Here is a 115,343-nt window from a genome sequence, read left to right on the forward strand (position 1 = left end):
TTATCGATGAGCGGCGGGGTTAGCGACAAGTTCTCCTATTTCGTGTCCGGAGGGGTTTCCGACCAACAGGGCATCTTCTATAACAGCGACCTAAAAAGGTACTCGGGTCGCGTAAAATTGAACCAAAAGGCATTTGACGGTAAACTAAACCTGGATTTTAACCTAACGGCCTCCAAAACCATAAACGAAAGGCCCAATATTGGCTCTACCATAGTGGATATGCTCCAATTGAACCCCACTTCGCCGGCCTATGACGCCAATGGCAACATCGCCGTTTTGGAAGGTGCCAGCGGACTGATCCTAAACCCTTTGTTACGCAATGAAATCTATTTGGACGAAGCCAGGAGCAACCGTATTTTGGCAAACATTACCCCTTCGTTGGAAATCGTAAAGGGACTGACCTATAAGGTGAACCTTGGGGTCGATTATTCCATCACCAACAGGGATATACAAAGCATGCCCTATACCTTGGGCGAAGGACTTTTTATGGGCACCCTGAACACCATAGCTACCGAGAACAGCAATTACTTGGTAGAAAACACCCTTACCTATAAACTCGATTACGAAAAGCACAATATAACCTTGTTGGCAGGCCATTCATACCAAGAAACCAAGTTCGAAAGAAAGAATATCAACTTTCAAGGAGGCTTTGCCAACAACGGTATAGAGCCCCGCTACCAAGATCAATCCAGTACCGAGGTTACGGCCACCACCTTGGCGTCTACCGCCACCATCGACGAGCTGCAATCGTATTTTGGAAGGCTAAACTATTCCTACGCCGACAAATATTTATTGACAGGAACCTTGCGTGCCGATGGCTCCTCTAGGTTTGGCGCAAATAACAAATACGGCTATTTTCCATCGGTAGCCCTGGGTTGGAATATTTACAAGGAAGATTTTTTGGCCAACAACAACATCTTCGACAACTTGAAATTACGTGCCTCGTGGGGCCAGACCGGAAACCAGAACGGTATAGCTAGTAAAGCCAGCTATGCCAGTTACAACGATTCCAAAAGCGATAACGACACCTATCCCTTGGATGGTACCGAATCCACGCTGGACGATTACCCTTATGGCACCATTGCCGTGCGTACGGCCAACCCCGACCTAAAGTGGGAAGTGGTCACACAGGCGAATTTGGGGCTCGATTTTGCACTGTTGAACGGTAGCCTAACTGGAACCTTCGATTATTTCAACAAGGTAACCAGCGATGTCATTCTGTACGCTACCACTCCCGACCCGATCAATCCTACCGAGAAATATTGGACCAACTTTCCCGATATGAAAGTAAAGAACAAGGGGTATGAGGTTGCCTTGGACTATAGGGGCAACGTTAGTGACGACTTTACCTATAACATTGGGGGCAATGTTTCCTTTATAGACAACGTGGTCGAAGGATCCATTTATTCCGTCATTACCTCAGGGGCAGCACAGGGCTCGGGGCAAACAGGCGCGACCATCAATGGATATATCAACGGGGAGGCCATTGGTGCCTTTTACATGAAAGATTTTGTAGGGATCGGCGATGACGGCCTCAACCAATTCCGCGATGTCGTGGAAGACGGCGTGTCTTTAGACAACGACCGTATCGTACCCGGCAGTGCCCTGCCCGACATGTTGTACGCCTTCTACCTGAACCTTAACTACAAAAATTTTGACCTGGGCTTCAACTTCAATGGGGTTTCGGGCAACAAAATATACAACCACACGGCCATGTCGCTTTTCAACAAGGGGCAGCTGGTCAACAACCTGAATACGACGGAATTCGCCGTTGCCTACCCTAATGAGAGTGCCACAAACTCGAACGATGTGTCTACCCGTTATTTGGAAGACGGCAGTTTTCTCAGGTTGAACAATGCAAGCTTGGGGTATACCCTCGACCCTTCCGTTATTGGCCTTGGAGACTTGGTGAGCAACATCCGGTTTAACCTTACCGGACAAAATTTATTTACCATCACCGATTACTCCGGCTATGATCCCGAAGTAAACACCGGAAGCGAAATAGACCAAATTCAAACCTTCGGTATCGATAGGTATCGCTATCCTTCGGCCAGAACATTCATGTTTGGCTTAAACGTATCATTCTAATTAAAAAATGTTTCAAAAGATGAAAAATATTATAAAAACAAAGGCATTTATGGTACTGTTTGGGCTTTTGGTCCTTGGTTGTACCGATTTGGTAGAGGAACGAATAGATGAAACCGAGTTTGGTGCCGAAGCTGATGCCATCGATGGTGCCATAGCCCCGGCTTACGGCTATATTTCATGGACCTGGAGGCATACCAATTATTTTGGGCTACAGGAGGTTTCGTCGGACGAGGCCATCCTACCCTATCGCGGTGGTACCGACTGGTACGATGGGGGCAAGTTCATAGCGGCCCATCAGCATAACTTTACACCGAGCAACGACCTTGTGACTTCCGGTTGGAACCAGGTAGCCATTAATATATCCCGAACCCTTTCGGCCATTGAAGTGCTGACACCTCTTTCCGAGGAGGGCAACGACGAAGCTACCGGCGCCCTCTATGAAATGAAGGCGCTAAGGGCCTATTTGAATATGTTGATGCTCGACAGTTGGGGGGTTGCCTTTAAAAAGGAATCGTCCGACGCCCTATCCGAAGTACTCCGAACCGACGAGGCCATCGCCTATATCGAAAGCGAATTGCTCTCCGTGGTAGACCTTATCAACAACGACAAAGGTCCAGGGAGAATTACCCAAGACGCGGTCAAGGGCTTTTTGGCCCGGTTATACTTGAATGCCGCAGTGTATAGGGACCCTTACGGCACCCCTAATTTTACGGATGACGACATGGACAAGGTCATTGCCTATACCAACGACATTATCAATTCGGGCAGCTATAGCCTATCACCGGAGTATTTCGAGCTTTTCAATGACGACAACCATGAAAATGCCGAACTCATCTTTGCCTTGGACCAAAGGGGGGTACTCAATAGGGAGCACAGCCGTTGGGCCTACTGGTCAATTGCCGGGGCCATGATAGCGAGACCGGAATTTTATCCGGACAATACCGCGGATGGCACCGATGGGCCCGGGGTAACCCCCGACTTTTACCAAACCTGGGTAGAAGCCTATGGCGACGTGGACCCTGCCGATGCCGATGCCCGATTCTATCAAAGGAACACCATGGTACCCGAGGAGCAACTACAAGACCTGGCCAATCGCGAACCTTTGCTGGAGACGGAAACCGAAAACAGTTACTATTGCGTAGAGGCCGAAGAATTTGAAATGGACAGGGGTATCTTGCGAGGCATACAGTGGGGCCCGCGTCGAGGGGATGGCAATCTGGAAAAATGCGAAGATGGCTCCCTAAGGATCTATCCCCTACAGCAAACAAAAGGAAACGGACCCGACCGCGATACGGGATATGTAGACCATACGTTGAAGATAGATTTCACCAACGAGGGGTCATTGCACCATGCGGGCTACCGCTTTTCAAAATACCAATTTAGCCGTACCTCGCCCAATGGAAACGGCTATAGCAGTGTAGACCTGGTATTGATGCGCTTGGCCGAAATATATCTGATGCGTGCCGAGGCCAAACTAAGAAAGGGCGACAATGCCGGCGCCTTGGCGGATGTCAACGTCGTTAGAACCTCAAGGACCGCCAGACCGGACCAAACCCCAGAGGCCTTGGCCGAAATCGATTTGGATATCCTGTTCCGCGAAAGAGGTTTCGAACTGTACTGGGAAGGTTTTAGAAGAACCGACCAGATCCGTTTTGGAAAATATGAGGACAGCTGGACCGAAAAGACCGATTCAGACCCGAACAAGAGACTCTTCCCCATTCCACAAAGCGCAGTGGACGGGGCTTCGGGAATCGATGGCTTCTTGGAACAGAATCCAGGCTATTAATCGTATACTTATAAATTGTCGTAAAAAGGGTGGGCGGTTGCCCATCCTTTTTATTTTTTGGCTATTTTAAACGCATATTGGATTGCCTTAAACCCGACCAAATGTCATTCGATGTAAAAGCCCTATTACTAGGTTTTCTTTTTTTACTTTCCTGTCAAAGGAAACCCGTACCGGCCAAAGTCCCTAAAGATACGATACGCATTGCTTTCTTGTCGGATGTACATCTGACCGACGTCAGGGGTGCCTTGCAAGACATCGGCTACAAGGGTGTTGAAAACCCCACAAAGGGAAACAAGGCCTTTATACGCACCATGGAAGCCCAGCTGCACTCCACCCGCCTGTTCAACGAAAACTATTTTGCTTTTTTGACCGCCCTTGACGATGTGGTAAAAAAGGGCATCAAGCTCGTAGCCCTGCCCGGTGATTTTAGTGACGACGGCCAACCGATAAACGTAAGGGGGCTGAACAAGATATTAAACGCATATTCCGAAAAACACGGAATTTCCTTTTTTATAACCACCGGCAACCACGACCCTACGGGGCCCTTTGGCGAACCCGGGGGCAAAAAGGATTTTATGGGTGCAAGAGGGCAACGCCAGGCCATTATGAGCCAAGAGGGAATGTATACATCAAAACCCGGTGAACTACCGGTCATTGTAAGCAACGATATACGGGAGATGGGTTATAAGGAGATTGTCGACGAGCTTTCCCTTCACGGCTTTTACCCACGCAAAAATTACATCTATTGGGAAACCCCCTATACCGAATACACTTACGACGATTATACCTTCGAACAGGCCCGAGCGGCCGCTTCCCTCGACAAGCGCACCTATAGGATTGCGGGGCATTCCAAACCCCTGCCCGATGTAAGCTATATGGTCGAGCCCATTACCGGCCTTTGGTTGGTGGCATTGGATGCCAATGTTTATCTGCCAAAAGAAAACGGAGAAGGCTACCACGGGGCAAGTATAGGCTATAATCAGACAATCGAACACAAAAAACACCTTATCGATTGGGTGGCCAACATCTGTTCAAAGGCAGATGAACTGGGCAAAACGGTCATTGCCTTTAGCCATTACCCCATGATAGGGTTCAATGATGGGACTTCGGAGAAAATGAAGCAACTGTTCGGGGAGCGTGCTTTTCAGGCCCATCGGATACCCAAGGATACCGTTGCCCAAATTTTTGCCGATGCCGGTCTTAAAATACACGTTGGCGGCCACATGCACCTAAACGATACGGGCATCAAAAAAACGCCCAAGGGCAATACCTTGGTAAACATCCAAGTTCCGTCGCCCGCCGCATATAAACCCGCTTATAAGATTTTGGAGATTGCGGACGAAAGCACTGTTACGGTAAAGACCGTAACCTTGGACTCGGTGCCCGGTTTCGACGAATTTTTTCCCTTGTATAAATGGGAGCACGACTTTCTTTTAAAGCAGAATAGGGCGGATATCTGGAATGAAGAAGTGCTCACCTCCAAAGACTACCGGGCCTTCACCAATTTTCACTTGGAGGAACTGGTAAGGCTAAGGTTCCTTCCCTCGGATTGGCCCCCATCGTTAAAAGAGCTATTACTTCGACTCGACGGCAGGCAGCTTTACATCCTATCGCACCTAAATACCAAAGACACAGGAATCGATATAACGAAAATAGGCACCGATGACGAACTGCCAGAATGGAAACAGGCATTGAACATGGCCAGAAACACCTTGAAAGACGACTCCCTTGACGCCTTTTCGAAATGGACGGGCCAAGATATGATCGCCGACTTCTACCGTTTCCGCAGTGCGGACGAACTCGCCTTGGCCGATATTCCTTCGGAGCGGATCGCCCAGTATCGGACCTTGATAGCCTCATTGAAAAAAAACACCCATCCCTTGCTGTCGGAATTGCGGCTTTTTGCCGACATCCTTGGCCTACAGATGCAGGGCGAACCGTCGAACAACTTTACCATAGACCTCAAGAAGGGCGCCTTGGTACCGAATTGACTGCGGGCATATCCCAATCCTTTAATCGATCAAACCAAAGGTTCGTGGCAACCACAGTGAAAGCTCGGGAAAGTAGGTGATCGCCATAAGAACGGCCACCATAACCGCAAGTAGAGGCAACAGAGGTTGAATTACCTTGGTAACCGGCACTTTGGCCACACCACTGCCCACGAACAACAATGTTCCCACCGGGGGCGTACATATTCCAATACAGAGGTTCAATACGATGATCATCCCGAACTGTACCGGGTGCATGCCCAAGGCCATGGCCACGGGAAGAAAAATAGGGGTAAAAATCAATACGGCCGGAGTCATGTCCATAAACGTTCCTATAATAAGCAGAATAATATTTATCATCAGAAAGATCAGGATCGGGTTGCTTACGTTGTCCAACAAGGCCGATGTCAACAATTGCGGAATTCCCTCAAAGGAAAACAACCACGACATGGCCATAGAGGTGGCAATAAGGAACATTACAATGGCCGTTGTCCGCGCACTGCGCAAGAGCAAGGGCTTAAAATCGCTGAATTTGAGCTCCTTGTTTATAAAGCCCAGCAAGATGGCATAGACCACAGCAATGGCCGCCGCTTCGGTAGCGGTAAACACGCCTACGACAATACCGCCCACTACGATAACCAATAGGGTCAAACTCAAAAAGGCCCTTCTGAAATCGAGAAAGAGTTTTTTAAAACTGACACGGGGCGCCCTGGGCAGGCCTTTTCTACGGGCATAGACATAAACCATGACCATCAAGGCAAGTCCCACCAAAATACCAGGTACATAGCCCGCTATAAAGAGGGCGGCGACGGAGGCCGTTCCACCACTGGCCAAGGCAAAGATGATCAGTACATTGCTCGGTGGAATCAATAGTCCCGTCGTCGAGGAACTAATATTTACCGAGGCACTGAATTCCCTGGGATAGCCTTCCTTTTCCATTTTATCGGTCAGCGTACTGCCAATGGCGGAGGCTGCGGCCACTGCCGATCCGGAAATGGCCCCGAAAAGCATCGCGGCAATAATATTGACAAAGGCCAACCCCCCGGGCAGGCTTCCTATCAAAGATTTGGCAAACTCTATCAGGCGGTTGGCAATACCACCGGTATTCATAATCTCGCCCGCCAAAATAAAGAAGGGAATGGCCAAGAGGGCAAAATTGTCGATTCCCGTGGTCATTCGCTGTGCCGCGGTGGTAGTGGCCGGTAAATATGCGATGTTCAGCACCAGGGTCAGCGTGGTAGATATCCCAATGGCATAGGCCACCGGAACCCCATAGGCCAACAATCCTATAAAACTCAAAAAAAGAACTATAATGCTAATGGTCTCGATGCTCATTTTAAAAATTTAGTTTCTTGATATTGTAAATCGAAAAAAAGATGATGATCAGCCCCGAAACGGGCACGATGGCGTAAACAAAGCCCAAGGGTATCTGCAATGCCGATGATATCTGGCCCAGTGACAGAGTGATATATACTAGATTGCCCCCTCCTATGACCATAATGATCAGGGCAAACAGGGCCATCAGAATTTGGATTACCTTTTTGCGCTTAACCTGTTTTTCTTCCGGAAGCTTCGATAGCAGAAAGTCCATTGACAAATGCCCCTCCCTACTGCCGTTGATATGGGCGGCACCCAAAACCGTTAGCCATATCAATGAAAACCGGGCGAACTCTTCGGTAAACGAACTGGATTGCCCTACAACATAACGCGACAGCACCTGCCACACCACGTCGATAACCAATAGCCCGAAAATAATTACCAAAAGGGCTTCAATAATCTTGTTGAGAGTGAGATATATCCTTTCCATTAATTTGAGTTTATCTTTTCTATCATCGGTTTCAATTTCGGGTTTTGCATTAGCCGTTCCATAATCGGCCTCGACTTTTCGATAAAGGGTTCTTGGTCGGGATAGATGAACTCGACCCCTTCTTCCTTGAGCATCTTCATGTTCTCTTCGACGGTCTCATGCCAATACTGTTTTTGTTTTACAACGCTCTCCTCCGCGGCTTCTTCCAACCAACCCTTTTCTTCATCGGATAAGGAATCCCAAAATTTGGTACCAATGACAACCACGTCGGGTACCCGGGTATGTTCGTCGAAAATATAATACTTGCACACCTCAAAATGGTTGGAACTCACAAAGGATGGTATATTGTTTTCGGCCCCGTCTACCACGTTTTGCTGCAATGCGGTATAGAGCTCGCCAAAGGCCATCGGGGTCGCCGAGGCTCCCAAGGTATTGGCCATATCGACGGACATTTGGTCGTTCTGCACCCTTAACTTCAGACCGTCGAGGTCATCGGGCGAATTGACCGGTTTGTCTTTGGTATAAAAACTACGTGCCCCGGCATCGTAGAAGCAAATGCCCCGTAAAAGGTATTCCGTTCCGCTTTCGAGCAACTGCTTGCCGACTTCCCCTTCGAGGTTTCTGAACAAATGGTCGCTATCGCGAAAAAGATAGGGAATGACCATAATTTGATATTCGGGGGCGAAATTCGAAAGGGCAGAGGCACTGACCTTGGTCATCGCTATACTGCCAATCTGTAAAAGTTCAATGGCTTCGCGCTCCGAACCCAACTGCCCATCGGGAAAAATCTTGATCTGCAATTTGCCGCCCGAATTTTCCTTTAGGGCCTCTTGCATGGCCAATATCCCCTTGTGTACGGGGTGCGACGTAGGAAGCGAATGTGCAAAGTAGAGCACCTTTTCGTCGCTTGTCGAGGAACACGATTGAAGGGTTATGGCCGCAAGGGCCACTACCCCCATCAAATAGTATTTACACAGCACCACGGATTTAAAAAAATGTTTCATCTACCAATTCATTTTATGTACTATACTTGATCGCCCTATCGTATTATTCCGTCAGAGGTTAAAATATCGCTTTGCATTGTGATAACAAATGTCTTGGACGATCTTGCCGATCCAAGCCATATCGTTGGGCAACTCCCCATTTTTGATATCCTCACCGAACAAGTTGCACAGGATGCGTCGGAAATATTCGTGCCTCGGAAATGACAAAAAGCTTCTCGAATCGGTCAACATCCCGATAAAACAACTGATAAGGCCCATATTGGACAGCGTGTTCATCTGCTCGATCATGCCGTCTTTTTGGTCTAGAAACCACCATCCGGAACCCCATTGAACCTTTCCCCTGACACTTCCGTCGTTAAAATTGCCGATCATGGTGGCCATCATGGCGTTATCGCTTGGGTTGAGGTTGTAGAGAATGGTTTTTGTGAGTTTGTCCTTACCGTCGAGGGTATCGAGAAACTTTGAAAGGTTTTGGGCCTGGGGATAGTCCCCTATGGAATCCCATCCCGTATCGGGGCCCAATACGCTCAACATTCGTTTGTTGTTATTTCGCAATGCCCCCAAATGAAATTGTTGCACCCAACCGTACTCGTGGTAGGTTTCGGAAAGAAAGAGCATCAGCGCGCTTTGAAATTTGGCATTTTCCTCGGCCGTAACGGTATGGCCTTCCCTTCGTTTTGTAAAAATGGCGTTGATTTCACCGGCGGTAAAATCCTCCGCATATAAATGCGCCAGGCCATGGTCGCAAAGACGGCATCCATTTTCATGGAAATAGCCGATTCGCTTCTTAAGCGCGTCGCAAAGTTGGTCATACGTGGCAATGGTACTGTCCGTCACGTTCTCAAGACGGTCTAAATACGCATTATACCCTTCGCTATCGATTAAAATGGCCTTGTCGGGCCGAAATGCGGTACTTACCTTGGTAACAAAGTTGCTTTTTCCCAACTGCTGGTGGTATTCCAAGGTATCGATGGGGTCTTCGGTCGTACACAATACCTCCACGTTCATTTTGGAAATCAGCTCCCTGGCACTGTATTCAGGGGTCCGCAGCTTTTCGGAGGTCTCCTCGAAGACCGCATCGGCGTTTTTGTCGGACAGGAGCCCATCTATCCCAAAATATCGGCTGAGCTCCATATGCGTCCAATGGTACAACGGATTTCTCATTGTATAGGGAACGGTATATGCCCACTTGCGAAACTTCTCTTTGGGTGTAGCTTCGCCGGTAATATAGGCTTCATCTATACCTAGGGTACGCATGGCCCGCCATTTGTAATGGTCGCCGTCGATCCAGGCGGCCGTTATCGATTCGAAAACCTTGTTTTCGGCCAAGGCTTTTGGTGACAAATGGTTATGGTAATCGATTACAGGCATTTGCGCAGCAAAATTGTGATAGAGTTCTTGTGCATACTTGCTTTCGAGCAAAAAATTATCGTTAAGAAATTCGGTATTTGTTGACATTATAAATATATAAGCTGTTCCAATTTTGGAATATATGATTTTTTAAGCCTGCATTTCAATAAATCTGCAAGGTTTTAAAAATAGGTTTCTATTTGCGTTTAAACAAGAAAAAAGATAAAGAATACAATCGTTGCCCCTATCGTGCATCCGCTAACAAAAAAGATAAGATCGGCATCTTTTAAGAAAACTATAACGAAAGGATTTTTTCTATTTCCGGGCTCCGAAGTACATTGAAAAAAAAATTAACCATGAAAGAACTAGAAGGAAAAGTAGCATATATAACAGGGGGGTCAAAGGGCATCGGCTACGGGGTGGCCGAAAAGTTGCTGGCCGCGGGCATGAAAGTGGCCATAAGCGGTCGTACCCTAACAACCGTTGAGAAAGCGGCGAAATCGCTCGGCGCGGAAGATCGGATTATGGCCTTGGCCTCGGACGTTTCAAAGCTTGGCGACGAGGTGAAGGCCGTTCAAAAAATCATGGACAGATGGGGCCAGCTCGATGTAGTGTTGGCCAATGCCGGCGTGGGTCATTTTTCACCCATAGACGAGATGTCGGAGGCCGAATGGCATCAAATGATCGACACGAACCTGAACGGTGTCTTCCATACCCTTAAGGCCTCGGTCGAGGCCCTGAAAAAATCGAAGGGATACTATATGACGTTGGCAAGCCTTGCCGGCACCAATTTCTTTGCTTCGGGTGCCGGTTACAATGCCACCAAGTTCGGGGTGGTCGGCTTTACCCAAGCCGCCATGCTAGATCTTAGAAAGTACGACATTAAGGTTTCTACCATTATGCCCGGATCGGTGGCCACCCATTTCGCCGGCAACGAACCTGACGAAAAGGATGCTTGGAAAATTCAACCGGAAGATATCGGGGAGTTGGTAATCGACCTATTGAAGATGCATCCGAGGACCTTGCCGAGCAAAATCGAGGTTCGGCCTACCCGACCCGATAAAAAATAGGCCAACACCTATCAAAAAGCCGGGAAGAGCTATTTTTCCCGGCTTTTTTTATATAGACGGGATACTTATACTTCCTTTTCCGTAAACGGAACCTTTACATTGCATATTTCCAATATGAGGCGCTTCAATTCTTCGGAAAACAGGGCCAAGGTATCTTGGGTTATCAGATAGTCCTTTTTTTTGCGGCTCGTCCTACTCTCTTTGGTAGCGAACCTCAGGAGGCCCGAACCCAGGTTCTTAAAGGTAAAAATACCCGATTCAATGGCAGAAATGGGCTCATGTGCATTGTACATCAAGGCATAACATAGCAATTGAAACGCCTTGCTATATTCGTAATCGCTTATCAATTCACCCCACTCGACGACCTCTACCTGCCCTTGGCTTACCATGCCCGTTTTATAATCGATGATGCGAAGAACCCCATCGCGTTCGTCAATTCGGTCGAGTTTTCCCTTAAGCCTGACGGGAAAATCGACTCCGTCGATATCCAGCTCGGCATTGAGCTTTTTTTCCAACGCCAGTATCTTGACCTGGTGCGCTTTGGTCTCCCTGATTTCCAAATCGATAAAGTTCTCGATATAACGCAAGACCACATTGTAGGCAATAAGATTTTTGCCCTTGCCAATATCACCTTCCAAATAGGTTTTTGTAAAGTGTTTTTTGACCAGGCCGGTAATTCTACCCTTTGCCTCCAACAAGCCCTCTTCGGTCAGGAAACGATTTACAAAAGGGGTATAGAGCTCTTCGAGCGTATCGTGAACGATGGTTCCGAACGTATTGGCGGCAATGGTTTCCTCTACCTCAAGAACATCGTCAATACCCAACAAATTACGCTTGTAAAAATCTATGGGGTTTCTAATATAATTGCTCAGGGAGGTGGGCGAAAAACCTTTTGCCGCGTGCTCCTTGATCAAGGACAACAAATGCCCGTTCTTTTGGACGGTTTCGAGCGGCCGTACCACCGTGCCTATAGTCGGGGCCGCTATGGTCTCTTTGATCTCGGGGTATTTGTTCGCGTCGGTCAACAACTGGCTGATCAACCTGCTGCGTTCGCCGCCCTCGAGCACATCGGGTTCGGTATTATAGAGAATGTAGACGTTTTTTGCACGTTGCAGCAAACGATAAAAGTGATAGGTGTAGACGGCGTCCTTCTCCTTGTAGGTAGGTAGGCCCAAGCGCACCTTAAGATCAAAGGGAATAAAAGAGTTGTTCGATTTTCCGGAGGGAAGGATTCCTTCGTTGACCGAAGTGAGGATTACGGTCTCGAAATCGAGGTTTCTGCTCTCCAACATCCCCATAATTTGGAGTCCCTCCAAGGGCTCGCCCTGAAAATCGAGGGACTCGGCACTTAAAAGATCGCGATACAGGGCCTGTAACGATTTTAAATCGGTAATAAAGGGGTGTTCTTGAACCAGTTCGTCCAACTGGTTGAACAAGGTATAGAACTTGTACAGGTACTCCAGTGCCAATGCATCCCTTTTTTCATCGAACTTCTCCCTTAGGGCCAAAACAAGTTCGGTGCACCGTTTGAGAAAATCCGTTGGCGTAGGATCATGTTCCGAAAAGATAAGGGACGTATACTTGTTATCGATAAGCTTATCGAGCCTGTCAGCATCCAAATAGGCCATGTTCATGGTCCTAATGGTTTCCAGGGCATTGGCAACCCCATCCTGGCCCGGGCGGTTAAAGAGCACCTGTACATACGGATGGCCCAGTACCGACTCAACATTTCTGTGAAACCAACTTCGGCCGCTTCGGGAAATATAGAGGTCGAGAAACTGATCGAACAAAGAGGCCAAGGGCGTTTTGTCCAAGGGGTAGCCCATGGTAATATTGATCCCCTTTACCTCGGCCGGAACCGAGTTCAACAGGGCATTCATCAACGACTCATCACCCAGGACGACCGCGGTATTTTTCAATGCATCGGGAGACTCCCTATGGATTCGGCCGAGCAGTTCACCGGTGTACTTCGCCTGAGAAACGTTCTTTGGAATCCCAATTATTTCAATGTTCTTTGGAGAACGATAATTATTGCTGATCCCTTTGGGGCCGGTGTTCTTAAAATAGGGCCAATTCTTCAAATGCTGTCGAATGAACAAACTGGCGTCGTGCACCGGATCTTCAAGGAAATAGGAATCCAAATCCCAATATATATCAGCGTCGACGCTAGCAAGGGTCTGTTGTATAATTTGGCTTTCGGCGGTATTCAGGGCATTGAAGCCCACAAACAAAAAGCGTTTGCCTTTATGTTTCGCGAGATAATCGGCCAAGGCATCGCAAGCCCTGCGATAGACCAATCCTTGGTGGCCTAGGCCTTTGTCCAGTAGTTTGTCGTTGAATGAATGGTAAAAGGCCTCAAGATGGTTCCAAAACTTTAGATAGTCGGCCATCATTTTGGTCTTGTTTTCCTGCAAGGACCAATGATTGATTTCCTGAATGGCGGCCAAGTTCGAAAACAGCTGTGAGGTATCTACGAGATACCTGTCGATCTCATTAAAATCCTGTAAGAGGGTCTGGGCCCATTTCGAAAAGCCATAGAAGTCGTCCTTTCGCTCCAAGGGCTGCTCGAGGTAGGCCTCGTACAAAGTAAACAGCTGTTGGGTACTGCTGGCATAGGTTAGTCCGGAAACCTCTTCGACAAAGCCTTCGATACTATAGATCTCCGGCGCAAAAATGGCCGAAGCGGTATTTTGGGCAATGGCCTTCTTTAAAAACGTACCGGCCCGTTTACTGGGCAGAATGAACACCAAATGCTCGAAAGGGTACTCCTTCGAGGAAATTTCACTGACTATACCTTCTAAAAAACTCTGCATAGTCAAAAATAAAAAAGCCCCGACAAATGTCGGGGCTTTAATTTATTTAGTTGGGTGATATCCTTACTTTACCAAGTTGATCTCAACCCTTCTGTTTGCTTTTCTACCACTAGCCGTGTTGTTTGAAGCGATTGGCTTGTCTTCACCGTAACCTACAGCTGACAACCTGAACTCCTCGATTCCTTTGTCTACCAAGAACTGCTTAACAGCAAGGGCTCGCGACTCGGAAAGGCTTTGGTTCAATTTCTTGCTACCAACACTATCAGTGTGACCCTCTACGGTAAACTTGGCAGTTGGGTACTCTTTCAAGATAGTGATGATGTCTACCATCACAGCGGTAGATTCAGCTTTGATTGAAGACTTACCGGTATCGAACAAGATAGTCCTAGCGTATTCGTTCAATTGTTTTTGAACTTCCTCGGTAACTTCTGGGCAACCTTGGTTAGCTACTGTACCGGCAACTTCAGGACACTTATCATCTTTGTCCAATACACCGTCATTGTCGGTATCGGGCCATGGGCATCCTTTGTTTTCGGCAGGACCTGCTTCGTTAGGACACTCATCGTCGCCATCGGCAACACCGTCACCGTCGGCATCAGGACAACCGGCCAAGTTAGCTAGACCAGCAACGTTTGGACATTTGTCATCTTTATCGGCAACACCGTCACCATCGGCATCAGGACAACCGTTCATTTCAGCAGAACCAGCTTCGTTAGGACAAGCATCCTTGCTGTCCTCGATTCCGTCGCCGTCAGCATCAGGACAACCGTTGAAGGCCTCTAGACCGGCAACTTCCGGACAAGCATCGTCTTTGTCATAAACACCGTCACCATCGGTATCGGTTCCGCCGAACTTAACGGCGATACCGGCCATGTGCTGCCAGTGCTTGGCAAGATAATCTTCAAAAGCATGCTTGTAAGAAGTCTGTACGGTAAGACCGATATTGTCGGTAAACCAGAAGTTGATACCAACTCCTCCGTTGGCCGTACCGGCTCCGATTTCGTCGATCCAAGTGTAACCACCACCGATTTCGATGAAAGGATCGATTACAGTACCTTCTATGAAGTTATATTTAATTGTACCATCTATAGCGTAGTGAGAAAGGTCATCAACACCTACGTCCCCCAACTTGTCAATTTTGTTCAAAGAACCTCTCGCTCCAACGGAGAAACCGCTGCCCACGTACTTTGACACACCAACATAAGAGATGGAGGGAAGAATGTTCCAGTGGTCGGTCGCATTGAAAAGCTGACTACCGAAACCGCCATCGTCACCTGTCGGGTACGTGTCTATGGCATTAACCCCAAAACTAACCTGCCAAGGGTTATTCTCGTCTTGCGCTTGTATGTTGTTAGCCCCCACAATTAGCAGGACAACAACCAATAATTTGCTAAGATGTTTCATGTTCAAATTTTTAAGTTTAAGTGTTTATTAGCTGCAAATGTAAGTTGTTAAATATTATTAACAAAATCAATTTCCTATTTTTTTTAACGCTTTTTATAGGATAAATAGTACACTTAAACGATTTTTAAAGACTTACCTACTTCGGTAAAAGCATCTATTGCCCGGTCTAAATGCTCCTTTTCGTGGGCCGCCGACAATTGTACGCGAATTCGGGCCTTACCCTTGGGAACAACCGGGTAAAAGAACCCGATAACGTAAATCCCCTTGTCTAACAGCTGCCTGGCCATTTCCTGGGCCAACTTGGCATCGTATAGCATTATGGGTACTATGGCCGACTCCCCGTCTACAATATCGAACCCCGCCTTTTTGATTCCCGCCTTAAAATATTCGGTATTTTGCTGCAGCTTGTCGCGCAGCGAGGTATCGTTCTCCAATAGCTCGAACACCTTTATGGAAGCCCCAACGATGGCGGGGGCCAGGGAGTTGGAAAACAAGTAAGGCCTAGACCGTTGCCGCAAAAGCTCAATGATTTCCTTCTTTCCGGTGGTATAGCCCCCCATGGCACCGCCCAAGGCCTTGCCCAAGGTACCGGTAATAATGTCGATTCTACCCATGACCCCCTTTTCCTCGAGGGTACCCCGACCGGTTTCACCGATAAAGCCGGCGGCATGGCATTCGTCTATCATGACCAGGGCATCGTATTGGTCGGCCAGGTCGCATATGGCATCAAGGGGCGCCACCAGCCCGTCCATGGAAAAAACCCCGTCGGTTACAATGATCTTAAAACGGGCACCATCGGCAACGGCTTGCTGCAATTGTCTTTCAAGATCCGCCATATCGCTATTGGCATACCGGTATCGCTTGGCCTTACACAACCTAACGCCATCGATGATGGAGGCGTGGTTGAGCGAATCGGATATAATCGCGTCCTCAGCGGTAAGCAAGGGCTCGAACACCCCTCCATTGGCATCGAAGGCCGCGGCATACAATATAGTATCCTCGGTTTGATAAAAATCGGCGATTTTGGCCTCCAGTTCCTTATGAATGTCCTGGGTGCCGCAAATAAAACGCACCGACGACATGCCAAAGCCATGGGTGTCCATGGTATCCTTGGCCGCCTGTATGACCTCGGGATGCGATGACAGCCCCAAATAGTTGTTGGCGCAAAAGTTTATGACCTCCGTTCCGTCGGCCAATTTGATCTCCGCGCCTTGGGGCGAGACAATGATCCGTTCCTCTTTGTAAAGACCGTCGTTCTTGATCTGGTCCAGTTCACCTCTTAGATGTTCTCTTATTTTTCCGTACATATATTATATGGTATCTGTTAAAGTACTGCTCTTGGATTAAGGTATTATTTATATGGATAGGACACGTGTCAAAAATAGAAAATAAGTAGGTTGTACTATAACCTATAAATTGAATATTATGAAATCTAAATTATTGGGAATTGCCGCTTCACTAACGCGGAACAGAAAATATACCTTGGCCCTGGTCGGCGCACAATTTGCCTATTTGGGGTACAAGTATATAAAGCAGGGAAAAAGGAAAAAGGAAAAAAACTAGACCAACTCTGTTTCCACACCATCATTTATATAAACAAGAATTCTTTTTACCACCCTATACCCCATGCCCTCGAGAATGTCGGAATAGCGGTACAACTGTTCCCTATACCTCGGATCGGGCCTACCCGTCTTGTAGTCGATAAGCACAGCTCCGCCTTCGGCAAGAACAATCCTATCGGGCCTGAGTATTTCACCTGTGGGCGTTATGATATCCCTTTCGTTCCTTACCACTAGTCCCTTTTGGTAATAGCGGCCTATTTCGGGGTGGTCCAAAATGGCCCTTAAACTCTTCTCGAATCCATTGCGTTCCCCGCGTGCAACGATACCCTTGGCAACCCCTTGGTCCAAGGCATCCTCCAAATCGTCCTTGGTCTCTATCAGCCCAAGGATGTAATGCATACGGTTACCTTGCACCAAGGCCTCTTGGCGCTCGCTGTCCCACAACATACCCGCTTGGGTCAGGATCCTGAAGGCCGGCCTGTCTTTGTGCGTCGGTCCGTAACTTACCTTGTTCTCATGGACAGGAGCGGCCTGGGAGGTGTTTTCGGCGAGTTCGCCAAAAGCATATGTAAGTTGGTCATCGTTCCACAGGCCCTTGCGTTTAAGAAACTCGATAAAAAGCCCGGAATAATGATCTACCTTGTGCTCCCCTGTGGAGGTCAGGTCTTTTTCACTGATGACGAACAGGCCTTTTTCGGCCCGGGTCAAGGCGACATACAAAACATTAAAGGAATCGAGCTCCATCAAATGTTCCTCTTCCAAAAAACGGCGCTCGGCCTCGGGCCCATACAATGCGATTTCCTTTTTTTCATTGACAAGAACCTCATCAAAGCCGTTAAACACTTTGGGGTCGAGAGGCAACCACATTTTCTTCTTTCCTGCCAAGCGCTTATACACGTTGTCGTTCGCAAATGGGAAAATAACAAAGGGAAACTCCAGTCCCTTCGATTTATGTATGCTCATAATACGTACGGCGTCCATGGTATCAGGGGCTGTCACGCTCAAGGTATTTTTCTTCTTTTCCCAATACTCCAAAAAGGTATGGATGCCCCCGCCTTCCTTCTTCTCTACCTCCAAAATTTCATCCAAAAAATAAACGACATAGGCATCGGAATCGGGAACCAGGGCAAATTGGCGAACGGCCAGCTCGACCCCGTCGTAGACCGAGATTTGTTTTAAGGTCTCTAAATTAAAATCGAACTTTGATAAGAAGAGATGCGATATCCTGTCCAAATTATCATAAATAAACCGGTGTTTATCCGTCTCGTCGTCGGCTAGGAAGTTGAGCAATTCGTAGGCCGCCTCCTTGTTGTTGCCGTCAACGGCATACTTGAGCAGGTTGACCAGAAAACGGACTTTGTCGCTACTGTTCAACAAGAGGCTTTCCGACGATAGGGTAGGAATGTGGTTCCGGGTGAGGAAATTGGCCAGAAAAACACCGTCCTTATTGCTTCGCACCAAGACGCAGATTTCGCCGTATGCGTACTTCCTTTGCCTAATATCAGCGATCAACCCCAAGACCTCGTTGCCATAATCATCATTCTTGTCGGTCGTGCCGTCCGTATCGAGAAACGTAAGCTGGACGATACCCCCTTTTTTGGCATTAATTCCCTGCCGGTTGCCCTCGACGAACATGTTGCTATACAGTTCGTTGTTCAAGAACGGACTTGTAGCCGTAAAAAATTCGTTGTTAAAAGTTACTATTTGGTCGTAACTTCTGTAGTTGACCGGAAGCGAATACGTATCGGGCGAAACGACAAAGGGATTATCGGCACGTGTCACCAAGTTTAAGAATTGTTCGGCCCTGCCTCCCCGCCATCGGTATATGGCCTGTTTGGCATCGCCAACCAGGAACAAAGACCCCCTGTTGCCCTTAAGGTCTTCACTTTCCAGGGCATTGCCGATGAGGGGTACTAGGTTGTTCCATTGCAATACCGAGGTGTCTTGAAACTCATCGATAAAATAGTGCCGGTACTTTTCACCCAAACGCTCGTAGATAAACGGGGCAGGCTGATCTTTGATTTCCTTCGATATGAGGGTATTGAACTCCGAGATTATCAGCTGGTCCCGCTCTTGCTGCAAGGTTTTCACCTCGTGGCGGATGGCATTCAAAACCGTTAACGGAACGATATTACCGTAGGCATTCTTTAGAAACAACAGGCGATAAAAATCCCTTTTTATACGCGAAAACAGGGCTACGAACTGCGGATGCAATCGGTCCAACACGGCCTTTATGTGGTCGGGAGCCGATTTGTTGTAGAGGGCCTGGGTTTCAAAGTTCTGTTTCCAACCGGCATTAAAATCGATTGCAAAATCCCCCTTGGCGATTTTGAGCATAAAGTTCGGAAACGAACTTCTCGTAAAGTCGGTATACTCCAAGCCATGGTCGTCGATCAGGTCGAGGGCACCTTCGGCGGCCGCCACCAATTCGCCCTCGATCGCCTTTTGTTCTTTGCGCAAAACCGATTTTAGCTGTAAGAAATCGTCTATGTCCTTGTCCTTTAGCTTTTCGAGGTGTTCGATATGGTTTTCGTTAAAAATAAGTCCGCCGATGTTCAACAGGTCGTAGGTAATGTCCCAACTTTTGTCCCCGTCAATTTTTTCAAGGGCAAAATCGAGCAGTACCCGGGTCAGCTTGGTATCGGACCCGGCCTTTTGGAGCAGGCGGGCCACCGCCTCGTCCAACAACAGGTCAACATCGAGGACAACCTCGAAGTTCAAAGGTATTTGAAGGTCTCTTGCAAAGGTCCGTATTACCCGATGCGTAAACTTGTCTATGGTAGAAATATCGAAAAAGGCGTAGTTGTGAAGAATATCCTTGAGGGTTTCTTTCGAACGTTCGCGCAAATCGTCGACGCCAAGCGAAAGTTCTTCGCAAATGGCACGAAAAAGGGCGGGGGCCTGTTCGAAGTCGACCACTTTACCGAATTCGAAAAGACTGCTCAATATGCGTGTCTTCATTTCGTTCACCGCCTTGTTGGTGAACGTAATTGCGAGTATTCTTTTATACCCTCCCCTTTGTTTCAGTATTATTTTCAGGTACTCTTTGGTAAGGGTATGGGTCTTTCCCGATCCCGCTGAAGCATTGTATATTTTAAAGGGAACCTCTTGCAAGTGCTTTTTTGTGCAAAATAAGGATTCTATTAGAGTTCTTAACAAATTATTAAGGGATTTTGTTTGTTAAAAAACGTACTTTTCACCTTACTAATTATTAATCTAAAAACTAAGTAATATGGCTTTTGAACTACCAAAATTACCCTATGCATACGACGCGTTGGAACCCAATATCGATGCGCGTACCATGGAGATTCACCATACGAAGCACCACAACGGTTATACCACGAAATTGAACGCCGCCATCAAAGGCACCGATTTGGACGGAAAATCCATTGAAGACATTCTTACGAACCTCGATATGTCGAACAGTGCCGTTAGAAACAATGGAGGCGGTTTTTACAACCACTCGCTTTTTTGGGAGATCATGTCGCCCAACGGCGGGGGGCAACCCTCAGGTGAGCTAGCCGATGCCATTAACGATGCCTTTGGCTCCTTTGAGGCCTTTAAGGAAAAGTTCAGTAGTGCAGCCGCAGGCCAGTTCGGTTCGGGCTGGGCTTGGTTATGTGTACACAAGGGCGGCAAAGTAGAGGTTTGCAGTACGCCCAACCAAGACAACCCCTTGATGCCGGGCGTAGATTGCGGCGGGCAACCTATTCTTGGTTTGGATGTTTGGGAACATGCCTACTACCTCAACTATCAGAACAAGCGTCCGGAATATATCGATGCTTTTTTCAACGTTATCAATTGGGATAAGGTCTCCGAACTTTATGCGAACAACAAGTAAGCGATAACAACAAGTCAAAAAGCCCGATAGCCATTGTGTTATCGGGCTTTTTTATTTTCAATTTCGGCCATTGGGCCCGTCATTTATAAACAGGCCGAACCCTTGTTTTTACAAATAGAAAAGGGCGGAGAAATCTCCGCCCTTTTCGTCCCAAATCTTACCATAAACTTAACCTACTTATGCTATGGCAGCACTAAAATACTGGTATTGTGGGAAATAAAAAAAGAAATTTTGGAAATTTTAGGTCTTTTTTCAACAAATGGAGTAAAAAAAAGTCTTAACACCGTGAAATCGTGGGATTTCGAAAAATAAAAAGGCGGAGCAATGCTCCGCCTTTTTCCCCAAATCTTACCATGAACTTAACCTACTTATGCTATGGTCCTCCAAATATAGAGCGATCACTTTCGTTTCAAAAAGGTTTTAGATTAACGAACGTTTCCGTGGTCGAAATGCCAAATCTGCCAATTCTTCCTACAACCTTTGAGCGTTTAAAAAAATTTCGAGTAACAGTACCTCTGTGTTTTTACGGAAAAAGGGACGAAAATAAAAAGGCGGAGCAATGCTCCGCCTTTTCCCCAAATCTTACCATGAACTTAACCTACTTATGCTATGGTCCTCCAAATATAGAGTGCTTATTCAGCGCATTAAAAGTTCCTTGTTGAACGGTACATAAACTAGGTTAAAGTGTCGTTCGCTGGCATATACCTGTTGTGCGCAATAAAAAAGGTGGGGAAAACCCCACCTTTTTTGCCCCAAATCTTACCATGAACTTAACCTACTTATGCTATGGCAAGCCTAAATGTATATATGCCTGATTACGATGCGTGCAAAAAAACGGTATACAACTTAGATGATCGACAAACTACCTTAATCTGAGCATTTTATCGAAAAAAAGCGTCAATACGCCCGCTCGTTCTTACCTTCATAAAAGTTGATAAAGGCCCTGTTGACCACCTTATTGCCACCCGGGGTCGGGTAATCTCCCGTAAAATACCAGTCCCCCAAATTTTTAGGGCAGGCCAGATGAAGGTTGTCTATGGTCTGGTAAATGATCTGTACCTCTGCCTTAATATCATCCGGACTCAACAATTCACCTATTTTCCTCGAAATTTCCTCGGGTGTAAAGGGCGCATAAAACTCCTTGACATAGTTGATCACCTCACTATCCTTACTGCTTACCTGCTGCAGGCATTTTTCATAAATATCATCCACGACGTTCATGGTCAATCGCTCTTGGTGAAGGGCCAAGGCCGCCTTAAAGGCAACAAAATCCTCTAATTTTGCCATATCAATACCATAGCAATCGGGGTATCGGATCTGCGGGGCCGAAGAGACCACGATTATCTTTTTCGGCGACAGCCTGTCCAATATACGGAGTATACTCCTTTTAAGGGTGGTTCCCCTAACTATACTGTCATCGATAATGACCAGGTTATCGCCTTTCTTTACCGAACCGTACGATATATCGTAAACATGGGTAACCAAATCGTCCCTACTACTGTCTTGGGTAATAAAGGTCCGTAATTTGGCATCCTTAATGGCTACTTTCTCGATGCGGGGCCTGATTTCCAAAATAGAATGCAGTTCCTCGCTCGTAATTTTAGACCCGATCGACAATATCTGTTCTTCCTTACGCTTGTTCAGGTAATTCTGGGCTTCCTTGACCATACCGAAAAACGAGGTTTCTGCCGTATTGGGTATATAGGAGAATACGGTGTTCTTGATGTCGTGGTCGATGGCCTTAAGAATTTGCGGGAACAGAAGTTTCCCCAGTTCTTTTCGCTCTTGGTAAATTTCCTTGTCGCTTCCCCTGGAAAAATAGATGCGTTCAAACGAACAGGCCTTTCTTTCGACGGGCGGTAAGATTTCCTTGATCGAAAAGCTTCCGTTCTTCTTGATTATGATGGCATGTCCGGGATCGAGTTCGATAACGTCCTCGTATTTTACATTGAAAACGGTTTGTATGGCCGGTCTTTCCGAGGCCACTACGACCACTTCGTCATCTTGATAGTAATAGGCCGGCCTGATTCCTGCGGGATCCCTCAACACGAACGCGTCGCCGTGGCCCAAAAGCCCTGCCATGGCATAGCCCCCGTCCCAGTTTTTTGCCGCGCGCTTTAGGATCTTGTTGAGTTTCAGGCGCTCCGCAATCAAGGGCGAAGCCTCTTGTTTGGTATACCCCTCTTTTTTTATCTGTTTGTAAAGCTTGGCGACGGCATCATCGAGAAAATGGCCTATCTTTTCCATTACGGTTACCGTATCGGCCATTTCCTTGGGGTGCTGCCCCAATTGCACCAAGTTGTCGAAAAGCTCGTCGACATTGGTCATGTTAAAGTTTCCGGCAACGATAAGGTTACGGTGCATCCAATTGTTTTGGCGCAAAAACGGGTGTACGCTTTCTATACTGTTCTTGCCAAAAGTGCCGTACCTAACGTGCCCCAACAATACCTCTCCAATGTATGGGATATTCTTCTTCTGCCAGGCGACATCGTCGCCATGATCGGGGTGTTTTGCCAACGTAGAGTTGATCCTATCGTTGATCTGGGCAAAAATATCCTGAATAGGCTGTTGTTCACACGACCTTACCCTGCTCATGTAACGCTCGCCCGGGGCCACGTCGAGTTTAATACTAGCGAAACCGGCACCATCTTGGCCTCGGTTGTGCTGCTTCTCCATCATCAGGTACATCTTATTTACACCGTAAAAGGCCGTACCGTATTTCTTTTTGTAGTACTCCAATGGCTTTAAAAGGCGTATAACCGAAATACCACATTCGTGCTTGATAGCGTCACTCATTTTATATCCCTTCTGTATTAAAAAAGCCCCAAATATACTGGGGCGTGTTTTACTTTAATTCTATATCAAACTGGGTGAGGGCCTTGAACTCGTGCAATCTCTTGTTGACCTCTTCCCTCTTTAAATCTTTCATTCGCCCGGTCCCGAATTTTTCTACACAAAACGAAGCCAAGTTCGAACCGTGGATGACGGCATTTTTGAGGTTGTTGAACGACAGGTCTTGTGTGGCCGCCAAATACCCCGTGAATCCCCCGGCAAAAGTATCGCCGGCACCCGTAGGGTCGAATACCTCTTCCAAAGGGAGAGCGGGTGCAAAGAACACTTGCTCTTTATGGAATAAAAGCGCACCGTGTTCCCCTTTTTTGATGACAACGTATTCAGGGCCCATCTTTTGGATGGCCTCGGCCGCCTTGACCAGGGAATACTCTTCGGTCAATTGACGTGCCTCTTCATCGTTGATGGTAATCACATCGATATGCTTGATAACCTCTTGCAGTTCGGACAGGGCGTGGTCCATCCAAAAATTCATGGTATCCAAGACGATCAACCTGGGCCGCGTTTCCATCTGCTCGATCACGCCCATTTGAACGGCCGGGTGCAGATTGCCCAACATGACTACTTCGGCATCCTTATAGCCATCGGGCACTATCGGATTGAAATCTGCCAAGGTATTCAGGTCGGTGATAAGGGTATCCCTGGAGTTCAGGTCGTTGTGATATTTACCCTTCCAATAGAAGGTCTTGCCCCCCGTAACGATTTCGATTCCCGAAAGGTCGACTCCCTTTTCCCTTAAAATATCCAGATATTCGCTTGGAATATCGTCGCCTACGATGGAAACAATGGCCGAATCTACCTCAAATTGGGAGGCGGCCAAACCGATATAGGTAGCGGCACCGCCCAAAATTTTCCCCGTTTTCCCGAAGGGAGTCTCGATTTCATCAATGGCAACTGTACCTACTATCAGAAGTTTGCCCATAAAGTCTTAGAATTTTGCTGCAAATATACAGTTTTGGGACTCGAATTTATCCTCGGAAGGGCATCAAATTTCAAAAATCGGCCAACGGTCTATTTTCTTCCAAAATCTGCAGGTATTTCGCCCCAAGCCTTGGTTTCCCATTTTACGATCGGTGTATCGTAGGAATTGTTCTCCAACCAATGCAGCGCCCTGCGTATCATATCAAAAAGCGCCTTGTTCTCCTTGGTCTCCTTCAATTTGGTATTGCAGGTCTTTTTGCGCACCCAGCTCATGGCGGTTCTCGAATCGGTATAGATAATGCGCTTGCTGTTGTTCTGCTTTAAATAGGCCAAGCCGTGCACAATGGCCAAAAACTCGCCAATATTGTTCGTGCCCTGGGCAAAGGGCCCTTGCCGAAAGAGCCTTTTACCGGTCTTGGTATCGACTCCCTGGTATTCCATTGTCCCGGGGTTGCCGCTCGATGCCGCATCTACCGATATCGAATTGTAATTGGGACTGCCGTACTTTAGGCGCTCTTGCGGAGAGAGCACGGGCGCGGTTTTTTTCGTCCCCTTGTAATCGTCGTAGTTTCCGTTGTATGCCTTTTTCGCCTCCGCGAAAGTGGCGAACGACTTGTATTGGGCTCCCTTGACTCCCGAAATGGCCGCCTTGCAGTCTTTCCATGTGGTATAGATCCCGGGTCGCTTTCCTTTCCAAACGGTATAGAACTTTTCTTTTTTAGCCATTCGTTTCAGCCAACAGTTTTTCTATTACTTTCGGAAAATGTTCATACTCCAGGTCATGTACCTTGGCGGCGATGGCTTCCGGACTGTCATCGGCCCCGACCGGGGTTTTGGCCTGAAAAATCACGGCCCCTTCGTCGTAATTCCCGTTTACATAATGGATGGTAATGCCCGTTTCCCTTTCATTGTTCGCTTTGACCGCCTTGTGCACCCGATCTCCGTACATGCCCTTTCCTCCGTATTTGGGCAGTAAGGCAGGGTGGATGTTGATGATCTTATCGGGAAAGTCCGCAATGATATTGTCCGGTATTTTCCACAGGAAACCCGCCAGAACGATCAGGTCGGGACGGAGCGTTTTCAAAATGTGAAGCACCAAATCGGATTCGGCAAATGAATTCCTGTTAAAATACAGGGCGTTTATATTGAGCCGGTCGCAACGGTCCAACACCTTGGCGTTTCTCTTATTGGTCAGTACGGCCGCCACCTCGACCACCGGGCTGTCTTCGAAAAACCTTACTATATTTTCTACATTAGACCCCGAGCCCGAGGCAAAAAGCACAATGCGTTTCGTTTTCAAAAGATTAAGGGTTTAAACTACTCGATTAATGAATTGCCTTTTTCCAAATTTGCCCCAAGTGGGACAAGGACCAGGTATATTCTACCCATATGCTCCCCTCCGTTAGCCATCCTTTTAGGGCAAGGCACTGCAAAAATATTTGGGGCGAAAATAGTACTCTTGCATTTAAATTTAGTAAATTACCATACATTTTATCGGTTAATGGTGTTATTCAACCAAAGTTTTTTATTTTTGCCAACAATTTAAATTTAAAACCAATTTTATTATGTCAGACATTGCATCAAGAGTAAAAGCTATCATCGTTGATAAATTAGGTGTTGATGAAAACGAAGTGGTAACGGAAGCTAGCTTTACAAACGACCTAGGGGCAGATTCTTTGGATACAGTGGAGTTGATTATGGAGTTCGAGAAAGAATTTGATATCCAAATCCCAGACGATCAAGCTGAGAACATCGCAACGGTTGGCCAGGCCATTAGTTATATAGAAGAAGCGAAGTAATCTTTATGATTCTTTAAAATAGAGATTTAAAATTATCCATGTGGTAACCTTATCGCATGGATAATTTTTTTTAATTTACGGTTGGCTTAAAAACATAACGAAAAATTAAGTTCAATGCAATTAAAGCGAGTAGTAGTTACCGGACTTGGGGCATTAACGCCCATAGGCAATAATATCGAAGAATATTGGGAGGGGCTTAAAAGTGGAAAAAGCGGTTCGGCTCCCGTTACTTATTACGACACCGAAAAATTCAAGGTCAAATTTGCATGCGAACTTAAAAACTACAATGCGGAAGACCATTTTGACCGAAAGGAGGCGCGTAAACTGGATCGTTTCGCCCAGTACGCCTTGGTGTCGTCCGACGAGGCCATCAAAGATTCGGGCCTAAAAATAGAAAACTTGGACAAATTTCGCGTAGGCGTTATTTGGGGCGCCGGTATCGGCGGGTTGGAAACCTTTCAAAACGAGGTCATCAATTTTGCCAATGGTAACGGCACACCCCGGTTCAACCCCTTCTTCATACCCAAAATGATTGCAGATATCGCCCCTGGGCATATCTCTATCAAGCACGGTTTTATGGGGCCCAACTATACCACCGTTTCGGCCTGTGCCTCATCGGCCAACGCCTTGATAGACGCCCTGAACTATATCCGTTTAGGCCATTGCGACGTCATCGTTTCCGGAGGAAGCGAGGCCGCGGTCACCATCGCCGGTATGGGAGGTTTTGGCGCCATGCATGCCCTATCGACCCGAAACGACAGTCCGGAAACCGCATCAAGGCCCTTTGATGCCACACGTGACGGATTTGTACTGGGCGAAGGTGCAGGAGCCCTTATTCTCGAAGAATACGAGCACGCCAAGGCCCGGGGGGCAAAAATATATGCCGAGGTTGCCGGAGGCGGACTTTCGAGCGATGCCTACCACATGACGGCACCACACCCCGATGGCATTGGGGTTGTCCAGGTGATGAAAAACTGCCTGCGCGATGCCGGCCTAAAACCCGAAGATGTCGATGCCATCAATACCCACGGCACCTCGACCCCCTTGGGCGACGTGGCCGAACTAAAAGCCATAAGCGAGGTATTCGGCGATCACGCCCCGAGCATCAATATCAATTCGACCAAATCGATGACCGGGCACTTATTGGGGGCTGCCGGCGCCATTGAGGCCATAGCCTCGATCCTGGCCATGGAAAACGGTATCGTACCGCCCACGATCAACCATTCGGTGGTCGATGAAAATATCGACCCCAATCTGAACCTGACGCTGAACAAGGCCCAGAAACGCGAAGTCAATGTGGCATTGAGCAACACTTTTGGCTTCGGCGGCCACAATGCCTGTGTGATTTTCAAAAAAATAAGCGAGTAACACCAATGGGGTTTCCTTCAAACATATTTAATTCCCATTCTAAACAGGATGGGGATTTTTTTTTGGGGATGACCAAGATTCTAGGATTCAAACCCAAGAACATCGAAATATACAAAAGAGCCTTCTTGCACCGATCGGCCAATCAAAAGGACAAGAAAGGCGTTCCCATGAACTACGAGCGCCTGGAGTTTTTGGGCGATTCGATGTTGGGCACCATTATTTCCAAATACCTTTTTGACGAAGTTCCCGAAGGAGACGAGGGCTATTTGACCAAAATGCGGTCGAAAATTGTAAGCCGCAAACACCTGAACGAACTGGGCAAGGACCTGGGACTCATCAGTTTTGTAAAAAGCAGGATACCGAAATCCCATTTCGGTGAAAACATTCACGGCAACGTCTTCGAGGCCTTGGTAGGGGCCATCTACCTCGACCGAGGCTATAAATACTGCGAAAAATTTATCAGCGAAAGGGTCGTAGAGCCGTACGTCGATATAGAACAGCTCGAAGGAAAGGTCATCAGTTACAAGAGCTTGGTGATCGAATGGTGCCAAAAACAGAAAAAAACCTTTAATTTCAACGTTTACGAGGATACCGGCAATGATGAGCTCAAACACTTTGCCGTTAAACTGAGTATTGGAGGCAAGATCATGGCCAAGGCAAGGGCGACCTCCAAGAAGAAGGCCGAGGAAAGGGCCTCAAAAAGGGCATACTACGCCCTTCAGGACAAAATGGACAAATCATAGATTTTTTCATTTATGTAACTAAAACGTTATAGAATGCCAAAATTTGGCTTTCACCCTAACTAACCTAGGCGTTGTTCTGTATTAATATTATATTTGCTGCTTTCTGTGCCTATGGTAGCCACACATAAAATGTCGATTGATTTTTACGAAGATTCTTTCGATTTGATTGCCCTACACAGCAGTCTTGAAGATTATGCCATGGCCTACGCGCTCAACCTATATCTAAAATCGAACTTTAGAAGAAGGCGTAAAGATCTTGAAATATCGAACGATATAGCGGTTTCCATTTTTGAATGGAGGGATGATATCAACGATAGGTATTGGACCTTTTTCCCGAACCACAGCGTACGGGAAGATACCTCCGACCGAATGGACCTTTTCAGTAATGAGCCCGCTTATTCAATGTTTACCATGGTTCCGGAACACCGCGATGTAGATTATTTTATCAAGATCGAGCACGACGATGGCGCCAGTAGTACAGAAAAGCTTTTGAAAACATTGTTGACCGTACCGAACATCGTTACGGCCTACCGTATAGATACTGACAAACTAAAATCAAAGAACAATTTAATTTATTAAGCCAATGCCTAGCAACAAGAAGACAAAGATAGTAGCCACCCTCGGACCGGCCACTAGCACCAAAGAGGTATTAAGAGAGATGATCGAAGCTGGCGTAGATGTCTTTCGCATAAATTTTTCACATGCCAACTACGACGACGTTACCGAACGCATCAATATAATCCGTGAACTCAATGAAGAATTGGGAACCTATACCTCTATCCTTGCCGACCTGCAAGGGCCGAAACTTCGCGTGGGCGTAATGTCGGGTGAGGTGGTAGTTGCCCCGGGCGACGAGATAACCTTTGTAACGGGAGAGCCGTTCGAGGGCACCAAGGAGAAGGTATATATGAACTATTCCGCCTTTCCAAAAGACGTAAAGGCCGGCGAACGGATCTTGTTGGACGACGGTAAGCTGATGTTCGAAGTAGTAAATACCAACGGGGAAGACGAGGTCAAGGCCAAAGTGATCCAAGGAGGGCCTCTGAAATCCAAAAAAGGGGTGAACCTTCCCAATACGAACATTTCATTGCCCGCATTGACCGAAAAGGACATTAAGGATGCCATTTTTGCCGTTTCCAAAAATGTAGATTGGATCGCCCTTTCCTTTGTTCGCTTCAGTCAAGACCTTATCGATTTACAGAATTTGATCAAGGAGCATTCGGATGTCAAAATTCCGATCATCGCCAAAATTGAAAAACCCGAAGCGGTAGAGAACATCGATAAGATAGTGGCCTATTGCGACGGTTTGATGGTTGCCCGAGGCGATTTGGGCGTCGAGGTGCCCGCCCAAGAGGTACCCTTGATCCAAAAGCAGCTTGTACTGCGCGCCAAAAGGGCCCGTATTCCCGTAATCATCGCCACCCAAATGATGGAAACCATGATTACAAGCCTTACCCCTACCCGTGCCGAGGTAAACGATGTGGCCAACTCGGTAATGGACGGGGCCGATGCCGTCATGCTTTCCGGCGAAACGTCGGTCGGAAACTATCCCGTACAGGTCATCAATAAAATGGCGAGTATTCTCGAAAGCGTAGAAGGTTCAGAGCTGATCCAAGTGCCCCACGATCCGCCCCATATCCGCACCAAACGCTACATTACAAAATCAATTTGCTACCATGCCGCCATAATGGCCAACGAAATTAAGGCCAAGGCCATCTCTACCTTGACCAATAGCGGGTACACCGCATTTCAAATCTCTGCTTGGCGCCCCAGTGCCCATATTTTGGTCTTCACCGATAACAAGCGCATATTGACACAATTGAATCTTTTGTGGGGCGTAAAGGCCTTCTATTACGACAAATACGTGACCACCGATGAAACCATCGACGATGTCAACCAAATAGCTTGTGAAAAAGGCCTTTTGGAGGCGGGCGATATGCTTATCAGCTTGGCCGCCATGCCCATTAGGGACAAAGGGATGGTGAATACCCTACGGGTAACCGAGATTGAAAGTAGCGATTTTTAACCCGTTGCAGCCTTAAAACGGCAATTCGAATTAAAAAATTTGCCCCTTACCAATTGGTAGGGGGCTTTTTTTTTGGAAATACCCGGCCTAGATCAAGCAAAAGGTGGCCGTATCGAAAAACCAGGGCGATGTTATTCCTTAATTAGTACGGTCTGTACCTCGCCGCTGTTTTCCTTTTCCCTTTCGTTGGCAAGATCTTCGAGTTCGGACTCAACGGTGCACGAAAAAGCCGTCGTTGAGACCAAGGTCAGCAAACATAGCCTTAATAGTGATAATTTCATGGTTTTTGATTTGGGTCAAATTGGATAATATTAATGTAAAACTGATCTATACCCCATTTATTGTGTTCGAACACACCTTAAGGCCATCGAAGAAACACCCTTTTTGGGAGCGACATATCGACCTTACCTCTACTTTAATCTTTTTTTATGATTTGATATTGGTCTAAAATCAAGAGAGTAGTAGCTTTGTACACTAAAAAATATTGCTATCATAGTCGATTTTATAATTGCAGTTCTCTGGAGTCTGTCCCCCTTCGGGGAAGCCAAGGCCGGTATTCCCTACGGAATGCTAAAAGGCCTGAACGTGTATTTGGTATTTGTTACCTGTTTTTTGGCCAACGTGCTCGTGTTTCCCCTGATGCTTTTCTTTCTCGATAAGATCAACAAATACTTTTTGCGTTGGTTTTTCTATAAAAAATCGGCCATTTATGTAGCCCGAAGGGCGAAAACCGGTTCGGGTGAAAAAATCAAAAAATTCGGGTTTTGGGGCCTGATTCTTTTTGTAATGATTCCTTTGCCGGGAACGGGGGTCTATGCAGGAAGCATTGCCACCTACCTCTTTAAAATTGAGCGGAAAAAAGCTTTTTGGGCCAATACCATAGGTATTTTTCTTTCTTCGGCCATTGTATGGTCGGCCACGCTAATCTCTATGAAAAGTATGGGCAGCGCTTAATTGCCCAAGCACGGCAACCTTTTGCGACTATCTTATTCTATGGCCAGGATTTCAATTTCCTTTCCGCCAAAAACGATATGTTCGCCCACTGACTTTCCCAGGAGGGACCGGCCTATGGGGGTGGCGATGGAAATACAGAAGACCGGCCGTCGTCCCACGCTTGCCTCTCCTGCCGAAACGGCCAAAAAATAGTCGGCCATCGTCGTTTTTACCAAGCTGCCCAAGGCAGCCGTATCGCTTGCTCCGGTGATTTTTACCCGGCCCAGTACCTCTTTCATTTTTTCGGCCTCGCCCAGTTGACGTCCTAGTTTTTCCCGCTCCAACTGCAGCATGGCCCGGCCCGTTTCGTGCTTGTCCCCGGCCGAGCTCTTGGTCTCGCTTTGAAGCGATTCTTGAACGCTGGCTATGTTCTTGCGTATTCGGGCAAGCCTACCCTCTACGAAGGCCGTACAGTGGTCGAGAAGTTGTTGCTTTGCCGTCAACCCTATCAATGTGAATCGCGTTCGACCTTTGAACCTGATCCCCCGACCAGAAAATCGAGATCGGCGCCCTTATCGGCCTGTTCGACATGGTCGATATACAGCTTAACGTAGCCACGATCCGCCAAGGGTTCCGGAGCCACCCACGCCTTTCTTCTCTTTTCGAGCTCTTCGTCCGGTACATCCAAATGCAACTTTCTTTTTTCAACATCGAGTTCGATCAGATCCCCATCGCGTACCAAGGCCAGATTACCCCCTACCGTTGATTCAGGTGAGACATGCAGTACCACGGTACCGCCGGCGGTACCGCTCATGCGACCGTCCGAAATACGCACCATGTCCTTTACACCCTGCAAAATAAGTTTCTCGGGCAGGTCGACGTTGCCTACCTCGGGCATTCCGGGGTAGCCCTTCGGCCCCACCCCCTTAAGTACGATAACACTGTCTTTATCAATATCGAGATCGGGATCGTCTATTCGGTTGTGGTAGTCTTCCATCGTCTCGAAGACAACCGCCCTTCCCCTATGCCGCATTAAGTGCTTTGAGGCGGCAGATGGCTTTATTACCGATCCATTTTCAGAAAGATTGCCCTTCAGGACAGCTATCCCCGCTTCTTCTTGCAGCGGGTTTTCCAAGGTGCTTATTACTTGGTCGTTATAACAGACCGCATCGGCATAATTAGCACCCAACGTCTTGCCATTGACCGTAATTACCTCATTGTGCAACAAGGGTTTAAGGCGGTTCAGCACGACGGGAAGTCCGCCCGCGTAAAAGAAATCCTCCATCAGATAGTTTCCGGAGGGTTTAAGGTTGACCAACAAGGGTACCTTGCTCCCATGGGTATCGAAATCCTCCAACTTCAAATCCACCCCGATCCTACCGGCGATAGCGGTCAAGTGTACGATCAGATTGGTCGAACCCCCAACGGCCGAGTTGGTAACGATGGCGTTTTCAAAGGCCTCACGGGTCAATATCTTTGAGAGCTTTAGGTCTTCCCTTACCATCTCGACAATTCGTCTACCTGACAATTGGGCGAACATCTTTTTTCTCGAGTCTGCGGCGGGTATCGATGAAAATCCGGGCAGGGTAAGCCCTAGGGCCTCTACCATGGTCGCCATGGTAGAGGCGGTACCCATGGTGTTGCAATGGCCGATACTCCGCGAAAGGCAGACCTCCGCTTCCCGAAAATCGGCATCGGTAAAACCTTCTTTTTTCTGTTTCTCCTTCACCATCCAGTTCATAGAGCCCGACCCGATCTTTTCTCCCCTAAAACGGCCGCTTAACATCGGTCCTCCGGGAACTACAATGGTCGGAAGGTCTACACTACAGGCTCCCATTACGGTAGAGGGCGTCGTTTTGTCGCAACCGGTCAAAAGTACTATCCCATCCAAGGGATTCGCCCGTATGGATTCTTCCGTATCCATACTTGCCAGGTTTCTGAACAACATGGTGGTGGGCCTCATTATGGTCTCCCCCAGGCTCATTACCGGAAATTCCATGGGAAACCCGCCCGCTTCAAGTATACCGCGCCTGACAATTTCGGCAACATCGCGCAAATGCCCGTTGCAGGGGGTCAGTTCAGACCAAGTATTGCATATGCCTATTACCGGCTTTCCCTCGAAGTAATCGTCGGGATAACCTTGGTTTCGCAGCCAGGAACGGTGCGTAAAATTCATTTTCTTGTTGTCGCTGTTGAACCATTCGGAACTGCGAAGTTTCTTTTTTTCGGCCATTGAATTCAAGTTGGAGTTTTGATAGGATTAAAGTAATGATATTCAAGCAGACAAACAACGGCCCCCTCAAATAAGCAAACCCGTACGTTGAACTAAATAAGATCGGCCGTTTCCTTGCCCACCTGGCTTCCGATGGCTATGCCCATACCGCCCAACCTAACCCCGCAAAACACCCCATCGGAAAGTTGTTTGACAAGGGGGCGCTTCTGATCGCCCATGCCCATGATGCCGCTCCACCTCCGTTCGATCTCGAAAGGCAGCCCGGGCAAGATCATTTCCTTGAGCAGTTGTTCGAGCCGCGCTTGAACCCTCTCGGTTTGGCCGAACGCCGTAGTTTCCTCGGCCTTGAAATCAAGGTTTCTGCCCCCGCCGAAGAGCAGGCGGTCGTGTACGTTCCTAAAATAGTAAAAGCCCTTGTCGAAATGGAAGGTACCCTTAACATGGAGGCCCTTAATGGGTTTTGTCAACAACACCTGGGCCCTTGCCGGCCTAACCTCTTCGTTCAGAAGACGCCCGGCAAAGCCGTTCGTGGCCAAGATGAGTTTTTTGGTCTTGAATTCGAATCGATCGGTCTTTACCGCAACAAAATGCACATGGTCGTCGAAGGCCTCGACATCGACGGAATTCAAGATGGTCACCCCTGCCTTTTGTACCCGGCCCAGAAGGGCCATCATCATCTTGCCCGTATCGATCTGGCCTTCGTAGGCGTGGCTGATATAGTTTTCCCCAACTTGTTTGAAACGGTAGCTATTGGGGCGTACACTAAAGGCATTCGCCTTAAAGACGGGGTGCAAAAGCCCGTTGACATAGTCCAATTTATTCAGGCAAAGTTCATAGGTCACGGAATTCCCACGGGGAAACAGCTCATGGCCGCCGTGCCGTTGATAGTCTATGGATGCATCGCCCAGGCTTCGACGGAGCAGTCGGATGCCCTCCCAGCGCTTTTTGACCAGTTCGCGCACTTCTTCCTCGGTGTGATGGCGCAAGTCGTCAAGAATCTCCGAAATGCTTCCAAAACAGGCAAAACCCGCATTCTTGGTGCTGGCCCCTTGCGGGAAGGTCCCTTTTTCGAGCACTATGATTTTGGCCTTTGGAAAGCGTTTCTTTAAATGCAAGGCGCAACTCAGACCGGTAATGCCACTGCCGACAATGGTAAAGTCGACGTTGGAGAGCCAGGTGTTGTATTCCCAATAACTTAAGTTCATGCTTCGCATCGCCTTGCATCAAAAATACCGTGATCAAAGGTAAGCACCTTGTACAAAAAACCCCGAACAATATCGGGGCTTTCCTTTAATCTTCCTTTTCGGGCTTCATTTCAAAATCTTCCATAAACTTGGTGGTGTAGTTACCGGCCAAGTAATCGGGATGATCCATTAACTGCCTGTGAAAGGGGATGGTCGTTTTTACCCCTTCGATAACGAACTCGTCGAGGGCTCGCTTCATCTTATTGATGGCCTCTTCCCTGGTCTGGGCGGTAGTGATCAATTTGGCGATCATCGAATCGTAGTTCGGCGGGATGTTGTACCCGCTATAGACGTGGGTGTCCATTCGCACCCCGTGTCCGCCCGGAATGTGCAAGGTAGTTATTCTACCGGGTGAGGGCCTAAAGTTGTTGTAGGGATCCTCGGCGTTGATCCGGCACTCTATGGAATGAAGTTTGGGCAAATAGTTCTTGCCCGAAATCGGAACCCCACCGGCCACCAAGATCTGCTCCCGGATCAAATCATAGTCGATTACCTGTTCGGTGATAGGGTGCTCTACCTGAATTCGGGTATTCATCTCCATAAAGTAGAAGTTGCGGTGCTTGTCGACCAAAAACTCGATGGTTCCGGCTCCTTCGTACTTGATATATTCGGCGGCCTTTACGGCGGCCTTGCCCATTTCGTCGCGAAGCTTGTCGGTCATAAACGGAGAAGGTGTTTCTTCGGTCAGCTTTTGATGCCTGCGCTGAATGGAACAATCCCTTTCCGACAAGTGACAGGCCTTTCCGTACTGGTCGCCCACAATCTGTATCTCGATGTGCCTGGGCTCCTCGATCAACTTTTCCATGTACATACCGCCATTGCCGAAGGCGGCAGTCGCCTCTTGTACGGCACTTTCAAAATTACTTTCCATTTGGTCTTCCGACCAAATCGCGCGCATTCCCTTGCCCCCGCCACCTGCGGTGGCCTTTATCATAACCGGATAGCCCATTTTCTTGGCCTCCTTCTTGGCGTGCTCCACATCTTTCAGCAAGCCCTCCGAACCCGGTACGGTAGGTACTCCCGCCTTTCTCATGGTTTCCTTGGCCGTGGCCTTGTCGCCCATGCGGTCTATCTGCTCGCCCGAGGCGCCGATAAACTTAATATCGTGCTCCGCACAGATTTTGGAAAACTTTGAATTTTCAGAGAGAAAACCATACCCGGGGTGTATGGCGTCTGCATTGGTAATTTCAGCAGCGGCAATGATATTGGGTATCTTGAGGTACGATTCGCTACTGGGCGCCGGACCGATACATACCGCTTCGTCGGCAAACCGCACGTGTAGACTTTCTTCATCTGCCTTGGAGTATACTGCAACGGTCTTAATACCCATTTCCTTACAGGTCCTAATTACCCGTAATGCTATCTCTCCCCTGTTGGCAATCAGTATTTTTTTGAACATAACTTTTAAAATTAAAAGCCAAATTGCAAGTACCGAACCCCAAGGATAAAACCAGGGTTCAGGATTTGTTATTTGGGGTTAGTAAACTAGGAAGGGTCTACCAAGAACAATGGCTGGTCAAATTCTACCGGGGAGGAATCCTCCACCAAAATCTTCACGATCTTACCCGAAACTTCCGATTCGATATCATTGAAAAGCTTCATTGCCTCTATCACACAGAGCACATCGCCTTGCGAAATCGTACTTCCCACTTCGACAAACGGATCTTTGTCGGGTGCGGGTTTGCGGTAAAAGGTACCGATAATGGGCGATTTGATGGTAATGTACTTCGAATCGTCGTCTTTCTTTTCCTCGGAACCCGAAGACGCCGCCTCTTGGGCCGGGGCCGAGGCTTGGACAGGTGCCGCATGCGCCAAGGGCGCCTGGGCCACAGGTATCTGTTGAACATAAGTAGTTTCCGAACTTGAATCGGAAGAACCGGTTTTGATGGTAATCTTAATATCTTCCATCTCCAACTTCACCTCACTGGCACCAGATTTCGCTACAAATCTAATAAGGCTTTGAATCTCTTTTATATCCATGAATTTGAGTTTGTTTAGTGATCTGAAAATTAATTATAGGCCCACTTAAGATAAATGGAGCCCCATGTAAAGCCTCCGCCGAACGCAGCGAAAACCAAGTTATCCCCTTTTTTCAACCGGTCTTCGAAATCGGCCAGTAATAGGGGCAGTGTTGCAGAAGTGGTATTTCCGTAACGGTGTATGTTCATTAAGACCTTTGAATTATCGAGTCCCATTCTATTGGCGGTCGCATCTATAATCCGCTTGTTTGCCTGATGGGGCACAAGCCAAGAAACGTCGGTATGTTCCAAATTGTTGCGTTTCATGATTTTTTCGGCGACATCGGCCATGTTCGACACGGCAAATTTAAAAACGGTTCTCCCGTCTTGATAAATATAGTGTTTGCCGTTTCTTACCGTTTCCTCGGTCGCCGGCATCAAGGATCCCCCGGCATCCATGCCCAGGTATTGTCTTCCGTTTCCGTCGGCCCTTAGGTATTCATCCTGCAACCCGAGTCCTTCTTCATTGGGCTCGAAGAGCACCGCTCCAGCCCCATCGCCGAATATGATACAGGTGGTTCGGTCGGTATAGTCTATGATCGACGACATTTTATCGGCCCCGATCAGCAATATTTTTTTATACCTGCCCGATTCTATGTAACCGGCTGCCGTAGACATCCCGAAAAGAAAACTGGAGCATGCGGCCAGAAGGTCGTAGGCAAAGGCGTTTGTAGCTCCGATCCGGGCCGCTACAAAGGCCGCCGTCGAGGCCACCATACTATCCGGTGTGGCCGTGGCCACAATAACCAAATCGATATCCTTTGGGTCTAAATTTCTCTTTTGAATAAGGTCGTTGGCCGCCTTGATCGCCAGGTAAGAACTTCCTTCCCCTTCCTCGGGTTTTAAAATCCGCCTTTCCTTGATACCTGTCCTGGAAACGATCCATTCGTCATTGGTCTCGACCATACCTTCCAGCATTTTGTTGGTCAGTACAAAATTGGGAACGTAAGCCCCTACAGCTGTAATTGCTGCTGTTGTTTTACTCATTCTAAAGTTGATTTGATATCAAAAACCTTCAAAAATGCCTGAAAATTGGTGAAAATTAATCATTTTCCAGCAATTTTTGCCCGAAATTCGGCCGTTTTTGAAATTATAGTTCCACATCGAATTTGCCGTACCTGGTCTCAATTGCCTTATAGCAACCTGTTTAGCCCGAACAAAAGTAAACCACATAAAAAAACTCCCGCTGGTATACATACGGGAGTTGGGTATTTTTTAACAGAAAGGCACGATTAAGCTTCTACTTCTTCGGTTTTATCGATCAATACTTGGCCTTTGTAATATAATTTTCCTTCGTGCCAGTGCGCCCTGTGGAACAAGTGCATCTCACCGGTAGTAGGATCGGTGGCCAAGGTAGGGGCGACCGCTTTATAATGGGTTCTTCTCTTGTCCCTTCTGGTTTTCGAAATTTTTCTCTTAGGATGTGCCATTTCTACTTATTTATCCGTTAACAGTTTCTTTAGTTCGTCCCAACGGGGATCGTTTTCTTTTATCGTTTCCTTGTCTTCCTTAGGTTGCAACTCTTCCAATCTTTTCAGCGCCTCTGATTGCAAAGAACCATCGACCACACCGGGATGTATACGTTTCTGCGGTACCGCGAGTACCAACATCTCATAAACATATTGGGCGATGTTGACCTGATGCTCTCCGTGGGGAATGACCAAGATTTCGTCATCCTCGTCGTTGAACTCTTCCCCGAACTTGACCACCAACTTCAATTCGGCGGCAATCGGTTGTTCATAAGGTTCCGCGGTCAGGTCGCAATTGATATTGACCGTGCCCTCGGCGTCCATCTCAAATTCGAGCATCGTGCCCATTTTGTTCAAGACGACATTTAAGGCAATGCCCGCACCATTGAACTCATCGTACCCAAAAGATTCAAAGAACTGGTTGTTAACCGTATAATCAAAATTGTGTTTTCCCTGCTTTAACCCCGAGAAAGGAATGCTAAACTCCTTTTGCTTCATCATCTCAACACGATTTTAAATATACAGGCCTAGTCAAAGGCGGGTGCAAAGATACTATTATTTAATAATATTGCAACCCTTTTTTATATGAAATCACCAGACTGTTAAAGTTTTAGGGGGCTTGATGCCAAGCTAACGTCTAACGCGTTGTTTTTGCAAGGGATTTTCGGTCAATTCTTGATACTCTTGACGGTTTTTGAAAATTTGCAGGGCCATAAAAACCGCTTCCTTAAAGGAGCTGTGGTCTGCCACGCCCTTTCCGGCTATTTCATAGGCCGTACCGTGGTCGGGAGAGGTGCGCACCTTGGATAGTCCCGCTGTAAAATTTACCCCTTTTCCAAAGGACAGGGTCTTAAAGGGAATCAGGCCTTGGTCGTGGTAAGCGGCCAACACCGCATCAAATTTCTTATAGGCATCGGAACCAAAAAAACTATCGGCCGAATAGGGGCCGAAAACCAGATGTCCGGCATCGGACATTTCCCTAATGACAGGTTTTAGCACTTCGTCGTCCTCCTTGCCGATAACCCCGTTGTCGCCGCTATGGGGGTTGATGCCCAACAAGGCGATTTTCGGGGCGCGGATGCGGAAATCCATCCGCAACGACTTTTCAATGGTTCTGACCTTGTTTCTGATCAGAATAGGGTTGATGGCCGAAGGGGCGTCCTTTACGGCAACGTGATCGGTAAGCAGGCCAACTTTGAGGCCTTCGGTTACCATAAACATCAGACTTTCGCCTTCGAGCTCTTGGGCCAAAAAGTCGGTATGGCCCGGAAACTTGAAATCATCGGCCTGAATGTTGTTCTTGTTAATCGGGGCCGTTACCAGCACGTCTATCTCATCGTTCTTAAGGGCCTCGACGGCCGCCCGTAGCGATTTGATTGCGTATTTGCCCACTTCCTGGCTGTCTTCGCCAAAATTGATGACCGGCACTTCCTTCCAAATATTGACCACGTTGATCTTTCCGTCCAAGGCCTTGGAGGCCTCCTGTATGCCGTGATAGTTGACATCTATGCCCAACTCCTTCTTTTGAAAGGCGATCGTTTTGTTCGAAGCGAAGAATACGGGCGTACAGAAATCGAGCATGCGGGCATCCTCAAAGGTCTTAAGCGCCACTTCGCACCCTATGCCGTTCAAGTCACCAATAGAAATACCCAGTTTTATTTTAGCCGTTTCCTGCATGTTATTCTTTACCTTTGCTTCAAATTTGTAATCTACAAAACTACTTAATTTCCACGGAACATGTTCACGGGCATTATCGAAACTTTGGGTACGGTGAAACAACTACGAAAAGAGGGCGAAAATTTGCACCTGACGGTGGCCTCCCCCCTTTCCTCCGAATTGAAGGTCGACCAAAGTGTGGCCCATAACGGGGTGTGCCTGACCGTTGTCGCGATCGAAGAGGACGCCTATACCGTTACCGCCATAGCCGAAACCCTTGAAAAAACGAACTTGGGGCAACTTCGCGTTGGCGACCGGATCAACCTCGAACGTGCCATGGTCATGGGTTCGCGCTTGGACGGCCATATCGTACAGGGCCATGTGGACCAGGTCGGTAGCTGTACCGCAGTCGAAGAAAAGGACGGCAGTTGGATTTTTTCCTTCGCCTACGATGCCTCAAAAGGAAACACCACCATCGAAAAAGGTTCCATAACCATAGACGGCACCAGTCTTACGGTGGTCGGTTCGGGCGCCGATTCGTTCAGCGTGGCCATTATACCCTACACTTACGAACACACCATTTTCAACACCTACAAGGTGGGCTCCCTGGTCAACCTCGAATTCGATGTTATCGGTAAATACGTGGCCAAACTACTTTCGCTGAAAAACACCTGAGCGGCAAACAAGGGACCGTTATACCTTAATAAAGATCTTTCGCTGGTACAGCACATAGGCCAGGCCACAGTAAAAGGCCACGACCGTTAGGCCGTAGAGCAATGAAGACATTTGCAGCGACATAAAATCATGTACATAGATGGTGTCGAACAACCAGCCGTGCAATGAGGTATCGCCTACCTTGATCATGCCGAGTACCTTGCTGATAAAACTCGACATAAAGTAAAGCACAATGGCATTGGCCCCCGCATACCTGAAAATGGTACCGAAACTTATTTTCCTGACATCGGTCAAATAGTAGATCAGGGCCAGAATAAGGTTTGCCCATCCTGCTGTTACCAATACAAAGCTACTGGACCATAAGGCTTTGTTAATGGGAAAGACCAAGTCCCAGAGATACCCGAGAATCAAGAAAGAGCCTCCTATGCCCATCAGCAGGGTAGCTTTTTTGGCCTGTTTCGAGACCAAAATGAGTCCCGTAAAAATGCCCAACAAGGCGCTTACGATCGAGGGAAGGGTGCTTAAAAGTCCTTCGGGATCATAGTCTTCCTTGTAACTGTGGCTTCCGAAAACCTGGACATCTATATAATTGGCCAGATTGTTCGGGGCCCTTTCAAAGGTAGGTTCCATCCCGTTTACGGGCACAAGGCCCATGATCAACCAATATCCGACCAGCAAAGCGATGGCAATACCGATCAAGGTCTTATAGTTAAAATTGAGAAAGAGCAGGGATGCAAAGAAAAAAACCACCCCTATGCGTTGCAAGACCCCGGGAAACCTGATGTCGGCAAAGTCCTTTACAAACGGAAAACTAAGGGTAAAGGCCCCCAAAAAGAGGCCCAGGCCGATCAGTTTAAGGGTTCTTACCACAATTTTCTTATACGTGCCCGCATTTACCGGCTTGTTTCTATAGGCAAAGACAATGGAGGTTCCTACGATGAACAAAAAAAACGGAAAAACAAGGTCGGTCGGGGTATAACCATGCCATTGGGCATGTCTTAGGGGGGCATAAACGGCTTTCCATGTTCCGGGGGTGTTGACCAGTATCATCAAAACAATGGTCATTCCCCGAAAGATGTCTACGGAGAGAATTCGATCCTTCATACTTAAACTTATCGGTGGTTTGGTTGAAATTTGAACTAAAGATAAGTTATTAAGTTCTTATAGAACAGCGTTTATCCTTTTCCTGAGGCGACAACCTTGCCCTTCTTAAAACCGATCAATTGTTTTTTGGCGTCGAGAACCGACTTTACATAGGTTTTGAAGGCCTTGTAGTCGGAAGGGGCAATACGCTCCTTTGACGTTTTGGCCACTATTTTAACATGAAGTTCGTTTTGTGCGACCTGGTCGAAATTCATTTCAAACCGGTGTTTTTTAAAGCTATACGATGCATCTTTGGGCACTTCGGCAAAGGTATCGCCCTCTTCGAGTTTGATAACATAGCTCGAACGGTATTCGTCGGCGTTTTCATAGAACAGATAGTCTATGGGGTATTCCCGCTTGTCGCCCTCTATGATCGCCGTATTGTAGGCATTGTTCACTGCAGGAAGGCTAAATACCTTTAGGCTTCCTATTTCGTTGAACTTTTCATTGACAGTCATCTCGGAAACGTAGCTCAAGACCGGGGAGCGAAGGTCGTAGGCAATGCTATGGAGGCTGTCGAGGGCAAAATCTTCGATAATCCTTCCTTGAAAATCCTCGTAAATGCTCTTTTTGACCACTTCGTAGTTTTTTTCCTTAAAAATGCCGGCATAATGCGAGTTGATGCTTCCCCTTAAAACCGACTCGATCTGCAGTTTATGTTGCTCCCTGCCGATTTCAAAAACCATATGGCTCTCCAAGACGGTAGGGGTGTGGTCAAAATTCTCGAGCCTGTAGATGCCCGAAGCCACTTCCTTAACCGAATTATTAGGTATATCCAATGCCGTAGCGTTCTCCAAGCTGGTCGGGGCCGACTTATAGGGCAGGTTATTGTCGGTCAACTCGAGGTACTGGGGCTTGCCGTCGATAAAGACCTTGGCGATACAATGGTTGAAATCCTGACTCGGCAGTAGTATTGATTTTTCGCCGTAATCGGAAGTCAAGACCAGTACCAAATGCGATTTTAGGCCCGCCATTTGGGCCAAGGTGACATAGAGGGTGGAAAAGTCCTTGCAATCGCCCAGTTTGGATTTGATGGTCTTCGAGGGTTTTTGGGGCACATAGCCGCTCTGCCTAAAGCTTACGTGGCTGTAGCTAAAATTCTCCATGATGTAGTAGTAGATACGCGAAGCCTTTTCGTCTTCGGTCAATGAGGCCGTACCCTCGGGAAATATTTTTTTGAAGGCCGTTTCGACGTCGGAGTTGACAACCATCTGCGGGCGGACCAGGTCGGCGTACCAGTTGGCAATGTCGTCCCAGGAACCAATGGTACTCAAATGCACATAACTTACGATGTCGCTGAGGCTGGGCATATAGTTTTCCGGTTGTGGTAGCGGCCCTTGGTTCACCGTCTCCCATTTGTGGTAGACGTAGTTGCCCATGCTCCTTTTTTCGTAAGGGATGTCGCCGTTGACCACCTTATAATTGAACTCCTTTCCCTTGGGAACCAGTACCTTTAAGCTGTTTTTTACGATGGGATGGTACGACCCGAACTGAAAATAGTCGACGTGGTCTTTGTAAAACCTGCCGCTGTTCGCATAGCTGCTTTCGTAATCGACGTACAGGATGTCGCCAATTTCCAGATTGTTGAAGACCAGGTTCGAACCACTTTTCGAAGCCGGGACAATCTTGTTGTCGGGCTTGACGATCTCGGATTTGGTAATGCTGTAATTGCCGCTCAGCCCAAGATTGACCTCCTTGAGCGATTCGATACCGCTATCCGAAGTAATCTCTACCACATACCGTACCTGCGATTTTCCGCCTCCTTCGGGGTAAAGTTGCAATAGGGTCTCGTCCAACAGGTAATTGTAACCGTAGTTGTTCGAAATCCCTTGGTTCCGGTTCTCGGCGATAAACTCGTAAATATCGGGGGTGGCCAGCTCCTCAAAATAATTTTTTGCCTTCGAGAGGTCGTCTATCTTTTTGCGCATGGCCGTATTCGCGCCGTTGTGCTTTAACGACTTGGCGTACCATTCCAGCGCTTCCTTCTTTTGGCCCATTTGCTCCAAAGCCGTGGCCTTGAGCTCCATGCCTACAAAGGAATAGGGAAAATTGGCCAGCATCTGCTCGATATAGGGAAGCGATTCGGCGTACTTGCCGTATTGGTGCAAATAACCGATAAAGTCCGAAAGGAAAATATTATCGGTACGCACCCTATCGTATCTTTCTTCGAACAACTGCAAGGCCTCGTCCTTTCGGTTCTGCTTGTTGTAGAAGGCCGCGAGCGACTTTAAGGCCGCGTAGTCGAAGTAATTGGCGTTTATCTCCTCCAACAGCTCGATCGCCCGGTCGTCTTCGTTCAGGTAGTCCGAATACAGATTGAGGTAGATCTTAAGAACGTTCAGTTGGTCTTTGTTCTCTTCCACGATGGTATTTAGCCCTGTCCTTACCGCAACCTGGTCTTCGTGGCGGAGGGCGAGCATCAGCTCTGCCGAACGTTGCAGTATGGGCATATCGGTCGCTTTTGAGAAATCGGCCATAAATTCTTCAAAATCGGCCACCGGAAGTTTGAACAACTCGCCCGCACCCTGAAAACGATAGACGTATGAGAGGTAATAATCCTTATCGTCGTTCTCGATATTCTCGCTCAACTCGGTGACGGCCGCGTAATCTTTTTCCTTGCTGTAGCACTCGATCAAATACTTTCTCAAAAAGGAGCTCTTCGGATGCTTTTCGAGAAGGGGCAGCAAGAGGGCCTTGGCCTCGTTGTACTTCGAATTTCTCAAATAGGTATTGGCCAGGCAGAGCACATTAAAAAAATTGCCGGGCTCCTGTTCCCGTTTTTTTAGGAAAAAGGCCTCGACCGGATGTGTAATTACCTCGGGCAACAGACCTTCGGCCGTACTTTTGACATAGGGCGTATAATCTGCGCTGTATTCCAGGTCGGAAAGGGCGTGCCCTTCGAGGTCGGTGACCCGGGCAATAAAATAGGCAATGCCGCTTTGGTCGGCACTTTTTATCAATAGGCGGTTCTTCCCCTTTGGAAGGTCTACCGCAATGTTATAGGCATCCAGTCCGGTAATACCGTCGTTGGTGTTTTCGAAGAGCAGTACGTCGTTAAGCCAGACCTTGACCAGGGCCGAGCTGCCCAGACGGATGACGGCCCTACGTGCCACGGGGTTGTCGATAAAGGTCTGTGCATAGTTTACCGCCCCGCCGTATTCGGAGTGGTTGCTGTAGTATTGATACGCTTCCTTTTCCCTTCCCTTCGGCGTGTACCAATTGACGAATCCGTTGCTGTTGGCATTAAAATCGGTTTTGGAAAAGGCCTTCTCTTCCGGGCCGTATTCGGTCGCCAGCCCACTGCCGTTCAAATTTTCAAAACTACCGCAGAATTGCCACGCCTTTATGGCAGGCAGCTCGTCGTTCAACCGATAATAGGTTTCCCAGTCGTTCCGGTGTTGGGCGGCGGCGGATTTCAGGTAGCGCATGGCCTCCTTAACCGTTGGCTGCCCGATCTGGTCAAGCTCGATCGCATCGATATTGGAAAGGATCTTTTGGTTGAAGCCCGTACTGTAATAGGTGTCGAAAAAGAAGTTGTGGTTCCACAAAGCATACAGGTAGTAATCGAAATCGGGGCTAAGGCTTACTTTTTCGATGAAATCATCGGGATTGTCAAACTTCCCTTGTTCCCCCTTTAACAATTGATGGATTAAGATGCCTTCTATTCCGGTTTGACGCTTTGCATTGAATTTTTTAACCGCCTCGTCCCTTTGGTTTTCAAAAAGCAGTTCCCAGTAGGGCCCGTATTCGCCCCTTTCTTGGGCATGGCTTAAGAACAGGACGAAAAACGCGAGTAAAAAGAATCGGAATTGCTTCATAATGCAAGCGGCTTGGTTACGGTTTGGTTACTTCATAACGCTCCTTTCCCATAAATGGTATACAAGGCGGCAATTGAAACCCTTAATCCTGCCTTACATCCGGTAGTCCCAAGGAAAACAAGGGAAAAGGGCACCTTGGCGAAATTTATATCTGGCTTGGGGCGGGCATCGAAACCGAAGGATGTCCCTGCCCTTGGCATACAATACCCCAACCTTTTGAACGTTACTGGTAAAGGCCCTTTTTCAGTTACGGGCCCCAAACCCCAAATCGGGGGGGTGAAAACCCTCTTTAAACCAAAGATCATGAAAAAGTGCATATACCTACTGTGCGCGGCTGTAGTTACATTGATGGTCAGCTGCTCAACCGACGACGACGAAATCGCCCAAGTAGCCAGTGAGGCGCAAATCAGCAACAAAACAGGCCTGTCATTCGCCAATGCCTCGGGTTTTGAGGCCGATCAGGTCATGTTCAAGCTGCGTTACGGCACCGGCCTCGAAAAGGAATACGGACAAAGCCTGGTGGGCTATAATTATGTCGAACTTCAAGAAGGCCCTAAAACCATCTACCAAATACGGGTGTTCAAAGATGGCGAGATAATTCCCCATACGGCCTATGTCAACGATAGCTTGGGCAAGCCCGTGGAAATCAAATCGACCTCGACCATCCAAATCAGGAAAGACCAGCTCTTACAGATACTATTGGACCATCAGTAGGCACAAGGGCTTTAAAGAATATGCTCCTTCATCCTTCCCCAGGCCTTGATCAACAAAAAGGCCGAAACCAAGGCTATGGCCGAAAGTATCAGTGCCGGAGTCGTACGGCCGTAGATCCAATAGCCCGTAGCGAACATAATGGTATAGATAAGCACACAGCCCAACAGCATGGCGGTAATGCCCTGGGGCACACTCCACTTTTCGTCGTCCTTTTTGATTTTTTCACCATCGGCCTCGGCCTCCCTAACAATTTTGGCCCACCCCGGTCCACCGGGTTGGATCCTCTTGTAAAAGGAGCGCAGGGTTTCCTGCGACTCCGCTTGGGTCAAAAAGGTAGCAGACAACCAAATGACCGTGGTCACTATCACGACGAAGGGATACTCGAACCAGTTCGGGAATACACCGTCCTCGGCATTGAACAATAGGGGCCCCAAGGCCGTCGTCTTCAATAATATCGATATGATCCCCGAGGCGAACATGGCCGTAATCTCGCTCCATGCATTGATCCGCCACCAAAACCACCTTAAGATGAATATCAGGCCGGTACCCGCACCGAAGGTCAGGAGAATATCGAAAATCTGCAGTGCATTTTCGAGGGCCAGGGCCAAAACGGCACTGAAGACCATTAAAACGACGGTCGATATCCTACCCACGGCCACCATTTGCTTTTCGGTTGCCTTGGGGTTGATCTGCTGCTTGTAAAAATCGAACACGATATAAGACGAGCCCCAGTTCAATTGGGTCGATATCGTACTCATATAGGCCGCTATCAACGAGGCCAACACTACGCCCAACAAGCCGCTGGGCAACTTGGTCAGCATGGCCGAATACGCCAGATCGTGCCCCAATTTGGTCTCGTCCATATTCGGAAAGGCCTCTTGGATACTGGCGATATCGGGATAAACGACCAAGGAGGCCAAGGCCACCAAGATCCAGGGCCACGGACGCAAGGCATAATGCATGATATTGAAAAAGAAAGTAGCCCCTATGGCATGGTTCTCATCCTTGGCGGCCAACATTCTTTGCGCGATATAGCCCCCACCCCCTGGCTCGGCCCCGGGATACCACGAGCTCCACCATTGCACGGCCAAGGGGATAATAAAAAGCATGATCAGGGCATTTCTATTGCTGAAATCGGGTATGATATCGAGTTTGGTCTTGACCACCTCATTGGCCATCAGGGCGTCGATACCGCCCACTTCGGGAATATTTACCAAGTAATATGCGGCCCCAATGGCGCCCGACATGGCCACAAAGAACAGCAGAAAATCGGTATAGACAACGCCCTTAAACCCGCCTAGGGCACTAAAGGTAACCGTTATAAGCCCGGCGCCCACCACGGTCTCCCAAGGTTCGAGGCCCAGCATAATACCGCCGATCTTAATGGCGGCCAAGGTCACCGAGGCCATGGTAATTATGTTGAACAAGGCCCCCAGGTAAACGGCCCTGAACTTTCTAAGAAAACTTGCGGCCTTTCCCCCATACCGCATCTCATAAAACTCAAGATCCGTATTTACGTTCGACCTCCGCCAAAGCTTGGCATAGATGAAAACGGTCAAAAGTCCGGTTATCAAAAAGGCCCACCAGACCCAGTTTCCCGAAACCCCGTTGGTCCGTACAATGTCGGTAACCAGGTTGGGGGTATCTGTCGAAAAGGTCGTCGCTACCATCGATAGGCCGAGAAGCCACCAGGGCATGGTCCTTCCCGAAAGAAAAAACTCGGACGAATCCTTGCCCGATTTCTTTGAGACATAAATTCCGATGCCCAGCACAATGGCGAAAAAAACGATGATAAAACTGTAGTCTAGGGTAGATAACTGCATAGGGGGTGAGATGGTTTTTTGGTTAGCTGATAAAGATATTATTTTTTTAAGATACTTTTGCCTTTTCTCAACTAAACCCTGCCCATGCCCTTAGCAGCTTCCTTCGATATTTCAATTACCGCCTGGGCCCTTGCCTTTGCGGCCGCCATCGTGATCGGTCTTTCAAAGGCGGGCATAAAGGGTATCGCCATAGTCAACGTTACCCTAATGGCCCTGGCCTTCGATGCGAAGGCCTCTACCGGAATTGTGGTGCCCTTGTTGATCGTAGGCGATATCTTTGCCGTGATTTATTACAACCGACACGCCAACTGGTGGTACATAGCGCGTTTTTTACCCTGGATACTGGTCGGTATATTATTGGGGGTGTTGATAGGTAACGATCTTGACGAGGACGTTTTTAAGATCGCCATGGCCATCATCATTCTCGTCAGTGTAGTGATGATGTACTGGTGGGACCGAAGAAAATCGAAAAGAGTGCCCACCCATTGGGCCTTTGCCGGCTTTGTGGGCACCATTGCGGGCATAACCACCATGATCGGCAATTTGGGCGGTGCCTTTAGCAATATCTACTTTCTGGCCATGCGGGTACAGAAAAATGAGTTTATCGGCACGGCGGCCTGGCTTTTTCTGATCATCAATGTCATCAAACTCCCCCTCCATATATTCGTGTGGAAGACCGTTACCACCGAAACCCTGCTTTTCGACCTGAAGCTGGTTCCGGGCATCTTTCTTGGCGTATTTCTGGGCATACGCCTGGTAAAGCTCATCAAGGAAGACTTTTACCGAAAAATGATATTGGTGCTCACGGCCTTGGGCGCCCTAATGATCTTGATCAAATAGCCTTCTTTCTTTATTGCCCATAATGGCGTAGCTTTAAGGAACCCGTAAAACCACCTAAATGAACCCTTTACGTCAACCAAGGCCCTTTTTCGGGGTGTTGGGGCTAGTCGGCCTGTTTCTCGTCCTTTCCTGCCAAGAGGATCGAACCGCCTCCGATTCCCATAAGAACGCCCTGCAAGGGGAAATCGAAACCGAGTTGAACCACCTCGTAAAGGTATGGTATCCCAAAACCATCGATACGGTCAACGGGGGCTTCTGGTCCGATTTTAACCACAGATGGGAAAAAGACGGGGAACAGAAGAAGTTTTTGGTCAGTCAGGCACGCCACGTATGGACGACGGCGACCTTGGCCCAGTTTTTCCACGACGATTCCTATACCGAAATGGCGGCCCACGGCTATCGTTTTCTCAGGGACAGGATGTGGGACAAGGAACAAGGCGGCTTTCACTCCCTACTCGCCCTCGAAGGCGATTCGCTGACCGTAGTATCGAAGGGGAAAAGCGCCTATGGCAACTCCTTTGCCCTGTACGGCCTAGCCGCCTATTACAAGGTATCGAAAGATTCCTCGGCCCTCGATTTGGCCAAAAAAACCTTTGCTTGGCTAGAAGAACACGCCCATGATTCCGTTTACGGCGGGTATTTTGATGTGCTGCAACGGGATGGCTCGTGGATGTTAGATCTCGACGAAAACGACAAAGGCTACGATAATTTTATCCGCAAGGATTGGAAGGACCAGAACTCCTCCATCCATTTGTTGGAAAGCTTTACCGCATTATACGAGGTATGGCCCGACGCCTTACTCCATAAAAGACTCGAAGAACTATTGGTGTTGATACGCGACACCATTGCCACCGACAAGGGCTATTTGACCCTACATTTGGAACGCGATTGGACGCCGGTTTCCTTCCGCGATTCGTCCGACACCTATCGAAAAAAACACTTCTACCTCGACCATGTGTCCTTTGGCCATGACGTCGAAACGGCCTTTCTTATGCTGGAGGCTTCCCACAGATTGGGCATAACAAACGATAGCCTAACCGCCCGGAAGGCCCAACAAATGGTTGACCATGCCCTCGAATGGGGCTGGGACGAAAAAAACGGCGGCTTTTACGACGGTGGTTACTACCGGGCCGGCGGCAAGCGCAGCATCGAAAACAGGGCCAAGGTATGGTGGACCCAGGCCGAGGGCCTCAATTCATTGTTGTTGATGGCCGAAAGACATCCCCGGGAAAAACCTTATTACGCCCTTTTTGAAAAACAATGGACCTATATACGCACCAAGCTTATCGATCACGACTACGGGGGCTGGTATCCCGAAGGCCTCGATACCGACCCCTCGGCCAAGACCAAGGCCAAGGCCCAGATCTGGAAGGCCAACTACCACAACATCAGGTCGCTGATCAATGTAATCAAGATGTTAAACGGGACATTTGACCTGAATGAAGACGAGGGTTGAGATAGCCCACTTTCGCCCAAACCTATAATTTTACGGCGTAAAATTGATTTCCAAGCCCCAGAATTGTATCTTGTGGATTACGTCTTTCTGTTGAAAAATTTCGTATATACAGGAAGAATGTGGGCCGAACGGGTCTTACGGCGTTCAAATTTTCTGTTAAAAGAACCCTTGGGCCGGCCTATACCATACTAAACTTAAGTTTAAAACGTTGGCTACTAAGGGAGCCTCTGAAAATGAGGTCTTTTCCTAGTATCAACTTCCAAATAAGGGGCGGCAAATACCATATTCGGTAAATCTTAATAACTAATGAAACATTACTTCGCATACTTTATGGTACTACTTTTAGTTACCGCATGCGGTAGTGTGGGCCCCTTGGGCAAATCGGGCAAAAAAGGCAAAGGCAAGGAGGTGGCCCTGACCAGTGCCAAGGCCTATGACCGTTTTATTACCGATGCCGCCACCTCCCAAAAAGGTTTGTTCGACGTTCACAAGGTAGGTGACAAGTTCTATTTTGAGATTCCCGACACGCTGTTGAACCGCGAGATGCTGGTGGTTACCCGCTTTATCAAAACCCCGTCGGGGGCAAGCAATTACGGAGGGGAAAAAATTTCGGAAAACACCATTCTATTCGAAAAAGGTCCCTCGAACAACATTTTTCTTCGAATCTCGACCTTGGTCAGCGCGGCCAGTGAAGACAATGCCATATCAAAGGCGGTCAACAACTCCAATATTACCCCGATACTCGAGGCTTTTCCTATCAAGGCCCATGACGAAGACAAAGGTTCTTACCTCATAGAGGTTACCGATTTCATCAACAGCGAAAACCCCTTGCTCGCCCTAAGCCAAGATGCAAAAGAAGACTACAAGCTGCTTTCCCTGGAGAAAGACAAATCCTTTATAAAGGAGATCAACACCTTTCCGCTCAACACGGAAATAAAGACGGTCAAGACCTACAAGGCCAAATCGGGCTCCGACAAAAGAAAGGAACTGCCGGCGGCCATATTGGCCGGGGTGGTCACCTTGGAAATCAACAATTCCTTTATCCTTTTGCCCAAGGTACCCATGCGCAAGAGGTTGTACGACGAACGCGTAGGATACTTTGCAAGCTCCTATTTGGAATACGGAGACGACCAACAGCAAGTAGACCGCAATACCTACATTCATCGGTGGCGCCTGGAGCCCAAGCCCGAAGACTCCTTAAAATGGAAACGGGGCGAACTGGTCGAGCCCAAGAAACCCATTGTCTACTATATCGACCCCGCCACGCCCAAAAAATGGCGGCCCTACCTGATACAAGGTATCAACGATTGGCAGGTAGCCTTCGAGCAGGCCGGTTTCAAGAACGCCATAATAGGAATGGAATGGCCCGAAAACGATGACAGCATGAGTCTTGAAGATTCCCGCTTCTCGGTGCTGCGCTATTTCGCCTCCCCATTTAAGAACGCCTATGGGCCCAATGTCGTCGATCCCCGTAGCGGTGAGATCCTGGAAAGCCATATCGGTTGGTACCACAACCTGATGAGCCTCTTGCACAATTGGTACATGATCCAGGCCGGGGCTGTGGACGAGCGCGCCCGAAAAATGGAATTCGAAACGGAACTTATGGGCCAGTTGATACGGTTCGTTGCCTCGCACGAGGTGGGGCACACCTTGGGCCTACGCCATAACATGGGGGCCAGCCACGCCACTCCCGTTGAAAGGCTCCGCGATGCCAAATGGCTCGAAAAAAATGGTCATACCAGTTCCATAATGGACTATGCCCGCTTCAATTATGTGGCCCAACCCGAAGACAGCATTCCGACCAAGGACCTAATGCCCCGTATCGGGGATTATGACAAGTGGGCCATACAGTGGGGCTACTCGCGATTTCCGGAGGATATGTCGCCCAAGGAGGAAAAGGAAGTGTTGAGCCAAATGGTGGTCGATAGCGTTTCGGCCAATCCGCGGCTCTGGTTCGGTGGCGAAGGCCGCGATTTCGACCCGCGGTCGCAGACCGAAGACCTGGGAGACGATGCCATGCAAGCCAGTACCTACGGCATCCTCAACCTGCAGCGCATAGCGCCCTACCTTAAAAAATGGACCCAAAAAAGCAGTAGCGACGATTATACCAACCTCGACCAAGTGTATAAGGACCTGGTCGGCCAATACAGCGATTATATTTTTCACGTGGCCAAAAACATCGGGGGCATCTACGTAACCCCGAAGACCATGGGCGAAGATGGGGAAGTGTACCGCCCCGTGGAAAAACAAAAACAAAAGCAGGCCCTGTTGTTCTTGAACAATTACATCTTCAAAGAGCCCAAGTGGTTGCTGCGAAACGATATCTTGAACGCCATACAATCACCGCAGTCCAAAGAGGCCGTTACCAAGACCATGGAGAGCGTGATGATGAACCTCTTGGGCGGTAGCCGTCTGAGCAGGATGACGTTTATAAGCGAACGCTACGAAGACGAAGACCCTTATACCCCACAGGAGTATATGGACGACCTGAGCCAATTGGTGTGGGGCGATATGAACGTGTTCTACCAAACGAACGCCTACCGCAGAAAACTGCAAAAATCCTACGTGTCCAATTTGATAACCCTGTACAAGCCCAACGAGGCCGAAGGCTTGGTCGAAGGTATCTTGGCGAAGCTCTCGGAAGGCTACACCGTCAACACCGATGTACGCTCATTGGCCTTGGACAACCTGTTGACCCTACAGGGGAAAATAAAACGCACCATTCCGGTAATGACCGATCGCCTTACCATCGCCCATTTGAACTACCTCAAAAGGGAAATCGAAGCCGTCATCGGCGAAACCAAGGACGTAGACCCTTTGTTCATTCCTTTTCGAAGGGATGTTTCGATAAAGGGGCAGCAAGGCGAAGAGTAGCCCTCGCCCCATCACCGGTAATTTATCACTCCCAAACCCGGGGCCTCCGTCGGGTACAGCACCCCTTCCCTTAAATGAAACAGGCCCTTAAAGGGGTCGTCGACCACATCCAAATGCCCATCAAGGTCGGCATAGCGAACGTTGGGCCTCGAAAGGGCAAAGTGCAATCCGGCCGAAATACCCAAGGCCGACTCATCGTTGCAGCCGATCATACTTTCGATACCTGCTGCCTTGGCCACCGAATTGATATGCATGGCCTCTAGAATACCTCCGACCTTCATCAATTTGATGTTCACCATATCGACCCGCTCGTTCTGGGCCAAGCGAAAGGCATCGGTCAAGGTTTTTAGGCTTTCATCGGCCATGACGGGAATATCGACTTGGTTCATTACCTCGCCCAGGCGTTCTTCCTTTTCACGCTGGGTCGGCTGTTCAAAAATTTCTATGCCGATTTGGCCGGTGGCCTTTACAAAGGTGACGGAGTCGAGTACCGAATAGCCCTGATTGCCGTCGAAGCGAAGGGTAACCCCGGGAAATTCCTGATGCAAGCGGGTCATTTTCTCTATATCCTCCTCCAGGCTGTGCCCGCCCTTTACTTTTAAGATAAAGAAGCCCCGTCCCACAAATTCGCGGGCCTGCTCCAATGTTTCCTCCAAGGGAAGTATCCCGATGGTTATGCTTGTGGGGATACTATTTTGAAATCCCCCCAAAAACCGATAGAGGGGGACCCCCGCCTTTTTCGAAATCAAATCGTGCAGGGCCATGTCGACCATGGTCAGCGAAGAAGATTTTCTTCCCAATTGTGCCTTGAGCTCGACCAGGATATGGGCGTAGGTAAACGGGTCTTTCCCTTTTAACAGGGGTATAATGGTGTTCTCAATGGACGCTTCGACCTCATCGGCGGTCTCTCCCGTAACGATCTTATCGGGTGCGCCGCATCCGTAGCCCACTATTTCGGTATCGGTTTCGACCTTTAAAATAAAGTTTACCGTATGGTCAATGGTCTCATAGGCAATGGTATAAGGTTGCGAAAGCCTTAGGTTCAAACGCTCGTAACCGACACGGGTAATTTTCATACGATTTTTTCCTTTAAAAGATGGACAAGCCCTTCGGCACCAAATTTAAGCACGTCGAAGGCGGGCAGGCCGGTTTCATGCCTTATCTGTTCGCAAGCCTCCAAGATCTCGTCTTCCGCCATGTCTTCATGGTTAACCGTAACGGCAATGACCTTTTTGCCCGAGATGACCTCAATGGCGTTAATCTGTTCGGGAAGCGGATGCAATCGATACCCAGGAAAACCATCGTACTCCAGCCTTTTCGGGGCATGTTGCAGAATGACGTAATCGGGCCGGCCGGCCGCCAATATCTCGAATCCGCCCGGATAGGCCGGATTCATCAGGCTTCCTTGCCCCTCGATTACGATGACATCGGGGTTTTCGTTTTTATAGGCGCTCACCACGGCATGTTCGATCTCGCCCGAAACGAAATCGTTGATGCAGCTATCCATCACCATGCTGTACTTGGCGCCCTGCATCCAGGCGGTTTGCCCGGTACCGATTATCTCGGCCTTTAGACCGGCATCCCTGAAACCGTGGACCAATAGCCAAGCGGTGGTACGTTTGCCCAGAGCCGAATCGGTGCCGAGCACGGCCAACTTCAAGCAGTCTACCTTTTCGATCTCGCCCGTAAAGAAGTGCAGTTTGTCGCGGTCGGGTGTTTTACGCACATCGCGTATTCGGCAATTGTTTTCGGCCGCCAACCGGACCAATAGGGCATCGTTGGTCAAAAAGTCGTGGAGGCCGCTATCAACGTTCAACCCCTTTTGAAGGGCCTTTTTGATCGTGGTCCGGGCCTCATCGGGCAAACGCCCCCCATCGGGCGCCAGTCCGATTACCAGCGATTTGGGCATGTTTCCCGAGGCTTCCAGGGTTTCGAGGGCGGTTTCGAAGGTCTTAAAAACAGGAATGCCGTTGGGTTTGCCGTCCAATACTTCGCCGGCATCCCTACCTTGGTATTTTTTATCCAAAACCCCGACCACTTCATAGCGCTCGGTAAAACGCACCAGGCCGTGCGCGGTTTTTCCATTGGGTGTGTTGAAGGCCCCTTCGCAATACACCAAGGCCCTTCCATCTATTGATTGCTTCATCCTTTATCTATTTAGTTTTTGGCGGTCAGTACCGCAACGAACCTGTCGGGTTCAAAATTCCGTTCCTCGTCGAGTTCCAATAGGGCAATGAGGCCGGCCGTAGAGGCCGGCAAGATGCGAAAGCCCTCTTTTTTCGCCAATAGGGCGGTCATATCCCTTAACTTTTTATCGCTTATGTTATAGGCCTCGCCCTGCGATTCGCGTAGGGCGTACAAGGCTTCTTCGCCGTCGAAGCTGTGCCAATTGACCAGGGGCTCGTTGTATTTGGTCTCCTTGATGCTTTTGGGGTCGAGGTCCTTGCAATATTCCAGACCCTGTAAGAAGGATTGGATGATCGGGTTTTTTCGCGATGAGGATGCGGCGATCATTTTTGGCACACGCGAGGTTTTTCCCCTTTTGTACAGGTTGACGAAGCCGCGATAAATGCCGGCAAAAAGGGTACCGTTGGAAACCGGTACCGCACAATACTTTGGGGCATCTCCCAAATCTTCAAAAATTTCAGTGGCAATCTGTGAATAGGCACTTATCTGCAAAGGAGTGTTCGCGCCCCCTGGATTGGCATCGTACCAACCTTTGGTTTCCGCCAATTCACTGCTCGACCTGACCGCATCTTCGTAGTTTCCCGGCAAACGGACGATTTTCGAACCTAATAGTTCCATTTCCGCGACCCGTTCGGTATGGTACGATTCCGGGATAAAAACGACACACTCCAAGCCCGCCAAATTGGCCGCCAAGGCCACGGCAACCCCGTAATTGCCACAAGTCGCCAAAGAAACGGTGGTAAAGTTTCTTCGCAGTGCGTCGTACATCTGGGCAAAGGCGATCCGGTCTTTTTGGGTTCCGGTCGGGTTGTCGCCCTCGTACTTGATGTAAAGTTGGCGTATATCGAACTCGCGCTCCAAGGCTTTGGCCCGGTGCAGGCCGGTATCGCCCACCTCGAGGTTGATGATATCTTCGTAAGACTCGAGCCGATCGACCAGCGATTTGTTCTTGTCCCTGACAAAGGCGCTCAATCTTCTGGTCTCCGAGGAGACCTTGTTTTCTGCGGTCTTTACACCGTCCCTTAAGTCCATTTCACATGTTTTGCATACTGAGGCACTCCAATCAAATGTAGGCTGTTTTTATGGATATTTCCACAATAAAACACAAAAACGCAACGGAGTTTATCTAAGGGAGTTCACCGTATTTTTCCATGGTGGTCAGTTCGGGCTCCCCACCCCTTTTTCCGCAACCTGAGGCGATATAGACATCGTCTTCGAAAAACACGAGTCCCGTACCGTGCCTTCCTTCGATCAGGCCGGGAAGCTTTCTCCATTGCATGGTCGACAGATCGAGGGCCTCTACATCGGCATGGGCCTTTTCCTGCGTGGGCGATTCGCCACCGACTACCCATATCTCATCGTTGTGGCGCATGGCCGCATTACCGGCGCGTTGTGTTGGAATCGGCTCGGAGAGGGTCTGCCAACTATCGCTTTCGATATCGTATACATCCACTTCGGCAAGGGTGCCGCCAAAAGGATCGTCGGGTTCAATGCCCGTATTACGACCTGCCGGGGCATAGATTTTTCCTTCGGCCAATACCGCTTGAAAGTGATCGCGTGCGCGGGGGGCGTCGGTCAGTACTTGCCATTGCCCCGTTTTGGGATCGTAGCTATCCATCCAGTTTTTATGGTCGCCTATATGACCGTTCTTGATACCGCATGCAATGTAAATCTTGCCGTTGTACAATACGTTTCCGGTCGAGCCCCGCCTTCTGTCCGGGGGGATCACATCGCCTTTCGACCATTTGTCGCTTGCCGGGTCGTAAATATAAACGTACTCGGTCGGGGTCTCGCCGGGCCATTTTCCGGTTAGGGCCGCAATTACGTATATTTTGTCTTCGAACACCACCGGTTGAAAGTGGTGCAGCTCTATGGGCGGTTTTTGCCCTTCCGTCCACTCTTTGGTCTGGGTGTCGTAGATACTGACGGGGCGGATCCCCCTGCCGCCCAACAGATAAAACTTGGGGCCGACACGAACAAAGGCCGCTTCGTGTCGGGCCACGGGCTTGCTGCCACCTTGGGCAACCACTTCCTGCCAACCTAGGGAAACGGGAGCTTCATGCGTTTTGACGGTTTCCTTCTTTTCGGTCTTTGCGGTGTCTTTACAATTGCCGAACAGCAATGCAAGACAAACTAGGGTAAGATATCGTGCCATACGCTTTGTTTATTAAATAGTAATCCGTCCTAAAAATAAGATATAATAGTAAGTCCGGGAAGTATACAAAGGGAAAATCGAAAACAGGACAAGGTAGATACCCCTGCATCGCCATTTCGGCCAAATTCATATATTTACAAGCGAACAAAAACTATGAAGCCACCCGATTTTTTTATCAGCTGCGATTGGGGCACCTCCAATTTTAGGGTCAGTGCGGTAGATAGGGCGACCCTCGGCCTTATATCGAGCATTAAAAGCTCCGAAGGCGTAAAAGCCCGGTTTCGGAAGTTCGAGGCGGGACAAGGTATGCCGCGGGCGGACTTCTTTCTTTCCTACCTACTGGAACAGATTGGGAAACTCGACGTTCCCCACTTAAAAAATACCGTAATCGTAGGTTCGGGCATGCTGTCATCATCGATCGGCATGAAGGAACTGCCCTATGCCGACATGCCCTTTTCCTTTTCGGGGCAAGAACTCCTGAAGGAGCGTTTTGAACTGCCCAATGGCAACCACATGGTTTTAATATCGGGAGTAAAAACCCCAAACGATGTCATGCGCGGCGAAGAGGTTCAGGCCATAGGTATAGCCGAACAGTTGCCCGATACCGGAAAAGGTGTTTTGATCCTCCCCGGAACCCATAGCAAACACATTTACTTTAACAACGGGCGTTTCGAAAGGTTTACCACTTTTATGACGGGGGAGCTTTATGAGGTTATCGGCACGCATAGCATTTTGGCCCCCTCGCTACAACAGGCCGATTGGGACGACGTGTACGAGGACGTATTCATGGAAGGGGTAAAAAAAGGACTCGCCAATACTGCAATCGCCTCTTTGTTCTCGATCAGGGCGAACAGCCTTTTAAACAAGGCCTCGCCCATCAACAATTCGTTTTTCCTTTCCGGTTTGTTGATCGGAAGCGAGTTAGCGTCCCTCGTCGACAAAAACGAAAAAATCTATTTGGGCGCTACCGGAATCCAAAGGAAACTCTATATGTTGGCATTGAAATATATTTCGGCCATCGACGATTTGCTCTGTTTTAATACAACCGATATGCAACACGCCCTGTTCGCGGGGCAACTAAAAATACTGAAGACCTATGTGTAAAGACTCTTTTTCCTGGACGCGTTTCAAACAAAACCCTGTCGTGGGCATCCTAAGGGGCCTGCCTACCGACGAAGTCGTTCAATTGGTGCCCAGCTACCTCAAAAGTGGTTTTTACACCTTGGAGGTTACCATGAACTCGCCCGAGGTTACCAAAACCATTGGGGTTTTAAGAAAGGAGTTTCCTGAGTTGAACGTAGGGGCCGGTACGGTATGCAGCGTTCAAGACCTCGATAGGGCCCTTGCCGCCGGAGCGCAGTTTATCGTTACGCCCATTGTCGATGCCGAGGTAATCGGTCAGTGTGCGGCCCGGAAAATTCCCATTTTTCCCGGGGCCTACACTCCCACCGAAATCTATACCGCGTGGAAGTTGGGTGCCTCGGCGGTAAAGGTATTCCCAGCTACCCAATTGGGCCCACAATACTTTAAGGATGTTTTGGCTCCCTTGAACGAAATTAAACTATTACCTACGGGAGGGGTTTCGGCCGACAACATACGTGCCTTTTTTGAGGCCGGGGCCATCGGGGCCGGCATGGGCAGTTCGCTGTTCGACAAAGACCTTATCGCCAAGGGGGATTTTGCAGGCCTTGAAAGGCACTTTAAAAAGGTGGCGGGCCAAATAGACCGACACTGATATCCCATCGTCCGATGGGATATTTCCTTACGGCATTGGTTTTCCAAAATCGCCGGATCTCTACCTTGAGCTAAATCAGCACCTCGTCAACTTAGCTTCCGACGACGCCTTTAAAAAAAGGGGATGGAAAATTACGGCCCACCCTATTTCCGATGCCCGGGATCAAGGCCGTTAAACATCGACCCGAATAAGCAAGGAAGCATTATCCAACGGTGCGCCTACAAAGACCTTTTTTGAGCGTTAAATTTATCCTAATTCCTAGATTGTAAGCAAAGTATGGGTAGCTTTACCAGAGCATTGGCCTAACCGAAAATACCACATATGTTTACTATTATTTACAAATCAAAGGCCAAGGCCGATTTTACCCCAAACCAAATCTTGCAGATGCTCAAAAAAGCAAATGTGCACAATAAAAAGCACAATATTACGGGGTGCCTCCTATACCACCGTGGGGACTTTCTACAACTTATCGAAGGTGCCGAAAAAGACGTTAGGGCCCTTTATACCGTCATTTCAAAAGACCCCCGACATACCGAGGTAAATCTGCTCAGTGCCGAAAAAACACTGCTCCGGTCGTTCAAGGACTGGAACATGGTGTACAACGACCTCGACTATGATTCCAACGATGTGGAAGAAAAGCGCCGTCTTTTTCACGAGATTTTTTATGGTGGCGAAGCGCTAAGCAACCCCGGGCGTTCGAAACTGGTCCTTTGGAAGGAGGTAAATGCCATCCTAAACGAGAAAAAAACCTCCGGTCTATAGGTCGTTTACGGTATTCTCCCCTACTTTTATACCCGAACCGCCAAATTCCCTTAATCAACCATGAAAGAAGAGGTCGTAAGAAGCAAAGACGTATTTAAGAACTGCTTTTTTGTGGGCTGCTTCGGCATCCTGATCTTTGTGCTGGCGGCATTGGCCTATCTCTTTCTCTGGCCCTACGGTTGAGACCGGGGCATGTCTTAACAGGATAGTCTAAAGCCCTTCCTTCCAACTTTTAAGGTTTTCGCGAACAAAGGCATCGTCGTTCAATTCGGGGTATTCGCGATACACCCTGTCGATTTCCTCTTTTTGGCCGGGAGACAGCGTTTCGTCCGGGTCGAGGCACCAGGTGCCCTCTAGCAGTCCCTGTCTTCGCAACACTTCGTGAATGCCCGCGATACATCCCTTAAAATCGTTCTTGGCATCAAAGAAGGCCGCATTGGCATCGGTTACCTTGATGTTCTCGGTCAACATGTCCCGGCTCATCGTGCCTCCTTCTTTTTTGATCGCCTTGACCCTTTCGAGCAGTTCGACCGCCTTTTGGGTCCACACCGCCCAATGGCCGAGGAGTCCCCCTACGATATCCTTCCGCACGATGCCCTGGTCCGTCCGTATTTCATAAGTCGTTAAGAGGTCGTTCACGATATTGTCGTCGTTGCCCGTATAGATGGCGATATCCTTATGTCGGGAGGCCGTACATACGGCACGGACCACCTCGAGGGAGCGGTAGCGGTTGAAGGGGGCGATCTTAATGGCACAGACCTCGGGAATTTCGGCGAAATCGCTCCAGAATTTTTCACTTAGCACCTTTCCTCCCACCGAAGGCTGTAGATAAAAACCGAACAGGGGCATGTGTTTTCCTATTTCCCGGGCGCGGTCGAGCAGATCGCCTTCCGACCAATCGCCCAATCCATTGATACTAACCAGCGCCAGGTCGTAGCCCAATTTTTTTGCGATCAGGGCCTCCCTTACGGCCTGTTCCGTGGGGCCGCTGACCCCGGCCACTTTTATAAAGGGCCGTTTTGGACCAATTTTGGAAATCTCTTCGGAAGCGGTCGCCAGCACCTTTTCAAACAGGTTTATCTTGGGGTCCCTAATGGCAAATTGTGTGGTGTGTACCCCGACGGCCACACCTCCGGCCCCGGAGGCCACGTAATATCGGGTCAATAACCGTTGCCGGTATTCATCGAAGTTTCTATCGGCATTAAGGGCCAATGGGTGTGCCGGGATTACCGTACCGTTAAACAGCAGTTCCTTTATTTCAGGTTTCAATAGGGGTGTCATATGTTTAAAAATTACCTTTTCGTTGTTGAAAATGGGTGGGTTTGCCTAAGTCTTCCCCACCGTTCATCACCCAATGGGCCGTCCATTCCACAAGCTCATCGAGTCCTGTCCTGGGCCTTCCCATAAGGTCGAAGGAATACGAGGCATCGTTGAGCAGGGCCGTAGGGGCCGGCGTTCCGGTAAACTCGACCGGTTTGCCCATCAATTCCCCGAACTTTCGGGCCAATCCTTCGATGGAAATAAGCTCGGGCCCGGTACAGTTCAACCTTTGGGGCGGGGTCTTACAGTAGCGCAAAGACCTCAGCGCATAGCTATTGGCATCGCCTTGCCAAATAACGTTCACATAGGCCGTTGTAATGTCTATGGGCCTTTGTTCGAAAACCGCCTTGGCCACCTCGCACAGCACCCCATAACGCAGGTCGACCGCATAATTCAGGCGGAAGATCAACATGGGCGTGGCGTTCTTGATGGCAAAGTGTTCAAAGACCCGTTCCCGGCCCAGGCACGACTGTGCATATTCACCGATGGGGCTTGGGGGGGTAGCCTCATCCGCGCCGCTGCTGTCTACCGGCATAAAGGGGTAGATATTGCCACTCGAGAATACCACGATCCGCGAATCTTTGTATTTTTCGGCCACCCTTCCCGGCAGGTAGGCGTTCATGGCCCAGGTAAAGTGCTCGTTCCCCGAAGTGCCGAATTTGTTGCCGGCCATAAAAATGACGTTCTTACAATCGGGCAGGCCCTGTAAAAAATCCTCATCCAACAGATCACCGGCCAAGGTCTGCACCCCGTAGGCTTCCAGCTCGTCCCTAACGGCCTTGTTCGAAAACCGGGAGGCTCCCAGTACTTTTTTGTCCAGACCACCTTCACGAATGGCGTTGACGGCCAATTTGGCCAGGCTGGGGCCCATTTTGCCCCCAAGGCCCAAGATCATTATATCGCCTTCCACGCTTCGCAGGTCATCGATCAGTCCCGGTGTGGTCTCGGCCAATTTGGCCTCGAGGTCCTCTACATTTTGAATTTTCATCTATTTAAAATTTTAATTGTTCCGCCGATCGGTAAAAAACCGCTTCGGCCTCCTATCCCAAAAACAAATAATCAATGCTATAAGCGGACATCAGCAACAATACGATAATGCCCAGAGCCCCCAGAACATTCGCATATTTGGTGTTCCGCAGTTCGGTGGAAGTTCTTTTGGAGTTGGCAAAGATCAGGATGACGACGGCCGCTACGGGTACGATCATGATGGTTATCCCTTGGGCAAAGATGATGAGTTCCAAGGGAAGTGCCCCGAAAATGTAGGCCACTACGGCACCTATCAACACGACCAAAATGATCATCGCCCGCACCTTAAGGCTGCTCAAGTTGCTTTCGGAAAAAAAGGTATCGGCCAATATCACCCCGCCTATGGTGGCGTTGCCCACCATTGACGAAAAGGAGGCGGCAAAAAATCCGATCATAAAGACACTCGAGGTAAACGGCCCGAAAAGGGGTTCGAGGGCCATTCCCAAATCGGAGGCACTGCGTACCTCGATATGGTTTTGGTGCAGCACGGCCGAGGCACAGAGCATGACCAAGGACGAAAGAAGTCCGAGGACGATGATCCCATTGCGACTTTCCCGCATACAGTCTTTCAACTGGCCCGGCTTCCATCCCTTTTCCTTCACCAGATACGATTGGTAAAAGGCCCCTACGATCGAAAAGCTCGAGGCGGTCAGCGTAATGACAAGGTACTCCGAGCCTTGCGGAACGGAAGGAACAAAGCCTCTCAATATCTCGGTGATATCTGGCGATGCCATAATGATGGTCATCAAAAAGGAAAGCAGCATGAGAACCACCAAGCCTATCATCAGTTTTTCCAGAATCTTATAAAAGGACTTAAAGAACAACAGAAAAATAGCCGAGGAGGTAAACAAGATGATCCACAGGGCCATTGAGGTCGAAAAAAGTTCGGAGAAGGCCACCGCCGCCCCTACCGTATTTCCTGCCTGAAAAGAGGCCGTTGTCAAAAAAACACCGATTCCGACCAAAAAGGCGAGGGGCTTCCCCAATTCGTTCTTGATGCGCTGGATAAAGGAAACGGAGCCATCCAATCCGATCCGGGCCGACATGTTCGTAAAGGCCGTCATCAATAGGGCCGTAAGTACGAGCACCCACAGCAGGGAATACCCGAAACTGGCCCCAAGCTTGGTGTTTATCGTAAGGCTTCCGGGGCCAAAGACCAGGGCCGCGGTAATAATGCCCGGACCCACTGTTTTTAAGTATCTTCCAATTTTGGAGCCTTCGTTCTTTTCGAACGCCCGCGGTCTTTGCCCTTTCCCCATGATCATCCTATGTTTTTAAACGCTTCTTTGTAATCCTGTTTATGCGATTGTTCCTTCATCAAGTTTTTTTGTTCCTCGTACATCATTCTAGAAAAAATCGCTGACCGCGAAATAGGTCGTTATCAACGAAAACAAAATAACGGCCACAATGCCCACATTCAATTGGGTGCTGGCCGTATACGTGTGCATGAGCTGTTTTTTGTTGATAAGGATAAAGACCGGGATGGCCACCGCAGGGAGGATACACGCCTGGAAGGCCTGTGAAAACACCATTAGGGCAGGAGGTCTTTCCTCAAGGAAAACGGTACCGAAGGCAAACAGCAGAGCGATAAAGATCAACCATCGCGACAAGGGCGAATGGATGTTTCGAGGCGTTCCCCTGTAATCGGACACCAACCAAGGTGCGATCAACACGATAGGAAAAATGGTCGACAGGCCGGCCCCGGCAATGCCGATGATCAGCATAAAGGCGGCCGCCTTACCGCCGATCGGTTCGAACAATGCGATCATCTCCACGGTATTCTCAAGTTTTAGTCCGGATACATAGAGCGTCCCGGCGGCAACGGCCATGATCACCCCGCTCAGGAGCAACATCATGGAGGCCGATACCATGGCATCTTTCTTCTCCCTTTTCAAGTCATTGATCCCCCAGCCCTTTTCGGCGACCACGGTACTGCGCATGATAAAGACCGCAGCGGAGCATGTGGTACCCGTTATGGCCGCTATTAGGCCCAAGGACCCCGGGGTATCCGGTATGCTGGGGATGGCCCCTTGCGCTATGGCCATCAGGTCGGGCTTGACCATGATAAAGACCACGATAAAGGAGATGCCCATAAGTACGACCAATACGGTCAATATCTTTTCGAAGAGCTGGTAACGCCCATACCACAACAAAAAATAAAGGATGATGGAGAAAAAGAGGATGATCCAAAACGTAGGGACGACGAGGCCGTCGAAGGCCAAGCGGATCCCTTCCTGTACCAGATCGGCAACTATGCCCATGACCCCCATTAGGGCCAGCAGTTCGCCGATAATCAGGGCGGCAATGATGTATAACGAAAGCAGCCAACCGTATTTGAATTCGCTTTTGAAATTGAACAGGGCCGTTCTTCCGGTAACCAAGGTAACCTTGCCATAAGTGACCATAAGTATATAGGTAAATATACAGGAGAGTATAAGGGCCCAGAACAGGCCCATACCGTGTTCGGCACCCGTTTTGGCCATGGTCGTCACACTTCCCGTTCCGATATTATAGCCGATCAAGAACAGCCCGGGACCGATGGCACTGAGCGCAATGATGATTTTTTTACGTAGGGGACTCTTTTTCATAGGCTAGTTTTCGGAGTAAACCAATTGCCCTGAGACATAGGTTTTTTTGATGCGTATTTGCTTGTTTTCCATGGTAAAGACAATCAGGTCGGCACGTTTGCCCTGTTGAATTTCGCCGAGGTCTTGCAGTTTAAAAAGCGCGGCCGGATTGGTACTGGCCATTTGGATGCCTTCTTTTAGGGAACACTGGGTATAGTCCATAACAACCCCTACACATTTGCTGATGGGCGAGGCGGCTCCCGCCAAAACGTTTTCCTTGGGCAGTTTGACCACATCGGGGGTCAGCAGTAGGGTTCGCTCACCGCGGGTATATTCGCCCGGAGGCAGCCCTGCCAGGTCGAGTGCATCGGACACCAAGATGGTCTTTTCGACGCCTTTCGCCTTGTAAAAACTACGGACCTCCTCCTTGGTCAGGTGAAACCCGTCGGCAATAATGCTGGCCGTGATGGCATCGTTGGAGAGCTGTGGCCAGATCGGATTGTGGTGGCGGTTGATTTCGTTGGCACAGCCGTTGCCAAGATGCGTAGCCATGATCGCCCCCGCATCTACCGCTTTTTGCACATCGGACGCCGAACCGTTATGGTGGCCTAGGGATACGATGACCCCACTGTCCACGCATTTTCCAATGAAGGGGATGGCCCCCTCGAGTTCGGGGGCCAAGGTAATTAGTTTGATCCCGTTTTCGGCCGCTTTTTGTATGGCCTGGAACTCTTCCCAATCGGGGTTTTTGATATATTTTTCCAAATGTGCGCCGCGAAAGCCCTTGATCGGTGAAATATAGGGCCCCTCGAGATGAAAGCCGGGAATCGATCTTCCTATTTCGGGGTCTTTTCTAGCCTCGGCCAAAATGGCAAAGTTCTTTTTGATCCGTTCGATATCGCTGGTAATGATGGTGGGGTAATACGAGGTGACCCCTGCTTTCCACAAGGCCTTTGTGGCCTTTCTTACCCTATCAACCGTAAGGTCGGGCCCTGAAAAATCCACCCCCATATACCCATTGATCTGTACGTCGATCAGGCCGGGGGCCACATAGGTCTTACTATCGAGCTGTGCTGCATCGATACGTTCGATCCCTACGATCTTTTCGCCCGAAATGGCTACCGAAACGGCACCGCCATCGGAATAAAGAAGGGCTTTGATCGTTTCTGCCCGCTCTTCTGCAAGCTTTATATGCGATAAAAGCAATACCAACATAATCCCTATTGTCTTAAAACTCATTTTTCTCTTGGTTCATTTTGTTTGTTCCCTTGTCAAAGCGCCTCGAACTTCCCCGGTATTGGAATGCTGTAATTACCGTCGGGGCCGGGCATCGATGGCAGTTCGGCATCCCAATCAAAGGTTTTGGGCAAAATACTTTTTTGCGATGCCAAGGCCTTTTCAAGCGTAACGATCTTTCCTGAGTGGATCGCCATGCGGCCCATAATGGTCGCCAAGGTAGATTTTGCCCCATACTCCACCTGGTGCAAGGGCTTGTTTTGGATGACCGACTCGATAAAGGCCGACTGGCATTTTTGGGACGACCCGACGGTCTCGTCCCTATCGCGATGCCTCCAGAGCAATTCGCCCTTCGAGTCGTAGATCTGAAATTTTTCGTTGGCATGGCCCTTCGTCCCTTGGATGTGGAACCCGACCCGGTTCCAGGTATTGTCCATATTCGTTGATTGGACGTGCATCTTGACCTTATTGGGGTACTCAAACTCGGCGTAATGGTGGTCGTAGGTATTCCCTTGGTCAGGGCCATTAAAGGTTTGTCTGCCGCCCAATCCCTTGACCTCAACCGGATAATCGTTCATCAACCAGTTCATCAAATCGATTTGGTGGATGGTCTGTCCGGCCAATTGGCCTCCCCATAGCCACGTAAAATAGCGCCAGTTTCGCATCTGGTACTGCATTTCGGTCTGGTCGGGGGTTCGGGGATGTATTTTGGGCGCACCTACGTTGTAATATACGTTTAAGGACCTTATATCGCCAATGATGCCCTCGTCGATTTTCTGTTTCATCAATTGATAGCCGGTTTCATAGCGCAACTGTAGCCCCACGGACAGGCTGAGTTTTTTTTGCTTGGCCAGCTCATTGCAGTCCATCACCTTTCGATAGCCCGGAATATCGACGAACAAGGGCTTTTCGATAAACACGTGTCGGCCCGCCTTGACGGCCGCCTCAAGGTGGAGGGGACGAAACGGGGGCGGGGTGGCCAAAAGAACCACGTCGCAATTATCGATTACTTTTTGGTAGGCATCGAAACCCAGGAACTTATTTGAATCGGGTACCTCCACTTGATCGGGATAGGTATTCCTTAAGTTCTGGTAGGCGCCGTTCAGTCTATCTTCAAAAACTTCGCCAAGGGCCACCAATTTAACGTTCGGCGAAGTCTTTAGCGCCTCGTGGGCGGCACCCTTTCCCCGTCCTCCACAGCCGACCAGGCCGATGCGTATTTCCTTCTTTCGGCCGAAAGCGGCGGCCTTGACCGGAAAGCTGCTCAACAAGGCGCCTCCGGCAATGGCCGTAGCACCCTTCTTTACAAAATTTCTCCGTCCTTGGTTCGTTTTGTCTTCCTTCATAGTTTATTGATATATTACCGATTCCCATGCCTTATTGCTTCAATACCCGGTCTTAAAAGCCCTTTTGTCGCGGTATGTGTTCCTGTAGTTAAAAAATAGTCCATTCCCGCCCGATGGCATTCCCGTTTTGCCGACCTGTTGAAAACAGCCCCGTCTTTAAATACTTCCCGAAAAACCAAGGCAAGGCTTTCTTACCAAGCTTTTGAACGGCTTTTTATCGAAACGGACCATGAAATATTCCCAATCGAATCGCAAAGGCGCAAGGCCTAGCCCAAGAGAGGTAAAATCCCTAGTTACGAGTCCGCTTTGCTATGCGGAGGCTCCTTCAACCTCGCCCAATAGGGATGCCGACGCCTTGTCGAGGTACAACCAAGTTTGGGGATGTAATTTTAAGGCCGTTGCCGGAACCTCGGGGACAACTTCCGACTCCACCGTCTTTTTTACCGCAAGGGCCTTGCGCTCGTCCGGTACACTCGCAATGATCGTTTTCGATTTCAGTATTTGTTTGACCGACATGCTAATGGCCTGTTTGGGAACCTCCTCCAAGGAGGCAAACCAGCCTTCGCCCAGTTGCTGCTGCCTACAGGCCTTGTCGAGATCTGCAATAAAATAAGCTTCCTCCCTTTCGAAGTCGGCAGGCGGATCGTTAAAGGCCAAGTGTGCATTTTCACCGATACCGACAAAGGCCACATCGATTCGAACGCCGGAAATGATCTTACCGAGCCTATCGCATTCGTCCATCGGACTTTCGGCATCCCCATGTATATAATGGAACGCTTTGATAGGCACCCGATCGACAAAGCGTTCCTTGAGGTACTTGCGAAACGAAGCGGTGTGCGTTTCCGGCATGCCCACATATTCATCGAGGTGGAAGCCGGTAACTTTTGACCAATCCAGATTCGCTTTTACGAGTTCGGCCAACATTTCGAACTGGGAGGCCCCCGTGGCTACGATGATATGGGCTTCCCCTTGGTTTTCAAGGGCCTCTCGGATGGCATCCGCCCCTTTTTGGGCCGCCTCTTTACCCAATTCGTGCTTGTTACTTGCGATAACGATCTTCATGTTTTTTGCTTAATATAATTTGTAAGACGGGTTCTGCTTCGGCCCACGCAATGGTATCGATGACCCATTCCATTGCATGGGCCGTCAAAAGGCGGCATTGGACCCCTAGTAAATCTATCAAAAACAAATTGCATAAGCAAACGCCCGCGTTGGCGTGGCCGCGGGGAATACCAAGGCCCGCACCCCAAAAAAATTCGGTCCCACAAAAAAATTTGACGGCAATTGCACGATTATGTAGTTATCAACCGGGGAGGTGTTTTCTATATAGACCGTTTACCGAGCTTTAAAAATCGACAGTCAATGGATTGGTCTTCAACACCTTTAATAAATATTGCTTTTTTTGGGCCATACCCATGTTCCCAATGGAGTCAATAATATTTACGGCAACTTGTTGATTGCTGTTTATTTTTGTCTTTATGTATTTTGGCGCATAGTCCCCGGCGTCATTAAAAAAATGAACGACAAAAACTTTTTGGTCATTCATTCGGTAAAGGCTATCGATAAGCTTTTTACGCCGATTTCGGGTTAAATTATAGTCCAGTTCGGCAAGTTGTCTGTAAATGGAATCTTTGGGGACGTTTTTAACACCAAAAACATCGCCCTTGTTACTTAGGGCAAATTTTTTATAGTAATAGAATTCTCTTTTGGTCAAAGGCCAAATAGTCCTGCTATATTTTGTTTTCAATAGGAAGGCTTCATTTTCAAATCGTTCTCGGGATTGCCCGTAGAGCGTACACAGTTCTATTCCATCGTCATTGTATAAAAGATTGGGTCGATAGCCCCCAAATCCATCGTAAACATTGCTTATTTTCAAGGAGCTTAATCGATTGTTGGATAAGGTTATCTTATAAGGGATGTATATGAATATACTATCCCTATAAGGTCTAAACTTGTAATCCATTTCCCTTGTTTCCGTATTGCTAATTTCAAAAGGGGGACGCGTATAGTGATAAATTAGGATTGTCGCAAAGACGAACAGAAAAAGAATACCTATTTTTTTATCATGCCCTATTCATGGTTTTACACAACGACAGTCTATCTTAAAAACAGTCCATCTTAAAAGAAGATTCCCTAACCTATGTGAATAGCGAATTTAACAAATACCCCCCATACCAAATTCCAATACCCCAAATTGGGCGTCATGCCATCAACGGAAGGCCCTAAACGGATCCAGGCTACTTTCGGAAGCCAACCATTACACCCCACAATACCAGTAAACACTTTTTGAACGCCCTTGGGGTCAATGACTTTCCCGGATATCGAAAAGGTTTCCGGCCACTAAAAACAAAACAGGCCCCACCCTTTCTTCCAACCGATCCCTTAAGATCTTAAAGGCCCGTGTGATATGGCCTTCGACGGTCTTTAAGGAAATATCGAGGTGTTCTGAAATCTCTGTATGCGTAAGGCCATCCCTTTTGTTCAAAAGAAAGATTTCCCTGCACTTTTTGGGCAGTTTGTCAATTTCCCTATGTACCAACTCAATTAGGCGCTGCATTTCCTCATGATTGCTCTCTACAATAGATTCTACCGCATCAATGTGCTTTTTCTCCAAGTAGATCACAGGTTTCTGTTTTCTATAATGCGATATAAAACTATTGTATACGGCCTTGTACAAATAATTTTTAAGGGAAAGTTCGGGCTTTATCTTTTTCCTTTTTGACCAGATATCGACCATGACATTTTGAACAATGTCCTCGGCATTATCGTGATTTTTGGTAAAGGTGTAGGCATAATTGCACAGAAGGACATAATAGCGGTCCATCAGCATGTCGTATGCCAATCGATCGCCGCTTTTTAGCCTTTCGGCAAGAAGCCGGTCTTCGTCCCTATTCTTCATCATTTTCAATATATGTCAAAATTTTACAAAAAAAATAAAGGGGTTCTCATTATTCAAGCGTACTAATTATACATAACACACAATATCCAGGCTTGAAAATAGAAAAAATTATCGTCAAATTCTTGAATAGCGAGGCAGATATTCACGAATTGGAAAAGCTTGACGCTTGGTTAAAGGACAAAAAGAACGAAAACCTATTCAATGGCTTTGTAAAGACGGATTACATTGCCCGATTCACCATGGACCAATACGATTTGAACGCGGCCAAAGAAAGCATTAGGGCCAATATAGAGAGACGACAACAGGCCAAAAGAAGAAGGCGCTATAGCGCCTTGGGAATAGCCGCGTCCTTAGCCCTTTTAATCTCCACCGGCTACTTTTATTTGAATTCCGGCAAGGAAGAAAAAGGCTTAAAGATGGAGGTGGCCAAAGAGGACAAATCAATTGAACCTGGGAAAAACAAGGCCATACTGACCTTGGACAATGGGGATCAGATTGTCTTGGGAAAAGGCAGGGCGTATGAAGACCATCAATTAAGGAGCGACGGCGACAAGGTAAAATATCGAAAAGGGGATGCCGACAGCAAAAGTATCCCTTACAATCAACTTAGTGTCCCGAAAGGGGGACAATTCTACCTTGAGCTTGCCGACGGAACGGCGGTATGGTTAAACTCCGAATCCAAGATCAAATACCCCACCAAATTTGAAAAGGGAAAACCCCGTGAGGTCGATTTGATGTATGGCGAAGCTTTTTTCAAGGTATCCGACAGCAGGCTACACGACGGGGCGACCTTTAACGTAATGACCCGGTTCCAGAATGTGACCGTGTTGGGCACCGAATTTAACATCAAGGCCTATAAAGAAGACCCGGTAATTAAAACCACGCTCGTCGAAGGAAGTGTCGAAATTTATAAAGACCAGGTGTCCAAAAGATTGGAACCCGATCAACAGTCGGTCACTTCTGAAGGGCATACCGACATTCAAATCAAACCCGTCGATGCCAAACAGGAGGTTTCGTGGATCGAGGGGCTGTTTTCCTTCAATGACGAACCCTTGGAAGATATCATGAAAACCCTTTCGCGGTGGTACGATATCGAGGTGGTATTCGAAAGTGCGGAAAAAAAGAAGCACACCTTTACAGGGATAGTGGAACGGTCGGAGTCGATTTATGATCTATTGGAACTGATAGAAAGAACAAGTAACAACCAAATTAAATTCAAAACCGATGAAAAAACCATAGTGATACAATAGAAAGGGAAAAGACCTGCACCTTCCACAGCTAAGGCCCTTTCCCATAAGAAGAATGATTAAAACAATGTTCAACCAATCAACTACTAATTTATGCAAACTAATTTTAATCAAAGAGCCCGGGCAGTTTGCCTCGGCGCTTTTTGCAAGTTACTCGTGAAACTATACCTCATTTTATTCTGTTCGCTCACCTTTGCCTTGGGAACCGAGACCGGTTTGTCGCAAGATGCCAAAATTGCCATAACTTCCGAGAAATCGATAAGCGTCAAACAGGTATTTCGCCTCATCCACAAACAAACCGGTTACAAGTTCATCTTTAGCAACGCATACCTAAAAGATGCACCCTACGTTACTTTGAACAAGGGCGTCATTAAAACGAAAGACTTACTTGACAATTGTTTGTCGCCCCTAAACCTCGACTTTGAATTTACAGATTCGCAAACGATCGTTGTTCAAAGAAAAAAACCGGTCGCACAAAGGGTTAATTCAGATACCAAAAGAGACCAATTTACCATATCGGGCATGGTCACCGATGCCGATGGGGCACCCTTACCGGGGGCCAATATTATTGAAAAGGGAACCACGAACGGAACCCAAACCGATTTCGACGGGAACTTTACCTTAAATGTCAGTGATGCACAGGCGGTCATTATCGTATCCTATATCGGTTTTGCGACCAAGGAAATTCCCCTGAACGGTTCAACGTCGGTATCGGTATCCCTTGAAGAAGATGCGGCAGGCCTTGAGGAAGTGGTCGTAGTTGCCTATGGGACAGTAAAGAAATCCGACCTTACCGGGGCCGTGTCCTCCATCAAAACCGATGAAATCAACGCTACCCCTTCGGCAAGGCTTGACGACGCCTTGAGGGGCAAGGTTTCGGGAGTACAAATAACCCCAACCTCCTCGCAGCCAGGCGCTGCGGCCTCCATTCGAATCAGGGGAACCAACTCGATCACGGGCAATAGCTCCCCCTTGTTCGTAATCGACGGGCTTATTGGCGCCGGTAATTCAGCCGACATCAATGTTCAGGACATTGAATCCGTAGAAGTCTTGAAAGACGCTTCGGCCACGGCCTTATACGGGTCAAGAGGTTCTGCAGGAGTTGTGCTTATAACGACGAAAAGAGGAAAGGCCGGTCAATCGCGCTTTACTTACGATGCGTACACGACCTTTCAGTCGCCCACGCGGTTTATCGATGTCTTAAACGCTTCCGAATTTGCCGATTGGCAAAATGAAGTACAGGGAACGGAGGCCTACCCCGATCCTTCTTCCTACGGGGAGGGCACCAACTGGCAAGAAGAAATTTATCGAAATGGGGCCCCCATGACCAGCCATACCCTATCTGCCTCCGGTGGTAACGAAAAGGCCCAATACTTTGTTTCGGGCAACTATTTCAACCAAGAGGGTGTTTTTACAGGAGGAAATTTAAAGAGGTACCAGTTCCGCGTAAACGGGGATTATAAACTCAACAAGATTCTGAAGGTAGGAAATTCGGTGACCCTATCAAGGAGCACAACCGTTCCCAGGAGCAGCAATATCATAAATATAGCCGGGTGGTTCCCGACCTTGCCGGTCAAGGATGAAAACGGAGAGTATACCATACAGACGGCAAGTGCCGAACTTTCGGCCGAGAACCCCGTTGGTGCCGCCGCCAAGAATGTCAATCTAGACACGCGGACCCGAATATTGGGAACCATTTATGCCGAATTGGAGCCCCTTAAGAACCTCAGGTATAAAATAAACTACGGTACCGACCTTTCCTTGGACAAAAGTGAAGATTACGCACCATCGACCTTGTTTAGCCAAGCCAATGACAGGGGTACGGCCACTATTGCAAATTCAGAATACCTAAGCGTCCTTCTAGAGCAGACCCTTACCTATAGCCAAACCTTGGGCGAGCATAGTTTTGACGGGCTGTTGGGATATACCCGACAAAGGATCTTCAATTCGGGAAGTTCCGTCCAAACCAGAGGTTTTACGACCGATTATTTTACCTACAACAATATCGATGCCGGCTCCGAAAGAACAGGGGCCAGTTCCTTTGCCAATGAGTTTGGCGTAGAGTCCTTTCTGTTCAGGTTAAATTATGCCTACAAGGGAAAGTATAGGGTTACATTAAACGGAAGGGTAGATGGGTCCTCCAACTTTGCCAAGGACAGCAAATGGGGAACCTTTCCGTCCGTGGCCGTTGCATGGAACGCCGGCAGGGAAAAATTTATTGAAAATTTATCGCTTTTCGACGATTTAAAGTTCAGGGCAAGTTACGGTAGACTTGGCAACCCTGCTTCCGGCGGAACTTCCCTAGCCCGTCTAGGAGCCGGCTTTACCTATCTTTTTGGCAATAGTGGGGATATTACAAATGGTATTGGCCTTAACCGATTGGGCAATGACCAACTAAAATTCGAAACTACGGACCAGTTGGATCTAGGTTTGGATACTTCCTTCTTTAACGACCGCCTGCAAGTAACCCTCGATTACTATCACAAAAAAACCAAGGACCTCTTTACCGACCAGGAAATCCTATGGATAACCGGTGTGCCTACGGCAATTATCCCCACAAACTTCGGGACCATTGAAAACTCCGGGTTTGAGCTTTTTGTCAACTCCATAAACGTTGATAAGGGAGACTTTAGATGGGATACCAGCTTTAATATTTCGACAAACAAAAACAAGGTCGTCTCCATCCCCGACGAAGACGGGGAGCTGTTGATAAACAGGATAGGTGGAGTCGTAAACATTCCTTCAGCCGTAATCAAGGAAGGCGAGCCCCTGGGTGCCTTTTACGGATATATCCGTGATGGCATTTGGAATTCACAGGAAGAAATTGATGCCTCGGGTCTTGAAGGGCGGGGGGTTTTCCCGGGCGGAAAAAGATTTAGGGATATCAGCGGACCGGACGGAGTCCCCGATGGAATAATCGACAACAACGACCAAACCGTAATCGGAAGTCCGCACCCCGATCTGTTCGGGGGAATGGACAATACCATAACCTATAAAAACTTTGAGTTCTCAATGTATTGGTCTTTTGTATTGGGCAACGACATATTCAATGAAACGGATGCGTGGTTGAACACTGCCTTCGACAACAATGTGAGTGCCAGGTTCGCCGACCGGTGGACCCCGACCAACACAGAAACCTCGGTGCCTTCCGCAAGGGGCGTCTTTAGAACCGAATTGGTACCTGAAACGGGAATCATTGAAGACGGGTCCTTTCTAAGGTTGCGAAACCTAAGCTTGGGTTACAATATCCCTTCGGATAAACTGCCCATTTTTCAAAGTGCCAAGGTATATGTAAGAGGAACCAACCTTTTGCTCTTCGACAATTACAGTGGGTACGACCCCGAAATCAATAGAGGGGACGAAAATGCAAGAAGAGGATATGATCAAGCCCAAGATCCTGCCGTTAGATCATACACATTAGGTTTAAGTTTGACATTTTAAAAAGCACACCATGAAAAAAATACTCTATATATTGATACTATTCTTCGGCCTTACCTCTTGTGAGGACATCATTACCGAGAAGCCTATTGACTTTTTGGTTCCCGGAACCTTTCCCGCAACCGAGCAAGACGCCATAGCGGCAACGACCGCTGCCTATACCCGTTTGCACAGCAACATAATCTCGTTCTATTATGGTTTTACCCCTAGCGATATCGCCTTTCAGGGGCAGCATAACATGCGCCCGGTTTCTTGGTTTTTAGACCTCAATGCCAATAATGGGGATGCAACCGTAATGTGGCAGCAGAATTTCCAAGGTATTGCATTGGCCAATACGGTAATACAATATGTCCCTGATATTGAAATGAACGATGAGGCCTTACAACAAAGACTGATCGGCGAAGCTAAGTTTTTACGGGCCTTCTATTACTTCGAATTGGTACGTGTTTACGGTGAAGTGCCTATCTTAAACCATGTAGTTATAGATACCGAAACCCTAAAGGGTGTTACGCGTAATTCTGTGGAGGAAGTATACGACCTGATAGAATTGGACTTAATGGAAGCCATTCCGGTCTTACCCGATACGTATGTCGGGGAAGAAAAAGGGCGTGCTACCAAATGGTCCGCTACCGGACTCCTGGCAAAGGTACATTTAACACAGGGCGAATGGCAACTGGCCAGTCAGCGGGCACAGGAGGTCATAGATTCGGGTATGTTCGGCTTAGTGGCCGATTACAATAGTTTGTGGGGCCAAAATGCCGAATATGTCGACATGCCCGACAAGAATGGCAATCTGGTCAATGAAAATGTCTTTGATATTCAATTCGAGCAAAACGAAAGACCTGATTTCAAACAAAGCTGGGTAGGGTCGAGAGATACTGAAATCGTTGGGGCCACGAATGCCGTAGGCGGCGGTTGGGAGAATATGTTGCCCACAACCGACTATCTAAATATGTTTGAAGAAGGTGATTTAAGAAAGGATATCAGCTATATAACCGAACTTGACGGCAATGTTCTCGAATCTCCCAGAACACCTGGTGCAGGTCCGATTACCGGTAAATATTTAAACGCCGATGGCGATCCCCCAAAAAGTAACAACGGAAGCCAAAATACCTATGTACTGCGCTATGCTGATATTTTGCTAATGCGTGCCGAGGCGGAAAACGAACTGAATGGTCCGGCGAACGCTTACATTTTTATCAATCAGGTCCGCGAAAGGGCAGGGTTACCGGGGCTTTCGGGCCTTGACCAATCTACATTTAGGGAGGCCCTAAAAAAAGAACGAGCCACCGAACTGGGCTTTGAAGGTCATCGTAAGTTCGATTTGCTAAGATGGGGGCAATTTGTCGAGACCATCCGCAATGTGGAAGACCCCCATATGGATGTTCCGGGAGCCAATATCCAAGAACACCATGTTTTAATGCCCGTTCCGGCCCGGGAAATCGAAATTTCCGAAAACAGTATCAGTCAAAACCCAGGATATTGATACGTTTGTATGTAAACCGACCCATTGTCAGCCATGGGTTTTGAACCCATGGTTTTCCATAAACTTCAAATAACTTTATGAAAAAAAGATTCTTAGTACTTGCCATTCTAGGTTTATCGGTTTTTGCCTGTAAGCAGCCACAGAAAGAATTGGTTGACAAAAAACCCAACATCCTGTTCATTCTAGTTGATGACTTAGGCCTCAACGACCTCAGCGCAACGGGAAGCACCTACTACGAAACCCCAAACGTCGACCGTATCGCCGATGAGGGGGTGGTATTCACCCAAGGCTATGCGGCCAGTAGGGTATGCAGCCCTTCCCGGGCCAGTATAATGACCGGTAAATTTACCGCCAGGCACGGGATAACCGATTGGATCGGGGCCGCCTCGGGAACAGATTGGAGAAAACACGGTCGGCACGACAAATTGTTGCCCGCCGAATACAAGCATGCCCTACCGAAATCGGACATATCCATGGCCGAAGCGTTCAAGGCCAATGGATATATCACCTTTTTTTCGGGCAAATGGCATTTAGGGGACGAAGGCAATTATCCCGAGGACCACGGTTTTGATATCAATATAGGGGGATGGGACAAGGGAAGTCCCATGGGGGGCTATTTTTCCCCTTGGGAGAACCCCAAACTTCCCAACAAGAAAAAGGGAGAGAACTTGACCATGCGTTTGGCAGAGGAAACCGCGGATTTTATTGCGCAACACAAGGATACCACCTTCTTTGCCTTTTTGTCGTTTTACGCCGTGCACGGCCCTATTCAGACATCAAAGGAGAAATGGGCGAAATACCGCGAAAAAGCCGCAAATCAGGGTATAGCCCAAAGCGGATATAAGATGGAACGCGTACTTCCCATCCGACAGGTACAGGACAATCCGATCTATGCCGGACTCGTGGAAAGTATGGACGATGCCGTGGGTGTGGTCCTCGATGCCTTAAAGGCCAATGGCCTCGAAGAGAGCACCATCGTCGTCTTTACCTCCGACAATGGCGGCGTGGCCTCGGGCGACTCCTTTTCAACTTCCAATTTGCCCTTAAGGGGCGGAAAGGGCTATCAATGGGAAGGGGGCATTCGTGAACCGTATTTTATTAAGGTCCCCTGGTTGGGCCAAAAGATAAAGGAAAGTGATTTCCCCGTTATTGGCACCGATTTCTACCCCACCCTGTTGGACCTGGCCAAACTTGAGCTTATGCCCGGTCAGCATGTAGACGGGGTGAGCTTACGCCCTATTCTCGAAGGGGGCAAAATGGATATCAGCCGCCCCCTTTATTGGCATTACCCCCATTATGGGAACCAAGGCGGCAACCCTTCGTCCATCATACGCGAAGGGGATTGGAAGCTCATACATTATTGGGAAGATGGTAGCGACGAGCTGTACAACCTCTCGAACGACCCAAGCGAAGCCCATAATGTGGCGGCCCAAAACACAGACCTTGTCAAAGAATTAAAGAACAAACTTTTAAGCTGGTTGGACGAAGTAGGTGCCAACTACCCTTCTCCCGACACCACCTTTGACCCGGCCTTGGCCGCCAAAAGGCATGAGAACATAGTAAATGAGAAACTCCCCGAACTAGAAAAACAGCGTATGGATTTCCTATCACCCGATTTTAAACCGAATGCCGATTGGTGGGGCAGTATGTCGACGAGGGATTAAGACAACCCGAACCGCGGACAAGACCCATTTCAGAAATTGCCGGGATAAACCATGACCTGTTTATCCCGGCAATTTTTATTCTTCGCGGGGGCGCAGACACCTACTCCCCATCCCTGGCCCCCTCTTTTGCATCTTTATAATCAATATCGTTATCGACGACCCCCCGAAATGCCTTTATCCACCCGTTTTTAAAAAGGTTCCAAATGGTGGGCCATACCTCAGATTCGACCTGGCTTACATCGCCCTTTAAGGGTACCTTGGTCGCCACGGTGTTGTTCCCCTTGTTCTTAACGATAAACTTGAAGAAACCGACAAAGCCTTCCCAAAGTATATTTAAAAATCTGTCCTGTTCGGGGTCTACCAATTTCAAATCCTGGAGCAAGGGTTTGATGTACCCGGTCAAATAGTCATTGGCGATGGCCATTTCCCCAAAAACATTGAGCCTACCCCCGACAAAATCGATACCTGCATAGTGCCGGGTAAAATCGTTGAGTGCCGTTGCCGAGGCCTCTTCCAAGGAAAAGGAAACATCCATATCGGGCACTTGCCTCACCAGGTCCATCTTGCCCTCAAGGTTAAACCTTCCCTGCCCGATCGAGACGGCCGTGGCACGTATTTGGGAAGGCAGTTCCTCTTCGGTTCGCACCACGTTCCGCAGGTTGGTGGCCCTCAGTTCTATCTTGTTCAGGTGCAGGTCGATGTTCGGGTCGGCGTTCAATTGCACAAAGGCCGCCTTACCATCCGTTATGCTCAGGTTGTTAATGGCTATGGGCACCAGGTCGGTCAGGGCCTTTGTCCAGTCCGCTATATCCGGATCGGCGGCCGAGTCGTTTTGGTGGTCTTCAAAAACATAGATAAAACGGGGCCGGGTCATTACGATCTCACTGACCACCTTCCCATTGAACAGGGCCTTCCATTCGATGGAGATATCGGTTTTCTCCAAATCCAAGAAGGGCACCTCCGAACCGGCATCGACCTTGTTCAGGTATAGCCCGTGGATAACATAGGCCCCGCGGAGGAGGGAAATGTCAATATCCGCTACATGGCCATGATACCCCGGAAGTTCGGCCAATACCCCGTTCACGTAGTTCTTGACCATAAAGGGCAGCATCAACCGCAAAACAATCAAAAGTGTGATACCCAATAGGGGAAGCACGTACCTTTTTTTCCGGATTCCCCGTTTTTCTTTCCTTTTCATAACCCTTATTCTTTTTTGCCGTTTCCGACCACTGTGTTTTTGAGTCCGTCCCTCACATTCAGCCATAGGTAATTGAAAAACGATTTTGACCGATCGCGCTCAACCTCGATTTGACCGTGCCGGTAGCCCTTTTCGTCCGTTTTCGACCCGTCGTTCGTCATCAGGTTGACGATTAGGGTAAGGGCCTTATCGACACCCAACCTATCCTCGTCGAGTACCGAAAACTTAAAATCCCTATACTTCATTTTCATGTCTCCACGGGAAGTAAAATCGTCGCCCGATAGGGTTAGGTACATCTCATCGATATGCCCCTTTGCCCGAACCCTTGCCTGGGATTCCAAAAAGGGATTAATGGCTTCGGCCTCCAGGTTTTTCAGAATTACCGACGCATTAAAACGATCTTCGGTACTTGTATTGTTCAACGCCCACTGAAGTTGGATGGGCGCTTCGTCCATTAAAAAGGCCTTGGCCTCGATTTCTGTTTTCCCATCGTTCGTATTCGTGAGATTACGGATGCCGGCACTCAGGCGATCAAAGGATACGGATACCGGAACGACATCCCTTTTTATTCTCTCGGTGTAGGCTACCAATGCATCTTCGATCGTCAGCCGAGCGATGTCCAGTTTTATGGGAAGGTTTCGAAGCAGGGAGCCGTAGAGGGGTTTTTCTTCTTGGTCATCCGGCAACAACTTGTCGCGAAACAACCGTAATTCAGGCCCTTGCAGTCCGACCGCCTTCGCCCCTAGGTACAGACTGTCGTTTACAGTGCCCAGATCCAGGTCGCCCACCGACCCGCTTGGTAGGCACAGGTCTATATGGTCGCGTTCCTTTTTCAATTGTTGCGACAATTGGTCGCGACTGTACCTCGTGGTTATTCTTAGGTCTTTAAATTCCGCATCCCGGTCTTTGTGAACAACAGACCCTAGCGTTAGGGTTTCGAAAGGACTTAGCTTTAAGAACAGTCCATTCCCTTCAAAATTTAGCGTGTTGTACGTAAAGGGTATCTTTTGGCGCAAAAGCAGGGAATCGGTTTTAAACTCCGATAATTCAAGCCTGCCTTTCTCCAGGGAGAACCCCAACTCCCCGGATTCTTCATCATACCAGGTTACCTGGGCATTTTCAAGCTTTACCCTATGGGCGCCAAATTCCTTACTCCAGAGCGATATATAGTCCAGCCCCTTGATCTCGAGGGCCCCGAGCACCAGTTCAACTTCCGGTTCCTTGTTTTGGCCACGATATAATTTGCAGTTCAATGAGGTAAAACCAATGGAGCCCAGAAGGATGTTGATGTCCATATCCCCGTAGGCTACCTCCATGTTCCGGGGCAGTCCGTTGGCCAGCATATCCGATACCTTATGGGAAGCATACCACTGCAAGCCCCCAAAAAGAAGAAGGCCCAAACCCACAATGACGGTTAAAACCCGCAGTGTGCGGTTTCTTGGCCCCTTTATTTCCTTATTTGCAAAAATCCCTTTCATTGATAATCGGTCCGGGTATTGGTTTTTCCTTAAATTTCCACATGGCTGGTGTGCCGTAAATTACCGAACGGCGGCCACAGCCCGTTTGCCCCAGGTTTTTGAAATATAATCGGTATGCTGCCGCGGAATTGACGCAATCGCATTCTTTTGCGCCGCAATCGAGGCCCGTTCTTGGCTTTGCCCCGATCTATCTCTATATTGTAAATCCATCCTCTTTGAGGATGGTCCATACGCCAATTGCCATGCACAAAAAGGCCGTCGGGCGGCTACAGGGGACGTAATAGGACGGGGGACTCCCGTTCTACCCTCTCCTTTGATCGGTTCCCCAATAAAAAACAGACCAATTGAAATATTTAATCCTCATCTTATTTATGGGCGCACTACACTCCAACGCACAGCACATCATTCCCGAAGCCATCGATCGCGAGGCACGCCTCGCCCTGGCCTTTTATCCGGAATTAAGGAACACGGCGATAGAATTTCGGTTTAAAAGGAAGACGGGTAAATCGACCATGCAGGCGCAACCCGTTTTCGCAAGCCTTCTGCAAGCGCGGGAAAGGAGAAGGTACCTGGTGTTCGTAAGCGAAAGCATAAAGATTACGGGAAAAACGTTCAAGACCACCGATATGGACAGCGCCATTTTGATTGGCTGGTTGGGACATGAACTGGGCCATATTATGGATTACGAACGGCGCAGTAGCCTCAACCTCGTGTGGTTCGGACTCAAATACCTCTTTTCGGGGAATTTCATCAAGGAAGCGGAACGGGCCGCCGATTCCTATGCCGTAGGAGCCGGTATGGAGGCATACATCCTAAAGACCAAGGCCTTTATTCTCGATAACGCCGAAATCGACCCCAAGTACAAAAAACGCATCCGGAAATACTACCTTTCGCCCGACGAGATCATGGTCTTGGTCAAACAGAGGCAGGAGGGGAACTCCCTTTTTTAATGGGCCTTGCCAACAAAGCTTTCCCATTCCTGAAAACGCTCCTCCCCCATGACACGCTCCATTTTAACCTGGCCCCCTTTCTTCTTTTTTCTCCCGCTCCATTCGTGAAATACGGCCGGGGGCACGGTTTTGACCCTTACGCCCTCCAAGGCCTTGGAGCGTGCCACCCTGTAGTTCTTGTTGGCCCCTTTTAGAAATTCGTCCAGGGCATCGGCCAGTTGCCCGGGGTCGACCTTGGCATCGGTCCCCAGATACCAGCAATGGTAGAACTCGCCCTCGATGCGGTGGGCACAAAGGGTATACTCGGGAACCTGGATGTCGAACTTCTTTTCGAGATGCTGTACGGCATCGTCCAATTTGTTCACCGAAAGCTGGGAGCCGACGGTGTTCAAAAAGAATTTTGTACGCCCGGTAATCTTTATTTCGGCCCGATCGACATCGGTAAATGCGATCGTATCGCCGATCAGGTAGCGCCATGCCCCGGCCACCGTACTGATCACCAATACATAATCCTGGCCCGGTTCCACCTCCGCGAGGGTAAGCGAGGGCGCATGGGGCACCAAGGAGCCATCGGCCTGGATGTACTCCGGCTTAAAGGGGACAAATTCGAAGTAGATGCCGTTGTCGGTCACCAACTTCATGGCGTCGGTTTCGGGACGCTGTTGAAAGGCCATAAAGCCCTCCGAGGCCAAATAGGTATCGATGACCGTAATGGGTTTTCCCAAGAGCGCATTAAAGCTCTTTTCGTAGGGGCCAAAGGCCACACCTCCCGAAGTATAGACCTGAAGGTTGGGCCAGATTTCGTGGATGTGCTTCAAATTGTGGTAGTCCATTACCTTTTGCAACATCAGTTCGATCCACGAAGGTATTCCGCTAAGTGCCCCAATGTCCCATTCGGGCGCCTTTTCCGCGATACGCCGTACCCGTTGGTCCCAGTCGTCGATCTGGGCAATTTCCTTGCCCGGCTTGTAGTAGCCCTGAAACCAAAACGGAATGTTACTGGCGCTTATCCCGCTGATTTCCCCCTCGAGGGCATCGTTGCGTTCCTCGAGGTCGGTCGAACTGCCCAACATCATGATCTCCCTTTCGAAGAAGTCGGCCGGCAGGTCGAAATTGCGAAGGGCCAGTACCTGCTGTATGCCCGCGTTTCGGATGCTCTTGACCATGGCATCGGTCACCGGAATGCGCTTGCTCGTCTTTCCGGTCGTTCCCGAACTTAGGGCAAAGTAATCGGGCCGTCCGGGCCAGGTAATGTCGTTTTCGCCGGAGTGGATGTCTTGCCACCACTTATCGGTCATCGCCTCGTAATCGTGAAAGGGAACCGCCTTCCTAAAATCACGCTCCATGGTTTTCGATTCCAGCAATCGGTCGAACCCGAAGGCTTGTCCGAAGCGGGTGTTTCGGGCGGTTTTCAACAATTCCCTAAGTACGGACTCTTGTTCCTCGGCCGCATTGCCTTCCACGGCAAGCATTTCCGAGGCCGATAACATACCCTTGATCAGGTTTCCCAAAATGGCCATGCGCTAGTGGTTTTGTAGGTCGATGTGGCCTTTTTCCCCTAGTTCCGGACCCTCCTGGCCGGCAAGCGAGCCTTGTAGCCGATGCAGGGCGGCCCATTTGTTCTCGATCATGTCCCAGTAATAGGCGCTTTCAAGGTTGACGTTCAACAGCACGCTGTTGGGGTCGTCGATACCGTCGAACCAGGCCCCCAGCATGGGGCTCCACAAGGCCTGTTTCTTTTCTCGGTCGACGATATGGGTCGCGTTACCGTACATGGAGAGGTACTGTTGCCCCTTTTCGTTGGCCAGGAGGAGCTGCACCCGGTTGTCTTTCTCGATGTCCTTAAAATGGTCGCTGTTGCGGTGGGCGAAGAACCACAGGTCGCCTTGGACATCCATTTCCTGCAGGCTCATGGGGCAAACGGAAAAGGGAATTTTTTTCAGGTTCGTCGCCATAAGCAAGACCTTGTTATCGTTTAAGAGCTCCCTCAGTTTCCGGAGTCCGTCACCGTCTTTGGAGTACGTTTTGTTTCGCATGTGTTCTTTTTTAGGGGTTCGTATCGATTCTATCGGCGCCCTTAGGCCTTCGCCATTGGGCATGTCGTAAAATTGGGACGATCGCCCGATATCGCTTGATGGAAAAGAAGAAAGTATTGATGCAAACGTGATGGGGAAGGGTGTTTTAAGCCCTTGTGGACGCAACTGAAACTAGCCCTTGAATACCGGCCGGAGGGCGGCCTAGGGAATACAGAAAACCGCTTCGGTAAAGAATTCTTTTAAGGTAGAAGACAACATTATGAATTTCTCTATATCATCAAAAGGGGGGAAGGCTGCGGTATAAGGATGGGTTGCGCATCTCAAAATTAATACCTAAATTGAACCATTAGTATTAAAATTGGTTCAAATGGCGGTAATCAGAAAATCCATCACCTTCACCGAGCAGCAGCATGCCTTTGTCAAAAGTTTGATAGAACAAGGGTTTTACACAAATGACAGTGAGTACATCAGGGATATCATACGCAAGGACCAAGAGCGTAGAAAGCGCATTGTTGACCTTAACGAGGCGCTGATCGAAGGTATTGAAAGCGGCCCTACCGATGCCACTATTGATAGTATTTGGGAAGAGGCTATAAACGAGCATAATGCCGGAGAGTAAGTATATTATAAGTGCCAAGGCAAGGGCCGACTTCAAGGCCATTGCCAAGTATACGATCGAAAAATTCGGGGCGGCCCAATCTTTAACCTATGCCAAAGGCCTCAAACGTGTTTTTGCCGAATTGAGTGAGAACCCCGAACTGGGAAGGCCCTATGTGGCCGTAAAGGACAAAATGCTCCTCCGGTACCGATACAAGGCACATGTCATTTTTTATTATCCCATGCCCGATAAAATTTTTATCGTAAGAGTTCTAGGAGGCAGAATGGATTTTCCCAAATACCTGAAGTAAGGTTCAAAAAACGTATGGAAAGTATGAAGACTTCTCTTTTTTTCTAAATGCGCTGAACAATTTAATGATGGAGTATCCAATCGTCTTTGGAATACTGTCTGTTTTTCATTTGTTCGTTGTTTAGGGGTTAGACTGAAATACCTTGGGCGCGCCAAGCCTTTGGACCATGCCTGTGCACCTAGGGCCTTTGTATAGATGGGGCGATTGCCCGATATCTCTTGATCATAACGAAGAAAGTATTAATGCAAACGTAAGGAGCGGGGGGTAAAATATCGAATCGATTCTATAAGCCTATGGCGAATAGTACCATTTTCGAATAACGATTAGTTTATATATTCTGGCAAAAAATTTAAATGTTTAGCCTCCTGCAATAAACTTTATTAACGTCTGAAAACCAAACCAGTATGCCAGACTGTATTGAATGCGGAGCCTTCACCAAATTCAACAACGGGCTCTGTACTAATTGTTACCAAAAAAAGAATGGAAACCCATGGGTTTCTGGAGTAATTAAAGGTAGAATTGCGGAAACAATTGTTGAACAGCTTTTTATTTCTCTAGATTTTCAGGTTTTTAAATATGGAATGGAAAATTCCATTCCCGGAATTACCGATTTATTGAAGGGCGTTCGCGGAGATGTGGCCAAAAACATTCGACAAATGCCGGATTTTGTGGTCCCGTTTCTTGGTTTGCCTTTGATTATCAATAAACGTGACAAAATTTAAATGGTTTCAAGAACTCTATTACGAACATAACATTTTCCGTTTTACCATCCCATTTAAATTTTACCTTTCAGTAATCATATAAACTGCTAATTATAAAGTTTTATTCATTTATTCAAATTCCCCGGTTATTGCTTCTTCGCTTGTTTAAAGCTTTTCAACAAGACTTTGTAATTTGGAGCATCCTATGAAATCATATTGGTCCAAATCGATTAATTATCCTCTTTTCAGCTTTTTATAAATGTTTCTGACAGGCCAAATCAAAAGTGACTTACTTTCGTCCGCCAGCCATGTTCACTTTGACCAAGCACGGATGACTCAGTTTACCCTGTTCATCCAGTTGGCATTGACCAACATAAATTTGGTTACTAAAACAACTTTAGTGATTGAAATATATCATTTCTAGCTTTTCCATTTCCTTAAAATAAATTGTTTATTAGAATTCTTGTATCTGATGAAAGAAATCTATTGAAGGGGTTTCTGTTTAATTAAAAAACCCGGAATCGAAATCTTCGTATGTTCCAACAAGGGCAGATCGATCCAATAGTTTATTGAACTCCTCGCAGCTCGTTTCAGGCACTATTGCACAATTGTGGCAAGCAGCTCCATTCAAGGAATCTGGTCCTTGTCCCATTGAACTCCCTACATCCATACATACAGGATCTGCAGAACACCATCTTGCATCTTCTATGATTTCCTTCACCAAGCGATAAAAATTCAATTCCCTTCCCTGTCTGACAAGTCCGCCCATAGATCCCTCTGAATCACCGGATGAAGTATAAATCAATACCCCATTCATCCGATTGTCCCTAGAACTTGAAAAGTATATTCTTTCCCTTAGAGATGATGAGCCGTAACCACAATTGTAACAAAGTCGATTGATGAGTAAATGTGCAAAAGTATGAAGCAAAATGAATGAAGGCGTAAGGTCTCTATTTTGATAATCGATGATTCTTCTTGCCTGTTCCTTATGATATCTTGCTATTAGTGCCTCCAGATTGTTGTTGGCACGGGATAGCCACTCATCAAGTTTGTCATCACTAAACTTTATGAATATTCCTTCTCCATAGACTACATGAGCAGGTAACCAATCTTTATCTTTTATACTTAGGTCATTTATTTTATCCCTTACCAATCTTCCATCTTCAGAGTTAAGCCTTGAAAATCCTGCAAAAACCCTTGTTTCCCTTAATTTTTCGATCAAGACGACATGGTCAAAGTATTCGGATAAAAACACGCCCTCCTCAGTTGAAGAGAATGGCTTGACCAGCGCTTTAAAATCTGAGTTCTCAGAATCTCGCCCCGTATTAAGGTATTGGTACTCCTGTATTCGTATATCAAAGTCAGAATTGATTTCCAAATCAGCATTGCCTTTTCCCGATTCCAGAAAGCTTAACACGTACTCTAGTAATTCATCAAGTGCTATACGGCCCGATTTCACCTCGGCTTGAGTTTTCAGAAAAACCTTAAGTATCCTTCCATCATTATCCATCTCATGGAAGTTTCGTAAAGTTTCCTCTTCCCTTTCTATTATTCGCTGGACCATTTCCGGCGTCGTATCCCCGGCCTGCGGTAAATACAAGGCGGATTTGATCAGCGCATAATGGACATTGGAGCTACCCTTGATCAAAACCCGCAATGAATGTTCGCAGGGCTGTGGCTGTCGTATCCCTATTGGGCCCAGCCAAGGACGATGCCCCGAACATGTTGAAATAGTATCCAAGGCTCCTTCATTCATTATGCCGCCTAAGGTTCGTCTTTGTCCACACGAACATGAAATAACGATACTGGATAAATCTCCCGAACCTTTACCTGCTGAATAGGTTAGTATATGTCTTTGGTCATCCATCCCGTCTGGGTGCACCCAATATAAAAAAGGGACATCTTGAATGTGTCCTTGAGGACATACGGCAACAAACCTAACAGGAATTAATCTTCCGCTGCACTCCCCTGATGTGCACCTAGGACTTTGCTGTCTATTGAGCTCAATTTGGCGCATAACACCACATCTTATACAATAGTGCCATTGGGGAAAGCGTACTCCTGGAATGGTCAGACGACTATTTTTACTACTGTTTTTACGGAATGGGAACGGCTTTCTAAAACTGCTTACGCCCAACAGTTGTTCCAAGCGAGGTTCCCTGATTTCAAATTCTTTAAAATCAATATGGTCATTTCCCGCGTTTTGCATTCGCTGTTCGATCATTAGGTCCCATGCATCAAGTCCACAGATCATCAACGACTCATCATTAGGGAAATTCACAAGTTGTCCTATTCCAAAAGGGGATAGCAACTGTCCTAGTCTTATATTTCTATTCATATCAACCTAAATTCATTATTCCTATTCTGCCCTCTTCATCAACCCCTCTCATGGAAGTCAATGAAGGCAGGGACAAGCCACCATTTCTAATATCCTCGGTAACTTCATTTCCTATGGCATACATTAAGGGAACCCAATTTTTATTCAGTATTCCATAATTACCGGGATCCCCGTATTCTTGGAAACCATTTTTCCAGAACGCTATTCTTTTGTCAAACAATGCCATGGTATTTTGTACTTCACTTGGGTCTATAATCCCACACCTAGATTTAATGACCTCCCGTACCCAATCAGTAAGGCTTTTAAATTCCGCTTCATTGTTACTGATATCCGGATTGCGGGTAAAATGACCTTCGCTGAAACTCCGGACAAGGCCAATAATAACAGCATGTAAAACCCGCTCTCTTGCATTGATAGAGAAAGGCGTTACAGAAGTTGGTTCCACATAAGAGTATATTTTATTATGGAACGACTGGAAGTGTTCATATTGGGATTTGTCACGAGGTTTGGATGGACTGTACAACATGATTACCAGGCCAGGACCCTTTATGTCCCTACCGACTCTTGAACTTGCCTGTATATATTCAGCAGTGGTCTTTGGTTGACCATGAATTAGCATTAAACCCAACCGTGACACATCAACTCCCGTAGCAATCATATTGGTGGCAAGGCATACATCAAGCGCAGAAGATGTTTTTCCGGTATAACTCTTTTCCAATTCCTTTAAGGCATCCGGGATTTTTGAGCTTGCAATTCGACTGGTCAACTCTTTGAACAGCTTCAGCCATCGTCTTTCCTCATACGGTATTAATTTTCTTTTCTGAAGGATAGATAAATAATCTCGAATATCGGCATATATCAAAGATGCGGCCATTCCCAATTCTCGAATGGAATTGAAGAATCCGAGCAATGTCCAATAATAATCCTTAGTTTCAGGAGGATAATCCGCTGTTCTAATAGATTGTAGGATTGACGCATAAAGGCGAACGACCGAGGTCTGACCAGATCTATAGCCCGGTGCCAATACCCCGATATATTTTCTTCCCGGATTTTCGGGGGATGGTTCCTTTTCTTCAGAAAACCAAGTATCTCCAAAATTAATTCCTTGAGGGGGGAAAATGTTTAGGTTGTCGCTGGCGTACAATGCCTTAACTTGTTCCGAAGCCCTACTTATGGTTGCTGAGGAAGCAACTATTTTTGGTGGGACATAATCTTTACCATGAAATGGATATTCCCGTTTGTTATAATTATTGCATAAAGTAATGACAAGGCTCTCGTAAAGACCTACAACCGTGCCCAAGGGACCAGAAATCAGGTGCAGCTCATCTTGGATGATCAGTTCCGGTGGGGTTATTCGACTCTTGACCCCATTTGACCTAAACCCAAATAGTTTTCCTGAGTCAAAATCATTCGATGATCGACCGGGTTGCCATGGTATCATGGCAAATTTATCGACTGTTCCCAGTACCAATGTCGGACAAAATTCAAAGATGTCCTCATCCACAACATAGAGCGGAAGTTCTGATTCAAAAAACTCACAATACTCATTTTCACATCTAAAATAGGTCCGTGCAGCAGAGACTGAACCATCTGTTTGAGCCAAACCCGATACTCTCTTATGTCTGCTCGGGGAATCCAATTTGCCAATAGCAGCACCGCAGCAAGGACACTTCGTTACAATAAAGTTGTAATCAGCAGACTGGAAATTGCGCCCGGTCAGTTCCCGATACAATTCATTGGCATGTTTTCTTTTATTTGGGGTGGAGGTTCCCCCTACCCATAATCCAATTGAAAAAGGATCTGGCCCCAGTTCCAACATATTATCATCTTCCTTCCGAATCAATTCACAAGCACAGATTAGGGAAGAAGCTCTTTCGTATTGTTGCGTTGTGAGTAATCTAAGGGTATAGCGCATCAATATGGATGTTCCGGAAACATAATCAAAATCCATGTTTGCCTTTGCCCTGATTCTCCTGGCAAAAATTGAAAAACCCGCAAGTCCAAGATAGGCTTCTGTCTTACCACCACCGGTCGGGAACCATATCAAATCCACTATTTCACGTTGTTTGGAATTTTCATCCCATATTGAAATAAGGTTCATTAAGACAAAAGCGATTTGAAATGGGCGCCATTTTCCATTGTATGTTCCCTTATGAAACTCTGAAAGATCTGCATGTTGATGAACATCTTCTTCCAATGGTGTGAGGACATACGAACCATGATCTTCACGAATCCAGCTTCTTCTTGGCGTCTTGGAACGTTGTTGTTGCCAGATCATGGCCCTGTTCATCCACCGGAAACATTTGACCAAGTCAGATGCAACATCACTCTCCGTGAGCAACTGCACACCTTCTTTGATCCTACGTAAGTTTTCCTTACATTTTGAAACGTTTCTTAATGCCGCCCCTTGAAATTTCTCATCGAGATTGCCTACGGCCAGTTCCAAGTTTGAAATCCATATTTCATATTGAGTGGTGAGCTGATTCAAACTGGCTTTTGCATCATCCCAATCTCCATAATCGGATAGCTCCAACATACTTAGTGTCACATGTTGGGTAGGGGATACCTGGGGCAATTCATAAACTGGAACGACAGAGGTGGCCAAACCATAGACCCTATCATTGGATTCATCCCATTGTACAGAACACCCATGACCAATGGCATATGTTTTCTTTTCCCGATATAATAAAAGCAATTCTTCCTCTTCTTCAGTGTCGTTGGCGGAATTTCTTTCATCATAGGGTAAAATATGGCCTCCGGACTCATCCTTGATATATATTTTGTTTTGGAAAAGAATTGCCCTGTCATTTTCTTCCTGATTGGTACTGGCTAATATTTTGTTGATGATGGTAAATGTGAGGATACATTCGCCTTTGTCTATGTGTTCTTTTCTGGATCGATTGTAAACCCTCAGTGTAAGCCAGTCTTGATTCGTATTCCATGGTGTCACTGCAACCACCTTTTCAAATACTAACCCTCTGTTAAATCCAATTTCTTTCAAATCGAGAACGACCTCCTTTATGTCTAATGGTCTTCTGGTCCAATTTCTCCGCAATACTATTGCTCCGGACTGAGTATTCCGCTTATCTTCATATCCTCTATCGACCACTCTCTTTTCCGCTATCCCTTGATTAGACCTTTCATACCAAGCAGCATTGATATGCACGCTGATTGTACCATGATCGGCTTTCATTTTACATGTAAAACCCATAGCTGAGGGTAGGAATTCATTCGCTAACCCAATGGACTCATCGGAATCACCATCATCTGCTAAACTACCTTGGGTAGTTCTTGAATCATCATGGTACTCGGAAGGTTCTTCTTCAACATCGTCATCAGTGATTGCTGTATTTTCATCCAATTCCGTGATATTGGTCGCTTGAGGGTACAACATTCCGGCCCCATACCTCAGTTTTGGCGAACCATGTACTCTTTCCAACAGAATTTCTTCCCCTGTTGTTTCATCAATGTATGCCGGATGTGGATCTGGGCCACAGACTTCTTTTATGATATCATCGATTATTTGATCTCGAATCATGATGTTTGATTTATTCTCATTGATAATAATTGATTGTAGGAATTCTCAAGTCCTTTGTCCAAAACAAGATAGAATTTCAATTTGGCCCTACTGATCGATACATATAATAGACTTGTGGAATGGTCGGATTCCAACTCCTCGAACTCTGTGGCTATCACAAAGGAATTTTGAAGCCCTTTGTATGCGTGTATGGTTGAAAAGACAAGACCATTATTGATGTGATTCTTCAATTCCACGGATTGCAGCATTAAGCTGTTTTTTGCGCTTTTGCAGGATAGTAAGGTAATCTTGGACTCGGGAATTCCTTTTGAAGTCAAGTCTTCTATAATCTCAACTACCTTTTCGACCTGTTTGGACTTAATCGGGAAATAATGTTCTACCTTTTCCCCCTCCAACATCCCTTCGGGACTTGATTGTTTCTCGCACCCAGTAGTTGTGTGATTAAAGAGCACAATTTTCTTACTGTTTCTACAATTAATCCTTAAGGGTGGTACTTTGATAAATGCAGCTTTTGAGGCTAGTATGTCAAGTACGCTTGAAGGGTTGTCCAGATAGATCAATTGATTGCAAAAATCCCCGAAAAAGACCCATTTTCCATTGTTCAATCCTCCTTTTAACATGATATCGAAAACATCCAGATAGGATTCGGTGAGGAGGTCTTGGGATTCATCTATGATGAGCAGGTCAAATTTTTCCTCCGCTGTGAGTTCCTCAAGAGCATACATGGTCTCCAATGGTAAGTCTGTTGAATAGAAAGGTTCCTGATTAACCTTGGGGGGAACTAGTTTTGTCAAAGTCATCATAAAGCTGTGAAGATTACCAACATAGGAATTGGTTGCACTCAAATCAATTACCTTGGATAGTTCAGACTTTAATTTATGTCCCAGTTTTTTATTGAAGCACAATAACCCAACTTTCAATCCTTGGTTGACATTTCTTTGAAACCATTCCGTCGCCATTATGGTTTTCCCGGTTCCAGCACCTCCTTGTATCAAGACCCGATCATTGTAATCCATAAAAGAAAGCGTTTCAAACTGTTCTTCTGTAAAATGATCGATAAGGTCCTCTTCATCCAGTATTTGGTTCAAGTGGGTATAGTTATAACTAAAATCACCTCGTAATAGTTTGAAAATAACTTCACAATCTTTTTTCGAGGGCCTTGAATCATTGACATTATACCATATTTTATCGGAGTATTTATGGTGAAAACCACGGGAAAGTGATTCTATATAATGACTGGCTGGAGCCCTAAAACCAGATCTTGTGAAGAGTTGCCAAGATTCTGCCTCGGGGCCATAATCATTAAACTCCTCGAGACCGGTAAACATAACCCCCCATCCGAATAGTAGTTTGTTGATTTTGGTTTTCAATTTTGCATGGTCACCTGCCAACTCCAACAAGTAAGATCTTAATGAATGCATCGTATCACTCACTTGTCTAAAAGGCCCAATTGTAGATGTGTTTACTTTGCCATCGCGGTTTTCAAATTTCCAGATGCCACCATCACGACTGACTTTACCGTGTTTTACTTCCAACGCGAAAATTCCAAGTCCGGGAGCCAATACCAAAAAGTCCAATTCCCCTGACACCCTTGTTAAATGTTTGGAGATAAACAGGGAATGGAGAATGATAAAGTGCTTGGCATTGATATCCGTTTTGAAATGACGGAACACCTGCTTTTCTCCATTTGAATTGGCACTATCGATATTGTCCGGTACAATCATTTATTTAAGAAATTTCATGGTTGAATGGTATTCAATTTTCAGGTCACTTCTTTTTTCGATGCCTACAATCTCGTTTTTCTCGCCTTTTACCTCGATGCCTTGGACTTCGATGGTAAACGTGTCATCGAGGGCATCGTGTGATGTACCGATTATTTCAGCAAGCTTGTCTTTTACAGCTCGGTCCAGTTTGTTTTTGGCTTTTAGAATTACCGTCTTTGCCCCTAGAATGGCCTTTGCCCTTTCCAAAAGTTCTTCTTTGGGATAGTGTAATCCAAGTATCATTTTTAGGTTTTCATAGGTCGGGGCAAGCATCATTTCATCGTGTAACCATCGAAGTACATTGTAGTTTTCCGGGCTTCCTCCAATATTAAGAGATTGATTTACTTTTTCCAATCTTGCCACCAATTCTGACACGTCTTCATATTTTTGGCGTTCTTTCTTAAGAATCTCCCGCCATGATTCTAAGGTTTCCATATAAGTGAGCATGGCCCTTGAACCTTCCAAATATTTGGTAATGGATCGTCTGGACACATTGACGATGACAGCAATGTCTCCTACTGCAACGTTCTCTATTTTGCTCGAATAGGTTTCAATGGAACCTGTAATGGATTCTTTTAGCGTAAGGATTCTCCAATTATGGGGAAAGAATACATAGCTTCCATTTTCGAAATGCAGAACGTTACAATTCAGCATATACTGGCCACTGGCTTCTCGATCATCATTCGAACCTCTGTATCCGGAATAACGTAGTTCATGGAGCATTTGTTCGAACTCTTCATATTCAGTGGTCATGGTCTTATCGTCTTCTCGGTCATCAATCCCACAACTCTTAAAATGTATTGAACTTTCGATAATGGATTTAATTTGATCATCGTTCTTAATCCTGTACGATTCAAGTTCATTCAGGCATGCTGGAAAGTTTTCCACATAATATCCTGAACCGATTTTTCTTTTAAGAGTATTCGTGGTTATGGAAGACTCACAATGGTTCAGGACAAAATTTACGTTTGGTATCACTTTTTTAAAAATGCTCTGGTCGATATACTTGAATAAATATTCTCGGTATGGATAACCCATAAATTTGATTCCCTTTGCAGTTGCATCTATATCATTGTGATGAGTTATTGTCCCCTGATCGGCCTCAATGGGAAGCATGAAATGCACATCATTGATACTGATGTCCTGATAAAATAAATGGTTGTGATCATCAATATATCTTTTGGGTTGTCCACCTAAAAGGATATATGATTTCAGGTTGGCCAATGATGTATATATGGAAGCTTTTATTTCTTTGTCCAAGCCTGAACTGGACGTATGATATACCTCGATAAAATTGTCGAGCAAACCAATAAGTTTATAAGTGTCCGGCCTAACTATAGCGTTTTTAAGTACATATAGGAGAGGTCTTAAGGTTTGATAATAGGCTTTTTGTAAAAGCTTATGTTCTCCCAAAGAGGATAGGAAGTTTTTTGATTCCAATGCGTTGAAGATGTGATCAAATTCATTGAAATTAACTTCCTCAACCGTGATTTTTTGGTTTACAAAACGACAAAAGGTATTGTTGTTGACATTGTCAATGAAATGAGATTCTTGATCAAGTTGAAGTTCCAAATCAGCAAGCTTGTTTTTATCCCAATTAAAGCGGTATGCGTCCTTAAATGATGCATGGTCAAAGATTGTTTTATACATATCGAATTCGTTCCACTCACTAATGACCCTATCACTTATTATAAATACCGGAATATGATGACGGGATAGATATTTCATGGTGTTGGGATTTTCCAACATAAGCTGTGGATCATTCACGAAGACAGCGGAAACATCATTGATTAGATCATCTTCAATTCCAGGATGGTACTTCATTAGGTTTTGAAGTTTGTTACCTAAATTTTGATAATCGGAACTCTTTAAAAGGGCTGAATAGAGAGACTGGAATTTGTCGACGAACTTTTTTGTTTTTAGGAATCGTTCCAGTAATCCAAGACAATCGTGAACGATGGTTTTGATTTCCGAGTCTTCAAATTCAATACTCTTTAAATTTTGTGTGACTGCCTTGACAAAGAATTCCGTGTTCTTATTCGAATCATCATCCACGCTTCCGTCAAAGCATCCAAAATCTGGAGATATAAGTAGATTTTTATCCAGTAACACCGTTTCAGATAAAGGCTCATCATAAATTAATGTATCGCTCAATTGTCGACGGAAAAGTCCTGCCTTCCCTCTACCGGAAATCAAAACTACCTTTGCTGACAATGCGCCAAAATTGGGGTTAAGGTCCAGACTGAGGATTTGCGTCAATGCCTTTCGCTTATCGAGGAATTGCTTCTTTTTCTTACGATAGTGAACATATTTGTTCACCATCTTTTTTCTTGCAGGGTTAATGAACTGAATGTTCTGCATCTTGGTGTAGGCCGTTACACCATCCGAGAACTTCATGACCAGCTTATTTGAGCCAACATCGATCCTTTGAAATAGGGCCGTTGTTGAGAAAATGTCAATTTTATCACCTGCTTTCAGGTCCAACTCACTAATTCTATTTTTGCTTTGATGCACATAGTTATAGAAAAATTCATTAATCAAAAATTGAACGGACATCCACAATGCTGTACTTTCTTTACAAGGAAATGTAATCACCATGGGTTCACTACTCTCTTTTCGATTAATTTCTTCGGAATAATCCAATGCGATTGCTGTGGATGCCTGAATTACAGGACTAAATTCACGGCTTCCCAAATTCAAATAGAATCTTTCTTTTGCGTTATTGAGGTATTCCTTCACTGAACCAACTTCTTTACAATTTGTGCTATTTGGTACGCGAGATAGGGCGGCACGGCGTTTCCCACTTGATGAAATTGGGCTGTTCTACTGCCTCTAAATAAATAATTATCTGGAAAAGTTTGAATACGTGCTGCTTCTCTGACGGTAAGTGATCGACATTGTAAGGTGTCATAATGAATAAAATAATGACCGTCTTTAGATATATGACTTGTTACAGTAGTTGCGGGCTCGTTAGGTACCTGCACCCTGAAACGATCAGCAAATTTGCCTGAATCCACATTAGCATGATCAGGCAATAAATCTTTATTATGCATTGCATAATCTTTTAAACGAGGAAATCTTTTATATTTCTCCACATAAAGTCCAGCAAATAAATAACGCATTAAATCCTGCGATAAGTGTGACCTTGACTCGTGGTTAATAACACCTTTTAGTCGTTTATCAATAAACCAATCCCTTAAAGGATGTGTTTTTGAAATTAAGTTAGTTGCTTTTATGTATTCTGCTCCAGTACCTAACTCTATCTTTTTAGGACCTTTTGAAAGCCCGTTTAAATCTAAGTCTCCCCAATCAATAATTTGGTTAATATTTTGGGACATCTCATTTAACCAATTATCATTTGTATTATCTATTTTTTCATATAAACGTTTAGGTTTCCCGTTTTTATAAACTTCAGAGGGGTGATAGTGTGTGAATTTTCTGTTTAAACCACTCCTTACTTTTGGTAAATTATGGATTACAGACTTTAATGTGACCCCTTCTTTTTCTTTTAAATAATCGCCGTTATGCTTGTAATCCTTTCTTACTCCTAAAAGAATAACTCTATGACGCTTTTGAGGAACACCATATCTCTCAGACTTAATTAAAAAATCCGAGTCCTTTTCTACTGGCTTCACAAATGAATGAATAGTGTAATTATTTCCATCTCTTAAATCTCGTTTCATCCAGTCAAATACTCTTTCTCCATCAACCTTTGCAGACAACAAGCCTTTAACATTCTCCATTACAAAAATAGCCGGCTTATGCTTCTTGATTATTCTTAAATATTCTTGATACAAGTAGACCCTATGATCATCCCTATCAATCCCACCGACTCTCGATCGCCCAACATTAGAATAGGCTTGACAAGGAGGGCCACCTATTAAGACCCAATCCCTATTCCCTTTTAATTGTTCTTTAATTAATTTGTCAACAACTTTAGGTGGCCAGTTTTTAGAACCTAATTCTATTAATCTTGCTTCTTTTCTGGCAATCTTACCTTCCTCATAGCGATCTAACATTTTTTCAATAAGAACTTCTCTTTTTGATAAATCCAACTCTTTTAAAACGTTGTAATAATCCTCTGGCACATCTTTATTGTTCTTTTTGAACTGTCGAAAAAAACTTCTTAAAGTAAGGGTCTTATGTGCGTTTATATCTTTTTCTATGGAAAGTTTAATGTCAAAAACTGATTTGCCTTCTTCATTTTTCAAAGACATAAAACCTTCCCCAAGACCACCTGGACCTGCAAAAAGATCAATTATAGGTGTTTTTTTTTGTTCCATATTAGGTTTGAATTTAGACAAAAATAAATGTCTTGTAAAAAGAGCGAAAACCCTCTTATTCTTTATAATATATTTCTGGAAACAATAAATCCAGTAGATAATTCTATACCTAATCTAATTGCTTCTATAGGAAAAAGAAACCGTATAGGTGTTTGTTTCGCCTCCATCCGTATAAGCAGAAGTAACGGTAGCCGAAGTAGGGTAGTCCCCGTCATACACATAGCTTATGTTCACAACATATTCTACTTCCCCTTCTTCATTTTTATATATAATTTGAGATGGGTTGTTATTAAAAAACAAGGCCTTTGCCTTTACTATATCCTGAGATTGCGGCGCTATGCTAAAATTTAGGCGAACACCGTCCATTACGTCTATTAAACCGCCCGCCTCCATGGTCTTGTAAAATAAGTTTGGTTTATCATCGTAAGTCACTTGCGCCGTATAATAATATGGTTCCATATTACCTGACATATAATTATACCTCTCCTCTATAAACTTTAGTATATAAGGGTTCCCGTTATCATCATATTCCATCACCTCCCCGTACTCAAAGGCATCATACGGTGATTGATATAATTCTTCTATGGATAAATTTCCACCGCCACTGGTAACATTTGCCAACTCTCCATTGTCATACGAAAAAATACCCGTGTCGTTGTCCTTTGTCACCGTGGTCAGTTTATTCTCGCCATCGTAAAGAAAAAGAACATTGCTGTTCTCATATGAATCTTGTGCGGAAACTACAGATATAGCGCTCAACAATCTAGTTTCTACATGGCCATTGACCTCTTCAAACTCATCTGAGGTCGATTTATCACAACTATAGTTGAATCCAGTAATCAATGCCAATAAAATTAATTGCTTTTTAAAACTCATAATTAAGGTTTTTGGTTTGTAAGATTTATTATTGGTCGCAATTTAGAACAGAAGAATCATTGTGTTTTACGGTTTTCCGTAAGTCAAAAAAAATCCAACCTAAACGAATAGATTGGATATTTTTTAAAGTTAGCCCCTCCTAGGTTAGCTCGCCATGCTCATGGACCATTAGTGCCCGCTCCTGCCAATAGCAAACCACGCTTCGCTAGCGCGAATCGTTCTTTTTTATTTTGGGGTAGAAGCCCGGGCAAGCCCGGCTTACTACCTAAAAATAAAAAACCCACACCATAGGCGTGGGTTTTCTGCTTGATGTGGTCCCACCTGGGCTCGAACCAGGGACCCCCTGATTATGAGTCAGGTGCTCTAACCAGCTGAGCTATAGGACCGGTCGTCTTAAAAAATCGGGCGCAACATCCAATACCAACTTAGAGATGCGTCCGAAAATGAGGGCAAATTTAACCATTACGCCCAACTACACAAAATAATGTTCTCCATTTATGCCAAAATATGGCTCCGAGCCTAGTTTTTCAAGTCTTGGCACAGCTCGACCAAAACCCCGTTGCTGCTTTTGGGGTGCAGAAAGGCTACCAGTTTGTTGTCCGCCCCCCTTTTGGGCCCTTCGCCCAGTACCTCAAAGCCCTCCTTGCGCAGCCTTTCGATCTCCGACCTAATGTCGTCGACGGCAAAGGCGATATGGTGCACCCCTTCGCCCCTTTTCTGCAAAAAGCGGGCAATGGGGCCGTCGTCGGTAAGCGATTGCAGCAGTTCGACCTTGCTTTCGCCGGTCTGAAAGAAGGAGGTGATTACCCCCTCCGAGGCTACCTCCTCTATCTTATAGTGCGGCCGGCCCAAAAGCTTTTCAAACAGCAGGTTCGAGGCTTGCAAGTCCTTAACGGCTATGCCGATATGTTCTATTTTCTTCAATTGACACGGGTTTTTGCCCTCCTGGGGTTTTATCTTCCTAATTTACATTTAATTCTGCGTATTTTTGCCCTATGGAAACACAACGACAGAAAAAAATCGCAGGCGTAATACAGGAAGACATCGTCGATATCCTACAACGTGCGGCAATAGATGGAGGATTGCAGGGGACGATAATTTCCGTAACCAAGGTAAACGTTACTACCGACCTCTCTATCGCCAAGGTGTACGTGAGTATTTTTCCGAACGACAAGGCGGCCGAACTGATGGAGGGGATCAAATCGAACCAGCCCCTGATCAAGCACGAGCTGGCCCAACGTACCCGAAATCAATTGCGAAGGGTGCCCGAGCTCCTGTTTTTCCTCGACGACTCCCTCGACTATATCGAGAACATCGAGAAGTCGCTCAAAGGCGACGAGAACCCGATTAAAAACCGCGACTTGCTCGATAAAAGAAAAAAACTGTAGGGTTGAATTTTCCGCTTTATATCGCCAAACGCTACGTTCGCTCCAAAAGCAGCCAGAACGCGATAAACATTATCAACCTGATTACCTTTTTGGTGATCGTGATCGGTTCGGCGGCCCTGTTTGTCGTGCTGTCGGGCTTTGCCGGACTCAAGACCTTTAGCCTTCAGTTCAGCAATACCTTCGACCCCGACCTGAAGGCCCTGCCGGCCACGGGCAAGTTTTTTACCGTAAGCAAGGAACAGGAAGCCCGGCTCAACGAAATAGCGGGGGTGGCCTCCTTTACCAAGGAGCTGGAAGAAAAGGTATACCTCAAGTACCAGGGCAAAAGCCATATTGCCATCATCAAGGGCATCGACACCAACTACAACCGGGTGACGGCCATCGACAGCACCATCCTATACGGCACCTGGCGGGTCAACCCCGACCAGGCCGTGGCCGGTATCGGGGTGGTCAATACGCTCGGCCTTTCGGTCAACCAGAGCGCCCTGGTCGTCCTGGCCCTAAAGCCCGGCAAGGGCTCCCTCTCGGCCAAGGACCTCAAGACCAAGGCCTATTTTATCAGCGGGGTGTTCGGCGTGGAGGAAAACCTCGACAAAAAATACGTCTTTGCCGACCTGCCCTCGGTACAGAACCTCTTGGAAAAAGCCCCCGGACAGGTATCGGCCCTGGGCTTTAAGCTCGACGACACCGAAGACCTCGCCGCGGTCAAGAACGAAATCGCCGAGGTGCTCGACCATAGCGTTGTTCTCCGCGACCGCCAAGAGCTCAACAGCACGCTGCACCGCATGCTGAACACCGAAAACCTGGCCACCTACCTGATCTTTACCCTGGTGCTGATCATCGCCCTGTTCAACGTCGTGGGGGCGATCATTATGATGGTACTCGACAAGCAACAGAACCTAAGAACCCTTTACAACTTGGGTACGACCCTCGACAAGCTCAGGGCCATCTTTTTTGTCCAAGGCCTATTGGTAACGGGTATCGGAGGCTTGATAGGCGTGCTCTTGGGTTCCCTGCTTATCGGGTCGCAAATCGCCTTTGAGTGGCTGATGATCACCCCCTCGCTGCCCTACCCGGTCGAATACCAGGTTAGCAATGTACTTATCGTACTCGGTACCATTATGGTCTTGGGCGTGATCGCCTCGAAAATTGCCAGCAGTCGAATTACCAAGAAATTGATCGTGCAGTAAGGAATTAGGCCGAAAACTCGTAGTCGCCAAATTTGTCCAACACCTCGTCAAAGGCGGCAAATACATCGGCGGCATCGTCACTGGTAACCATTTTCATACGGTATTCCTTAAAGTTGGGAATGCCCTTAAAGTAATTGGTGTAGTGCCTACGGGTCTCAAAAACCCCCAGTTTTTCCCCTTTCCAATCAATGGCCATTTGCAAATGCCTTCTAGCGGCCTCTACCCGGGCTTTCATATTGGGCGGGGCCATGTGCTCCCCGGTCTTAAAATAGTGCTTTACCTCGTTAAAAAACCAAGGGTAACCGATACTGGCCCGGCCGATCATGGCCCCATCCAATCCGTATTCGTCCCGCATTTTCTTGGCGGCCTCGGGCGTATCTACGTCCCCGTTGCCAAATACGGGAATATGCATCCGCGGATTGTTCTTTACCTCCGCAATAGGCCGCCAGTCCGCATTGCCCTTGTACATCTGTGCACGGGTACGGCCGTGAATGGCAATGGCCTTGCATCCCACATCTTGCAAACGCTCGGCGACCTCAACAATCTTGATCGAGCTTTCGTCCCATCCCAAACGGGTTTTTACGGTAATGGGCAACTTGGTGCGTTCCACCATGGCCTTGGTCAAGGAGACCATCAACTCCACATCCTTTAAAATACCGGCTCCGGCACCCTTGCTCACTACTTTTTTGACCGGGCACCCAAAATTGATGTCTATGATGTCGGGATTGGATTTCTCCACAATTTCCACCGATTGCAGCATAGAATCGAGATTGGCACCAAATATCTGAATGCCAACGGGGCGTTCCTTTTCGTAAATGTCCAGCTTCATGATGCTCTTTGCGGCATCGCGGATCAGACCCTCCGAAGAAATAAACTCGGTATACACCACATCGGCGCCGTTCTCTTTGCACAGGGCACGAAAAGGGGGGTCGCTTACATCTTCCATCGGTGCAAGCAATAAGGGAAAATCGGGTAATTCTATGTCGCCAATCTTGGGCATATCAATGTTTTGCTTCTGTTTTAAGGGTGCAAAAATACGTTTATTTAAAACGTGATTTTCGCCCTTATCTTTTTACCGTTTCGGTCGACCGTTACTTCCGTAGCGTTTCCTTCCTCAAAAACCGAAAGCGCCCGCATATAGCTCATCATGTCGACCACGGTACTATCGCCCAATTTAATCACGATATCGCCTTTTTGTAAGCCTGCGGCTGCTGCGGGTTTTCCTTTGGTGACCCCATCGATGCGCATGCCCTTTCCGTCGAACAGGTAATCGGGCATAACCCCAAGGGCAACCTTGAACCTAGGGGTGTCCTCGCTTTCGTTCTTGGTTTCGCGAAAGGCAAGTTTGGCATCGTCGTCAAGGTCGGCGATAACATCCAAAATATAATCACTGATTATTTCCATGCCCTTGTAGTTCAATTTATCGGAATCGTCGGAAGGTTTGTGATAGTCCTTATGTTGGCCCGTAAAAAAATGCAACACGGGAATATCCTGCAAATAAAAGGAGGTGTGGTCGCTGGGGCCCACGCCCGATTCGCTCAAGACCAGCTTAAACCCTGGATTGTTGGCGTTGAGCACCTGGGCCCAAATAGGGGCGGTACCCGTTCCGCTGATGGATAGGGTCTTGTCTTCCCTTAGCCTGCCCACCATATCCATATTGATCATGTAGTTCGCCTTTTTCAAATCGATGGTCGGGTTCTTTGAAAAATAATTACTGCCCAGAAGTCCCATTTCCTCGCCCGAAAAGGCGATGAACAAATAATTGCTTCCCGTAACGCTATCCTTAAGTTTTTTTGCTAGGTCCAACAATACGGCCACTCCACTTGCATTGTCATCGGCCCCGTTATGGATCGCCTCGCCATCGGCATACAATGAACCTTCGCCCCCCATGCCCAAATGATCGTAGTGGGCGCCTATAATCACTGTTTTATCCGCTTTATTATCTACATACCCGATTACATTGGTTCCGGTAATGGTGCTATCGCCAGCAACAAACTGCACTTCGGAATGCGGGTCTTTTTTGGGTTTAAAGCTAAAGGTCTGAAAATAAGTGCCGCCGTTTCCTTTTGGAAGAAGTCCGATCTCCTTCATGCGTTGCTGCAAATAATTTGCCGCCTGTATTTCGTAAGGTGTTCCCGTTTCCCGGCCCTGTAGGCTGTCACTTGCCAAAAAGGCAACATCGTCTTGCATACTTACGGTTACCTCTTTTTCCTGTTTACAGGATGACAGAATCGCAAAAAAGATCAATAAAATTATTTGCTTGCGTGGCATAGCGTGTATTTTTGACAAAAATACACATACTCCATGAGACTTTTATTTATTTTAGGAAGCCTATGTTTATTGGGAAGCTGCAAACCGGAGCCCAAGAACACTGCACCCCAAAAAGAAGAATCAACCTCTATTATGTCCGGTGCCGATACCCTGATCTACCCCGAGGAAAAACATTTTAAGAGCATCCGCCAAATTACCTTTGGGGGCGACAATGCCGAGGCGTATTGGAGCTGGGACGACAAACAGTTGGTCTTTCAATCGAACAACAAGGCTTGGGGCGTAAACTGCGACCAGATGTTCTTGATGAATGTGGGCGAAAGTTTTAACGATACCATTAGGCCCCCTATGGTGAGTACCGGCCTTGGCCGTACGACCTGTGCCTATTTTCTACCCGATAACAAGCATTTTGTCTACGCCTCTACCCATTTGGCGGATAAGGAATGCCCCGAGGTTCCGCTTCGGAAAAACGGGAATTACGTTTGGCCCGTTTACGATACCTTCGACATTTTTGTCTCCGACCTGGAAGGGAATATTACTGCCCAATTGACCGATGAGCCCGGTTACGATGCCGAAGCCACGGTTTCTCCCAAAGGCGATAAAATCGTCTTTACCTCCGATAGAAGTGGTGACCTGGAGCTGTATACCATGAATTTGGACGGTTCGGACGTGAAACAGATCACCAACGAGCTGGGTTACGACGGTGGTGCCTTCTTTTCTCCCGATGGAAGCCAATTGATCTTTAGGGCATCTCGCCCAAAAACGCCCGAAGCCATAAAAAAATACAAGGACCTATTGGCGGAAGGCCTGGTAGAACCTACCGAAATGGAGCTTTTTATATGCAATGCGGACGGAAGCAACCTAAGGCAACTCACCTTCTTGGGCAACGCCAATTGGAGTCCGTTCTTTCATCCTTCCGGAAAAAAAATATTGTTCTCCAGTAATTTTGAGGCCGAGAAAGGGTTTCCGTTTAACCTCTACCTGATCGATATCGATGGTAAGAACCTGGAGCGCGTCACCCATGGCAAAACCTTTGATGCCTTTCCCGTGTTTTCGAACGATGGCAAATATTTGGCCTTTTCGAGCAACCGCAACAACGGGGGTACTAGGGATACCAATTTGTTCATAGCCGAGTGGCAAGAGTAACAGACCCTTCTTAAAAGCAACATAAAGGATGACTATTCCCTATGAGCCTGTACTGTTCGGCACCAAGGTGAATGTACACCTGGTGTTGGAATACCTGGCCTTTTTCATCGCTTTTAGGTATTATGTTTTCCTGCGGAAAAGAAGCAGGGATCCCATATCGTCGAACAATCGGCTGTCCATAATTATCGGGGCCATTTTTGGGGCCTTGCTGTTTTCACGCCTGGTCGCCTTTTTCGAAAACCCCGTATTGCACGGGCAACAAGGCTGGTTGGCCATCTTAAACAACAAGACCATTATGGGCGGTTTGTTCGGTGGCCTCTTAGGTGTGGAACTCGCCAAAAAGATAATCGGCGAAAAACAGTCATCGGGCGACCTGTTTACCCTGCCCCTTATTTTAGGAATCATCATCGGCCGTATCGGTTGTTTTTTATCGGGAATACATGAGTTTACCTACGGAAAACCAACTTCTTTCTTTATGGGGATGGATCTAGGGGACGGTGTTGCAAGACATCCCATTGCCCTATACGAGGTCGTGTTTATGGTTTTGTTGTTCATAGCCATAAAATATGGCCAAAAGAAATTCGCTCCCCTTGAAAGCGGGACCTATTTCAAGTTTTTTATGGTCAGCTACTTTACTTTTCGATTCCTTATCGAGTTCCTAAAACCCAATACCTTTTACATCGCAGGGCTCAGCAGCATTCAAATATTATGTTTAATTTGTCTTCTTTACTATTTTAAATTCATCCGTCAAGGACTGTCCTATGCCCGAAAAAAATTACGTGTATTATGATTACACTCTAAGCCTTTGTCCTGAGTGTTTAAGAAGGGTGGATGCCAAGATCGTTTTTGAAAACGAAAAGGTATATATGCTAAAGCGTTGCCCTGAGCACGGAGCCTCAAAGGTGCTTATTGCCGATGATATCGAATATTACAAGAACATCCGAAACTATAACAAAGCCTCTGAGTACCCGAAAACCTTTAATACGAAAACGCATTACGGTTGCCCCTACGATTGTGGCCTGTGCCCCGATCACGAACAGCATTCTTGCCTAACCGTGGTGGAGTTAACGGACCGTTGCAACCTTACCTGCCCTACCTGCTATGCCGGGTCATCGCCCACCTATGGTAGGCACCGTACATTGGCGGAGGTAAAATCGATGTTGGATGCCATCGTAAGGAACGAAGGCGAGCCCGATGTGGTACAGCTCAGCGGTGGCGAGCCTACCCTACACCCCGATTTCCTTGAAATTCTGGACTACTGCAAAACCTTGCCCTTTCGCCATTTGATGGTCAACACCAACGGTATAAAAATTGCGAAGGACTTTGGCTTTGCCGAGAAACTGGCCACCTATATGCCCGATTTTGAGATTTACCTGCAGTTCGATTCCTTGAACAACGAGGTTTTACAAACCCTACGCGGGGCAGATTTGGCCGACATTCGTTTAAAGGCACTGGAACACCTAAATAGGCTGAACCTTTCCACAACCTTGGTGGTTACGCTTCAAAAAGGCCTTAACGACCATGAAATGGGAGAGACCATAGACTTTGCCCTTCGTCAAAAATGTGTGCGGGGAGTTACCTTTCAACCTACACAGATCGCCGGGCGTTTAGAGCATTTTGATGTCGATGAAAATCGAATTACCCTCACCGAGGTACGTAGAAAAATACTGGAGCAGTCCCCTATTTTTGAACCCGACGATCTAATACCGGTGCCCTGCAACCCCGATGCCCTGGTCATGGCCTATGCCCTAAAGATAGACGGCGAAGTGAGTCCTTTGACCCGATATATCAACCCCGATGATCTATTGAACGAAGGAAAAAATACGATCATCTACGAGCAAGACGAGCAACTGCACGGAAAAATGATCGCGCTTTTTAGTACGGGCAACTCGGTAGAAAAAGCATCGGAAAACCTACAGAGCATCATGTGTTGCCTGCCCGAAATAGATGCCCCCGAATTGGGGTACGACAATCTTTTTCGCATCATCATCATGCAGTTTATCGATGCCCATAATTTTGATGTCAGGGCGATCAAAAAATCGTGTGTCCATATCGTGAACAAAGACAATAAGATAATCCCTTTTGAAACGATGAACCTGTTTTACAGGGATGATAAAATAAACCGATTGAAAGAACTACAAAACGAAACGCCATGATGAATTTACCCTTGGAAGTCGGAAACCTGGACGGCCTGGTCACCCTCCTCTTTTTAATCATGTTCGGCCCCGCTATTGTTTTTCTTATCATCGGGGTGGTCTTGTTGTCAAAACAGAAAAAGAAGCCCGGCAAAATATTCGTAATCCTTGCCGGGGTCTACCTGCTTATCAGTTTGGGGGTTTGCGGCACTATTCTGATTGGTATGCCATAGCCTTATATTCTACTATCCTCTTCCGTGCTCTTATACTTTTGGTTGTCACGGATTTTCGTGTTGCCGAACTTATACCGGAAGCCCAGGGTAAACAAGCGGTTCTCTCCCCTTCGCAAGGTAGAATTGTCCTGGTCCAGGTATTTTCTTGTGGTATATCGGTTTCCTTGGTTAAAAATGTCGTTGACCCCTATGGATAGACTGGCCTTTTTGTTCCAAAACGTTTTTCGGAACAGGAGGTCCAGGGCACTTAGGGAATCGTACCTCATGTTCCTCGAAAGCAAGGGGGCATAATAGATAAAGCTCAGGTCGGCGGTAAGCGAGCCATCCTTGAGAAAGGAAAAACCGTTATTGGTCTTCATAAACCAGCTGAAGAGTTGGTTTTCGACAGGTACATCGGAATCAAGGCCTTTAAAACGGATTTTCTCTTGGTAAAAACTGGCGAGAAGATAGCAGTCCCAAAAGGAGGTAATGTCTTTGTTCAAGATCAGGTCGACGCCGTAATTATAGTTTCGGTCGACGTTTTTGTGGATAAAGCGCAGCCAATGAAGGTCGTTGTCCTGAAACACGAACTCGCCCAAGCCGTTGACCTCGTTCTTGTAAAACAACTCAATGGTATAACTTTTTTTAAAGGTATATCCGACGGCAGCATAACTCGTGGTAGCGGGCAATAGCTCGGGATTGCCCTCAATGGTCGTAAAGTTGCTCTCAAAGATTTGAAAGGGGTTGATGGAAGCATAGCGGGGCCTTTCGATCCTTCGGTAATAATAGGCCTTAAAACTATGGTCCGAAAGCGGGGTATAATCCATTGAAACGGATGGGAACCATTCCAAATAGTGGTTGTCCCTGCTGTCCTGGCCCAGGCTCCATACCCCTTGGGTATCGGTATATTCGCCCCTGAGTCCGCCCTTTAATCTCCATTGCTTCCATTCGGCATTGATCGAGGCGTATCCGGCAAATATCGACTCGTCGTACTTGAAGGTGCCTGCCCCCGTCGGCGAAGCACCGGGGGTTTCGAGGTCGAACCCCTCTTGCAGCACGATGTTCTTCGAAGCGATATCGGCGTATTTGAGTCCGGTCTCCAATTTGACCGAGCTTCCCAGGGGTGTCGAAAAGTCGGCCCGTAGGCCGTACAAGTTAATATACTGTTCGGTATTAATGCTAAAGTCGTTTCGGGTCAAATATTGACCGTCCAAATCGTAGAAGTCGGTGTCGAGCCTTTGGGCCTCGCTGTTGTCGTAAAAGGTATAATGCCCGTTTAGGGTAATTTCCGCCCCCTTGTCGTTCAGTTGGTGTTCGTAGTCGACGTAGTACGAAGTATTGATTTCCCTTTCCTGTGAACGGTTGTAACTTTCAAAATGCGAGTACAGGCTGTCGCCCTCAATATCCGTTACATTGTTATAGTGCCTTTCGATATCGGGCTGCCAAAGGGTAATGGCCGAAAGGCTTAAATGGCTTTTGTCGCCCAGGTCGTAATCGAAAAAGGCCGAGAGGTTGTGTTGCTCGCTGCGCTTGACGTGGTCTTGTTGGCCCAACCAGGTCGAAAACGTGTCGGGGCCGTCGAAAAAATGGGTGCGGTCGGTGAACTTTACCACCGTTCTCCGGTGTTTAAAATTGTAGTTGAGAGAAAAGCTGGTCTTCTTTCCCTTAAAATAATGTTCGGTGCCCACGGTGTGCTTGGGCAAAATGCCCTGAACGTAATTATTGTAAATGGCCCCGTTGTACCCTGCCACAAGGTTCTTTTTCATTTTGATGTTGATCAGGGCATTGTCTTCGGCACTGTATTTGGCCGGGGGCGTGGTAATCACCTCTATGGCCTCGACGGAGCTGGCCGAGGTGCCGGACAAGAGGTTGATGATGTCGCCTTTGGGCAGATGTACCTTACGGCCGTTGATAAGAACACCTATCTGGCTGCTGCCGTTCACCTGTAACTTGTCGTTGACGATCAATACCCCCGGGGTCCGCCTGAGTACTTCCCAGATCTCGCTATCGGCCAAAGCGGTATTTTCAATATTAAATACCAATCGGTCTACTTGCCGCTCGAGCCTGGGCTTCCGCTGGCTGACCACGACTTCCTCCAATTGCGATGCCGTAAGCAGCTCCAAGGGTTCCGCCTGAAGGTCGCCCTTGAGGTCGATCTTACGCCATTCCGATTCGTTCCCCAAAAAACTGGCCTTTAGAAAATAGGGGCCGGCCTTTATGTTTTCTATGAGGTAATTTCCTTCGTCATCGGTACTGGCCCCATTGACCAAGGTAGAATCCGTAGTCCGGAGCAGCACCACGTGGGCAAAGGCAACGGGCAGCCGTGCCTCATCGTTTACCCTACCCGAAACTGAAAAACTTTGGGAAAATACAGGTAAGCTAAAGAGCAAAAAAAACAAAACGGGGCAAAAACGAGTTCTCAATTTGTCTGTTCGAATGAGCATCAAATCTAATAAACAAGGTAAAATCTTACAAGTATAAATTTATTATATTACAATGAGCAAGGTAACTTTTTATCTATCAATCGCTTAAGCGCTGCCTAATTGCCTTTTAGCCATGCACGCTTCGCTTGAACGGCCTTCTCTTAACGGTTTATGGCCCAAGTGTTTGATATTTAATAAAAACGTAGTAAAATAACTTATCTTTGCGCCCTTAACCGCTGTTCAGCTGCTATGAAGAACATCAGAAACTTTTGCATCATTGCCCATATTGACCATGGTAAAAGTACCTTGGCCGATCGTCTATTGGATTTTACGGGTTCCGTTACCGCCCGTGAAAAAAAAGAGCAACTGCTCGACAATATGGACCTCGAACGCGAACGGGGCATTACCATTAAGAGCCATGCGATCCAAATGGACTATGTGTACAAAGGTGAAAGCTATGTGTTGAACCTGATCGACACCCCGGGCCATGTCGATTTCTCCTATGAGGTATCGCGTTCGATCGCCGCCTGTGAAGGGGCGCTTCTCGTGGTCGATGCCGCACAGAGCATTCAGGCCCAGACCATTTCCAACCTTTACTTGGCCTTGGAGAACGATCTGGAGATCATTCCCATATTGAACAAGGTAGACCTGCCCAGTGCCAACCCCGAGGAAGTGACCGACGATATCGTAGACCTCTTGGGCTGTACGGCGGAGGAAGTAATACCGGCCAGTGCCAAGACCGGCATCGGGATCGAGGCCATCTTGGAAGCCATTATAGAACGGATTCCCGCACCCGAGGGCAACCCCGACGAACCTTTGCAGGCCTTGGTCTTCGACTCGGTATACAACCCTTTTAGGGGCGTTGAGACCTATTTTAGGGTCATCAACGGCGAAATCAAGAAAAACCAGAAGATAAAGTTCGTAGCGACCGATAAGAGTTACTATGCCGATGAGGTGGGTACCTTAAAACTGGTGCAACACCCGAAACAAAGTATAAAGGCGGGCGACGTGGGCTATTTGATCACCGGGATCAAGGACGCCCGTGAGGTGAAGGTCGGCGATACCATTACCGATGCCGACAACCCCACAAAGAATGCCATTGCGGGCTTTGAGGATGTAAAGCCGATGGTTTTTGCGGGCATCTATCCCGTAGACACCGAAGACTTTGAAGAACTGCGGTCTTCCATGGAAAAACTGCAGTTAAACGACGCCTCCTTGGTATTTACCCCTGAGAGCAGTGCCGCCCTTGGCTTTGGCTTTAGATGTGGTTTCTTGGGGATGCTCCACATGGAAATCATTCAGGAACGCCTCGAACGGGAGTTCAATATGACGGTGATTACCACGGTACCTAACGTAAGTTACCATGCCTATACGCGAAAGAACCCCGATCAACCCATCATCGTCAACAACCCCTCCGACCTGCCCGATCCCTCGGGAATCGACCGGGTAGAAGAGCCCTATATCAAGGCGACCATTATCACCAAGGCCGATTTTGTGGGCAACGTCATGTCTTTGTGTATCGAAAAACGGGGCATTATTACCAACCAGACATACCTGACCACCGAACGCGTCGAGCTCAGTTTCGACATGCCCCTGGCCGAGATCGTCTTCGACTTTTACGACCGTCTAAAGACCGTATCGAAAGGCTATGCCTCCTTCGACTACGCCCCGATCGGGATGCGGGTATCCAAATTGGTACGCGTCGATATCCTTTTAAACTCACAACCCGTGGACGCCCTGTCGGCCCTTATCCATGCCGACAATGCCCAGAGCATCGGTAAGAAAATGTGCGAAAAGCTGAAGGAACTGATTCCCCGCCAGCAATTCGATATCCCCATCCAGGCCGCCATCGGTGCGAAAATAATCTCGAGGGAGACCATAAAGGCCCTTCGTAAGGATGTGACCGCCAAATGTTACGGGGGCGATATCTCGCGAAAAAGAAAGCTCTTGGAAAAACAGAAAAAAGGGAAAAAACGCATGCGCCAGGTAGGCAATGTCGAAATTCCCCAGCAAGCCTTTATGGCCGTATTGAAGCTAAACGATTAAAAAAAGTCCCTTACATCTAAGTTTGTAAGGGACTTTCTATTTTCATCGGGCCTATGGCCTATTCTTTCATGGCTATCAAAGCCCCTCCTTTTTCCAAAGTGGTTTCTCCCAGGAGCTCCCCAATGGTGAAGGTTTCGTTATTGCGCACCCCTTCTTCCGCATAGTCCACCTCGTAACCCTCGTCCGTTTTGGTCCAAATAAAATCGGTCTCCCGGTTCACTTGGCCATTGGTCGTATCGGTGTACGCTCCCGTATGGTCCTCCTCAAAAATCCATATATCCTTATAGGTCGTGGTTTCCCCTCCTTCGGGCGTAATACTCGATTCACTCACCCAGGTACCGACGATCGGATCCGTGTCGTCATCATCTTTTGAACAATTGGTAAAGGCGACCATGCTGGCCAAGGCAAGGAATAAAATAGGTTTTTTCATACTAAGTTTGGGTTTTGGTTTGCATAAAATTGAATTACCTCAAAAACGTTGGGAACATTCAAATATTGTAGGAAAATTAACATAGGACTTGCCGTCTTGGGTGAAGCGTAGGCACCAGAAAGTAATAACGTATTGGTAATCAAACGTTTTGTCCCGGGTCGATACGGAAAGTGTTTTTTCTTATGTACGATTTCCTCACGGGGCATTGGGCAGACCTGTCAGTCCTCTTTCGAACAACCCCGCGACTGCCAAAGGAAAAGGACTGCCCGTATGGTGCATGTCGCACCTGATTACCGGATACCATCCCGCTGAGAGCGACCCATCCTTATGGGTAGAGAGGTCCGAATACCGTGCATTTTACTATCTTCATGGTCAAAACCAACTCAAAATGAGGCCCTTTCCGTTTTATCTCCTTTTATGGATTCCTTTTTGTTTCACCATGGGCCAATCTTCTTCGGGGGATGTGGAACAATGGACGACCCTTGAAATCACCTTGGCCTCAAAAGAAGAATACAAGAACCCCTACACCGATGTCGAGGTTTGGGCCCTCTTTTACGATGAGCAAAACCGTGAATTTAAAAGGCCTGCCTTTTGGGACGGGGGCAACATCTGGAAAATACGCTTTGCACCGACTACCGCAAATACCTCGTGGAAGTGGACATCCTTTGCATCCAACAAAAACGATGCTGGCCTGCACGGGCAGACGGGAATTTTTAGGTCCGTTCCCCATTCAGGTACCAACCCATTGCTCAAAAACGGCCTGTTGACCATGTCAAAAGGACACCGGAGCATTGTGCACCATTCCGGAAAACCTTTTCTTATGGTGGCCGACACGCCCTGGGCCATCCCCTTTCGGGCCACAACGGAACAAGTGGAGACCTATGCAAAAGACCGGCAGAAAAAAGGCTTTAATACGGTATTGCTGATGACCTTGCAACCCGACATGAAGGCCGAGGGACCGAACAAACGAAATACCGAACAGGGGTTTAAAAGGGCTTTCAACGACTTGTCGGAAGGCAGCTTGAACCAGATGAACGTCGATTACTTTCAATATTACGATAAGATCATAAACATCCTTATAGCCCATGAAATCGTACCGGTGCACCAACCTGTTTTTCACGGCTTCGGATGGAAGGGGCTCGATGTGCTGGGAAGGACCATCGATCCCAAGGAATATGAACGCTATTGCAAATACCTGCTGGCCCGATACGGAAGCCTTCCTGCCATTTGGCTACTAGGCGGCGACCATAACGGCAAAGACCCCGGTATTCTTGAAAGCGGGGAAATGCTCGAGAAATGGGATTGCTACGCCCAACCTACAGGTATTCATTACAACCCCTGCGACGACTACCTCGCCTCTTGGGCAAAGGAAGGCAGCGACCATTGTTTTCACTACAACAAAAGCCACCAAGCAGAGGAATGGCTCGATTTTCAATGGGCACAGACGGGCCATAACGGCGAACACCTATACCATAAAGTGGAACGCATGTACGCCAACCTTCCTACAAAGGGAAGTGCCAACGGCGAACCTACCTACGAAGGCATGGACAATGGTAAAAAGGGCCTGGGTTGGTGGCAGGGCGAAGAAGCATGGATGCAACTGATGCACGGGGGAACCATGGGCGTGGCGTACGGAGCGGCCACCCTTTGGCAATGGAAGATATCCCCTACCGAGGAAGGCTGGCAGGCGTGGACGGACCAGGCCACTTCGTGGAAGGAGGCCATGCAATTGGAAGGCGCTAGCCATGTAGGCCTTGTAGGAAAAATTCTAAAGGACTACGACCTGACCGATATCGAGAAACGCTTTGACCTCGCCGAAGGCAAGCCCTTGTTGGCCAAGGAAGGCGAGTTGTATATCGCCTACCTCAACGAAGGGGGCTCCATAAAAATTCCCAGTGTGCCCTTGGGCCTGAATTACCATTGGGCAAACCCCAAAACAGGAGAAAAAATGCCGACAAAAACAGTTGGAGACCCCATCTTCACAGCGCCTGACGCCCATCCGTGGGTACTTATAATAAGCAAATAGGGTGTATCGTTCTGTTCTCGCGATAAGAGCAGTCTACCCCGTATAAATTTGGACTTGCCCAAAGGTGTTTTTTTGGGTTTTGGTGTCCGTTTTTTCCGCAATTAAAAGAGGCCGTTTTTTTATCGATCCTTAACTTTTTAAGTATCAATGGCTTCTTGATATTTTAAAGATAATTCTTACATTTTTTCGTTCAACTGCACAATTTCAAACAATTTTTTGGCCTTCTTTCTGTTTTAGTTGTGTTGAATTTAGTTCCTCCAAAACCTATGACAACTTATATTGCCAAATTTATTGCGAAACACGCATCAAGCGAAACCAAACAGCACTCCATCTTTATCTGGCGCCAAGAAAGTGGCGAAATCGATACTGAGCTCTTGGAAGATAAAATTAAGCGGGAGGCGGCGATACCCTTCTATCGTCTGGAACACGAAGACTACCACGAAATCGGTACGGACGAGATATCGGTTACCGTTCTGAAAACAATGCCATTCTCGGGTTAATCCCCTTCATTCGCATCATCGTCGCTATCATCGGCATCAAGCACACGCCCTAAATATACCAATCGGCATCCTCCGTTGATGTCCTCGAATTCGGTACTGAAGGAAGGTATGATCTTAAGGTCGCCGTCAGGGGTTTTTAGAAAGATGGGTACCACGTAATCGTCTGCCTTGGTAATTTCGATAAGCCCCTCGTAGTGTTCCTTGTCCTTTATCTCGATTTCATGGATAATGGGAAACATACGGGCCGTTTCGGTCAGTTTGATAAAATCGTCGGTATGTGAGAAAAGCCCCTCCTTGGGGTTGTTCTCCGGGTCGTTCATTTCGTCGGAGTCGATCAACCTGAACGTACCGTTTTCGCCAAACTGACTGCCAAATTTATCGACCGCGTATTTGTTGATATCGGAGTTGCCGGTAAGGGCCATAAGGTAGCCTACGTCGTTCAGCTCGATGTTGTCGGTCAGGTTGTCGGAATAGATGTTGGCCGTAATGGCCTCTATACCCAATTTTTTGGCCTTCTCGATATTGGTCTGGTTGTTGTCGATGAGCACCACATGGCGGTTGTTCTTTTGCAGGTAGTCGGCAATCAACCTCGATACCTTCGAGGCCCCTATAATTACGATGCCTTCCGATTTTTCCAAGAATACGCCCAGCCATTTGGCCATAAACCGCGCCGTGGAGGCATTGAGCAGAACGGTGCCCAAAACGATCATAAAGACCAAGGGGGTAATATATTCTGCCCCGGGCTCGCCCCTCAAGATCAGTTTAGACCCAAAAAGCGAAGCGATGCCCGCGGCTACGATACCCCTGGGGCCCACCCAACTGATGAACAGCTTTTCCCTAAAGTTCAGGTTGGATCCCAAGGTACTCAAGAACACGCCCAAGGGCCTTACCACAAATACCACGATGCCAAAAAGAACCAGGGTCTTGTAATTGTACAGGAGCTCGAGTTCGGGCAGGTTCATACTGGCCGAAAGCAGGATGAAGAGCATGGAGATCAATAAAATACTGATCGATTCCTTAAAATAGAGCAGTTCCTTGATATTGGGTAACTGGGTATTGCCCATGACCATTCCCATGACCACCACGGCCAACAGGCCCGATTCGTGGGCGAACAACTCGGAAATTA

Annotated in this window: 92 protein-coding genes and 1 tRNA gene (2 of these 93 only partly in view); 38 read left to right on the top strand and 55 right to left on the bottom strand. The window is 47.4% G+C overall.

Annotation, left to right across the window (positions count from 1 at the left end; genetic code table 11):
- The 3 genes from BUB37_RS01515 to BUB37_RS01525 all read left to right on the top strand — a co-directional run.
- Nucleotides 1-2,088 carry the 3' portion of a SusC/RagA family TonB-linked outer membrane protein gene (locus BUB37_RS01515; RefSeq protein ID WP_072987346.1) on the top strand. Its footprint begins 903 nt before the window's first position, so 2,088 of the gene's 2,991 nt are visible here — the last part of the coding sequence; its start codon lies off the left edge, out of view; the stop codon is at nt 2,086-2,088.
- 19 nt (nt 2,089-2,107) lie between these two features.
- On the top strand, nt 2,108-3,874 hold the full coding sequence (locus BUB37_RS01520; protein ID WP_072989639.1) for a RagB/SusD family nutrient uptake outer membrane protein: 1,767 nt from the start codon (nt 2,108-2,110) through the stop codon (nt 3,872-3,874).
- A gap of 101 nt (nt 3,875-3,975) precedes the next feature.
- Nucleotides 3,976-5,865, top strand: a complete 1,890-nt coding sequence (locus BUB37_RS01525; RefSeq protein ID WP_072987348.1) for a metallophosphoesterase — start codon at nt 3,976-3,978, stop codon at nt 5,863-5,865.
- Nucleotides 5,866-5,886: 21 nt separating this feature from the next.
- On the opposite strand, the gene BUB37_RS01530 is transcribed toward BUB37_RS01525, so the two are convergent.
- The 4 genes from BUB37_RS01530 to uxaC are packed head-to-tail and all read right to left on the bottom strand — an operon-like array spanning nt 5,887 to nt 10,131.
- On the bottom strand, nt 5,887-7,197 hold the full coding sequence (locus BUB37_RS01530; protein ID WP_072987351.1) for a TRAP transporter large permease: 1,311 nt from the start codon (nt 7,195-7,197) through the stop codon (nt 5,887-5,889).
- Nucleotide 7,198: 1 nt separating this feature from the next.
- Nucleotides 7,199-7,669, bottom strand: a complete 471-nt coding sequence (locus BUB37_RS01535) for a TRAP transporter small permease (RefSeq protein ID WP_072987354.1) — start codon at nt 7,667-7,669, stop codon at nt 7,199-7,201.
- The gene (locus BUB37_RS01540; protein WP_072987357.1) at nt 7,669-8,673 is read right to left on the bottom strand and encodes a TRAP transporter substrate-binding protein; all 1,005 of its coding nucleotides are present in this window, start codon (nt 8,671-8,673) and stop codon (nt 7,669-7,671) included. Before BUB37_RS01540 ends, BUB37_RS01535 begins: the two co-directional genes overlap by 1 nt.
- A 51-nt stretch (nt 8,674-8,724) precedes the next feature.
- Complete coding sequence (uxaC, locus tag BUB37_RS01545; protein WP_072987360.1) at nt 8,725-10,131, bottom strand: glucuronate isomerase; 1,407 nt, start codon at nt 10,129-10,131, stop codon at nt 8,725-8,727.
- Nucleotides 10,132-10,379: 248 nt separating this feature from the next.
- On the opposite strand from uxaC, the gene BUB37_RS01550 reads away from it, so the two are divergent.
- Nucleotides 10,380-11,093, top strand: a complete 714-nt coding sequence (locus BUB37_RS01550; RefSeq protein WP_072989643.1) for an SDR family oxidoreductase — start codon at nt 10,380-10,382, stop codon at nt 11,091-11,093.
- Between the two features lie 65 nt (nt 11,094-11,158).
- Here BUB37_RS01550 and BUB37_RS01555 read toward each other — a convergent pair whose 3' ends face one another.
- The 3 genes from BUB37_RS01555 to kbl all read right to left on the bottom strand — a co-directional run bounded on the left by BUB37_RS01555 (nt 11,159) and on the right by kbl (nt 16,617).
- Complete coding sequence (locus tag BUB37_RS01555) at nt 11,159-13,906, bottom strand: PD-(D/E)XK nuclease family protein (RefSeq protein ID WP_072987378.1); 2,748 nt, start codon at nt 13,904-13,906, stop codon at nt 11,159-11,161.
- Between the two features lie 63 nt (nt 13,907-13,969).
- Entirely contained in the window at nt 13,970-15,310 is a 1,341-nt protein-coding gene (locus tag BUB37_RS01560) for an OmpA family protein (RefSeq protein WP_072987381.1), read from the bottom strand.
- A gap of 113 nt (nt 15,311-15,423) precedes the next feature.
- On the bottom strand, nt 15,424-16,617 hold the full coding sequence (kbl, locus tag BUB37_RS01565; protein WP_072987384.1) for a glycine C-acetyltransferase: 1,194 nt from the start codon (nt 16,615-16,617) through the stop codon (nt 15,424-15,426).
- A gap of 118 nt (nt 16,618-16,735) precedes the next feature.
- Between kbl and BUB37_RS21550 the strand changes: the two genes are divergently transcribed.
- Nucleotides 16,736-16,873, top strand: coding sequence for a hypothetical protein (locus BUB37_RS21550; protein WP_170863099.1), 138 nt, complete (start codon nt 16,736-16,738; stop codon nt 16,871-16,873).
- On the opposite strand, the gene BUB37_RS01570 is transcribed toward BUB37_RS21550, so the two are convergent.
- Nucleotides 16,870-19,986: a UvrD-helicase domain-containing protein gene (locus BUB37_RS01570; protein WP_072987387.1), complete on the bottom strand. Its 3,117-nt coding sequence runs from the start codon at nt 19,984-19,986 to the stop codon at nt 16,870-16,872. The two genes, BUB37_RS21550 and BUB37_RS01570, sit on opposite strands and share 4 nt — an antisense overlap.
- A gap of 118 nt (nt 19,987-20,104) precedes the next feature.
- On the opposite strand from BUB37_RS01570, the gene BUB37_RS01575 reads away from it, so the two are divergent.
- Nucleotides 20,105-20,713, top strand: a complete 609-nt coding sequence (locus tag BUB37_RS01575) for a superoxide dismutase (RefSeq protein WP_072987390.1) — start codon at nt 20,105-20,107, stop codon at nt 20,711-20,713.
- Nucleotides 20,714-21,610: 897 nt separating this feature from the next.
- Here BUB37_RS01575 and BUB37_RS01585 read toward each other — a convergent pair.
- The 4 genes from BUB37_RS01585 to purN all read right to left on the bottom strand — a co-directional run bounded on the left by BUB37_RS01585 (nt 21,611) and on the right by purN (nt 25,784).
- Nucleotides 21,611-23,509, bottom strand: a complete 1,899-nt coding sequence (locus tag BUB37_RS01585; protein WP_072987396.1) for an amidophosphoribosyltransferase — start codon at nt 23,507-23,509, stop codon at nt 21,611-21,613.
- Nucleotides 23,510-23,558: 49 nt separating this feature from the next.
- The gene (locus tag BUB37_RS01590; RefSeq protein WP_072987399.1) at nt 23,559-24,485 is read right to left on the bottom strand and encodes a PfkB family carbohydrate kinase; all 927 of its coding nucleotides are present in this window, start codon (nt 24,483-24,485) and stop codon (nt 23,559-23,561) included.
- A gap of 89 nt (nt 24,486-24,574) precedes the next feature.
- Nucleotides 24,575-25,210: a ribonuclease H1 domain-containing protein gene (locus BUB37_RS01595; RefSeq protein WP_072987402.1), complete on the bottom strand. Its 636-nt coding sequence runs from the start codon at nt 25,208-25,210 to the stop codon at nt 24,575-24,577.
- The gene (gene purN / locus BUB37_RS01600; protein ID WP_072987405.1) at nt 25,203-25,784 is read right to left on the bottom strand and encodes a phosphoribosylglycinamide formyltransferase; all 582 of its coding nucleotides are present in this window, start codon (nt 25,782-25,784) and stop codon (nt 25,203-25,205) included. Before purN ends, BUB37_RS01595 begins: the two co-directional genes overlap by 8 nt.
- A gap of 265 nt (nt 25,785-26,049) precedes the next feature.
- On the opposite strand from purN, the gene BUB37_RS01605 reads away from it, so the two are divergent.
- The 5 genes from BUB37_RS01605 to pyk all read left to right on the top strand — a co-directional run bounded on the left by BUB37_RS01605 (nt 26,050) and on the right by pyk (nt 30,420).
- On the top strand, nt 26,050-26,283 hold the full coding sequence (locus BUB37_RS01605; protein ID WP_008269813.1) for an acyl carrier protein: 234 nt from the start codon (nt 26,050-26,052) through the stop codon (nt 26,281-26,283).
- Nucleotides 26,284-26,397: 114 nt separating this feature from the next.
- A complete protein-coding gene (gene fabF / locus BUB37_RS01610) occupies nt 26,398-27,651 on the top strand; it encodes a beta-ketoacyl-ACP synthase II (RefSeq protein WP_072987408.1) in 1,254 nt (417 codons plus the stop codon).
- 5 nt (nt 27,652-27,656) lie between these two features.
- Complete coding sequence (rnc, locus tag BUB37_RS01615) at nt 27,657-28,394, top strand: ribonuclease III (RefSeq protein WP_072987429.1); 738 nt, start codon at nt 27,657-27,659, stop codon at nt 28,392-28,394.
- Nucleotides 28,395-28,523: 129 nt separating this feature from the next.
- Nucleotides 28,524-28,973, top strand: coding sequence for an IPExxxVDY family protein (locus tag BUB37_RS01620; RefSeq protein WP_244526690.1), 450 nt, complete (start codon nt 28,524-28,526; stop codon nt 28,971-28,973).
- A 4-nt stretch (nt 28,974-28,977) separates the two neighbouring features.
- The gene (pyk, locus tag BUB37_RS01625; protein ID WP_072987436.1) at nt 28,978-30,420 is read left to right on the top strand and encodes a pyruvate kinase; all 1,443 of its coding nucleotides are present in this window, start codon (nt 28,978-28,980) and stop codon (nt 30,418-30,420) included.
- A 131-nt stretch (nt 30,421-30,551) separates the two neighbouring features.
- Here the strand turns inward: pyk and BUB37_RS21555 are convergent, their stop codons facing one another.
- Complete coding sequence (locus BUB37_RS21555) at nt 30,552-30,701, bottom strand: hypothetical protein (RefSeq protein WP_170863100.1); 150 nt, start codon at nt 30,699-30,701, stop codon at nt 30,552-30,554.
- A 208-nt stretch (nt 30,702-30,909) separates the two neighbouring features.
- On the opposite strand from BUB37_RS21555, the gene BUB37_RS01630 reads away from it, so the two are divergent.
- On the top strand, nt 30,910-31,374 hold the full coding sequence (locus BUB37_RS01630) for a COG2426 family protein (RefSeq protein ID WP_072987440.1): 465 nt from the start codon (nt 30,910-30,912) through the stop codon (nt 31,372-31,374).
- Nucleotides 31,375-31,406: 32 nt separating this feature from the next.
- On the opposite strand, the gene BUB37_RS01635 is transcribed toward BUB37_RS01630, so the two are convergent.
- The 9 genes from BUB37_RS01635 to pdxA form a co-directional block, all read right to left on the bottom strand.
- On the bottom strand, nt 31,407-31,865 hold the full coding sequence (locus BUB37_RS01635; RefSeq protein WP_317616537.1) for a 3-oxoacyl-ACP synthase: 459 nt from the start codon (nt 31,863-31,865) through the stop codon (nt 31,407-31,409).
- Complete coding sequence (locus BUB37_RS01640) at nt 31,862-33,586, bottom strand: IlvD/Edd family dehydratase (protein ID WP_072987446.1); 1,725 nt, start codon at nt 33,584-33,586, stop codon at nt 31,862-31,864. The genes BUB37_RS01635 and BUB37_RS01640 overlap by 4 nt, the downstream gene beginning before the upstream one ends.
- A 92-nt stretch (nt 33,587-33,678) precedes the next feature.
- Nucleotides 33,679-34,791: an NAD(P)/FAD-dependent oxidoreductase gene (locus BUB37_RS01645; RefSeq protein ID WP_072987449.1), complete on the bottom strand. Its 1,113-nt coding sequence runs from the start codon at nt 34,789-34,791 to the stop codon at nt 33,679-33,681.
- A gap of 85 nt (nt 34,792-34,876) precedes the next feature.
- The gene (gene accC / locus BUB37_RS01650; protein ID WP_072987472.1) at nt 34,877-36,229 is read right to left on the bottom strand and encodes an acetyl-CoA carboxylase biotin carboxylase subunit; all 1,353 of its coding nucleotides are present in this window, start codon (nt 36,227-36,229) and stop codon (nt 34,877-34,879) included.
- 86 nt (nt 36,230-36,315) lie between these two features.
- Nucleotides 36,316-36,810: an acetyl-CoA carboxylase biotin carboxyl carrier protein gene (accB, locus tag BUB37_RS01655; RefSeq protein WP_072987475.1), complete on the bottom strand. Its 495-nt coding sequence runs from the start codon at nt 36,808-36,810 to the stop codon at nt 36,316-36,318.
- A 29-nt stretch (nt 36,811-36,839) separates the two neighbouring features.
- Nucleotides 36,840-37,835 (bottom strand): beta-ketoacyl-ACP synthase III, encoded by a 996-nt coding sequence (locus tag BUB37_RS01660; RefSeq protein ID WP_072987478.1) that lies wholly within the window; start codon nt 37,833-37,835, stop codon nt 36,840-36,842.
- 245 nt (nt 37,836-38,080) lie between these two features.
- On the bottom strand, nt 38,081-38,278 hold the full coding sequence (gene rpmF / locus BUB37_RS01670) for a 50S ribosomal protein L32 (RefSeq protein ID WP_072987484.1): 198 nt from the start codon (nt 38,276-38,278) through the stop codon (nt 38,081-38,083).
- Nucleotides 38,279-38,284: 6 nt separating this feature from the next.
- The gene (locus BUB37_RS01675) at nt 38,285-38,818 is read right to left on the bottom strand and encodes a YceD family protein (RefSeq protein WP_072987487.1); all 534 of its coding nucleotides are present in this window, start codon (nt 38,816-38,818) and stop codon (nt 38,285-38,287) included.
- A 129-nt stretch (nt 38,819-38,947) separates the two neighbouring features.
- A complete protein-coding gene (pdxA, locus tag BUB37_RS01680) occupies nt 38,948-39,994 on the bottom strand; it encodes a 4-hydroxythreonine-4-phosphate dehydrogenase PdxA (RefSeq protein ID WP_072987490.1) in 1,047 nt (348 codons plus the stop codon).
- 60 nt (nt 39,995-40,054) lie between these two features.
- Here pdxA and BUB37_RS01685 point away from each other — a divergent pair, with 60 nt between their 5' ends.
- Nucleotides 40,055-40,648, top strand: a complete 594-nt coding sequence (locus tag BUB37_RS01685; protein WP_072987493.1) for a riboflavin synthase — start codon at nt 40,055-40,057, stop codon at nt 40,646-40,648.
- Between the two features lie 18 nt (nt 40,649-40,666).
- Here the strand turns inward: BUB37_RS01685 and BUB37_RS01690 are convergent, their stop codons facing one another.
- Both BUB37_RS01690 and BUB37_RS01695 read right to left on the bottom strand, forming a co-directional pair.
- Nucleotides 40,667-41,752, bottom strand: a complete 1,086-nt coding sequence (locus tag BUB37_RS01690; protein WP_072987515.1) for an acyltransferase family protein — start codon at nt 41,750-41,752, stop codon at nt 40,667-40,669.
- Nucleotides 41,753-41,823: 71 nt separating this feature from the next.
- Nucleotides 41,824-45,609: a transglutaminase domain-containing protein gene (locus BUB37_RS01695; protein ID WP_072987520.1), complete on the bottom strand. Its 3,786-nt coding sequence runs from the start codon at nt 45,607-45,609 to the stop codon at nt 41,824-41,826.
- Nucleotides 45,610-45,912: 303 nt separating this feature from the next.
- On the opposite strand from BUB37_RS01695, the gene BUB37_RS21405 reads away from it, so the two are divergent.
- Nucleotides 45,913-46,323: a hypothetical protein gene (locus BUB37_RS21405; protein WP_139278054.1), complete on the top strand. Its 411-nt coding sequence runs from the start codon at nt 45,913-45,915 to the stop codon at nt 46,321-46,323.
- 11 nt (nt 46,324-46,334) lie between these two features.
- Here the strand turns inward: BUB37_RS21405 and BUB37_RS01705 are convergent, their stop codons facing one another.
- On the bottom strand, nt 46,335-48,146 hold the full coding sequence (locus BUB37_RS01705; protein ID WP_072987526.1) for a sodium:solute symporter family protein: 1,812 nt from the start codon (nt 48,144-48,146) through the stop codon (nt 46,335-46,337).
- Nucleotides 48,147-48,230: 84 nt separating this feature from the next.
- Here BUB37_RS01705 and BUB37_RS01710 point away from each other — a divergent pair, with 84 nt between their 5' ends.
- The 3 genes from BUB37_RS01710 (at nt 48,231) to BUB37_RS01720 (ending at nt 53,316) form a co-directional block, all read left to right on the top strand.
- Entirely contained in the window at nt 48,231-48,986 is a 756-nt protein-coding gene (locus BUB37_RS01710) for a sulfite exporter TauE/SafE family protein (protein WP_072987529.1), read from the top strand.
- Nucleotides 48,987-49,044: 58 nt separating this feature from the next.
- Entirely contained in the window at nt 49,045-50,442 is a 1,398-nt protein-coding gene (locus tag BUB37_RS01715; protein WP_072987531.1) for an AGE family epimerase/isomerase, read from the top strand.
- A gap of 306 nt (nt 50,443-50,748) precedes the next feature.
- Entirely contained in the window at nt 50,749-53,316 is a 2,568-nt protein-coding gene (locus tag BUB37_RS01720) for a zinc-dependent metalloprotease (RefSeq protein WP_094766496.1), read from the top strand.
- An 11-nt stretch (nt 53,317-53,327) separates the two neighbouring features.
- Here the strand turns inward: BUB37_RS01720 and BUB37_RS01725 are convergent, their stop codons facing one another.
- From BUB37_RS01725 to BUB37_RS01740, 4 genes are all read right to left on the bottom strand, one after another.
- Entirely contained in the window at nt 53,328-54,392 is a 1,065-nt protein-coding gene (locus tag BUB37_RS01725) for a mandelate racemase/muconate lactonizing enzyme family protein (protein ID WP_072987537.1), read from the bottom strand.
- Nucleotides 54,389-55,462 carry an N-acetyltransferase DgcN family protein gene (locus BUB37_RS01730; protein WP_072987540.1) on the bottom strand — a complete coding sequence of 358 codons (1,074 nt, stop codon included), beginning with the start codon at nt 55,460-55,462 and terminating at the stop codon, nt 54,389-54,391. The genes BUB37_RS01725 and BUB37_RS01730 overlap by 4 nt, the downstream gene beginning before the upstream one ends.
- Before the next feature lie 11 nt (nt 55,463-55,473).
- Nucleotides 55,474-56,535 carry a pyridoxal-phosphate dependent enzyme gene (locus BUB37_RS01735; RefSeq protein WP_072987543.1) on the bottom strand — a complete coding sequence of 354 codons (1,062 nt, stop codon included), beginning with the start codon at nt 56,533-56,535 and terminating at the stop codon, nt 55,474-55,476.
- A 94-nt stretch (nt 56,536-56,629) separates the two neighbouring features.
- Nucleotides 56,630-57,658 carry a Kelch repeat-containing protein gene (locus BUB37_RS01740; RefSeq protein ID WP_072987546.1) on the bottom strand — a complete coding sequence of 343 codons (1,029 nt, stop codon included), beginning with the start codon at nt 57,656-57,658 and terminating at the stop codon, nt 56,630-56,632.
- Nucleotides 57,659-57,811: 153 nt separating this feature from the next.
- On the opposite strand from BUB37_RS01740, the gene BUB37_RS01745 reads away from it, so the two are divergent.
- From BUB37_RS01745 to BUB37_RS21940, 4 genes are all read left to right on the top strand, one after another.
- Complete coding sequence (locus tag BUB37_RS01745; protein WP_072987549.1) at nt 57,812-58,762, top strand: 2-dehydro-3-deoxygalactonokinase; 951 nt, start codon at nt 57,812-57,814, stop codon at nt 58,760-58,762.
- Nucleotides 58,755-59,393: a bifunctional 4-hydroxy-2-oxoglutarate aldolase/2-dehydro-3-deoxy-phosphogluconate aldolase gene (locus tag BUB37_RS01750; RefSeq protein WP_072987552.1), complete on the top strand. Its 639-nt coding sequence runs from the start codon at nt 58,755-58,757 to the stop codon at nt 59,391-59,393. Before BUB37_RS01745 ends, BUB37_RS01750 begins: the two co-directional genes overlap by 8 nt.
- A gap of 321 nt (nt 59,394-59,714) precedes the next feature.
- The gene (locus BUB37_RS01755) at nt 59,715-60,155 is read left to right on the top strand and encodes a BLUF domain-containing protein (RefSeq protein WP_072987556.1); all 441 of its coding nucleotides are present in this window, start codon (nt 59,715-59,717) and stop codon (nt 60,153-60,155) included.
- A 60-nt stretch (nt 60,156-60,215) separates the two neighbouring features.
- The gene (locus BUB37_RS21940; protein WP_262987422.1) at nt 60,216-60,338 is read left to right on the top strand and encodes a hypothetical protein; all 123 of its coding nucleotides are present in this window, start codon (nt 60,216-60,218) and stop codon (nt 60,336-60,338) included.
- Between the two features lie 27 nt (nt 60,339-60,365).
- Here BUB37_RS21940 and BUB37_RS01760 read toward each other — a convergent pair whose 3' ends face one another.
- The 9 genes from BUB37_RS01760 to BUB37_RS01800 all read right to left on the bottom strand — a co-directional run bounded on the left by BUB37_RS01760 (nt 60,366) and on the right by BUB37_RS01800 (nt 70,552).
- Nucleotides 60,366-61,436, bottom strand: coding sequence for a dihydrodipicolinate synthase family protein (locus BUB37_RS01760; RefSeq protein WP_072987559.1), 1,071 nt, complete (start codon nt 61,434-61,436; stop codon nt 60,366-60,368).
- Between the two features lie 4 nt (nt 61,437-61,440).
- A complete protein-coding gene (locus tag BUB37_RS01765) occupies nt 61,441-62,463 on the bottom strand; it encodes an NAD-dependent epimerase/dehydratase family protein (protein ID WP_212635246.1) in 1,023 nt (340 codons plus the stop codon).
- A 52-nt stretch (nt 62,464-62,515) separates the two neighbouring features.
- The gene (locus tag BUB37_RS01770; RefSeq protein WP_072987562.1) at nt 62,516-63,766 is read right to left on the bottom strand and encodes an Nramp family divalent metal transporter; all 1,251 of its coding nucleotides are present in this window, start codon (nt 63,764-63,766) and stop codon (nt 62,516-62,518) included.
- An 81-nt stretch (nt 63,767-63,847) separates the two neighbouring features.
- Nucleotides 63,848-65,089, bottom strand: a complete 1,242-nt coding sequence (locus BUB37_RS01775) for an Nramp family divalent metal transporter (protein ID WP_072987565.1) — start codon at nt 65,087-65,089, stop codon at nt 63,848-63,850.
- 3 nt (nt 65,090-65,092) lie between these two features.
- A complete protein-coding gene (gene nagA / locus BUB37_RS01780) occupies nt 65,093-66,307 on the bottom strand; it encodes an N-acetylglucosamine-6-phosphate deacetylase (RefSeq protein WP_094766497.1) in 1,215 nt (404 codons plus the stop codon).
- Between the two features lie 32 nt (nt 66,308-66,339).
- The gene (locus BUB37_RS01785; RefSeq protein ID WP_072987571.1) at nt 66,340-67,650 is read right to left on the bottom strand and encodes a Gfo/Idh/MocA family protein; all 1,311 of its coding nucleotides are present in this window, start codon (nt 67,648-67,650) and stop codon (nt 66,340-66,342) included.
- Between the two features lie 309 nt (nt 67,651-67,959).
- Nucleotides 67,960-68,712 (bottom strand): glucosamine-6-phosphate deaminase, encoded by a 753-nt coding sequence (locus tag BUB37_RS01790; RefSeq protein ID WP_072987574.1) that lies wholly within the window; start codon nt 68,710-68,712, stop codon nt 67,960-67,962.
- Between the two features lie 283 nt (nt 68,713-68,995).
- On the bottom strand, nt 68,996-69,613 hold the full coding sequence (locus BUB37_RS01795; protein WP_072987576.1) for a hypothetical protein: 618 nt from the start codon (nt 69,611-69,613) through the stop codon (nt 68,996-68,998).
- 339 nt (nt 69,614-69,952) lie between these two features.
- On the bottom strand, nt 69,953-70,552 hold the full coding sequence (locus BUB37_RS01800; protein WP_244526692.1) for an RNA polymerase sigma factor: 600 nt from the start codon (nt 70,550-70,552) through the stop codon (nt 69,953-69,955).
- Nucleotides 70,553-70,641: 89 nt separating this feature from the next.
- Between BUB37_RS01800 and BUB37_RS01805 the strand changes: the two genes are divergently transcribed.
- The 4 genes from BUB37_RS01805 to BUB37_RS01820 all read left to right on the top strand — a co-directional run bounded on the left by BUB37_RS01805 (nt 70,642) and on the right by BUB37_RS01820 (nt 78,384).
- Entirely contained in the window at nt 70,642-71,799 is a 1,158-nt protein-coding gene (locus BUB37_RS01805; protein ID WP_072987582.1) for a FecR family protein, read from the top strand.
- Nucleotides 71,800-71,952: 153 nt separating this feature from the next.
- A complete protein-coding gene (locus BUB37_RS01810; RefSeq protein WP_072987585.1) occupies nt 71,953-75,237 on the top strand; it encodes a SusC/RagA family TonB-linked outer membrane protein in 3,285 nt (1,094 codons plus the stop codon).
- A gap of 10 nt (nt 75,238-75,247) precedes the next feature.
- Nucleotides 75,248-76,720, top strand: a complete 1,473-nt coding sequence (locus BUB37_RS01815; RefSeq protein WP_072987589.1) for a RagB/SusD family nutrient uptake outer membrane protein — start codon at nt 75,248-75,250, stop codon at nt 76,718-76,720.
- Nucleotides 76,721-76,797: 77 nt separating this feature from the next.
- The gene (locus BUB37_RS01820; RefSeq protein ID WP_072987592.1) at nt 76,798-78,384 is read left to right on the top strand and encodes a sulfatase; all 1,587 of its coding nucleotides are present in this window, start codon (nt 76,798-76,800) and stop codon (nt 78,382-78,384) included.
- A gap of 100 nt (nt 78,385-78,484) precedes the next feature.
- Here the strand turns inward: BUB37_RS01820 and BUB37_RS01825 are convergent, their stop codons facing one another.
- Nucleotides 78,485-79,582, bottom strand: a complete 1,098-nt coding sequence (locus BUB37_RS01825; RefSeq protein WP_072987595.1) for a DUF748 domain-containing protein — start codon at nt 79,580-79,582, stop codon at nt 78,485-78,487.
- Between the two features lie 5 nt (nt 79,583-79,587).
- Complete coding sequence (locus BUB37_RS01830) at nt 79,588-81,060, bottom strand: DUF748 domain-containing protein (RefSeq protein ID WP_072987598.1); 1,473 nt, start codon at nt 81,058-81,060, stop codon at nt 79,588-79,590.
- Nucleotides 81,061-81,404: 344 nt separating this feature from the next.
- Between BUB37_RS01830 and BUB37_RS01835 the strand changes: the two genes are divergently transcribed.
- The gene (locus BUB37_RS01835) at nt 81,405-82,010 is read left to right on the top strand and encodes a hypothetical protein (protein ID WP_244526694.1); all 606 of its coding nucleotides are present in this window, start codon (nt 81,405-81,407) and stop codon (nt 82,008-82,010) included.
- On the opposite strand, the gene BUB37_RS01840 is transcribed toward BUB37_RS01835, so the two are convergent.
- Together BUB37_RS01840 and BUB37_RS01845 are read right to left on the bottom strand one after the other, a co-directional pair.
- Complete coding sequence (locus tag BUB37_RS01840) at nt 82,007-83,530, bottom strand: GH3 family acyl-acid amido synthetase (RefSeq protein ID WP_072987604.1); 1,524 nt, start codon at nt 83,528-83,530, stop codon at nt 82,007-82,009. The two genes, BUB37_RS01835 and BUB37_RS01840, sit on opposite strands and share 4 nt — an antisense overlap.
- 3 nt (nt 83,531-83,533) lie before the next feature.
- A complete protein-coding gene (locus BUB37_RS01845) occupies nt 83,534-84,046 on the bottom strand; it encodes a pyridoxamine 5'-phosphate oxidase family protein (protein ID WP_072989666.1) in 513 nt (170 codons plus the stop codon).
- A 367-nt stretch (nt 84,047-84,413) separates the two neighbouring features.
- Between BUB37_RS01845 and BUB37_RS01850 the strand changes: the two genes are divergently transcribed.
- The 3 genes from BUB37_RS01850 to BUB37_RS01860 all read left to right on the top strand — a co-directional run bounded on the left by BUB37_RS01850 (nt 84,414) and on the right by BUB37_RS01860 (nt 85,676).
- Entirely contained in the window at nt 84,414-84,665 is a 252-nt protein-coding gene (locus BUB37_RS01850) for a type II toxin-antitoxin system ParD family antitoxin (RefSeq protein WP_072987607.1), read from the top strand.
- Nucleotides 84,652-84,954, top strand: coding sequence for a type II toxin-antitoxin system RelE/ParE family toxin (locus BUB37_RS01855; protein ID WP_072987609.1), 303 nt, complete (start codon nt 84,652-84,654; stop codon nt 84,952-84,954). Before BUB37_RS01850 ends, BUB37_RS01855 begins: the two co-directional genes overlap by 14 nt.
- A 404-nt stretch (nt 84,955-85,358) precedes the next feature.
- Entirely contained in the window at nt 85,359-85,676 is a 318-nt protein-coding gene (locus tag BUB37_RS01860; protein WP_072987612.1) for a hypothetical protein, read from the top strand.
- Nucleotides 85,677-86,157: 481 nt separating this feature from the next.
- Here the strand turns inward: BUB37_RS01860 and drmB are convergent, their stop codons facing one another.
- From drmB to mce, 8 genes are all read right to left on the bottom strand, one after another.
- Nucleotides 86,158-87,993 (bottom strand): DUF1998 domain-containing protein, encoded by a 1,836-nt coding sequence (drmB, locus tag BUB37_RS01865; protein WP_072987616.1) that lies wholly within the window; start codon nt 87,991-87,993, stop codon nt 86,158-86,160.
- A gap of 1 nt (nt 87,994) precedes the next feature.
- The gene (locus tag BUB37_RS01870) at nt 87,995-91,531 is read right to left on the bottom strand and encodes a helicase-related protein (protein WP_072987620.1); all 3,537 of its coding nucleotides are present in this window, start codon (nt 91,529-91,531) and stop codon (nt 87,995-87,997) included.
- Nucleotides 91,528-93,255 carry a nuclease-related domain-containing DEAD/DEAH box helicase gene (locus BUB37_RS01875; protein ID WP_072987623.1) on the bottom strand — a complete coding sequence of 576 codons (1,728 nt, stop codon included), beginning with the start codon at nt 93,253-93,255 and terminating at the stop codon, nt 91,528-91,530. Before BUB37_RS01875 ends, BUB37_RS01870 begins: the two co-directional genes overlap by 4 nt.
- On the bottom strand, nt 93,256-96,033 hold the full coding sequence (locus BUB37_RS01880) for a hypothetical protein (protein WP_072987626.1): 2,778 nt from the start codon (nt 96,031-96,033) through the stop codon (nt 93,256-93,258).
- Nucleotides 96,030-97,577: a DNA cytosine methyltransferase gene (locus BUB37_RS01885; RefSeq protein WP_072987630.1), complete on the bottom strand. Its 1,548-nt coding sequence runs from the start codon at nt 97,575-97,577 to the stop codon at nt 96,030-96,032. The genes BUB37_RS01880 and BUB37_RS01885 overlap by 4 nt, the downstream gene beginning before the upstream one ends.
- Before the next feature lie 114 nt (nt 97,578-97,691).
- Nucleotides 97,692-98,453: a hypothetical protein gene (locus BUB37_RS01890; protein WP_072987633.1), complete on the bottom strand. Its 762-nt coding sequence runs from the start codon at nt 98,451-98,453 to the stop codon at nt 97,692-97,694.
- A gap of 312 nt (nt 98,454-98,765) precedes the next feature.
- Nucleotides 98,766-98,839 (bottom strand) — tRNA-Ile (locus tag BUB37_RS01895).
- Nucleotides 98,840-98,972: 133 nt separating this feature from the next.
- Entirely contained in the window at nt 98,973-99,377 is a 405-nt protein-coding gene (gene mce, locus BUB37_RS01900) for a methylmalonyl-CoA epimerase (protein ID WP_072987636.1), read from the bottom strand.
- Nucleotides 99,378-99,448: 71 nt separating this feature from the next.
- Here mce and rbfA point away from each other — a divergent pair, with 71 nt between their 5' ends.
- The gene (rbfA, locus tag BUB37_RS01905) at nt 99,449-99,841 is read left to right on the top strand and encodes a 30S ribosome-binding factor RbfA (protein ID WP_072987639.1); all 393 of its coding nucleotides are present in this window, start codon (nt 99,449-99,451) and stop codon (nt 99,839-99,841) included.
- A gap of 2 nt (nt 99,842-99,843) precedes the next feature.
- Entirely contained in the window at nt 99,844-101,031 is a 1,188-nt protein-coding gene (locus BUB37_RS01910; protein WP_072987642.1) for an ABC transporter permease, read from the top strand.
- 4 nt (nt 101,032-101,035) lie between these two features.
- Here the strand turns inward: BUB37_RS01910 and dusB are convergent, their stop codons facing one another.
- Both dusB and BUB37_RS01920 read right to left on the bottom strand, forming a co-directional pair.
- On the bottom strand, nt 101,036-102,031 hold the full coding sequence (gene dusB, locus BUB37_RS01915) for a tRNA dihydrouridine synthase DusB (protein ID WP_072987645.1): 996 nt from the start codon (nt 102,029-102,031) through the stop codon (nt 101,036-101,038).
- Nucleotides 102,032-102,075: 44 nt separating this feature from the next.
- A complete protein-coding gene (locus tag BUB37_RS01920) occupies nt 102,076-103,302 on the bottom strand; it encodes a M28 family peptidase (RefSeq protein WP_072987648.1) in 1,227 nt (408 codons plus the stop codon).
- 33 nt (nt 103,303-103,335) lie between these two features.
- Between BUB37_RS01920 and BUB37_RS01925 the strand changes: the two genes are divergently transcribed.
- From BUB37_RS01925 to BUB37_RS01940, 4 genes are read left to right on the top strand one after another with little or no spacing between them, the layout of a single operon-like run.
- Entirely contained in the window at nt 103,336-104,445 is a 1,110-nt protein-coding gene (locus BUB37_RS01925; RefSeq protein WP_072987651.1) for a TolB family protein, read from the top strand.
- A 28-nt stretch (nt 104,446-104,473) separates the two neighbouring features.
- The gene (locus BUB37_RS01930) at nt 104,474-105,235 is read left to right on the top strand and encodes a prolipoprotein diacylglyceryl transferase family protein (protein ID WP_072987654.1); all 762 of its coding nucleotides are present in this window, start codon (nt 104,474-104,476) and stop codon (nt 105,233-105,235) included.
- The gene (locus tag BUB37_RS01935; protein ID WP_072987658.1) at nt 105,207-106,601 is read left to right on the top strand and encodes a radical SAM protein; all 1,395 of its coding nucleotides are present in this window, start codon (nt 105,207-105,209) and stop codon (nt 106,599-106,601) included. The genes BUB37_RS01930 and BUB37_RS01935 overlap by 29 nt, the downstream gene beginning before the upstream one ends.
- Nucleotides 106,598-106,813, top strand: coding sequence for a hypothetical protein (locus BUB37_RS01940; RefSeq protein WP_072987661.1), 216 nt, complete (start codon nt 106,598-106,600; stop codon nt 106,811-106,813). Before BUB37_RS01935 ends, BUB37_RS01940 begins: the two co-directional genes overlap by 4 nt.
- 2 nt (nt 106,814-106,815) lie before the next feature.
- Here BUB37_RS01940 and BUB37_RS01945 read toward each other — a convergent pair whose 3' ends face one another.
- The gene (locus tag BUB37_RS01945) at nt 106,816-109,215 is read right to left on the bottom strand and encodes an outer membrane beta-barrel family protein (RefSeq protein WP_170863101.1); all 2,400 of its coding nucleotides are present in this window, start codon (nt 109,213-109,215) and stop codon (nt 106,816-106,818) included.
- Between the two features lie 249 nt (nt 109,216-109,464).
- On the opposite strand from BUB37_RS01945, the gene lepA reads away from it, so the two are divergent.
- Entirely contained in the window at nt 109,465-111,261 is a 1,797-nt protein-coding gene (gene lepA / locus BUB37_RS01950) for a translation elongation factor 4 (protein ID WP_072987667.1), read from the top strand.
- A gap of 58 nt (nt 111,262-111,319) precedes the next feature.
- Here lepA and BUB37_RS01955 read toward each other — a convergent pair whose 3' ends face one another.
- On the bottom strand, nt 111,320-111,691 hold the full coding sequence (locus tag BUB37_RS01955) for a hypothetical protein (RefSeq protein ID WP_072987670.1): 372 nt from the start codon (nt 111,689-111,691) through the stop codon (nt 111,320-111,322).
- Between the two features lie 388 nt (nt 111,692-112,079).
- Between BUB37_RS01955 and BUB37_RS01960 the strand changes: the two genes are divergently transcribed.
- Nucleotides 112,080-113,717 (top strand): glycoside hydrolase family 140 protein, encoded by a 1,638-nt coding sequence (locus BUB37_RS01960; protein WP_094766500.1) that lies wholly within the window; start codon nt 112,080-112,082, stop codon nt 113,715-113,717.
- Between the two features lie 266 nt (nt 113,718-113,983).
- Nucleotides 113,984-114,217, top strand: coding sequence for a hypothetical protein (locus tag BUB37_RS01965; protein WP_072987673.1), 234 nt, complete (start codon nt 113,984-113,986; stop codon nt 114,215-114,217).
- On the opposite strand, the gene BUB37_RS01970 is transcribed toward BUB37_RS01965, so the two are convergent.
- Nucleotides 114,214-115,343, bottom strand: partial view of a cation:proton antiporter gene (locus BUB37_RS01970; protein WP_072987676.1) — the 3' portion only. It continues 727 nt past the right edge of the window; the window shows 1,130 of its 1,857 coding nt (coding positions 728-1,857); the start codon falls outside the window, past its right edge — the gene reads right to left on this strand; its stop codon occupies nt 114,214-114,216. The genes BUB37_RS01965 and BUB37_RS01970 overlap by 4 nt on opposite strands.

The organism is Pseudozobellia thermophila, from assembly GCF_900141855.1.
GTDB classification, from domain to species: Bacteria; Bacteroidota; Bacteroidia; order Flavobacteriales; family Flavobacteriaceae; genus Pseudozobellia; species Pseudozobellia thermophila.

Excerpts from the sequence above, each read along its gene's own strand:
- rpmF (WP_072987484.1), bottom strand. The coding sequence starts at position 38,278 with ATGGCACATCCTAAGAGAAAAATTTCGAAAACCAGAAGGGACAAGAGA.
- BUB37_RS21550 (WP_170863099.1), top strand. The coding sequence starts at position 16,736 with ATGAAATCTAAATTATTGGGAATTGCCGCTTCACTAACGCGGAACAGA.
- BUB37_RS01965 (WP_072987673.1), top strand. The coding sequence starts at position 113,984 with ATGACAACTTATATTGCCAAATTTATTGCGAAACACGCATCAAGCGAA.
- pyk (WP_072987436.1), top strand. The coding sequence starts at position 28,978 with ATGCCTAGCAACAAGAAGACAAAGATAGTAGCCACCCTCGGACCGGCC.
- BUB37_RS01785 (WP_072987571.1), bottom strand. The coding sequence starts at position 67,650 with ATGAAGGAAGACAAAACGAACCAAGGACGGAGAAATTTTGTAAAGAAG.
- BUB37_RS01870 (WP_072987620.1), bottom strand. The coding sequence starts at position 91,531 with ATGATTCGAGATCAAATAATCGATGATATCATAAAAGAAGTCTGTGGC.
- BUB37_RS01855 (WP_072987609.1), top strand. The coding sequence starts at position 84,652 with ATGCCGGAGAGTAAGTATATTATAAGTGCCAAGGCAAGGGCCGACTTC.
- BUB37_RS01560 (WP_072987381.1), bottom strand. The coding sequence starts at position 15,310 with ATGAAACATCTTAGCAAATTATTGGTTGTTGTCCTGCTAATTGTGGGG.
- BUB37_RS01710 (WP_072987529.1), top strand. The coding sequence starts at position 48,231 with ATGCCCTTAGCAGCTTCCTTCGATATTTCAATTACCGCCTGGGCCCTT.
- BUB37_RS01585 (WP_072987396.1), bottom strand. The coding sequence starts at position 23,509 with ATGAGTGACGCTATCAAGCACGAATGTGGTATTTCGGTTATACGCCTT.
- BUB37_RS01825 (WP_072987595.1), bottom strand. The coding sequence starts at position 79,582 with ATGAAAAGGAAAGAAAAACGGGGAATCCGGAAAAAAAGGTACGTGCTT.
- BUB37_RS01620 (WP_244526690.1), top strand. The coding sequence starts at position 28,524 with ATGTCGATTGATTTTTACGAAGATTCTTTCGATTTGATTGCCCTACAC.
- BUB37_RS01740 (WP_072987546.1), bottom strand. The coding sequence starts at position 57,658 with ATGGCACGATATCTTACCCTAGTTTGTCTTGCATTGCTGTTCGGCAAT.
- BUB37_RS01920 (WP_072987648.1), bottom strand. The coding sequence starts at position 103,302 with ATGCCACGCAAGCAAATAATTTTATTGATCTTTTTTGCGATTCTGTCA.
- BUB37_RS01830 (WP_072987598.1), bottom strand. The coding sequence starts at position 81,060 with ATGAAAGGGATTTTTGCAAATAAGGAAATAAAGGGGCCAAGAAACCGC.
- BUB37_RS01885 (WP_072987630.1), bottom strand. The coding sequence starts at position 97,577 with ATGGAACAAAAAAAAACACCTATAATTGATCTTTTTGCAGGTCCAGGT.
- BUB37_RS01890 (WP_072987633.1), bottom strand. The coding sequence starts at position 98,453 with ATGAGTTTTAAAAAGCAATTAATTTTATTGGCATTGATTACTGGATTC.
- BUB37_RS01685 (WP_072987493.1), top strand. The coding sequence starts at position 40,055 with ATGTTCACGGGCATTATCGAAACTTTGGGTACGGTGAAACAACTACGA.
- BUB37_RS01605 (WP_008269813.1), top strand. The coding sequence starts at position 26,050 with ATGTCAGACATTGCATCAAGAGTAAAAGCTATCATCGTTGATAAATTA.
- fabF (WP_072987408.1), top strand. The coding sequence starts at position 26,398 with ATGCAATTAAAGCGAGTAGTAGTTACCGGACTTGGGGCATTAACGCCC.
- BUB37_RS21405 (WP_139278054.1), top strand. The coding sequence starts at position 45,913 with ATGAAAAAGTGCATATACCTACTGTGCGCGGCTGTAGTTACATTGATG.
- BUB37_RS01750 (WP_072987552.1), top strand. The coding sequence starts at position 58,755 with ATGTGTAAAGACTCTTTTTCCTGGACGCGTTTCAAACAAAACCCTGTC.
- BUB37_RS01775 (WP_072987565.1), bottom strand. The coding sequence starts at position 65,089 with ATGAAAAAGAGTCCCCTACGTAAAAAAATCATCATTGCGCTCAGTGCC.
- BUB37_RS01795 (WP_072987576.1), bottom strand. The coding sequence starts at position 69,613 with ATGGATTACAAGTTTAGACCTTATAGGGATAGTATATTCATATACATC.
- BUB37_RS01925 (WP_072987651.1), top strand. The coding sequence starts at position 103,336 with ATGAGACTTTTATTTATTTTAGGAAGCCTATGTTTATTGGGAAGCTGC.
- BUB37_RS01660 (WP_072987478.1), bottom strand. The coding sequence starts at position 37,835 with ATGAGTAAAACAACAGCAGCAATTACAGCTGTAGGGGCTTACGTTCCC.
- BUB37_RS01745 (WP_072987549.1), top strand. The coding sequence starts at position 57,812 with ATGAAGCCACCCGATTTTTTTATCAGCTGCGATTGGGGCACCTCCAAT.
- BUB37_RS01595 (WP_072987402.1), bottom strand. The coding sequence starts at position 25,210 with ATGGCTAAAAAAGAAAAGTTCTATACCGTTTGGAAAGGAAAGCGACCC.
- BUB37_RS01755 (WP_072987556.1), top strand. The coding sequence starts at position 59,715 with ATGTTTACTATTATTTACAAATCAAAGGCCAAGGCCGATTTTACCCCA.
- BUB37_RS01540 (WP_072987357.1), bottom strand. The coding sequence starts at position 8,673 with ATGAAACATTTTTTTAAATCCGTGGTGCTGTGTAAATACTATTTGATG.
- BUB37_RS01535 (WP_072987354.1), bottom strand. The coding sequence starts at position 7,669 with ATGGAAAGGATATATCTCACTCTCAACAAGATTATTGAAGCCCTTTTG.
- BUB37_RS01860 (WP_072987612.1), top strand. The coding sequence starts at position 85,359 with ATGCCAGACTGTATTGAATGCGGAGCCTTCACCAAATTCAACAACGGG.
- dusB (WP_072987645.1), bottom strand. The coding sequence starts at position 102,031 with ATGCCCAAGATTGGCGACATAGAATTACCCGATTTTCCCTTATTGCTT.
- BUB37_RS01550 (WP_072989643.1), top strand. The coding sequence starts at position 10,380 with ATGAAAGAACTAGAAGGAAAAGTAGCATATATAACAGGGGGGTCAAAG.
- BUB37_RS01520 (WP_072989639.1), top strand. The coding sequence starts at position 2,108 with ATGAAAAATATTATAAAAACAAAGGCATTTATGGTACTGTTTGGGCTT.
- uxaC (WP_072987360.1), bottom strand. The coding sequence starts at position 10,131 with ATGTCAACAAATACCGAATTTCTTAACGATAATTTTTTGCTCGAAAGC.
- BUB37_RS01760 (WP_072987559.1), bottom strand. The coding sequence starts at position 61,436 with ATGACACCCCTATTGAAACCTGAAATAAAGGAACTGCTGTTTAACGGT.
- BUB37_RS01820 (WP_072987592.1), top strand. The coding sequence starts at position 76,798 with ATGAAAAAAAGATTCTTAGTACTTGCCATTCTAGGTTTATCGGTTTTT.
- BUB37_RS01840 (WP_072987604.1), bottom strand. The coding sequence starts at position 83,530 with ATGGCCATTTTGGGAAACCTGATCAAGGGTATGTTATCGGCCTCGGAA.
- accB (WP_072987475.1), bottom strand. The coding sequence starts at position 36,810 with ATGGATATAAAAGAGATTCAAAGCCTTATTAGATTTGTAGCGAAATCT.
- drmB (WP_072987616.1), bottom strand. The coding sequence starts at position 87,993 with ATGAATAGAAATATAAGACTAGGACAGTTGCTATCCCCTTTTGGAATA.
- BUB37_RS01850 (WP_072987607.1), top strand. The coding sequence starts at position 84,414 with ATGGCGGTAATCAGAAAATCCATCACCTTCACCGAGCAGCAGCATGCC.
- nagA (WP_094766497.1), bottom strand. The coding sequence starts at position 66,307 with ATGAGTTTTAAGACAATAGGGATTATGTTGGTATTGCTTTTATCGCAT.
- BUB37_RS01730 (WP_072987540.1), bottom strand. The coding sequence starts at position 55,462 with ATGAAGCAATCAATAGATGGAAGGGCCTTGGTGTATTGCGAAGGGGCC.
- BUB37_RS01705 (WP_072987526.1), bottom strand. The coding sequence starts at position 48,146 with ATGCAGTTATCTACCCTAGACTACAGTTTTATCATCGTTTTTTTCGCC.
- BUB37_RS01875 (WP_072987623.1), bottom strand. The coding sequence starts at position 93,255 with ATGATTGTACCGGACAATATCGATAGTGCCAATTCAAATGGAGAAAAG.
- BUB37_RS01845 (WP_072989666.1), bottom strand. The coding sequence starts at position 84,046 with ATGCGAAACAAAACGTACTCCAAAGACGGTGACGGACTCCGGAAACTG.
- BUB37_RS01590 (WP_072987399.1), bottom strand. The coding sequence starts at position 24,485 with ATGGGCAAACTTCTGATAGTAGGTACAGTTGCCATTGATGAAATCGAG.
- BUB37_RS01675 (WP_072987487.1), bottom strand. The coding sequence starts at position 38,818 with ATGATGAAGCAAAAGGAGTTTAGCATTCCTTTCTCGGGGTTAAAGCAG.
- BUB37_RS01640 (WP_072987446.1), bottom strand. The coding sequence starts at position 33,586 with ATGGCCGAAAAAAAGAAACTTCGCAGTTCCGAATGGTTCAACAGCGAC.
- rnc (WP_072987429.1), top strand. The coding sequence starts at position 27,657 with ATGGGGTTTCCTTCAAACATATTTAATTCCCATTCTAAACAGGATGGG.
- BUB37_RS01935 (WP_072987658.1), top strand. The coding sequence starts at position 105,207 with ATGCCCGAAAAAAATTACGTGTATTATGATTACACTCTAAGCCTTTGT.
- BUB37_RS01645 (WP_072987449.1), bottom strand. The coding sequence starts at position 34,791 with ATGAACTTAAGTTATTGGGAATACAACACCTGGCTCTCCAACGTCGAC.
- BUB37_RS01690 (WP_072987515.1), bottom strand. The coding sequence starts at position 41,752 with ATGAAGGATCGAATTCTCTCCGTAGACATCTTTCGGGGAATGACCATT.
- BUB37_RS01940 (WP_072987661.1), top strand. The coding sequence starts at position 106,598 with ATGATGAATTTACCCTTGGAAGTCGGAAACCTGGACGGCCTGGTCACC.
- lepA (WP_072987667.1), top strand. The coding sequence starts at position 109,465 with ATGAAGAACATCAGAAACTTTTGCATCATTGCCCATATTGACCATGGT.
- BUB37_RS01555 (WP_072987378.1), bottom strand. The coding sequence starts at position 13,906 with ATGCAGAGTTTTTTAGAAGGTATAGTCAGTGAAATTTCCTCGAAGGAG.
- BUB37_RS01695 (WP_072987520.1), bottom strand. The coding sequence starts at position 45,609 with ATGAAGCAATTCCGATTCTTTTTACTCGCGTTTTTCGTCCTGTTCTTA.
- BUB37_RS01960 (WP_094766500.1), top strand. The coding sequence starts at position 112,080 with ATGAGGCCCTTTCCGTTTTATCTCCTTTTATGGATTCCTTTTTGTTTC.
- BUB37_RS01575 (WP_072987390.1), top strand. The coding sequence starts at position 20,105 with ATGGCTTTTGAACTACCAAAATTACCCTATGCATACGACGCGTTGGAA.
- BUB37_RS01815 (WP_072987589.1), top strand. The coding sequence starts at position 75,248 with ATGAAAAAAATACTCTATATATTGATACTATTCTTCGGCCTTACCTCT.
- BUB37_RS21940 (WP_262987422.1), top strand. The coding sequence starts at position 60,216 with ATGAAAGAAGAGGTCGTAAGAAGCAAAGACGTATTTAAGAACTGCTTT.
- BUB37_RS01800 (WP_244526692.1), bottom strand. The coding sequence starts at position 70,552 with ATGATGAAGAATAGGGACGAAGACCGGCTTCTTGCCGAAAGGCTAAAA.
- BUB37_RS01715 (WP_072987531.1), top strand. The coding sequence starts at position 49,045 with ATGAACCCTTTACGTCAACCAAGGCCCTTTTTCGGGGTGTTGGGGCTA.
- BUB37_RS01725 (WP_072987537.1), bottom strand. The coding sequence starts at position 54,392 with ATGAAAATTACCCGTGTCGGTTACGAGCGTTTGAACCTAAGGCTTTCG.
- BUB37_RS21555 (WP_170863100.1), bottom strand. The coding sequence starts at position 30,701 with ATGAAATTATCACTATTAAGGCTATGTTTGCTGACCTTGGTCTCAACG.
- BUB37_RS01525 (WP_072987348.1), top strand. The coding sequence starts at position 3,976 with ATGTCATTCGATGTAAAAGCCCTATTACTAGGTTTTCTTTTTTTACTT.
- BUB37_RS01735 (WP_072987543.1), bottom strand. The coding sequence starts at position 56,535 with ATGGACTTAAGGGACGGTGTAAAGACCGCAGAAAACAAGGTCTCCTCG.
- BUB37_RS01790 (WP_072987574.1), bottom strand. The coding sequence starts at position 68,712 with ATGAAGATCGTTATCGCAAGTAACAAGCACGAATTGGGTAAAGAGGCG.
- rbfA (WP_072987639.1), top strand. The coding sequence starts at position 99,449 with ATGGAAACACAACGACAGAAAAAAATCGCAGGCGTAATACAGGAAGAC.
- BUB37_RS01930 (WP_072987654.1), top strand. The coding sequence starts at position 104,474 with ATGACTATTCCCTATGAGCCTGTACTGTTCGGCACCAAGGTGAATGTA.
- BUB37_RS01955 (WP_072987670.1), bottom strand. The coding sequence starts at position 111,691 with ATGAAAAAACCTATTTTATTCCTTGCCTTGGCCAGCATGGTCGCCTTT.
- BUB37_RS01530 (WP_072987351.1), bottom strand. The coding sequence starts at position 7,197 with ATGAGCATCGAGACCATTAGCATTATAGTTCTTTTTTTGAGTTTTATA.
- accC (WP_072987472.1), bottom strand. The coding sequence starts at position 36,229 with ATGTTCAAAAAAATACTGATTGCCAACAGGGGAGAGATAGCATTACGG.
- kbl (WP_072987384.1), bottom strand. The coding sequence starts at position 16,617 with ATGTACGGAAAAATAAGAGAACATCTAAGAGGTGAACTGGACCAGATC.
- BUB37_RS01720 (WP_094766496.1), top strand. The coding sequence starts at position 50,749 with ATGAAACATTACTTCGCATACTTTATGGTACTACTTTTAGTTACCGCA.
- BUB37_RS01770 (WP_072987562.1), bottom strand. The coding sequence starts at position 63,766 with ATGATCATGGGGAAAGGGCAAAGACCGCGGGCGTTCGAAAAGAACGAA.
- BUB37_RS01765 (WP_212635246.1), bottom strand. The coding sequence starts at position 62,463 with ATGAAAATTCAAAATGTAGAGGACCTCGAGGCCAAATTGGCCGAGACC.
- pdxA (WP_072987490.1), bottom strand. The coding sequence starts at position 39,994 with ATGCAGGAAACGGCTAAAATAAAACTGGGTATTTCTATTGGTGACTTG.